The following is a 96,643-nucleotide window of genomic DNA, read 5'->3' as shown; positions in this document are numbered from 1 at the left end:
CATCCATTGGATGACATGTTACAACAGTGTCCGTGAGGCGCATTGGCAGTAACTGCCTGAACCCACTGGAGGTGTATTCCGATGTTGATGCGCACCGACCCCTTCCGTGAACTGGACCGGCTGGCACAGCAGCTGACGAGTCCCGGGACGTGGACCCGCCCCTCGGCGATGCCGATGGACGCCTACCGCGAGGGTGACGAGTACGTGGTCGCCTTCGACCTCCCCGGCGTTCCCACCGACGCGATCGACGTCGACGTCGAGCGGAACATGCTCACGGTCAGGGCCGAGCGACGGCCCGCGGTCAAGGCCGACGACGTGCAGATGGAGCTGTCCGAGCGGCCGCTGGGTGTCTTCTCCCGGCAGCTCGTGCTCGCCGACACCCTCGACACCGAGCACATCAGGGCCGACTACGACGCGGGCGTGCTGACGCTGCGGATCCCGATCGCCGAGCGCGCCAAGCCCCGCAAGATCTCCATCGGCGCCGGCTCCGGCCGCAAGGAGATCATCGGCTGACCCCGGCCGCAGCAAGAAAGGCGTTGGCCGCCTGCCTCCCGGCCGGCGGCTCAGCGCTGGTAGAGGGCCTCGATCTCGTCCGCGAAGTCCTTCAGCACCACATTGCGCTTGAGCTTCAGCGACGGGGTGACGTGGCCGGACTCCTCGGTGAACTGGGTCGGCAGGATACGGAACTTGCGCACCGACTCGGCCTTGGAGACCGCCGCGTTGCCCTCGTCCACCGCGTGCTGCACCGCCGCGAGCAGCTCCGGGTCGGCCGCCAGCTCGGCGGCGGTGGCACCGGCCTTGCCGTGCTGCTCCGCCCAGTGCGGCAGGAATTCCTCGTCCAGCGTGATCAGCGCGGCCACGAACGGCTTCCCGTCGCCGACCACCATGCACTCGGCGACCAGCGCGTCCGCCCGGATCCGGTCCTCGATCACCGCGGGCGCGACATTCTTGCCGCCCGCCGTCACGATGATCTCCTTCTTGCGGCCGGTGATCGACAGATAGCCGTCCTCGTCCAGCGAGCCGAGGTCACCGGTGTGGAACCAGCCGTCGGAGACCGCCTCGGCGGTCGCCGCCTCGTTGTTCCAGTAGCCGGTGAACAGGTGCTCGCCGTGCAGCAGCACCTCGCCGTCGTCGGCGATCCGTACCGTCGAACCGGGCAGTGGCTGGCCGACCGTGCCGATCTTCGTACGGTCCCAGGGGTTGAAGGCGGTGGCCGCGCAGGACTCGGTCAGGCCGTAGCCCTCCAGCACCGTGAAGCCGATGCCGCGGTAGAAGTGGCCGAGCCGCTCGCCCAGCGGCGCGCCGCCGGAGATCGCGTGGGTGGCCCGGCCGCCGAGGACCGCGCGCAGCTTGCCGTAGACCAGCCGGTCGAAGACCTTGTGCGTCATGCGCAGCTTCAGCGACGGGCCGGCCGCGGAGTCCAGCGCCCGGCTGTACTCGATCGCGGTGGCCGCGGCCCGGTCGAAGATCCTGCCCTTGCCGCCGGCCTGCGCGGTCGCCCGCGCGGTGTTGTAGACCTTCTCGAAGACCCGCGGCACCCCGAGGATCATCGTCGGCCGGAACGAACCGAGGTCGTCCGTCAGATTCTTGATGTCCGGCACATGGCCGAGCCGGATCGGCGCCATCACCGCCGCGACCTCCACCAGCCGGCCGAAGACATGGGCCAGCGGCAGGAAGAGCAGCACCGAGGAGTCACCGGTGCGGAACAGCGGGCGCAGCCGCTCCACCACATTGCCGCACTCGGCGAAGAAGCTGCGGTGGCTGAGCACACAGCCCTTGGGACGGCCGGTGGTGCCCGAGGTGTAGACGATGGTCGCGGGGGAGTCGGCGCTCGCGCTCGCGCTGCGCTCGTCCACCACCGCGTCGGAGATGTCGGTGCCGGCCGAGACCAGCGCGTCCACCGCGCCGGTGTCGATCCGCCACAGGTGCTTGAGCTGCGGCAGCCGCTCCCGTACGGACTCCACCGCGCTCTCGTGCGGCTCGGACTCCACCACCACCGCGACGGCGCCGGAATCACCGAGGATCCACTCGATCTGCGACGCCGACGACGTCTCGTAGACCGGTACGGTCACCGCGCCCGCGCTCCACACCGCGAAGTCCAGCAGCGTCCACTCGTAACGGGTCCTGGACATCAGGGCCACCCGGTCGCCGGGCTGCACGCCCGAGGCGATCAGGCCCCTGGCCGCCGCCCGTACCTCGGCGAGGAAGGCCACGGCGCTGATGTCCTGCCACCGGCCGGCGGCGTCCTTGCGGGCGATGACGGCGGTGTCCGGGTGCCGGTCGGCGTTGCGGCGGATCAGATCCGTCAGATTGCCGTCCGCGGGGACCTCGTACAGGGCCGGAAGGCTGAACTCACGCAAGGCGGCTGCTCCTCATCGGTGCCACGGCGCACCCGGAGGGAAAGATGTGGACGGCCTGGACGTTACCCATCGGTAAAGCTCCGGCGGTAGGGGGGCAGTACAGATGTTTTCAGCATCACACACGCCGTGCACACGGATCACACACCGGGGGGAGCGGCTGGTGCTCCAACCCCAGGAACAGTAGTCCAGCCCGCGCGCGAGCCGCGGGTAACCCGCTCTGGCGTGCTCGGTTATAAAGTGTCGGCATGCGGGTCCATGTGGTCAGTGACGTCCACGGCGCCGCCGAGGCCCTGCGCCGTGCCGGGGAGGGCGCGGACGCCCTGATCTGCCTCGGCGACCTGGTGCTCTTCCTCGACTACGCCGACCACTCCCGCGGCATCTTCCCCGACCTGTTCGGCGTCGAGAACGCCGACCGCATGGTCGAGCTGCGCACCGCCCGCCGCTTCGACGAGGCCCGGGTGCTCGACCAGTCGCTGTGGGCCGGGCTCGACCGCCGCGGCACCATCGAATCGGCGGTCCGCAAGCAGTACGCCGAGCTGTTCGCCGCCTTCCCGACACCGACGTACGCCACCTACGGCAATGTCGACATCCCCGCCCTGTGGCCGGAGTACGCGGGCCCCGGCACCACCGTGCTGGACGGCGCGACCGCCGAGATCGGCGGCCGGGTCTTCGGCTTCGTCGGCGGCGGCCTGCGCACCGCGATGCGCACCCCGTACGAGATCGCCGAGGAGGAGTACGCGGCCAAGGTCGCCGCCCTCGGCCCGGTCGACGTGCTCTGCTCGCACATCCCGCCCGCCGTCCCCGAGCTGTGCTACGACACCACCGCCCGGCGCTTCGAGCGCGGCAGCGAGGCGCTGCTGGACGCCATCCGTACCGTACGGCCGACATTCGCGCTGTTCGGCCACGTCCACCAGCCGCTGGTGCCGCGGATGCGGATCGGCCGCACCGAATGCGTCAACGTCGGCCACTTCAACCACACCCGTACGCCCTGGGCGATGGAGTGGTGACACCGCGGGCGCGCAGCGGTGACGGCCGCCCGACCTGCACGCGGTAGCCTTCAGCAGCAATGGCACGCGACGTCCCGGAGGGGCCACGGCGATGGCGGAACACACGAAGTCGAGCATCACGATCGAGGCGGCCCCGGCCGCCGTCATGGGCGTCATCGCCGACTTCGGCCGTTACCCGGAATGGACCGGAGAGGTGAAGGAGGCGGAAGTCCTCGCCACCGACGCCGAGGGCCGCGCGGAACAGGTACGGCTGCTGCTCGACGCCGGCGCCATCAAGGACGACCACACCCTGGCCTACACCTGGATCAGCGCCAACGAGGTGCGCTGGTCGCTGGTCAAGTCGCAGATGCTGCGCACCCTCGACGGCTCCTACGCGCTCGCGCCGCGCGACGGCGGGACGCGCACCGAGGTGACGTACCAGCTCACCGTGGACGTCAAGATCCCGATGCTCGGCATGATCAAGCGCAAGGCGGAGAAGGTCATCATCGACCGGGCGCTCGCGGGCCTGAAGAAGCGCGTGGAATCCGGCGACGCGGGGAGCGCGGACGACGCGGCGCCGGAAGGCGCCGCCACCGCCACACCGGACGACCCGGCCTGAACCGGATGTCCCCGCACGGCCCCGAAGGCGCCGCCGCGCCCCGCACCCTGCTGGTCACCGGCCACGGCGGCGCGGGCCGCAGCACCGTGGCGACGGCGACCGCCGTGGCCGCCGCCCGCTCCGGCGTCCGCACCGTCCTGCTGACCGGCGACCGCGCGGACATCGCCGCCCTGCTGCCGCTGGCCCCCGCGCCGGAGGCGGCGGGACCGCTGTCCGGCTCCGCCGCGCTCGGCCGCCCCGAGGCCGTGGACGGCGTACCGCACCTGCGGGTCGCCGCCGTCGACACGGCCGCCTCCTTCCGGGCCGCCACCCTCGACCTCCAGCAGCGGATCGGCACCCTGCTCGACCTGCTCGGCGCGGCCCCGCTGGACCCGGAGGAGCTGACCGACGTCCCCGGCGCCGACGCGCTCGCGCTGCTGCGCGCGCTGCGCGACGTGCACACCGTCGGCCACGACGACCGGCCGCCGTGGGACCTGGTCGTCGTCGACCTGCCGCCGGTCCGCGAGGCCGTCGCGCTGCTCGCCCTGCCCGAGCAACTGCGCCGCTACCTGCGCCGGCTGCTGCCCGCCGACCGGCAGGCGGCCCGCGCGCTGCGGCCGGTGCTCGCCCAGCTCGCCGGCGTACCGATGCCCGCCGAGTGGGCGTACGAGGCCGCCGCCCGCGCCGACCGCGAACTGTCCGCCGTCCAGGCGGTGATCGAACACACCGGGACGAGCGTCGCACTGGTCGTGGAGCCTGGCCCGCGGGCCGAGCGGGTGCTGACCGACGCCAGGGCCGGGCTCGCCCTGTTCGGACACCGGCTGACGGCCGTCGCCGCCAACCGGCTGCTGCCCACCGGCTCCGCCGACCCCTTCCTCGCCGGGCTCGCCGCCCGCCAGCAGGACCACCTCAAGGCGGTCGCCGAGCCGTGCGCGGCCGACGGGGTGGCGCTGCGGGAACTGCCGCACCTGGGCGCGGAGCCGTACGGGGCGGCGGAGTTGGCGCCGCTCGCCCTGGACCCGGGCGTGCCAGAAGAGGGTGCCGACGGTGTCCGCCCCGACCCCTGGACCGTCGAGGACCTGCTCGCCGACGAGGGCCACTTCGTCTGGTCCCTGCCGCTGCCCGGCGCCTCCCGCGACGGTCTCGACCTGGTCAGGCACGGGGACGAACTCGTCGTGGACGCGGGCGGCTTCCGGCGGATCGTGCCGCTGCCGTCGGCCCTGCGCCGCTGCACCGTCTCCGGCGCGGCGCTGCGCGACGGCGCCCTGCGCGTACGGTTCACGCCCGATCCCGCGCTCTGGCCGCGCTGAGGCGTTCCTCGGGTACCGTCGAGGGAACCGCGCAAAAAGCCCGGACCGCCCCTTGGGAGCCCAACATGAGCGAATCCACGGAACGCCCCGACGCCGACGCGTGGGCGAAGGCCAGCGCCGAGGACATCGCGGCCGAGCACGCCAGACGGCGCGAGCAGGCCGGGCAGGGCGTGGGCAGCGCCGCGGACGAATGGCGCCGTCTCGCCGAGGCCGTCACGGACAAACTGGCGGGTCTGCGGAACCCCGCGGTACAGCTCGCCGCCCAGGGCGTCATCTCCCAGGTGCGTTCAGTTGTCGAACCCATCAAGGACCGCAATCCCGATGTGTTCGATCATCTGTCGGCCGCGGGAGCCGAACTGCTGGCCGCATACCGGTCCGCGGTGGCCCAGCACGAGTCCGGCTGGACGGGCGAGGACCGGTCGCCGAGTTCACCGACTGAACACATCGACCTCGACTGAGCCTCCCTCCGGTACGGTTCTCCTAAGCGGGGATCGACCGAAAACTGAGGGACACATGGGACTCACCATCGGCGTCGACATCGGCGGCACCAAAATCGCGGCCGGCGTGGTCGACGAGGAAGGCTCGATTCTTGAGACCGTGAAGGTGCCCACGCCGCCGACTCCCGAAGGCGTCGTGGACGCGATCGTGGACGCGGTGCGCCAGGTCAGCACCGGTCACCAGATCGAGGCCGTCGGCATCGGCGCCGCCGGCTACGTCGACGACAAGCGGGCCACGGTTCTCTTCGCTCCCAACATCAACTGGCGGCACGAGGCACTGAAGGACAAGGTCGAGCAGCGCGTCGAACTCCCCGTGGTCGTGGAGAACGACGCCAACGCGGCGGCCTGGGGCGAATACCGGTTCGGTGCCGGGCAGGGCCATTCCGATGTGATCTGCATCACGCTCGGCACCGGTCTCGGCGGCGGCATCATCATCGGCAACAAGCTGCGGCGCGGCCGGTTCGGCGTCGCGGCCGAGTTCGGGCACATCCGGGTCGTGCCGGACGGCCTGCTGTGCGGCTGCGGCTCCCAGGGCTGCTGGGAGCAGTACGCCTCGGGCCGCGCGCTCGTCCGCTACGCCAAGCAGCGGGCCAACGCGACCCCGGAGAACGCGGAAGTGCTGCTCGCCCTCGGCGACGGCACGGTCGACGGCATCGAGGGCCGGCACATCAGCGCCGCCGCCCGCCAGGGCGACCCCGTCGCCACCGACTCCTTCCGCGAACTGGCCCGCTGGGCCGGGGCCGGTCTCGCCGACCTGGCCTCGCTCTTCGACCCGTCGGCGTTCATCGTCGGGGGCGGCGTCTCGGACGAGGGCGAACTCGTCCTCGACCCGATCCGCAAGTCCTTCCGGCGCTGGCTGATCGGCGGCGAGTGGCGTCCGCACGCCCAGGTGCTGGCCGCGCAGCTCGGCGGCAAGGCAGGACTGGTCGGCGCGGCCGACCTGGCACGACAGGGCTGAACACCATGACAGTGGAGGATCTGCCGAGTTCCGCCACCGAGCCGGGGGGCTCGGCGGTCGTCCGCGTGCTCAGCTACAACATCCGTTCCATGCGGGACGACACGGCGGCGCTGGCCCGGGTGATCCGTGCCTGCGCCCCCGACCTCGTCCTGATCCAGGAGGCACCGCGGTTCTTCCGCTGGCGCAAGGCCGCGGCCCGCCTCGCACAGGAGTCCGGCCTGGTGTACGTGACCGGCGGCGCGACCTGTGCCGGACCGATGATCCTGTCCTCGCTGCGCGCCCATGTGGAGCGCACCGAGGACCTGCTGATGCCGCACCACCCGGGGCTGCACCAGCGCGGTTTCGCCACCGCCGTGCTCCGGTACGGCGGTGCCCGCCTCGCCGCGGTCTCCACCCACCTCAGCCTGTCGCCCGGCGAGCGCCGGCAGCAGGCGGGCCTGACGCTGGACCGGGTCGCCGCGATGGGCGAGCCGTACGTCGTGCTCGGCGGCGACTTCAACGAGCCGCCGGAGCGGCCGGGCTTCGGCCGGATCGCCGCCGTCCTCCAGGACGGCTTCGCCACCAAGCCGTGGGGCGGCGAGGTCACCAACCAGCGGCCGCCCTACCAGCGGATCGACGCGGTCTTCGCGACGCCCGGCATCGAGGTGCTGGGCTGCGGGGTGCCGCTGGGACTGCCCGGGATCAGCGAGGCCGATCTGCACACCGCGACCGACCACATGCCGGTCCTGGCCGCCCTCCGCGTCCCGGCCGCCGCGCCGGCGGCCGAGGACGCGTAGGCACGCGCGAGGATTTGTAGAAGAGGCCAGGCGGCTCAGACGACCGCGCCGCCGCCCGGCAGGTCGTCGTCCTCGTCCTCACCCGTGCGCATCCGCGCCACCAGCGTGCCGAACCCGCCCAGGAAACCGCCGACGCCCACGGTGATCGCCCACCAGGTCAGCTCGATCTGGAGCAGGACGAACACGATCAGCAGCAGCGGCCCGCCCAGCACCGCGATCCAGGCGAATTTCGTCGTCACATCGGCGTCCGGCAGCGGCGGCGGCTCGGGCGGCACGAAATGCGCGTCCTCGTCGTCGTCGGCCAGTTCGAAGTCGCGCGGACCCTGGATGACCGGGTGGATGACGATGCTGCGGTGGGAACCGGGCAGCGGCGGCCGGGGGACCGCCTTGCCGTCCGGCTCCGCGCCCGGGTCGGCGTCGGGGTCGCCCGAACCGTCGCCGGAAGCATCTGCCGAACCGTCTCCCGACCCGTTGCCCGTACCCTTCGCGGCGCCCGCGCCGCGGCGCGGCTCCGGCACGTTCTCCGAGTCCGGCCAGACCTGCGCCGCGCCCGGCTCCGGCTCGTCGTCGTAGCCGGCGACGAGCGCCGCCCAGGCCGCCTCCTCGTCGAGCGGCGGACGGGCGGGCTCCTCCTCCTGCGGAGCGGTGCCCTCGTCCTCGCGGTCAGCCACCGGCCGTACCCCCCGCCACCTCGTCGCCCGCGCCCGCGGCCGTACCGGCGCCGGCACCGGCGGCCGGCCGGGACAGCCGCTCGATGAAGCCGTACGACTCCGCGAAGATCCGCTCGGCGTCGTGGTCGAGCGTCGCGACGTGGTAACTGCGCTCCAGCACGTGCTCGGTGACGTCGGTGGAGGAGATCCTGGACAGCACCGCCGCCGAATTGGACGGGTGCACCACATGGTCGACCTTGCTGTGCAGCAGCAGCACCGGCTGCGTGACCTGCGGCAGCCCCGCGTGCACGGTCCGCCACAGCTTGCTCAGCGAGTGCACGGCGCGCAGCGGCGTCCGGTCGTAGCCGGTCTCCGAACTGCCCTCCAGCGCGATGTCGCTGGCGATGCCCGCCACCGACGGCACCACGTGCTTGAGCAGCGGTATGGCCTTGAGCTGGACGCTGTCCGCCTTGACCGACGGATTGACCAGCACGATGCCGCTGATCGCGGCGCCGTGCTTCTGCGCCAGCCGCAGCGTCAGGGTGCCGCCCATCGACAGACCGCAGACGAACACCTGCGAGCAGCGGTCGGACAGCGACCGCAGCTCGCGGTCGACCTCGGCGTACCAGTCCTGCCAGCCGGTGAGCTGCATGTCCTGCCAGCGGGTGCCGTGACCGGGCAGCAGCGGGACGGAGACGGTGAGGCCGCGGGCGGCCAGATACTCGGCCCACGGGCGCATGGACTGCGGTGTGCCGGTGAATCCGTGACAGATCAGGACGCCGATCTCGCCGCCGTCATGGCGGTACGGTTCGGCTCCGGGCATGAGCGGCACCGTGGGTCTCCTGTTCGAGGGCGCGATCTCGGGGAAAACGCGACTGGCACGAAGGGTGGAGACTTCAGCGTACGCGGCCCCGATACCAAGCGGTAAGCCCCGTCGGCGGCAACCGGTGACCGGCGCGGCGGAGCCGGTCGGGGGCGCGTGCGGGAGAGACCGCGCCCGACTGGCGTTAAGGTCTTCCCGTCGGATACAGGAGGTCCTCGGTTGTTCTACGGTGCGATGAAGATCGCCATCGGCTCGCCGCTCAAGGCTGCCTTCCGCCCGTGGGTGGAGGGCCTGGAGAACATCCCCCGGGAGGGGCCGGCGATCCTGGCGAGCAACCACCTGTCCTTCTCGGACTCCTTCTTCCTGCCCGCGATGCTGGACCGCAAGGTCACCTTCATCGCGAAGGCCGAGTACTTCACCTCGCCCGGGATCAAGGGCAAGCTGACGGCCGCCTTCTTCAAGGGCGTCGGCCAGCTCCCGGTGGACCGCTCGGGCGCGCGCGGGGCGGGCGAGGCGGCGATCAAGAGCGGCCTGGCGGTGCTGGAGCGCGGCGAACTCTTCGGCATCTACCCCGAGGGCACCCGCTCGCCCGACGGCCGGCTCTACCGCGGCAAGCCGGGCGGCCTGGCCCGGGTCGCGCTGGCCAGCGGCGCCCCGGTGATCCCGGTCGCCATGATCGACACCGAGAAGGTGCAGCCGGTCGGCCAGGTGATGCCCAAGCTGTCGATCCGGCCCGGCATCCGGATCGGCACCCCCCTGGACTTCAGCCGCTACCACGGCATGGAGGGCGACCGCTTCATCCTGCGCTCGGTCACCGACGAGGTGATGTACGAGATCATGAAGCTGTCCGGCCAGGAGTACGTGGACATCTACGCCACCGCCGCCAAGCGGCAGATCGCCGAGGCCGCCAAGCGCGCCGCCGAGCAGGAGAAGGCCGCGGGCCGCGGCTCGGACTCCGGCCCGGCCCAGGCGCCGCAGAGCGGCTCCGACGGTTCGGACGGCTCCGGCGGGGGAACCGGCGAGGGCGGTCCCGGCGACATAAAGCAGGAGCAGCCGGCCGGCCAGTGACCGGCCGGCCCGAGGGGCGGAGGGCGACGGGATGCCGGGCAAGCCTGGAAGACCGGGGAAACCGGGACGGCCGGGCATGCGCATGTCCGTCGAACAACCGCTCTGGCGCGCGCTGACCGCCTACCGCGTCCTGACCCTCGGCTACGCCCTCTCGCTGTACGCCTACGCCTACGACGACCTGCTGCACCCGCTGGGCGCCGGCGCGTACATGGCCGTCCTCACCGTATGGACGCTGTCCACCCTCGGCCGGGTGATGTCCGCCGAGCGCTGCACCAAGCGCTTCCTGGCGATCGACCTCACGGTCGCGATCACCGGTGTGCTGCTCACCGCCGTCGTGGACACCCAGCAGCGGATCGACGCGGGCTCCTTCACGCTGCCGTCGATATGGACCGCGGGCTCGGTGCTGGCCTTCGCCGTCAAGGGCGGCTGGCGGTGGGCCGCCGTCGCCTCAACGCTGGTGGCCGCCGCCGACCTGATCGAGCGCGGCACGCCCAGCCGCGACACCCTGCACAATGTGGTGCTGATCTGGGTGGCCAGCATCGCCATCGGCTACGTGGTGGAGGTCGCCCGCGCCAGTGAGCGCACCCTGGCCCGCGCCCTGCAGATCGAGGCCGCCACCCGGGAGCGCGAGCGGCTGGCCCGCGACATCCACGACGGTGTGCTCCAGGTGCTCGCCATGGTGCAGCGGCGCGGCAACCAGGCCGGGGGAGAGGCCGCGGAGCTGGGCCGGATGGCCGGCGAGCAGGAGGCCGCGCTGCGCACCCTGATCACCGGCGGCCCGCTGCCCGAGGCCCGCGGCGCCGACGACACCCTCGCGGCCGGACCGCACGACCTCACCACCCTGCTCGCGCCGTACGCCTCCGCGAGCGTCACGCTGTCCGCGCCCGGCACGCCCGTCCTGCTCGCACCGGACGCGGCGGCCGAGCTGACCGCGGCCGTGGGCGCCGCGCTGGACAATGTGCGGCGGCACGCGGGCGCGGGCGCGCACGCCTGGATCCTGGTCGAGGACGAACCGGACGCGGTGCTGGTCAGCGTCCGCGACGACGGACCGGGCATCGCCGAGGGGCGGCTGGCCGCCGCCGAGGACGAAGGGCGGCTCGGGGTCGCCCAGTCCATCCGCGGCCGGCTGCGGGACCTCGGCGGCACCGCCGTGGTGGACTCGGTGCCGGGGCAGGGAACCGAGGTGGAACTGCGGCTGCCGAGGCGGGCGGCGGACGCCCCGGCCGCACCGGAACCCGTACCCGCCGTCCCCGCCGTACCCGCCGACGCCGGGACAGCCGTACCCGCCGCCGGTGAAGCCGCCCGAGCCGTACCCGTACTCAGTGAAGCCGACGGAAGCAGGACCGCATGACCGACCAGCCCGCCCCGTCCGTGACCGTCATGGTGGTCGACGACCACCCCATGTGGCGCGACGCCGTGGCCCGCGACCTGTCCGACTCGGGCTTCACCGTGGTCGCCACCGCGGGCGACGGGCCCGAGGCGGTCCGCCGGGCCCGTGCCGCCCGCCCGCAGGTGATCGTCCTCGACCTCAATCTGCCCGGCGCTTCCGGCGTCGAGGTCTGCAAGCAGGTCATGTCCGACGACCCGGCCGTCCGCGTCCTGGTGCTGTCCGCGAGCGGCGAGCACGAGGACGTCCTGGAGGCGGTCAAGTCCGGCGCCACCGGCTATCTGCTGAAGTCCGCCGGCCGCGAGGAACTCGTCGACGCCGTCCGCAGGACCGCCGTCGGCGACCCCGTCTTCACCCCGGGCCTGGCCGGCCTCGTCCTCGGCGAATACCGCAGGCTGGCGACCGTGCCGCCGCCCGCGGCGGCCGAGGGCCCCGAGGCGCCCCGGCTCACCGACCGGGAGACCGAGGTGCTGCGTCTGGTCGCCAAGGGCCTGAGCTACAAGCAGATCGCCCAGCGGCTGGTCATCTCGCACCGCACCGTGCAGAACCACGTGCAGAACACCCTCGGCAAACTCCAGCTGCACAATCGCGTCGAGCTGGTCCGGTACGCGATCGAGGCCGGTCTTGACGGCGATCTGGACGGCGGCATGTGACCCAAGTCACGCTAGCGGTACCGGTGTTCGACACACCGGCGCTGTCTGGCTTTGTGACGAAGGGAAGAGTCCATGCGGGTCGGAGTTCTGACCGGCGGCGGTGACTGCCCAGGTCTCAACGCGGTCATTCGCGGCATCGTACGTAAAGGCGTCCAGGAGTACGGGTTCGAGTTCACCGGTTACCGGGACGGCTGGCGGGGGCCCCTCGAAGGGGATGTCGTGCCGCTCGACATTCCCGCCGTGCGCGGCATACTCCCGCGCGGCGGCACCATACTCGGGTCCTCGCGCACCAATCCGCTCAAGGTCGAGGGCGGCGTGGAACGCGTCCGGCGCACGCTCGCCGAGCAGGACGTGGACGCGCTCATCGTGATCGGCGGCGAGGACACCCTCGGGGTCGCCGCCACCCTGCACGACGAACACGGCGTCAAGGTCGTCGGCGTCCCCAAGACCATCGACAACGACCTCGACGCCACCGACTACACCTTCGGCTTCGACACGGCGGTCAACATCGCCACCGAGGCCATCGACCGGCTGCACACCACCGCCGAGTCGCACATGCGGGTCCTGGTCGTCGAGGTGATGGGCCGGCACGCGGGCTGGATCGCCCTGCACTCGGGCCTGGCCGGCGGCGCCAATGTCATCCTCATCCCGGAACAGCGCTTCGACCTCGACCAGGTGTGCGCCTGGGTGGAGAGCCGCTTCAAGATCCGTTACGCGCCGATCGTGGTGGTCGCCGAGGGGGCGATGCCCAAGGACGGCGACATGGTGCTCAAGGACGGCACGCTCGACTCCTTCGGCCACGTCAGGCTCTCCGGGATCGGCGAGTGGCTGGCCAACCAGATCGAGAAGCGCACCGGCAAGGAGGCCAGGACCACCGTCCTCGGCCACGTCCAGCGCGGCGGCACCCCCAGCGCCTTCGACCGCTGGCTGGCCACCCGCTTCGGTCTGCACGCCATCGAGGCGGTGCGCGACGGGGACTTCGGGAAGATGGTCTCGCTGCGCGGCACCGACGTCGTCAGGGTGCCGATCGCCGACGCCACGGCCCGGATCAAGACCGTCGATCCCCGGCTCTACGAGGAGGTCGGCGTCTTCTTCGGATAGCGGCCGGGACAACGCTCGGAACACCCGCTCGCACCACCGGGAATTCCTTTGCCCGTCGCTTGCCCGACACCGCTTGTCACCAGCGATCTCCGCGTCCTATCCTCCCGTCACCCGGCGTAGACAGTGTCTGGTCCGGCCGCTTCGTTTCCCCCCATTGAGCACATGAGGAGCGCCCGGTATGACGGGTGTGGCGAGCGGGCAGCAGGTGCCCGTACTGGCGGTCGCAGGTGGCACCGCATCCGGCAAGTCGACCCTTGCCGAAGAGCTGGTGCGGCACGACCCCGAGACCGTCGGTCTCATCCATCTCGACGACTTCTACGTCCCCGCGCACGACCCCGTGCGCGGGGTACGTACCCGCAGCGCGTCCGGCGCCGACACCCTCGACTGGAACCATCCGGGCTCCATCGACGAGGGGGCCGCCGTCGCGGCCGTCGACGCCCTCACCACCGGCGGGCTCTGCCGTCTCGTGGTCGTCGAGGGCCTGTTCGCCCTCACGCTCCCGGCCGTCGTCGCCCGCGCGACCTGGCGGGTGTACGTCGACACCCCCGACGACATCCGGCTCGCCCGCAAGATCCTCCGCAAGATCGACGTCCTCGGCCAGGACCCCGGCCTGTCGCTGCGCAACTACCTGCTCAGCGGGCGGGAGCGCCACGCGGAATACGTGGCGCCCTCCCGCGCCCGCGCCGACCTGGTCCTGGACGGTACGGCCTCGGCTGAGGTGATGCTCTCGGCGGTGCACATGCTGATGGCCGGCGCCCGGGCCCAGCCGCTCGCGGTCTGACCGTCAGCCTACCGTCACGACCGTCAGCCCACCGTCACGGTGGACAGCAGCTCCGCCACGAGCGCCGGCCCGTTCAGGGTCAGCACCGACTCGGGGTGGAACTGGACGCCCGCGAAGCCGGGGCCGCGCATCGCGTGGACGTCGCCCGTGTACGGGTCCCGGCTCAGGGTCACCTGGTGCATGGCCAGCTCCTCCACGGCGTGGGCGTCCGCCCGCGCCGTGAACGTGTTGTAGAAACCGACCGTCTCCGGCCGCCCGAAGAAGTCGACGCGCTCCTGGGCGCCCTGCGCGGGACGCGCCTTGCGGACGATGTCGAGACCCAGCTCGGCGGCGAGCAGTTCATGGCCGAGGCAGACGCCGAGGATGCCGTGCCGGTGCCCGGCGACGAGCTCGGCGGCCAGCCCCCGCAGCAGCCGCATCTTGGGATCGGCGGTGTCCGACGGGTCGCCGGGCCCGGGCCCGAGCACGACAGGACCCTCGTGCCCGAGGGCCGCCTCCCGCAGTCCGGGCTCGTCGAAGCGCCGTACGGTCACCGCGAGCCCGGCCGAGCGCAGCACATGCGCGAGCATCGCCGTGAAGGTGTCCTCGCCGTCGACCACCAGGGCGTGCGCGGTGGGCGCCGCGTCCGGCCGCGGGGACTGCATCCGCAGCCAGAACGGCGCCAGGTGCGCCCGCCGGGCGTCCAGCGCGGCCCGCACCCTGATGTCGTCGGCCAGCCTCGGCCGCGCCCCGCCGCCGGCACGGGCCGGGGCCGGCCGCACACCGAGCGCGGTGAGCACCCCGGCCGCCTTGGCGTGCGTCTCGGCGACCTCGGCGTCCGGCCGGGAGTGCCGTACGAGCGTCGCGCCGACCGGCACCTTCAGCTCACCGGCCGGGGAGATCTCCGCGGTACGGATCAGGATCGGCGAGTCCAGCGTCTGCGCGCCGCCCGCGTCCCGGCCGATCAGCGCCAGCGCGCCCGCGTAGTAGCCCCGCCCGCCGGGCTCGTAGCGCTCGATGACCCGGCAGGCGTTCTGCACCGGCGAACCGGTGACGGTCGCGGCGAACATCGTCTCGCGCAGCACGTCCCGCACGTCCATCGAGGAGCGCCCGCGCAACTCGTACTCGGTGTGCGCGAGATGCGCCATCTCCTTCAGCCGCGGGCCGACCACCACACCGCCGAGGTCACCGACGGTGCACATCATCTTCAGCTCCTCGTCCACCACCATCGTCAGCTCCTCGACCTCCTTCGGGTCGTGCAGGAACGCCAACAGGCCCTCGGCGGACGGCCCTTCGGCCGGATAGCGATAGGTGCCGCTGATCGGGTTCATCACCACCGTGCCCCCTGACATCCGCACATGCACCTCCGGGCTCGCGCCGACCAGGGTGCGCTCCGGGGTGTGCACCACATACGTCCAGTAGGCGCCGCGCTCGCCGCGCAGCAGCCGGGCGAACAGCGCCAGCGCCGTCTGCGGCCCGTGGCCGGGTACGGTGCCGCGGAAGGTCCGGCGGATCACGAAGTTGGCGCCCTCGCCGCGCCCGATCTCGTCCTCGATGACCCGCTCGACGATCCCCGCGTAGGTGTCGTCGTCGATGTCGAAGGCGCCGCCCTCGACCCGTACCTCCCGCTCCGGGAGCGCGGCCAGCAGCTCGGCGAGCGGCAGTTCGTACGACTCCTCGGGCCGCAGCACGGTCAGCGGGGTGCCGTCGTCGCGGACGTCGAAGCCGCGCTCGCGGATCTGCCGGTACGGGACGAGGGCGAGCGCGTCGGTGACCGCGGCGCTGCCGGCGGGCGGGCCCGCCGGCAGCGGGATGTCGGCGAGGAGTTCGACGCCGCCGACCGGACCGAGCAGCACCTCCACCACGTCCTCGGGACGGCCGGGCGTACGGCGGTGCAGCAGGGCGAACGGCGGGCAGCCGGGGGAGGCCAGTCGCTCGATCAGCGACTGGGGGCTGGGCGGGGTGACGTGCACGGCGGTTCCTTCCGGGCGGTGGAGCGGGGAAGGGGCGGCCGGCCCGGCGGGAGAACGCCGAAGGCCGCCCCTGGGGGCGGCCTTCGCGAAGTGTCGTGCGCGCGATCAGTGGGCCGCCGGAGGAGCGGTCCACCACCAGTTCTGGTTCAGCGACTGGTACATCGTCGGCGCGGTCATGCCGCCGACCCTATCGCACGACGGGTGGTCAGAACAGCAGGTTGTACGCGTTCCAGCCGGGGCCGATCTTCACCTTGGCGGCGAACGGACCGCCGGTCGCGGTGCCCCGGCCCTGGTAGTAGTACAGGTTGCCGGACGCGTCGCGGGCCACCACATCGCCCTTGCCGTCGTTGTTGAGGTCGCTGACCCCGACGATGGTGTTGTACGCGTTCCAGCCCGGGCCGATCTGCACCCGCTTGGCGTACGGGCTGGTGGCGCTGCCGGTGCCCGTGTACAGCCACAGCATGCCGGACGGTTCGCGGGCGATCAGGTCGGGCTTGCCGTCGCCGGTGATGTCGCCCGTGCTGATCAGCAGGTTGAACATGTTCCAGCCGGGGCCGATCTTCACCTTGGTGGCGAACGGCGCCGCCGGGTTCCCGGTGCCCTTGTAGAACCACAGGTTGCCGGAGCTGTCGCGGCCGATCAGATCGGCCTTGCCGTCCCCGTCGATGTCCCGGGCGCCGAGGATGATGTTGTAGACGTTCCAGCCGGGGCCGGTCTTCAGCCGCGTCTTGAACGGCCCGGACGGCTTGCCGCTGCCCTGGTAGTACCAGAGGTTGCCGGAGGTGTCGCGGGCCACCACGTCACCGGTGCCGTCCGCGCGCAGCGCGGTCATCGCGGTGATGGTGTTGTAGACGTTCCAGCCGGGGCCGACCTTGAACTTGCTGTAGAACGGGCCGGCCGCGCCGCCCGTGCCCTGGTACTGCCACAGGTTGCCGGAGCTGTCGCGGGCCAGCAGGTTGTAGCGGTTGGTGCCAGGGTCGGGCGCGGTGGTGGTGTGCAGCTGGACGTCGCTCGCCTTCACCCAGGCGATCCGGTGGTTGTAGCGGATCGGGTAGAAGACGTTCGAGGTGCCCGTGACCAGGGTGCGGTCACCGGGCGCGGTGCCGGCGAAGGTGCCCGCGTACCAGTAGTCGCCGGCCTTCTCCGGACCCGCCTGCGCGTACGCCTGGCCGGACGCCACGCTGTACTTGGTCAGCGACGCGTTGTTCTGCGACTGCACCGGCACGTTCGCCGGGTACGCGGCGTCCTCCGGATACGCCCGGCCGTAGACCGGGATCGAGGCGGCACCGGACTTCGGCGTGATCACACTGGTCGCCGGCAGCACCGAGGTGTACTGCCCGCCCGGGTTGTGGAACCACAGCTTCTTGCCGCCGTACCAGATCGCCGTCCAGTCCGTCTGCACCTGCGCGACGACGTACGCGCCGCCCGCCGGGACCTTGTTCGACCAGTTGGAGCCCTCGGTCGCCAGCACGCCGGTGCCGATGTACGGGTCGGTCGGCTGGCTCGCCGTGGTGGACGGGGAGTTGTACAGGTAGACGAAGTTCGCGGGCTGCGCCGCGACGGCCTTGCCGCCGCTGGTCAGCTTCGGCTCGTTCGCGGTGCTGTACGGCGGGACGATCCGCACCAGCTGGCCGGTCTTCACCGGGCCGCCCGCGCCGCCGGCGCCGTCCGGCTTGCCGAGCAGCGACATGTAGTGGTTCCAGTCCCAGAAGGGTCCCGGGTCCCAGTGCTGCGAGCTGACGTTGCTGTCCAGCACGCCCGGCACCTCGTCGTGGCCGATGATGTGCTCACGGTCCAGCGGGATGTCGAACTTCGCGGCCAGGTACTTCACCAGCGTCGCCGAGGACTGGTACTCCTGCTCGGAGACCCACTGGCCGTTCTTGATCGCGTAGCCCTCGTGCTCGATGCCGACCGAGTGCATGTTCACGGTCTTGTTGGCCGCGTGCCACGCCTCGTCCTTGGTCTGCACGGCCTGCGCGACCTGGCCCTGGCCGCCGACCACGTAGTGGGCGCTGGCGTACCGGGACACGTCCTTGAAGCTCGACAGGGTGCCCGCGAAGGTGCCCTCGGCGTCGTGGATGACGATGTAGCGGATTTCCTCGCCGTTGGCCGGGCGGTTCGACACGTTGTAGTTGCCGAAGTCGTCCGCGGCGGAACCGGCTTTGGCGTACCCGGCCGGGTCGAAGGTGCAGTGCAGCGCGGCGGGGCACTCCGGCGTCGGGGTGGCCGCGGTGCTCGCGTAAGCGGCCGTCACCGGCACCTTGGCGGGCTTGACGATCCGCACCGCCGGGTCGGCGGGCAGCGACAGCGTCTGGCCGTCGGCGGTGACCCGGGAGACGCCGGACCTCACCGAGCCGAGCACCCGCTCCGCGAAGAGCTGCGCGCCCTGGGTGTCGGTGGCCTGGCTGTAGCGGGCGATGCCCGCGTACCACTGGCCCGGGTCGGCCGGCAGCGAGCCGGTCGCCTCCTTCTCGTAATGCGCCAGCAGCGCGGCGCCCGCCCGGACGCTCTGCCGCCGGTCGGTCCTGACGTCCTCGGTGGAGGTGCCGGTGAGCTTGGCCGCCGCGTCCAGGGTGTGCAGCCGCGGGTCGTCGGTGTCGACCGCGGCCGGGTCCTTGGCCTTCAGCGCGCGGTTGGCGTTGAAGTGCTTGGTCACCGCCGGGTCGCCGCTGAGGTTCACCTCGGCGAGCCGGTCCGCCGTCGTCGGCGTCTCCAGGTCCGCCGGCTCGACCTGGGTCAGCCCCATGACGTTGTAGCCGCCGGTGGTGCTGGGCGCGCCGTCGTGCGCCTCCCACAGCGTCTGCTGGTACGAGACGGCCATCAGCACGCTCTGCGGGACCTTGAACTCCTCGGCCGCGGCGGCGAAGTCGCTCTGCAGCGCGGTGCTGGAGGTGGTCGCCTTCGCGTCCGTCGCGTCCCCGGACGACGGTGACGCGAGGGCGATGGTGCCGTAGGTGGCGACGGAGGCCAGCACGACGCCGGCCGCTCCGTAGGCGATGAGTGATTTCTTCCGGCGGTGTCTACGTGTCAACGCGCAGCCCTCGGTGATTTCGGCACGCGAGCGCGCGCCCTCCCCTTGGCGTGGGCCGATCGGCCCGCGCCCCATGTGAAAACGGACCGACGGTAGCAGCACATGGTTGTACGTGAGGCGCACGGGGTGGGCGTGGCGTGGCGGACGTTTTCCTTCCGGTTCCGTCTCACTTCATGAGCGCGGCGAAAAGCACGGTGCGCGACCCCGTAATGTGGGGCGCGTGACCGTGAACGCAGATATCCACGCCGGTGACAACACCTGGCATTCTCTTCCCGCGGCGCAGCAGCCCGAGTGGCCGGACTCCGAGGCTCTGCGCGATGTGATCGCCGACCTCGCCTCCTATCCGCCGCTCGTCTTCGCGGGGGAGTGCGACCAACTGCGCTCCCGGCTGGCCGCTGTGGCCAAGGGTGAGGCGTTCCTGCTCCAGGGCGGCGACTGCGCCGAGGCGTTCGACGCCGTCGGCGCCGACCAGATCCGCAACAAGCTGAAGACGCTGCTCCAGATGGGAGCGGTGCTCACGTACGCGGCCTCGGTGCCGGTGGTCAAGGTCGGCCGGATCGCCGGTCAGTACAGCAAGCCGCGCTCCAAGCCGACCGAGACCCGCGACGGGGTGACGCTGCCGACCTACCGCGGCGACTCGGTCAACGGCTTCGACTTCACCCCCGAGGCCCGGATCCCCGACCCGGAGCGGCTCAAGCGGATGTACCACGCGTCCGCCTCCACCCTGAACCTGGTGCGCGCCTTCACCACCGGCGGTTACGCCGACCTGCGCCAGGTGCACGCCTGGAACCAGGACTTCGTGAAGTCCTCGCCGTCCGGGCAGCGGTACGAGGCGCTGGCCCGCGAGATCGACAACGCGCTGAACTTCATGGCGGCCTGCGGCACCGACCCGGCCGAATTCCGCACCGTCGAGTTCTACGCCTCGCACGAGGCGCTGCTGCTCGACTACGAGACGGCGCTGACCCGTACCGACTCGCGGACCGGGCAGCTGTACGACGTGTCGGGACACATGGTGTGGATCGGCGAGCGGACCCGGCAGCTGGACGGGGCGCACATCGAGTTCGCCTCCCGGATCCGCAACCCGATCGGTGTGAAGCTCGGCCCCGGCACCTCGCCGGAGGAGGCGCTCTCCTACATCGAGCGGCTCGATCCGGACCGCGAGCCCGGCCGGCTCACCTTCATCGTGCGGATGGGCGCGGACAAGGTCCGGGACAAGCTGCCGACGCTGGTGGAGAAGGTCACCGCCTCGGGCGCGCAGGTCGCCTGGGTCTCCGACCCGATGCACGGCAACACCTTCGAGGCGGCCTCCGGGCACAAGACCCGGCGCTTCGACGACGTGCTCGACGAGGTCAAGGGCTTCTTCGAGGTGCACCACGCGCTGGGTACGCACCCGGGCGGCATCCATGTCGAGCTGACCGGTGACGACGTCACCGAGTGCGTCGGCGGCGGCGACGAGATCTTCGTGGACGACCTGCACCAGCGCTACGAGACGGCCTGCGACCCGCGGCTCAACCGCAGCCAGTCGCTCGACCTGGCCTTCCTGGTGGCCGAGATGTACCGCGGGCAGTAGCCGCGGACCCCTGCGGGGGGACGGAACGCGAGAGGGGCGCGGATCACATCGATCCGCGCCCCTCGGCGCTTTTCCCGGCCGCGGTCGCCGGGTAAGGTAAGGATAACCTCAGCTCCTGAGCCCCCCGGATCGGCGGTGACCCGCGTGTACGTCTGCTCCTGCTTCGGCATCACCGAACAGCAGGTCAAGCAGCACGCCGTCGACGGCCGCTGCACCCCGCGCCAGATCGCCTCCGCCTGCAAGGCGGGCACCGACTGCGGTTCCTGCGTCAAGCGCATCCAGGGCCTGCTCGGCCGCGGCGCCGCCCCCGCCCGCACCGCCCCGGCCGCCGCGCAGCGCCTTGCGGCGATGCCGGCGGCCGTCGCGGAGCCGGAGCGGGTGGTGGCCGAGACCGGGATCGCCGCCGAGGCCGAAGCGGCCTGAGTCTTGGGGGAAGCCGGGGTCAGGACTCCGGCTGCTCGATGAGCTGGGCGATGTACAGCGGCTCACCGAGCTTCTCGATCAGCTCCAGCTGCGTGTCCAGGTAGTCGATGTGGTGCTCCTCGTCCGCGAGGATCGACTCGAAGATGTTCTTCGACGTGGCGTCGCCCTTGGCGCGCATGACCTCGATGCCGCGCCGCAGGCGGTCGATCGCCTCGACCTCGACCTGCCGGTCCGCCTGGAACATCTCGGTGACCGTCTGGCCCACCCGGACGTGGAAGAGCCGCTGGTAGTTCGGCAGCCCGTCCAGGAAGAGGATCCGGTCGGTCAGGATCTCCGCGTGCTTCATCTCGTCGAACGACTCCGACCGGGTGTACTTCGCGAGCTTCACCCAGCCGAAGTTCTCCTGCATCTTCGCGTGCAGGAAGTACTGGTTGATCGCGGTCAGCTCGGCGGTCAGCTGTTCGTTGAGGAACTCGATGACCTCGGGGTCGCCCTGCATGGCAACGCCGCCCTTCCATTCGTTCGACAGGTTCGGCGCATCTTTGCACTGGTCGTACGGTTCGTTCCAGTAAGCGAAGGCTTACGTAAGGTCCGGCATGTCCGGAATGGACCCACCCGGTCAGAAGCATCACGTCCGGTCTGTCACCATGGAGACATGGGCCGGTCCGAACGTCATGCGGGGGAGCTTCCTCCCGGGCAGCGGATCCAGCGCGGCTGGCCGGTCACCCATTACGGTCCTGTGCCGCGGTTCAAGGCCGACCGCTGGGAGTTCCGGGTCTTCGGCGCGACCGCGGACGGCGACAAGACCTGCTGGAACCACGCGGAGTTCGCGGCGCTGCCGTATGCCACGGTCATCGCCGACTTCCACTGCGTCACGAAGTTCTCGATGCTCGGCATCGAATGGGGCGGGGTTTCCACCGACACCGTGGTGAAGCTGGCGCCGCCAGCCGACGATGTCACCCACGTGATGGTGTGGGCCGAATACGGCTACAGCTCGAATATCCGGATCGAGGACTTCCTCGACGACAAGTCGATATTCGCCACGCATAAGGGCGGCGAACCCCTGACCGCGGAACACGGCTTTCCGGTCCGCCTCGTCGTCCCGGGCCTCTACGCGTGGAAGGGCCCGAAATGGGTCCGCGGTGTGGAGTACATGACGGCGGACCGCCGCGGCTTCTGGGAGGAACGCGGTTACCACAATCTCGGCGACCCCTGGACCGAGCAGCGCTATTCGTACCAGGAGGGGCCGGGCGACGGCCCGGAACTGTAGCGCCGGGCCGCCCTGCCGTCCGGGGGCCTCAGTGGTGGTACTGGTGTACCACCGCGTGCCCCTTGCCCCGTCCGATCAGCCACTTGTTCACCGGGGTGGTGACCGCGAAGGCCACCACGAAGGACAGTGCCAGGCTCACCCAGAACAGCGCGTCGCCGAGGGTGGCGTCCATGGCGCCGGGGAAGACCAGGATCGTGCCGTTGTCGGCCAGCTCCATGAAGACGATGGAGACGGTGTCGGCGGCGAGCGCCACCTTCAGCGCCGCCCGCAGGTCAAGGCCGGCCCGCAGCACACCGCGCATGGTGAGCGAGTAGCCGAAGACGAAGGCCAGCGCGATCGCCAGCAGCATCGTCGGCACATTGCCCCAGCCCAGTGCCGTACCGATCAGCATGCCGAGGATCTCGCCGATGGCGCAGCCGGTGAGGCAGTGCAGCGTGGCCTGGGCGGCCATCGCCCAACTCGACCCGGCGCCGTGACCGTGTTCGTGCCTGTGGCCGTGTTCGTGTGCGGTGTCCGCCGTGTGCGCGGTGTGTGCCGCGTGCTCGTACGACATCGGATGTCCCCGTCCTCCGGTAGTGCGTGCGGTGCCTTGCACCCGCCACAACCACATACCCCCAGGGGGTATTCCTATCGGCGGAGTTCCTTCAGCAGTTTCACGTCCGCGGCGTGGCCCTCGGGCCCGCCCGGTGTCTCGATGACCAGCGGGACACCCTCGGTCGCCGGGTGCCGCAGCAGCTCACGGAAGGGCTCGGCGCCCAGGTGGCCCGCGTCGATGTTGGCGTGCCGGTCCTTGCGCGCCCCGCACACGTCCTTGCTGCCGTTGGCGTGCACCAGCCGCAGCCGGCCGGGCCCGGCCGTCGCCGTCAGCTCGTCCAGCATCGCCGCCATCCCGCCGGGCGCGGCCATGTCGTGCCCGGCCGCGAAGGCGTGGCAGGTGTCGAGGCAGACCCCGAGACGCGGGTGCCGGTCGAGCGCGTCCATGTACGGGCCGAGGTCCGCGACCAGCGAACAGAGCGAGGAGCCCTGGCCCGCCGTCGGCTCCAGCAGCAGCCACGGGTCGTCGTCGTGCGTCAGCTCGTCCAGCAGCGGCCGCAGCCGCTCCCGTACCTGCGCCAGCGCCGTCTCCCGGCTCCGGCCACCGGTCGCGGAACCGGTGTGCACCACCACGCCCAGCGCGCCGATCGCCCGCGCCCGGCGCAGCGAGTGCCGCAGCGACTCCACCGAGCGGTCCACCGTCGCCTCGGTGTGCGAGCCGAAGTTGATCAGATACGGCGCGTGGACGTACGCGGGCAGGTCCAGCTCCGCGCACCGGGCGCGGAATTCCTCGTCCTGCGCCGGACTGCCGGGCGGGGTCGCCCAGCCGCGCGGATTGGCCGCGAAGACCTGCACGGTCTCCGCGCCGATCCGCTCCGCGTACCCCAGACCCACGGTCGCGAGGCCGCCCGCCACCGGGACGTGGCTGCCCACCGGATTGCGCCGCCGCACCGCGGTCAGCGCACCCAGATGGTGATCGTGGCGCCCTTGGGGGCCTGGCCGCCGCCGTCCGGGGACTGGCTGAAGACGGTGTCGCCGAAGAACACGCTGATCACCCGGACGTCGAAGCCCGCGTCCTGGAGGATCTGCTTGGCCTCGTCCTTCTTCTTGCCCGTCACCTTCGGCACGTCGAACTGCTGCTGCCCCTTGGACACGGTGATCGTCACCGTGTCACCGGTGCCGACCTGCGTGCCGACCTCCGGCGAGACCGTGGCGACGGAGTCCTTGTCCGCGACGTCGGAGAAGACCTTCTCCGGTGCGAGCACGACCTTCAGGCCCGCGTCCTGCAACTCCTGCTGCGCGTCGGTCACCGAGTCGCCGACCACATCGGGCACGTCCACCGGGGCGCCGCGCGAGACGGTGATCGCCACCGGGGTGTCCGGCGACCGCCGGATGCCGCCCGCCGGGTCGGTGGAGACCACCTGACCGCGCGGCACGTCCTCGCTGAAGTCCTGCTTCACCGTGCCGGGCGTCAGCCCCGCGTCCTTCAGCTCCTTGCGCGCCACCGCCAGCGCCCGGCCGCGCACATCGGGCACCCGCACCTGCTGCGGGCCCTTGGACACCGTCAGCGTCACCGTGCCGTTGCTGCGGATCCGCTTGCCGGGACCGGGATCGGTGGAGATCACCTCGCCGCGCGGCACCGTGATCGAGAAGTCCTGCGTCACCTTCGCGCGCAGCCCGGCCGCGTCGAGCTTCTTCTCCGCCTGCGCCTGCGGCAGCGCCAGCACCGCGGGCACCTTCGTGAACTGCCCGTCGACGATGTACCAGGCGCCCGCGCCGACCCCCAGCACCACGAGCAGCACCAGCAGGACGGCCAGCGGGCCGCGCCTGCCGCGGGCCTTCCCGCGGGGCGCGCCGGGCGGCACACCAGGGGGTTCGTCCGGCGGCGGGGGCGGCAGCAGCAGCCGGCTCGTACGGTTCAGGCCGCCGTCCGGCGGCTGCGGGGGCGGTGAGGTCCGTGCGGGCGCCGCGGGCGGCGGCTCGGACGCGAAGGCCGTCGCCGGGCGGCTCACCACGCTCGTCGGGTCCTCGGAACCCGCGCCGCTCATCTCGCCGATGGTGTCCGCGGGCCCCGGCTCGTTGTCCAACTGCGCCCGGCTCAGCGACGCGCGCACCTCGCGGACCTCCGCGAGCAGGTCCACGGCGTCCGCGGGCCGGCCCTGCGGGTCGCGGCACGTCGCCCGCGCGACCAGCGCGTCCAGGCCCGCCGCGATCCCCGGCACCGCGGCGGACGGCGCGGGCACGTCCTCGTTCAGGTGCTGGAACATCACCTGCGCAGGCGTCGTCCCGTCGTACGGCTTCCGCCCGGTGAGCATCTCGTACAGCACGACACCGCAGGCGTACACGTCCGTGCGCTGGTCGACCGCGCCGTGCCCGATCTGTTCCGGCGCCAGATAGGACACGGTGCCCAGCAGTGATCCGGTGGACGCGCTGGTCTGCGTGTCCACCGCCCTGACCAGGCCGAAGTCGGCGACCTTCACCCGGCCGTCGTCGCCGATCAGCACATTCTCGGGCTTCATGTCGCGGTGGATCAGCCCGGCGCGGTGGGCCGCGCCCAGCGCCGCGAGCACCGGCTCCACGATGTCCAGTGCCGCCCGCGGCTGGAGCGCGCCGCGCTCGCGCAGCACGTCGCGCAGCGTGCAGCCCGCCACGTACTCCATCGCCAGATACACGTACGTGCCGTCGGCGCCCTGGTCGAACATCCCGACGACATTCGGGTGCGCCAGCTTGGCCACGGCTTTGGCCTCACGGATGAAGCGCTCGACGAAGCCGGTGTCGGTCGCCAGCGCCGGGTGCATCACCTTCAGGGCGAGCACCCGGTCCAGGCGGGTGTCCATGGCCCGGTACACCGTGGCCATGCCCCCCACCGCGATGCGCGCCTCGACCCGATAACGGCGGTCGAGCGTCTGCCCGACGAGCGGGTCCTGCACGGTCGTGTCCACGATCGCCGATTCTACGAGGCCGTAATGCCCCGATCGGCGGTACGCGCCCGCTCTGTACCGTACCCGTGGCCTTCGCAACATTTCCGTTACCCGCACGCAGCGGAGGAGGGTGCCCCGTTAGGGGCGCGGGGAACTGCGCGGCCAGCCGTAGCGCGCCTTCAGGCGAAAGACCGCCCCCAGCGGGGCAGACGCTGTTGTTTTGCGACCACCGGGCCGGTGGGGGCTGAGCGCGCAGTTCCCCGCGCCCCTAAAAACATGACTCCCGCACTCCGCAGGAGACCTCACGCACCCCCCGACAGGGGGTCAGGCCCCCGCGGCGTGCGGGTCAGAAGGCCGGGTGTTCCGGGTCCAGGTTCGGCAAGCCCTCCGCAGGAGAGGAGGCGAGGGCGAAGTGGCGGCGGGGGATGCGGCCCGCGAGGGCCGCGAGACGGCCCGCGGCCACGGCGTGCCGCATCGCCGAGGCCATGACCGCGGGCCGCTGCGCCCGCGTCACGGCCGAGGCGAGCATGACCGCGTCGCACCCCAACTCCATGGCGAGAGCGGCGTCGGACGCCGTACCGGCCCCCGCGTCGAGGACGACCGGGACGCCGGCCCGCTCCACGATGAGCTGAAAATTGTGCGGGTTGCGAATCCCGAGCCCCGACCCGATCGGCGCCCCGAGCGGCATGATCGCCGCGCACCCCACATCCTCCAGCTTGCGCGCGAGCACCGGATCGTCGTTGGTGTACGGCAGCACGGTGAAGCCGTCGTCCACCAGCGTCTCGGCCGCTTCGAGCAGTTCGACCGGATCGGGCAGCAACGTCCGCTCGTCCGCGATGACTTCCAGCTTCACCCAGTCGGTGCCCAGCGCCTCCCGCGCCAGCCGCGCGGTGAGCACGGCCTCGCCGGCCGTGAAGCACCCCGCGGTGTTGGGCAGCACCCGGATCCCGTGCCGGCGCAGCACCGACAGCACGGACCCCTTGGTGGTGGGGTCGAGCCGCCGCATCGCGACCGTCGTCAGCTCCGTACCGGAGGCGAGCAGCGCCTGCTCCAGCACCTCCAGGCTCGGCGCCCCGCCGGTCCCCATGATCAGCCGCGACGAGAAGACCGTGTCCCCGATCCGCAGCGGATCGTCCACCCCGACCGTGTCCGCGGTGGGCGTCATCGCTCAGCCCCCCTGCACGGCGGTCAGGATCTCCACCCGGTCGCCGTCGGACAGCGGCGTCGCCGCCCAGCGCGTTCGGGGGACGACCGTCTCGTTGAGCGCGGCGGCGACGCCGGAGGTGGCGCGGGTGTGGCCCGCGACCAGGGCGTCGAGGGCGAGCGGCGCCGACACCGCGCGCTCCTCGCCGTTGACCTTGACGGTGATGGTCGTGCCGGTCATACGGTCTGCTCCTCGCGCACCGGGGACGAAGCGGTGAACCGGGAGGCGGCGAACGGCCGCGCATACCCCGGCAGTTCACCGGTGACCAGCAGCTCCGCCATGATCTCGCCGGTCACCGGGGTGAGCAGCACGCCGTTGCGGTGGTGCCCGGTGGCCAGCAGCAGGCCGTCCAGCGCGGTGCGTCCGAGCAGCGGCGCGTTGTCGGGGGAGCCGGGCCGCAGCCCGGCCAGCGTCTCGGTGAGCGGCAGTTCCGTGATGCCGGGCACCAACTCGTGCGCGTCGCGCAGCAGTTCGTAGACGCCGCCGGCGGTCACCGTGGTGTCCCAGCCGCACTCCTCGCTGGTCGCGCCGAGCACCAGCTCCCCGTTCTCGCGCGGCACGAGATAGACATGGCTGCCGCGGACGACGGCCCGGACCGTACGGGACAGGAAGGGCGCGTGCCCGGGCGGGACGCGCAGCCGCAGGATCTGCCCCTTCACCGGGCGGACCGGCGGCAGCGCGGACTCAGGGACGCCTTCGATCCGGCCGCTGCTGCTGCCCGCCGCCAGGACGGTGCGGCCCGCGGCCAGGGCGGTGCCGTCGGCCAGCACGGCGCCCGTGGCCCGGCCGTGCGCGACCGTCACCCGCGCCACCGCCGAGCGGTGCACGCGCACCCCGGCCAGCTCCGCCGCCCGCAGCAGCGCCGTCGCCAGCCGCCGCGGGTCGACCTGGTGGTCGCCGTCCACCCGCAGCCCGCCGCGTACGCCCGGCGCGAGCATCGGCTCCAGACGGCGGCAGTCCCGGCCGCTCAGCCACTCCGACGGCAGGCCCAGCGAGGTCTGGAAGGCGTGCAGGTCGCGCAGGTGCGCCCGGTCGTCCGCGTCCAGGGCGACGGCGAGCGTGCCGCACGCGCGGAAACCGACGTCGAGGCCGGTGGCCGCGGTCACCTCGGCCGCGAAGTCCGGATAGCGCCGCGCCGACGCCAGATTCAGATCGAGCAACGTCTGCTCGCCGTACTGCAGTTCGGTCACCGCGGCCAGCATCCCGGCCGCCACCCGCGCGGCCCCGCCGCCCGGTTCCGGATCGGCCACGGCCACCCGCAGCCCGCGCTGCGCGGCCCGCCACGCCGTCACAAGACCGATGACACCGCCGCCCACGACGAGCACGTCGTACGTCCCGCCCCGCGCGGACGCAGACGCGGACGCGGACACAGCCCCGGACATGGACATGGACACAGATACGGAATCCCCGGGACACCCCATCGAATACCGCCCTCCCTTCGCCGGCATGACCCGGATCAGGTTCGTACGGTCGGCGGCCGGTCAGCCGCCCTCTCAGCCCGGTGCGTCCGGGCTCCCGCGTGTTCTCTGGCGGGACCACCCTAACCCCGCCGCCCGGCGGCGGGTACCGCGACCGGCGGGCCGGTGGGGCCCGGCGGCGGCTACCGGATAACGTGCGTCGGATGAGCGACGTCGTGATTGTCGGGGCCGGGATGGCCGGGGTGCAGACGGCGGTCTGCCTGCGCGAGCAGGGCTGGCGGGACGGCATCGTGCTGGTCGGGGACGAACCGCATCCGCCGTACGACCGGCCGCCGTTGTCGAAGGCGGTGCTGCTGGGCCCGGCTGACGCGGAGCCCGATGTGCGCTTCGACGTGGACTTCGCCGCGCTGGACGTCCAACTCCTGCTCGGCGTACGGGCGCACGCGCTGCGCGGCGCGGACCACGAGGTCGTCACCGACCGGGGCGTGCTGCGCTACGACCGCCTCGTGCTGGCGACCGGCGCCTTCCCCGTACCGCTGCCCGGCACGGCCGGCCTGCCCGGAGTGCACCTGCTGCGCACCCTCGACGACGCGGCGGCGCTGCGCCCGGTGCTGGACGCCCGCGCGGACGTCGTGGTGGTCGGCGCGGGCTGGATCGGCGCCGAATTCGCCACCGCGGCCCGGCAGGCCGGCTGCGAGGTGACCGTGGTGGAGGCCGCGGACCGCCCGCTGGCCGGGGCGCTGCCCGCGACCATTACCGGCCATATGCGCGGCTGGTACGGCGAGGCCGGGGTGCGGCTGCTGACCGGTACCGCCGTCGCCGCGCTGGAACCGGGCGCCGCGGTGCTGGCCGACGGCACCAGGCTGCCGGCCGCGGCCGTCGTGGTCGGCATCGGCGCGCGGCCGGCGACCGGCTGGCTGGCCGGTTCCGGCGTGGACCTGGGCGCGGACGGCGCGGTGCTGGCCGACGACCGGCTGCGCACCACGGCCCCTGATGTGTACGCGGTCGGCGACTGCGCGTCCTTCCCCTCGGCGCGCTACGGCGAGCGGCTGCTGATCCACCACTGGGACAACGCGGTGCAGGGCCCGCGCACCGCCGCCGCGAACGTGATCGGCGGCGACGAGGCGTACGACCCGGTGCCGTACTTCTGGTCCGAGCAGTTCGGCCGTTTCGTGCAGTACGCGGGCCACCACACCGGCACCGACACGATGCTGCTGCGCGGCGACCCGGGCAGTGCCGCCTGGTCGGCGGTGTGGCTGCGCGACGGCGCCCTGACGGCGCTGCTGGCCGTGGACCGGCCGCGCGACCTGGCGCAGGCCCGCAAGCTGATCGCCCGCGCGGCGCCGCTCGACCCGGCGCTGACCGCCGACCCGGCGGTGCAGCTCAAGTCGGCGGTGCGCTGAGCCGGGGCGGTCGCCGGGTCGGGAGCCGGGAGCCGGTCGCCCGGAGTACCGGCGGTGGGCCGGATGCCGTGCGGCGAGCGGCGAGCGGTGACGCGGCGGTCGCGCGAACGGGCGCAGTGCCGCAGCGGTTGTCGGTGCCGGGTGGCACCCTTGTCCTGTGACTGTTTTCTCGTCGGTTGACGCACACATTGACGCTCTGGTCCCCGAGTGGCTCACGCTGCCCGAGGTCGCCGAGCGGCTCGGACTCGACATCACCCGGATCCGCCCGCTCATCAAGGAGGGCCAGCTCCTCGCGGTCCGCCGCGGTGAGAACAAGGCCCTGATGGTGCCCGCGGACTTCATCGGCGACGGCGCCATCACCAAGGGCCTGTCCGGCACCCTCACCGTGCTCAAGGACGACGGATTCTCCGACGAAGAGGCCCTGGAGTGGCTTTTCACGGAGGACCCGACCCTGCCGGGCACCCCCGCGCGGGCCCTGCGCGAGAATCGCGGGACCGAGGTGAAGCGCCGCGCCCAGGCGCTCGCCGTGTAGCCCGCTCACGCACCGCAGGGGGAGCCCGTATGACGACCACACCCGCCGCCGTCCCGGGCTCCGCCCGCGCCCGGCTCGCCGCCGCCCGCCTCTACCTGTGCACCGACGCCAGGGCCGGGCGCGGCGACCTGGCCGACTTCGCGGACGCGGCACTGGCCGGCGGGGTGGACGTCATCCAGCTCCGGGACAAGGGCATCGAGGCGGCGGAGGAGCTGGCGGCGCTCGCCGTGCTCGCGGCCGCCTGCCGCAGGCACGGCAAGCTGCTCGCGGTCAACGACCGGGCCGACGTGGCGCACGCCGCAGGCGCGGACGTCCTCCACCTCGGCCAGGACGACCTGCCGGTGACGGCCGCCCGCGCGATCCTCGGCGACGACGTGCTGATCGGCCGCTCCTGCCACGCCGAGTCGGAAGTGGCGGCGGCGGCCGGGCAGCCCGGCGTGGACTACTTCTGCACGGGACCGGTGTGGCCCACACCCACCAAACCGGGCCGCCCCGCGCCCGGCCTCGGCCTCGTGCGGTACGCGGCCGGGCTCGGCACCGACCGCCCCTGGTTCGCCATCGGCGGCATCGACCTGGACACCGTCCACGAGGTGGTGGCCGCGGGCGCCCGCCGAATCGTCGTCGTCCGCGCCATCACCGAGGCCGACGACCCGGCGGCGGCCGCCACGGCGCTGCGCGCCGCCCTCGGCTGACCGCGGAGCCGGGAACACGGTCCGCGACGGCGCCCGGTGTCCAAGGTGTGGACGGTCGATGGCCGGGATATGGACGTAGCCGGTCATATCGGCCCGTCCGGTTACGGACCGTCGCCGCACCGGGCTAGCCTGCACATATGGCCTTGGGGACACCTTCCACACGCACCGACCGGGCGATCACGATCCGTGAACTGCTCGCGCGCGGCGAACGCTCGTACTCGTTCGAATTCGCCGCGCCCCGGACGGACAAGGGCGAGCGGACCCTGTGGAACGCGATCCGCCGGATCGAGGCGGTCGGCCCGACCTTCGTCTCGGTGACCTACGGCGCCGGCGGCTCGTCCCGCGAGGGCACCGTCCGCGCCACCGACCGGATCGTCTCCGACACCACGCTCACCCCGTGCGCGCACCTGACCGCCGTCAACCACTCGGTCGCCGAACTGCGCAACATCATCGGGCAGTACGCCGACGCCGGTATCCGCAACATCCTCGCGGTGCGCGGCGACCCGCCCGGCGACCCGCTCGCCGAGTGGGTCCCGCACCCGCAGGGCCTGACCTACGCGGCCGAGCTGGTCGAACTGATCAAGGACTCCGGGGACTTCTGCGTCGGTGTGGCGGCCTTCACCGAGATGCACCCGCGCTCCACCGACCCCGCCGCCGACACGCGCCACTTCCTCGACAAGTGCCGTGCGGGCGCCGACTTCGCCATCACGCAGATGTTCTTCGACGCCGACGACTACCTGCGGCTGCGCGACCGGGTCGACGCGGCCGGGTGCAGCACCCCGATCATCCCCGAGATCATGCCGGTCACCAATGTCCGGCAGATCGAGCGCTTCTCGCAGCTCGGCAACGCGCCCTTCCCGCCCGACCTGGCCGAACGCATCCTGGCGGTGCAGGACGACCCGGCCGGGGTACGGGCGATCGGCATCGAGTTCGCCACCGAGATGTGCCGCCGGCTGATGGCCGAGGACATTCCGGGGCTGCACTTCATTACTCTTAACCACTCCACCGCATCGCTGGAGATCTACCAGAACCTCGGTCTGCACCAGCGGACGTGACGGCCTCGGTAGAGTCGGCTCCAGCCGGTTAAGGAAGTGGGCGCATGGGCTACTCGGTGCTGTACCTCGCGTTCGGCATCGTCGCGCTGTGGCTGCTCGGCGAGGTGCTGCTCCAGTACAAGGCGCGGCTGCGCTGGCGGCTGCTGGCCTTCGCCGGATTCCTCGGTGTGGTCGTCGGCGTCTACCAGCGCGATGTGATCATCATCGTCCTCGGCGCGCTCGCCTTCGGCACCGGCCAGTCCTTCGTGACGCTCTCCTACAAGCGCGGCTTCTCCACCGGCTGGGCGCTGGGCGGCCGGCCGGGCTCCAGCCGCCGCCGCAAGCGCGGCGGCGGGGTGTCCGAACCGGTGCTGGAGGTCAGCCCGGTCGAGGCGGAGTACGGCGCCGGGCAGGGCGCGGAATTCGCCGCCGGGCAGCCGGGCGGCCCGGTGGACGAACTCGACGCGGACGAGCCCGACGTGTTCGGCGCGCGGCCGCCGCTCGACCCCTCGACGCAGGTCTACCAAGCCGTCCCGATGCACGACGACAGCGGCGAATACCCGCTCTACGACGGCCAGTCCTCGTACACCCCCGACCCGTACACCAGCGGCGGCTACGAGGGCTACGGCGCCCAGGGCTACGCCGGCTGGGGCGGCGAACCCCAGCCCGCGGCCGCCTCCTACGGCAGTGACGGCTCCGGCGGCTTCGGCGGCGACGGCTACGACCGCACGGACCCGTCGGACCCCGGCGGCCAGTCCGGCTGGGGCGGCCACGAGTACGGCTACGACCCGGGCGCCTACCAGGAGCCCGCCGCCGCCTCCTACGGCTACGACACCCCGGCGGGCGGCACCGACGGCTACGGCTACGGATACCAGCAGCAGCCGGCCGGCAGCGACCCGTACGGCTACCCGTACCCGCAGCAGAACGAGCCGCAGGCGCAGCCGTACATCCCGCAGCAGCAGTACCAGTCGCCGTACGAGCAGCAGCAGGACCAGCAGCAGGAGCAGTACGCCGATCCGTACGACCCCTACCGCTACTGATCCCGCCGCCGTCCGTCTCCGCCGCCGGTCCTGCTACCGGGCGGCCGACCGCAGCAGGGACGGCAGCCGGGCCGCGACGGTACCCAGGCCCGCGGGGGTGCCCCAGGGCAGTGCGGGCGTCGCCTGCCGCGGCAGGGCGGCGGCCGCGTGCGGGAAGTCCCGCAGCAGCGTGGCCTCTTCGTAGCGGTGGCAGCCCTCGTGCCAGGTGAGGATGCCCGCCAGCCAGTCGCGCAGCTCCTGCGCATAGCCGAGCAGCGTCTCGCGGGCCGCCTCGTCGAGTGCGAACTCCTCGAAGAGCGTGGGCAGCTGGGTCTCGGTGATGTGCTGGAACTCCTGCATCCGCGCGGCCATCAGATCGCCGACGACATCCATCGCCTCCTGCGGCGTGCAGTCCAGGAAATTCCGCACGACCAGCACCGCGTTGTGGATCTCGCCCTCGAACTCGATCTCCTTGCGGTAGGAGAACACGTCGTTGAGCAGGCAGGCGTAGTCGGCGGCGGCCACCTCCATGGACTGCACCGGCCGGGAGCGGTAGACCGCGTCCGGCAGCGCGTTGCCGTGGCCGATCCGGGACAGGCTCATCGTCAGGTCCGAGCCGAAGGTCTGCCGGCGCATCTCGATGTAGTCGACCGGATCCGGCACCCGGTTCTGCTTCTGATTGGCCACCTCCCACAGCCAGCTCTCGCACATGTCCTCGACGGCGGTACGGAACCGGCGGCGCGCGTCGGGCGTCATCGGTCGCGCGGTGCGCCGCCACAGATCGGCCAGGCCCCGTTCCAGCGCGGTCACCGGCGCCGGCGCGGGCTCGCCGTCCAGCGGCATGAACAGCGTGAACCGGTCGGTGGCCGCCCGCGCCGCGGCGCCGCCGTCGGCGGACCTGCCGAAGACCAGCGGGTAGTAGTCGTCCCCGTAGGTGCCCCAGGTCAGCCAGTCGGTGGTGAGGTCCAACTGCTCGGGCGTGGCCGCCGGATGGATGCCGGCCGCGCACAGCGCGAAGTCGTAGTCGGCGAGCTTGCGCGCGTTCCACAGGCCGCCGGGGACCGGGAAGCCCGGTTCGGCGTCGAGCATGCCCATCGCGCGGCCCCACTCCATGTTGTGCCGCCGGGCGCCGTCCAGATGCGGGCTGAGCGTGGTCGCGAACGGCATCGTGATCTCCGCCCGCCGCACGTCCGCGCTCGGCCGGTACGGGACGTGGCCGAAGGAACGGGCGCGCTGCGGGAGTGTGGCGGCCAGCGACCCCAGGATGTGCGCGGCCGAGGTGCCCAGCCCCGTCGGGCCGCCGAAGGCGCCGTCGCCGAGGCCCGGGCGCACCCCGCGCGACCCGGCGTCCGCGCCGTTCATGTACCGGCTTGAGCGCAGGTGCCACTCATGGCCGCCGGACTGCCAGTCCTGCAAGCCCTTGACGTACGCGAAGACGCCGAGCCGTTCCTGCGGGGTCACCGCGAACCGCGCGAACAGCGGCTCGACTTCGGTCAGCGCGGTGTGCTCGAACTGGTGCAGCCGTGAGGTGAGCAGGTCGTTGACCCGGTCCGCGGCCTGCTGCGGGCCCAGGTGCAGGAAGCGCTCCAGCACCAGCACCGCGTTGGACAGTTCGCCCTCCTCCTCGATCTCGCGCTGGTACGAGAACAGGTCGTTGCGCAGGTGCACACTGTCGGCGAAGCAGTCGCGCAGCACCCGCATCGGGCGGCTCGCGGCGATCCTGGCCGGGACCTCGGCGCCCGCCGCGTGCTCGATCAGATTGGCCGACCAGGGCGCGCCGCCCACCTTGCGGCGCATCTCGATGTACTCGATCGGGTTGGACACCCGGCCCGCGTTGATGTTGGACAGCTCCCAGAGGGACTCCTCCAGCAGGTAGTACGTGCTCTCGTGGAAGCGCTCGCGGAAGTCCTGCGACATCGTCGGGACCGTGCGCGCCCACAGGTCGGCGAGCCCCGCCTCCACCTGATTGGTCGGCTCGGGCACCGGCTGCCCGGGGTCCACCGGCATGAAGGCGGGCAGCCGGTCCAGATACGCCTTCGCGCCCGGCATGTCCTGGCTGCGCTTGAAGATGTCGAGGAAGTGGTCGTCGAAGAAGAACACCCACACGTACCAGTCGGTGACCAGGTCGAGTTCGGGACCCGGGGCGTCGGGGTGGGTGTACGCGCACAGCAGCGCGTAGTCGTGGGCGTCGTAGTCCGACTCGTCCCAGATCCCGGAGCCCTCGATCATCCCCATCTCGCGGGCCCACGCCTTGGAATGCGCCCTCGCCCGTTCCAGGTGAGGGTTGAGCCGTGCCGGGTACGGCACGTAGAACTGCGGGAGTTCGAAGGGCTGCGGCATGCGTCGTACGGCCTTCCGCTCGGTGATCACCGGCCCTCGCTCATGGGCCGTCGTCCACGCTAGGCGGGGGCCGCGCGCCCGCGGCAGGCCGCACCGGGCTTTTCCGTCCGATCGGTTGAATCCGGGCACCGGCCCGCTTAACGATCTTCGCGGCGGTAACGGGGCGCCGGGGAACGGGGGTTCAGCGGCTGCCGCCCGGCCCGGACATCAACGGCTGCCGCCGGGCCCGCCCGCGATCAGATCGGCCACGATCGCCCCGGACATGCCCGCGTGCGCCAGCCCGCCGCCCGGGTGGGCCCAGCCGCCGACCCGGTACAGGCCCGGCAGCGCGGTGGTGTTGGGGGAGCGCAGCAGGGCGCCGTCCGCGCCCGCCAACGACGGCGCGGGGACCGAGCCGCCCGGCGCGCCGGTCTCCCGCTCGGTGTCCGCGGGGGTGCGCACGATCCGCCACAACTCCCGCTCCCACAGGGAAGGTACGGCCGCCTGGGCTGCGGTCACCGCCCGCTCGGCCACCGCGTCGGCGGCGCCCGGCGCCGTCCAGTCGAGGCCGCCGGCGCCCTGCGGCGGCACCGCCATCCGCACGGTGACCGCTTCGTGCTCCGCGTCCGGGCGCAGCGCCGGGTCGTCGGGCCGCAGCACCGTCACCTCGGGTACGGCGTCGGCCGGCCCTCCGGTGCCGAACGTCCAGGCCAGCGCGCGGTCCCGGTCCGCGGGGTGCACGACGGTGCGGTGCACGGCGTCGACAGGTCTGCCGCCGCGCAGCGCCAGATGGACGGTGAGGACACCCGGCGGGCGCGTCGGCCCCCAGGCCGGCCACTCGTCCCCCGGCAGCACCCCGTCCCGGTGCAGCGCGGGCAGCGGCGCGCCCGCCACCACGGCATCGGCCTCCGCCGTACTGCCGTCGGCCAGTTCGACCCCGGCGGCCCTGCCGTCCTTCTCCAGCACCCCGGTGACCTCGGCGCCGAACCGGAATTCGACCTTCCGTGCCAGGCAGCGCGCGTACACCGCGTCGGCCAGCGCCCGCAGCCCCCCGGCGACGTACCAGACCCCAAAGGTCTGCTCCACGTACGCCAGGACGGCCGCCGACGCGGGCGCGGTGCGCGGGTCCAGGCCGTACGCCAGCGGATAACTCTCCAGTAGAGCGGCGAGCCGCGGGTCGCGCAGCTCGCGCGCCCCGGCCTCGGCCAGCGACCGGGCCCTGGCCGTACGGCGCAGCAGCCCGCGCCGCCCGACGGCCGGATACGGGTCCTCGCGCAGCCGGGCCGTGGCCGCCGACACCGCGTCCTCCAGCAGCGGCCTGCGGGTGGCCTCCCAGACCTCCCGGGTACGCAGCATGACCGCGCTCCACCGCTCGCCGCTGCCGGCCCCCAGGGCGCCGTCCAGCGCCTCCATGACGCCGGAGCGCGAGGCGTTCGGCAGCGTCAGGACGGTGCCGTCGGCGAACACATGGCGGGCCGCGGGATCGGCCTGGGTCAGGCCCACCGACTGCTCCAGCGTCTCCCGGCCGGTCTTGACGAACAGATCGCGCTGCACGGCGGGCAGCGGCAGCAGACCGGGTCCGGTGTCGAAGGCGAAGCCGTCCCGCTCGACCCGGCCCACCCCGCCGCCGTGGGTCGCGGTCCGCTCGTGGACCACCACCCGGTGGCCGCCCGTGGCGAGCCTGGCCGCCGCCGCCAGCGACGCCATACCCGCGCCGATCACCGCAATCCGTGCCATGGCAGGGACCCTATCGGCCCCGGTGGGCGCCCCCGTAACCGCCCGCCCCGGGCGGCGCCGGGTCGCCGCCGGTCCGCCTGCGCTCCCTGCGCTCCTTGCGGCGGCGCAGCGCCCGGCGGATCCGGGACAGCAGGAGCAGCACCACGGTGATGCCGAGCACCAGCAGCACGCCCGCGATGATCGCGGCGGCCACCGGATGGAACAGCGCGAAGGTGATGATCGCGGCGACACCCAGGTCCTCCGCGAGGCTGACCACGATGTTGCTCGCCGGCTCCGGCGAGGTGTTCACCGCCAGCCGGGTGCCCGCCTTCACCAAATGGCTGGCCAGCGCCGTCGAACCACCGATCACGCCCGCCGCCAGATCCGACAGCGAGCCGTTCTGCCCGGCGAGCAGCGCGGCGACGACACCGCCGGCCACCGGCCGGATCAGCGTGTGCACGGCGTCCCACGCCGAGTCCACGTAAGGGATCTTGTCGGCGACCGCCTCGCAGAGGAACAGCGCCGCCGCGATCACCAGCACATCGGTGCGCTGGAGCGAGAGCGGCACCTCGTCGGTGATCCCCGCCCGGCCCATCAGACCGAGCAGCAGCACGACGGCATAGGCGTTGATCCCGCTCGCCCAGCCGCTGGTGAACACCAGCGGAAGTACGGACATGCGCCGGACTCTAGCGCCTGTCGTCCGGATCGGGCCGGGCTCGTGCCTGTGTCCCGCGGCCACTGGGTGAAATCGCGCGGTCATGAGTATCTCTACCTAGGTACCCGGTTGAGTACCTTCGCGGATGGGGCGCGGCCCGGGGAACCGGGAGAGTGGGGGTGCGGACGGGCGCGGTGCCCAGGACCGCCGGCACGGGGCGGCGGACGGACACCGGTTCGTACGTGAACGGGGGCGCACGGGGAGGCGCTGTTCCGGCACGGCACGGCGGGGGATCGGACCGTACCGGAACAGCGCACCTCAGCGGCGCGCGGCGGTGCCCCCGACCCGCCCCTGGAGCAGCCGCGACAGGGCCGCGTGCACCTCGTCGAGGCTGCGTTCCGGCTGGAACGCCTGCCAGTCCAGCGCCGCGACCAGCACCATCCCGAAGAGCGCGGACGCCGTCAGCGGCACATCGATCTCCCCGCTCACCTCGCCGGCCGCCACCGCCTCGCCGAGTACCTTCTCCACCACGGCCACCGCCTCCTGGCGGACCATCATCAGCGTGTCCTGCCAGGTGCGGTTCGTCCGCCACAGCTCGGCGACGTAGAGCTGGGTGAAGGACGGGTAGCGGACGATGAAACCGAGCCCCGCGCGGATCATCGCGTCCAGCGCGTCCACCTTGCTGCCGCCGCGCGCCGCGACGTCGTCCGCGGCCTTGCGCAGCGAGGCGGTCAGCAGCCCCACACCGTGCCGCAGCAACTCCTCGAACAGCTCGTTCTTGCTGGCGAAGTTGTAGTAGACGGTGCCCTTGGCGACCCCCGCCCGTTCGGCGATCTCGTCGACCGTGGTGGCGGAGAAGCCCTGCTCGGCGATGAGGGTGACGGCGGCTTCGTACAGCTTCTGCCGCGTGGCCTGGCGTCGTGCGGTGGTCATGGTGCCGATTCTGCACGTCCGACGTCCGGCATGTTCACGGGGCACGTTCGCACGGCTGGTTCACGCCACTGGTGCAATCTTGCGGCCATCGGGGGTAAGCGCAGGTCAGCGCCGACTGTCAGTGGTGGCCCTCAGTATGGGGGACACGGAGAAAGGAGGCTCGCCATGGCAGCTCCCGTAAGCGACATCCACCCTGTGCTGCGCCGCGCCACCGCGTCACCCGCCGCCCTTGACCTGCTCACCCAGGCGCACCTCGGCCTCGAAGAGGCCACCGCCCTGGAGACTCCGAACGAGCGCTACGCCACCGCCCATCTCGCCGCCCTGCGCACCGCGGCCGCCGTGCTCGCGGTCCGCGGCAGGCCCGAGCCGACCGCGCGCCGCCGCGGCCGGATCCGCACCGCCTGGGAGGTGCTGCCCGAGATCGCGCCGGAACTGGCGGAGTGGAGCGCGCTGTTCGAGGCCGGTGCCGCCCGCCGGGCCCGCGCGGAGGCCGGCATAGCCGGCGCCGCGAGCGCCCGGGACGCCGACGACCTGATCCGGGCCGCCGCCATGTTCCTGCGCCTGGTGGAGCGGATGCTGCTGCTCCAGCCCGCCCTGGCGGGCAAGCCGCCGCTGATCCCGGACCAGGCGGCCGGGAAGTAGCCGGGCGCCCGCTGTCCGGACCGTCCGTAACCCGCCGGTCAGGCCCTAGAGTGGTGCCGCCCGATGTGACCGCGCCTGCGAGGAGCCGCCCGCCATGTCCCGTCAAGGAGGGGTGGAACCGATGCGCCCCCGTGCCAGTCTGCGTACCGCCGTGGTGTGGGAGGTCCTCAAGGACGCCCTCGAACGACGGGCCAAGACCGCGGACAGGCCCGCACTTGACGTGCTGGACACCGGCGGCGGCACCGGCAATTTCGCGGTGCCCGTCGCCCGCCTCGGCCACCGCGTCACCGTCGTCGACCCCAGCCCCGACGCGCTCTTCGCCCTGGAGCGGCGGGCCGCCGAGGCCGGTGTCACCGACCGGGTCAGCGGCGTCCAGGGCGACACCCACGGGCTGCTCGACCTCGTGCCGCCCGGCGAGTGGGACATGGTGCTGTGCCACGGCGTCCTGGAGTACGTGGACGACCCGGCGGAAGCCGTCCGCAATGTGGTGGGCGCGCTGCGGCCCTCCGGCGCGCTCAGCCTGCTGGCGGCCGGCCGCGGCGGCGCCGTGCTGGCCCGGGCGCTCGCCGGGCACTTCGCGGAGGCCCAGCACGCCCTCGGTGACCCGGACGGCCGATGGGGCGCGGGTGATTCGCTGCCCCGCCGCTACACCGCCGACCAGCTCACCCGGCTGGTCACCGACGCGGGCCTGCGGGCCGCCGCCGTGCACGGCATCCGGGTCTTCGCCGACCTGGTCCCCGGGGTGCTGGTGGACACCGAGCCGGGCGCCATGGAAGCGCTGCTGCGGCTGGAGCTGGCGGCGGCGGAGGAGCCCGGTTTCCACGCGGTGGCCACCCAGCTCCATGTGCTCGGCGAGCGCGGCTGACCGCACGCGCCCGGTCCGCCGTTCGGTCCATCGCCCGGCCCTCGGCCGGTGCACCGCTCGGCCCTCGGCCGGTCCGCCGCCCGGGCCGCCGGGCGGTCCCGTCCGGCACCCGGAAGGCGTCCCTCCGGATCACCGTCCGCGACCCCCGGACGGAGTAGTCCGTCACACGCCCCCCGTACCGTCATTGCTGACCGTATGCTGGCATGACGTAACGGCGGACGGGGAATGAAGCCCCCGTCGGATTGGCGTAGTGGGGCGGGTTTCACGGGGGCGAATCCCTGCCTATCCTGAAAGGGTCGGACCGGTCGCCCCCCTGCGACCGACGAGTAGGAGGACTCCGTGCCGCTCTCGGAGCACGAGCAGCGCATGCTCGAGCAGATGGAGCGAGCGCTGTACGCCGAAGATCCCAAGTTCGCGTCAGCGCTTGAGGGAAGCGGGCTGCGCACGTACACCCGGCGGCGTGTCTACCAGTCGGTGGCGGGCTTCCTGGTCGGTATCGCGCTGCTCATGGGCGGCATGATCGCCAAGCAGCCCTGGATCAGTGTGGTGGGCTTCCTGGTCATGCTGGCCTGCGCCGTGCTCGCCGTCACCGGCTGGCGCAAGGCGGCCAGGCCGGGCGAGCAGCAGCAGGCCGCCGCGGCTCCCGGCGGACGGCGCCTCGGCCGCCGTCAGCAGCCGAAGCGCGGCAAGGTCATGGACCGCATCGAGGAGCGGTGGCAGCGCCGCCGCGACGAGCAGCAGGGCGGTCGCTGAGCGGGGGCCGCCACCGGGGACACCACGGCGCGGCCGGGACGGCCGCACATCCCGTACACACATCGCCGAGGGGCGCGGACCACACCGGTCCGCGCCCCTCGGCGATGTGTGTGTGCCGCGCCGCGGACGGTTCCGGGGGCGCCCGGCGTGTCCCGCTCAGCGACCGCCCTGCCGCCCGCGTGCCCCGGGCCTCGCCCCCGGTGCCCGGCGCACGCCCACGCTCCCGTGCCCGGTACGCCGACGGCCCGGGTCCCTGGCGTCCAGGGGCCCGGGCCGTCGGCCCTGGCGTATGACGGCTACGCCTGCCGTGTCATCCGCTTCCGCAGCGGCCCCGTGAAGCGCTGGGCCGCCTGCGAGAGCCGGTAACCGGCCGCCGACCAGCGGTCGGTGAACTGCCACAGCAGCCGGGCCGCCGAGCGCGGCAGCAGCAGCGCCCGCAGCCGCGCGCGGCGGCCCGCGGACTGCCGCAGCCCGGCCCGTACGTGCTGGACGTCGGCGGCGAGCGTCGGCTGCGGCTCGGCGTGCGGCGCGTACAGCACCCGCTCCACCGCAGTGGCCAGCGAACCGGCCGACGCGGCGGCCTGACCGCTCAGTTCACCGTCCCTGACCAGCCGGGCCATCGCCCGCCGCGGCGTCTCCGACTCGTCCGGCGCGATGCCGTAGTCCCAGCCGGTGTCGACCACCTCGCGCCACGCGGACAGCGCGAGCCCCTCGGCCGTACCGCCGCGCCCGCCGCCCAGGCGCCGGGAGCGCTGCCGGGTCCGCCACAGCAGCGGTGTCAGCGGCACCGCGAGCACCAGCAGCGCGAGCAGGGTGAAGCCGGCCAGTTTGCCGCCGCCGAATCCGCCGCCGCCGGAACCGCCGGTCGCGGTCACCGCGGTCGAACCGCAGGCCGCCGCCGCGCGGTTGTCGGTGCCGCAGCCCTCGCTCGGGGTCGGCGTCGGGGTCGGCGTCGCTGCCGTCCCGTGCCGGCCCTGGTCGGCAGGCTCGTCGGTGCCGGCCGGCGCCGTCGCCTGCGTGTAGGAGGGCGCGGAACCCCGGTACGGGGTCGGCTCGAAACGGGTCCAGCCCAGGCCCTCGAAGTACAGCTCGGGCCAGGCGTGCGCGTCTTTGAGACCCACCGACATCACACCGTCGGTGCCCGGCGAGCCGGGCGTGAAGCCGACCGCGACCCGCGCCGGGATGTCCAGGGTGCGGGCCATCGCCGCCATGGTGAAGGCGAAGTGGATGCAGAAGCCTTCCTTGGTCTTCAGGAAGCGCGCGATCGCGTCCACCCCGGTGCCGGACTGCGCCTTGGTGTTGTAGACGAAGGCGCCGCCGGTGAAGTACCGCTGGAGCGCCAGCGCCTTCTCGTAGTCGTTGTTCGCGTGCGCCGAGGTGACCACCTGCCGGGCGGTCTGCTCGACCACCTTCGGCAGCGAATGGGGCACCTTGGTGTATTCGTCGGCGATCCGCCCGGTCGCGTGCGGCGCCGCCGCGAGCTGCGCGGCCGTCGGCTGCACCTGCATGCTCGTCACCGTGTACGAGATGCCCGAGGTGTTCTGCCCGCGGTCGCCGATGACGGTGCGGCCCTCGGGCTCGAACCGCCAGTGCCCGGGCGCGTTGACGGACTGCGCCGGGAACGGCATCGGCAGCCAGCCCTGGGCGTAGCCGTCGTCGACCTTCACCGACGTCTCGACCTTGGTGTACTTCACGTCCGGCGCCATGCCCGCGGGCTGCGGCAGGACCGGCGGGATGTCCTCGATCTTCCGCTTCGACGGCTGCCACTGCGTGCCGTCGAACTCGTCGAGCGCCACGATCCGCAGATACATGCCGGTCAGATCGGTGGAGTTCGTTCTGTACGACAGGACTTCGCGGTTGTCCTGCTGGTTCAGATTGTCCTGGAGCGCCACCACCGGATTGACCGCGGAGATGGTGCCGCCGTGACCGGGCCCGGTACCGGTGCCCGAGGTGTCCAGCAGGCCGCTGCCCAGCGACGGCAGGACCGCCGGCGCCACCAGGGCGAGGCCGAGCGCCATCACACCGATCCGGCGGCCGGTGCGGACCGGGGCCAGGACCCGGCTGCCGGAGGCCGGGTTGGCGGAGCCGCCGGCCCAGCCGTGCGCGGGCGGGCCGCCGCCGAACACCCGGCCCCAGCGCGAGAGCCGGTCGCGGCCCTCGGCCAGGAGCAGCAGCAGATAGCCGGAGGCGGCGATCAGGAAGAACAGCCACTGCGCGCCGCCGTTGGACAGGCCCGCGGCCACCGAGTAGAGCGCGAGCAGCGGCAGTCCGGCCGGCGCCGCGCTGTTGTACGTGACGGCCAGCGCGTCCACCGCGAGCGCCACCAGCAGCACACCGCCGACCAGCAGCATCCTGATGCCGGGGGTGACCGGCGCCGGGATGGCGAACTGGCTGACGTCGGTGAGGCCGTCCCTGACCAGATCGCTGAGCTGCACGAAGGCGCTCGGCCCGGGGATCACACCGCCCATCGCCTGGTGCGGCGCGAACATCACGGTCAGCACCAGCAGCGAGACCAGCGCTTGTGCGAGCACCGTCAACGGCCGGGCCAGCGGCACCCGTCGGGCCAGCGCGCCGACCCCGGACTGGAGCGCCACGAAGAGCAGCGCCTGCGCCATCCAGCCGTTCGGCGTGGCCAGCGGCAGCAGCGAGCAGGCCGCCATCAGGGAAGCGGCCGCGGCACAGACCGTCAGCCGTGCACGTCCGCTCATGTCGTCGCCCCTGCCTCTTGCTGTTCCTCGCGTGAGCGGTAACGGTCGGCCTGCTGCCACAGTTCCGGCAGCGAGTCGCCGGCGCGCACCGACAGCACCGTCCAGCCCGCCTCGCGCAGCATCCGGACCGGCAGCGGGATGTCCTCGCCGGCCGCCGCGTCCGGCGCGGTGCGCTCCTCCGGCCGGTCGTAGCGCCCGCCGGGCTCGCGGGCCGTCCAGTCGTCGCTGTCCAGGAGGAAGGCGACGGCCCCGCCCGCGCGGTGCCGCATCCGGCCGACGTCGGCCGCCTGCTCCTCGTCCAGGTCGCCGAGGAAGGCGACCAGCAGCCCTTCGTGGCTGGAGCGCAGCACCTCGTAGGCGCGGGCCAGACCGTTGCCGTGACCGTCGGTGCCGTTGTCGCGGCCGGCCGCCTCGGCCAGGTCGTCGGAGTGGTCGACGACCGCGAGGGTGTCGAGCAGTACGCCCGCCATGTCGGAAGAGTCGCCGGCGTATCCGGCGCCGCCCTCGGGGCCCGGCACGCTGCTGCCGGTGTCGGTCAGCAGCCGTACGGCGAAGCCACGTTCCAGCATGTGGGTGGAGACCGAGGCGGCGCCGGACACCGCCCATTCGAAGGCCGAGTCGGGGCCCGCGCCGTAATAGGCGGACCGCCGGGTGTCCAGCAGGACGGTGCAGCGGGCGCGGTGCGGCTGCTCCTCGCGGCGGACCATCAGCTCGCCGTACTTGGCGGTGGAGCGCCAGTGCACCCGGCGCAGGTCGTCGCCGTGCCGGTAGCCGCGCGGGATGACGTCGTCCTCACCGGCGAAGGCCAGCGCGCGGGTGCGGCTCTCGCCGTAGCCGTTGGCCTCGCCGGCCAGCCGGACCGGCGGCAGCGGCTCGACCCGCGGCACCACGGTGAGGGTGTCGAAGGCGCTGAAGGAACGGGTCAGTTCGCACATGCCGAAGGGGTCGGTCAGCCGCAGCTGCAACGGGCCCAGCGGATACCGGCCGCGCAGGTCGGAGCGGACCCGGTAGGACACCTCGCGGTGACCGCCGGGCTCCACCCGGTCCAGTACGAACCGCGGGCGCGGGCCGAGCACGTACGGCACCCGGTCCTGGAGCATCAGCAGGCCGGTGGGGATCCGCGAGACGTTGTCGACCCGCAGGTGGACCCGGGACTCCGACATGGCCGGCACCCGGGACGGCGCGAGCCGCCTGCTGCCCGCGACCCGGTAGCGGGTGCGGTAGAGGACGGCGACGCAGACCAGCGGCAGGATCGCCAGCAGCAGGCCGACCCGCAGCAGATCGGACTGGCCGAGTACGTAGGCGCATATCGCGGCGGCGACCCCGGCGGCCACGAAGGACCGGCCGCGGGTGGTGAGTCCGCCGAGCGCGGTACGGAAGCCGCCGCCGGTCCGCTGCGGTCCGCCGGCGCCGGGCGGGGGACCGCCCGCGCGGCCCCGCGCCGGGGGCGCCGGGGCCTGGGCCGGCGGCGGGGTGCCGGCGCCGGGCGGCGTGCTCATCACAGACCCCGCACGCCCTGCGAGTGGCCGGGCTGCTTCTGCGGCCAGCCGCCGGCCGTCGGGTCGGGCACGGCCACCCGCTGCACGATCTCGGCGACCACCTGTTCCGGGGTGCGCCGGTTGAGCTGGGCCTGCGCGGTGGGCAACAGCCGGTGCGCCAGGACGGCGACGGCCAGGCCCTGGACGTCGTCGGGCAGTACGTAGTCGCGGCCGTCCAGCGCGGCCGAGGCCCTGGCCGCCCGCACCAGGTGCAGAGTGGCCCGGGGGGAGGCGCCGAGCCGCAGGTCCGGGTGGTTGCGGGTGGCGCCGACCAGCGTCACCGCGTACCGCCGTACCGGCTCCGAGACGTGCACCATGCGGACCGCCTCGACGAGTTTGACGATCTCGTGGGCGTGCGCGACCGGCTGGAGGTCGTCCAGCGGGGACACCCCGCCGTGCACGTCGAGCATCTTCAGCTCGGCGTCCGGATTCGGGTAACCGATGGAGACCCGCGCGGTGAACCGGTCCCGCTGCGCCTCCGGCAGCGGATAGGTGCCCTCCATCTCCACCGGGTTCTGGGTGGCGATCACCATGAAGGGGCTGGGCAGTTCGTACGTGGTGCCGTCGACGGTGACCTGCCGCTCCTCCATCGACTCCAGCAGCGCGGACTGGGTCTTGGGCGAGGCGCGGTTGATCTCGTCGCCGACCACGATCTGCGCGAAGATCGCGCCCGGCTTGAACTCGAAGTCGCGCTGCTGCTGGTCGAAGACGCTCACCCCGGTGATGTCCGAGGGGAGCAGGTCCGGCGTGAACTGGATGCGCCGCACCGAGCAGTCGATCGACCGCGCCAGCGCCTTGGACAGCATCGTCTTGCCGACACCCGGTACGTCCTCGATCAGCAGGTGCCCCTCCGCGAGGAGCACCGTCAGCGCGATGCGTACGACCTCGGGCTTGCCCTCGATCACGTTCTCCACACTGCGGCGCACCCGGTCAGCGGTCGTGGTCAGATCGCTCAGGCTTGCTCGTGCGTCAAAGGTCGTCACCCGGTACTCCTAGGCCATGTTCCTCGGGACACGGTCATCCCTGGACCGGCCCACCCCACTTGCGTGCCGCTCGTGCTCGCTGCGGGCGAGGCCGTGCGGTGCCGCACGCAGCATTCTTCCCTTACGGGGCACCCCACGTCACTCGCCTGCCGTTACTTGTTCGTGATTTCCCGGAGTAGACCAGTGTGCACGTCGAAGACGAACCCGCGCACGTCATCGGTGTGCGCCAGGAACGGCGAGGTGCGCACCCGCGCCATCGACTGGCGGACATCCTGGTCGATATCGGTGAAAGCCTCCACCGCCCAGGTGGGGCGCTGGCCGACCTCGCGCTCCAGCTCCGTACGGAAGTCCTCGGTGATGCTCTGGAGTCCGCAGTTCGTGTGATGAATCAGGACAACGGATCGTGTACCCAGTGCGCGCTGGCTGATGGCGAGCGACCTGATGGTGTCGTCGGTGACGACGCCGCCGGCGTTGCGGATGGTGTGGCAGTCGCCGAGGTCGAGGCCGAGTGCCCGGTGGAGGTCGATGCGGGCGTCCATGCAGGCCACGACGGCCACCTGCTGGACGGGCCGGGCGTCCATGCCCGGGTCCTGGAACGCCTCGGCGTAGTGCTTGTTCGCCGAGACCAGTCGGTCGGTGACGGACGCGGTGGCGGTGGCTCCGGAGGGCCCGGACGGATGCCCGGAAGGGCCGCCCGGCGCCGGGGAACCACTGGCAGATATCGACATGTCTCCGACGGTACGGCGCCGGGTGCCGATCCACCCGCCGTGCGGTCCGACGAAATTTCGGCGCGGAAGGGAAAAACAGTGCGAATCACCCGATGTGTGAGGCAGGCCACATGAGGTGACGCGCCGCGATCGCTTCGCGTTGACCGTGGAGGCCGGTGGAGTAAAGTGGCGCGAAGTGGTGCCGTCTGCTGGAGGTGTGCATGTTCCTCGGGACGTACACCCCGCGGCTCGACGACAAGAACCGTCTGGTGCTGCCCGCGCGGTTCCGTGAGCCCTTCGCCGACGGACTGGTGATGACCAAGGGGCAGGAGCGCTGCCTGTGCGTGTGGCCCGCCGAGGGCTTCAAGGCCGCCACCCGGACCCTGTCCGACGCCCCGCTGACCTCGAAGTCCGCCCGTGACTACCTGCGGGTGCTGTTCGCCGGCGCGCACGACGAGGTGCCCGACAAGCAGGGCCGGATCACGGTGCCGCAGCCGCTGCGCACCTACGCCGGACTGGTCAAGGACTGCGCGGTGATCGGCGCCGGCACCCGGGTGGAGATCTGGTCCGCGACCGCCTGGGAGGGCTATCTCGCGGCGCAGGAAGACACCTTTTCGGCCCTGTCCGAGGAGGTTCCGCCCGGATTACTGTGAGCGCGGCCCGTCACTCCGCGCCCGCGCCCCGTGCGCACCCCCGCTCCACTTCGTACCACCCCCGCGGACGTACGGCCCGGCCTCCTCCCGCTCATCCGCTCCGCTGGCACCACTTCCCCGGTGCCAGGGGAACGTTTCTCCAAGAGCGGGCGGGGACCTGGTTCTACGTCCCTCGTACCGCCGAGAAGGGCCACATGAGCGACACCCCACCCGGGCAGCCAGAACCGCGCCACGTGCCGGTCATGCTCCGCCGCTGCCTGGACCTGCTGGCCCCCGCGCTCGCCGAACCGGGCGCCGTCGTGGTGGACGCCACCCTCGGGCTCGGCGGTCACAGCGAGGCGCTGCTGAGCACCTTTCCGGCCGCCCGGCTGGTCGCGCTCGACCGGGACACCGAGGCGCTGAAGCTCTCCACGGAGCGGCTCGCGCCGTTCGGCGACCGCGCCACGCTGGTGCACGCGGTCTACGACGAACTGCCGGCCGTCCTGGACCGGCTCGGCATCGCCCGCGTCCAGGGCGTGCTCTTCGACCTCGGGGTCTCCTCCATGCAGCTCGACGAGGCCGGCCGCGGCTTCGCCTACGCGCAGGACGCGCCGCTGGACATGCGGATGGACCAGACCACCGGGATCAGCGCCGCCGAGGTGCTGAACACGTATCCGCCCGGCGACCTGGTCCGCATCCTGCGCGCCTACGGCGAGGAGAAGTTCGCCCGCAAGATCGTGGACGCGGTGGTGCGCGAGCGGGAACGCGAGCCGTTCTCCAGCAGCGCGCGGCTGGTGGAGCTGATCAGGTCGGCGCTGCCGCAGGCCGCGATGCGCACCGGCGGCAATCCGGCCAAGCGGACCTTCCAGGCGCTGCGGATCGAGGTCAACGGCGAACTGGCCGTCCTGGAGCGGGCGGTCCCGGCGGCCGTCGGCGCGCTCGCGGTCGGCGGCCGGATCGCCGTGCTGTCCTACCAGTCGCTGGAGGACCGCCTGGTCAAGCAGGTCTTCGCGGCGGGCGCGGCCAACACCGCGCCGCCCGGCCTGCCGGTGGTGCCCGAGCAGTACCAGCCGCGGCTGAAGCTGCTCACCCGCGGCGCCGAACTGCCCACCGAGGACGAGATCGCCGAGAACCGCCGGGCGGCCCCCGCCCGGCTGCGCGGCGCGGAACGCATCCGCGAGGACCTGCGATGACCGGTCAGGACCGCCCGGACGACCGCCGGTCCGGCGCCCCGGGCGCCGGCCGCTCGGGCGCGGGCCGGTTCTTCGGCGGCCGGTCCGGCGCCGGGCAGCCGGGCGACGGGCGGTCCGGCTCCGGCTCCGGCGCGGGCCGTGACGGACGCGGGCGGGACGGTCTGGAGCGGGGCGACACCGGACGCGGTGACCGTTCCCGGGGCGACGGCCGGCCCGGTACGGGTCGGGCCGCCGACGGGCGCGGGCGTGGCGCACCGGGACGGGACGGCGCCGGCCGGGGAGGCGCGTCGGGTGCCGACCGCTCGCGCGCGGAACGTTCGGGTGCGGCCGGCTCTCGTCCGGACCGTTCGGGCGCGGACCATCCGCACGGCGGGCGATCCGGGGGCGGGCGGGGAGGCGGGGAATCCTCCCGCGCGGAGCGCGCCGTGCGGCGGGACCGGCCGCCCCGGCAGCAGGGGGCCGTACGCGGGTCCGCCGCGGGGCGGGTGCCGCGGCCGGCGGTCAGGTCCGCCCGATCGGCGGCAGCGGTGGCCGGACGGGGTCCGGTCCGGTCCGCAACCGCGGCCCGTATGCCGTTCGTCCTCCTTGTCGTGACGCTCCTCGCCGGTGGCCTGCTCTCCCTGCTGCTGCTCAACGGCGCGGTGAACCAGGACTCCTTCGAGCTGAACAAGCTGCAGAAGGAGACGACGGGGTACACGGACGAGCAGCAGCAGCTCCAGCAGGAGGTCGATCAGTACGCGGCCCCCGGCGGCCTGGAGAAGCGGGCCCGCGAGCTGGGCATGGTGCCCGGCGGCAATCCGGCCTTCCTGAATCCGGACGGCAGCGTCCACGGCTCGCCCGAACAGGCCACCGCGCCGCCCGCGCCGCCGCCCACCAGCAAGCCGCCCACGACCCCGCCGGCCACCCCCACCGGCACCGCGACCCCGACCGGCACGGCCACCCCGACCGGCACGGCCACGCCCACCGGGACCGCCACGCCCACCGGCGCCGCGGCCGGTGCCCACAACGCGGCGCCCCCGTCCGCCGGCGCGACCACCGCGACCACTCCGACCCCTCCCTCCGGCAGGTGACTTCGTGAGCGAGCCGAGACGACCGCAGCCGGGCCGCGCCCCGCGTCCCGGCGCGCCGCGCCCCCGCGGCGCCGGAGGAGTCGGGGGCGCCGGGGGAACCGGGAGAGCGAGCAGCCCCCGGAGCGCCGGAAGCGCGGGCTCCGCCGGAGCCGCCGGCCGCGTCCGCCGCCCCCGCCCCGAAGCCCGCGCCGACGGCGCTCGCGCCGCCGCGCAGCGCCAGGCGCCGCGCCCCGCCGCCCCGCGGCAGCGTCGGCCCGCGCCGCCGCCCAGGGGCCCGCGGCTGGTCCGGCTCGGCCGGCCCCGGCCCCGACTGCGCCTGGTCGGCGTCGCCCTCACCCTCGTGATGGCCGCCTTCGTGATCCGGCTGCTCCAGGTGCAGGCCGTGGACGCCTCCAGCTACGCGGCGAAGGCCGCCGTCAACCGCTGGGTCACCCACGACGTCACCGCCGACCGCGGCACGATCACCGACCGCTCCGGCGTCGACCTGGCCACCACCGTGGACGCGTACGACATCACCGCCGACCCGTATCTGTTCACGCCCGCCCAGACGAAGACCAAGGACGCGCCGCAGCAGGCCGCGGAACTGCTCGCGCCGATCGTCGGCGGCGACCCGACGGCCATCGCCAAGGCGCTGGCCACCCCCAAGTCGCGCTACCAGATCGTCGCCCGGCAGCAGTCGCCGCAGGTCTGGAACCAGATCAAGGACCTCAAGAACGCCTTCGCGGCCAAGGCCGCCAAGGGCCAGGGCGCCAATGTGCTGGCCGGCGTCTTCAGCGAGACCCACACCAAGCGGGTCTACCCCGGCGGCGACCTGGCCGCGGGCGTCATCGGCTTCGTCAACAGCCAGGGCACGGGCGGCGGCGGCCTCGAATCGATGCTCAACAAGGAACTCGCGGGCAAGAACGGCAAGATCCGCTACGCCCAGTCGGACGGCCGCCAGGTGCCCACCGCGGGCGTCCAGGAACACCCCGCGGTGCCCGGCTCCGACGTCGAACTCACCCTGGACCGCGACATCCAGTGGGCCGCGCAGAGCGCGATCAGCGCCCAGGTGAAGAAGTCCAAGGCCGACCGCGGCTACGTCGTCGTCCAGGACTCCAGGACCGGCGAGGTGCTGGCCATGGCCGACGCCCCCGGCTTCGACCCCGGCGACCTCGCCCACGCCGACCCCCGCGCGCTCGGCAACGCGGCGATGCAGGACGCGTACGAGCCCGGCAGCGTCAGCAAGCTGATGTCGATGGCCGCGATCCTCGACACCGGCACCGCCACCCCCGAGACCCGGGTCACCGTGCCCGGCACCCTGCCGCGCGCCGACCGGGTCTTCCACGACGACGTCGACCACGGCACCTGGTACCTCACGCTCAACGGGGTGCTCGCCAAGTCCAGCAACATCGGCACCATCCTGGCCAGCCAGCACCTGGGCAAGACCCAGCCGCAGGCCAACCAGGTGCTCTACTCGTACCTGAAGAAATTCGGCATCGGCGACCCCACCGGCATCGGCTTCCCCGGCGAGACGCCCGGCATCCTGGCCCAGCCCAAGGACTGGAACGCCTCGCAGCAGTTCACCATCCCGTTCGGCCAGGGCCTGTCGGTCAACGCCCTCCAGGCCACCTCGGTCTACTCGACGATCGCCAACGGGGGCGTCCGCGTCCAGCCCACGCTGATCCGCGGCACCACCGGGCCCGACGGCCGCTACGTACCGGCCGACCCGCCGAAGAAGACCCGGGTGGTCAGCACCCAGACCGCCAAGACGCTCTCCACGATGCTGGAGTCGGTCGTCGGCGACGAACAGGGCACAGGACTCAACGCCCGGATCGACGGCTACCGCGTGGCGGGCAAGACCGGTACGGCCAACCGGGTGGACCCGGAGACCGGCCGCTACAAGGGCTACACCTCGTCCTTCTTCGGCTTCGCGCCCGCCGACAACCCGCGCGTCACGGTCTCCTGCGTCATCCAGAACCCGACGAAGGGCAGCTACTTCGGCGGTTCCATCTGCGGGCCTGTCTTCAAGCAGGTCATGGAATTCGCCCTGAAGACCCTGAAGGTCCCGCCGTCCGGCAGCAAGGCCCCCCACCTGCCGATCGACTTCGACCCGGCGACGCCCGCGCCCCCCGCGGCGACGGCGAAGCCCGGCACCGACAAGGCACGGTGATCATGAATTTTGGCTCCCACCCCGGCGCGCCCGGTAACCTCACCGCCGTGCCCACAGCCGATCAATCCACCCTCACCCCGCCGGGCGCCCCGCGCCCGACGCGTATCCGCCCCAAAACGCTGCGCGAACTCACCGACCTGCCGGAATTCGCCGGCCGCCTCGGTACGCGGCTGCCGGACGGCCCGACCGCGCCGGTCACCGGCATCACCCACGACTCGCGTGCGGTGCGCCCCGGTGACATCTACGCGGCGCTGCCCGGCGCCCGCTTCCACGGCGCGGACTTCGCCGCCCAGGCCGCCGACGCCGGAGCCGTCGCCGTACTGACCGACCCGGCCGGCACCGACCGCGCGGCCGCCACCGGCCTGCCCGTGCTGACCGTGGACGACCCGCGGGCCCGGATGGGCGCGCTGGCCGCCGCCGTCTACGACGAGCCCGGCGAGGGCATGCTGCGGATCGGGATCACCGGTACCTCGGGCAAGACCACCACCTCTTACCTCGTGGAGGGGGGCCTGCGCGCCACCCGGGACGGCGGCACCGGCCTCATCGGCACCGTCGAGACCCGGATCGGCGACGAGCGGATCAAGAGCGAGCGCACCACCCCCGAGGCCACCGACCTCCAGGCGCTGTTCGCGGTGATGCGCGAACGCGGCGTCGAGTCCGTCGTCATGGAGGTCTCCAGCCACGCGCTGGTGCTCGGCCGGGTCGACGGAGCTGTTTTTGATGTGGCCGTCTTCAACAACCTCAGCCCCGAGCACATGGAATTCCACGCCGGCATGGAGGACTACTTCCAGGCCAAGGCGCAGCTGTTCACCCCGCGCCGCAGCAGGCTCGGCGTGGTCAATCTGGACGACGCGTACGGCCGCCGGCTGGTCGGCGAGGCGAGCGTGCCGCTGGTCACCTTCTCCGCCGAGGGCCGGCTCGACGCCGACTGGCGGGCCGAGGACATCCGTGCCGGGCTCCAGGGCAGCACCTTCACCGTGCTCGGCCCCAAGGGCGAACGGGTGGACGCCACCGCGCCCCTTCCCGGCCCCTTCAACGTCGCCAACACGCTCGCCGCGATCACCGCGCTGGCCGCCGCGGGCCTGGACCCGCAGACCGCCGCCGACGGCATCGCCGCCGTGCCCGGCGTCCCCGGCCGCCTGGAGCGCGTCGACGCCGGCCAGCCGTATCTGGCGGTCGTCGACTACGCGCACAAGACCGACGCCGTGGAGCTGATGCTGCGCGCGCTGCGCAAGACCACCGAGGGCCGGATCCACGCGGTCCTCGGCTGCGGCGGCGACCGCGACACCACCAAGCGCGGCCCGATGGGCGCCGCGCTCGCACGTCTCGCCGACACCGCCGTACTGACCTCGGACAACCCGCGGTCGGAGGACCCGCTGGCCATCCTCGCCGCGATGCTCGCCGGAGCGTGCGACGTACCCGCGGGCCAGCGCGGACACGTCATCGTCGAACCCGACAGGGCCGACGCCATCGCCGCCGCCGTCGCCCGGGCCGAGCCCGGCGACATCGTGGTGGTGGCGGGCAAGGGCCACGAGCAGGGCCAGGACATCGCCGGAGTGGTACGCCCCTTCGACGACCGAGAGGTGCTGCGCGCCGTGATCGAGAAGGACCGACAAGCACAGTGATCCCCCTCACCCTCGCCGAGGTCGCACGCGCGGTCGGCGGGAGCACGCACGACATACCGGACACCGACGTGACGGTCACGGGTCCGGTGGTCAAGGACTCCCGCGAAGTGGTGCCGGGCGCCCTCTTCGTGGCCTTCGCCGGCGCCCGGGCCGACGGCCACGACTTCGCCGCCGACGTGGTCGCGGCGGGCGCCGTGGCGGTGCTCGGCACCCGGCCGGTCGGCGTCCCCGCGATCGTCGTGGACGACGTGCAGACCGCGCTCGGCGCCCTCGCCAAGTACGTCATCGAGCGGCTGGGCGCCACCGTGGTGGCGCTCACCGGGTCCGCGGGCAAGACCAGCACCAAGGACCTCATCGCGCAGCTCCTGCAACGGCACGCGCCGACCGTGTGGACCCCCGGCTCGCTCAACAACGAGATCGGGCTGCCGCTGACCGCGCTCAGCGCCGACGAGCACACCCGGCACCTGGTGCTGGAGATGGGCGCCCGCGGCATCGGCCACATCCGCTACCTCACCGGGCTCACCCCGCCGCGGATCGGCCTGGTGCTCAACGTCGGCTCCGCGCACATCGGCGAGTTCGGCGGCAAGGAGCAGATCGCGCAGGCCAAGGGCGAACTCGTCGAGGCGCTGCCCGCCGCGGCCGACGGCGGTATCGCCGTGCTCAACGCCGACGACCCGCTGGTACGCGCCATGGCCTCCCGTACGACGGCGCGCGTCGTGTACTTCGGCGAGCACGCCACCGACGTCGACGGCGTACCGGTCGAGGTGACCGCGGAGAACGTCCGGCTCAACGAACGGGGTCAGGCCGTCTTCGGCCTCCGAACACCCACCGGGTGCGCCGAGGTGACCTTGCGCCTGTACGGTGAGCACCACGTGTCGAACGCGCTCGCCGCGGCCACCGTCGCCCGTGAACTGGGCATGCCCGTCAACGAGATCGCCACCGCGCTCTCCGCGGCCGGCACGCTCTCCCGCTGGCGCATGGAGGTCACCGAGCGGCCCGACGGCGTGACGGTCGTCAACGACGCCTACAACGCGAACCCCGAATCCATGAGGGCCGCCCTGCGCGCACTGGTCGCGATGGGCCGGTCCTCGAAGGCGGCAGGGGGACGCACGTGGGCGGTGCTCGGACAGATGGCCGAACTCGGCGGGGAAGCACTCGCCGAGCACGACGCGGTGGGGCGGCTGGCCGTCCGGCTCAACGTCAGCAAGCTCGTGGCCGTGGGCGGTACCGAAGCCGCCTGGCTGCAAATGGGCGCCTATAACGAGGGTTCGTGGGGTGAGGAGTCGGTGCACGTGTCCGACGCGGAGGCGGCGATCGACCTGTTGCGCAGCGAAGTGCGCCCGGGCGACGTCGTACTGGTGAAGGCATCGAGGTCGGTCGGCCTGGAAGCCGTCGCGCTGGCGCTGACCGAGGCCGACGGCCTCGGCAACACGGCCCGTGAGGGTGCCGCCCTGTGAAGCAGATTCTTGTCTCCGGCGTCCTGGGACTCTTCCTCTCGCTGGTCGGCACCCCGCTGCTGATCCGCCTGCTGGCCCGCAAGGGCTACGGACAGATGATCCGGGACGACGGTCCCAAGGCCCACCACAGCAAGCGCGGTACGCCCACCATGGGCGGCATCGCGTTCATCCTGGCCACGCTGATCGCCTACGCGGTGACCAAGCTGATCACCGGCGACAAGCCGACCATGTCCGGCGTGCTGGTGCTCTTCCTCTTCGCCGGGATGGGCCTGGTCGGCTTCCTCGACGACTACATCAAGATCGTCAAGCAGCGCAGCCTCGGCCTGCGGGCCAAGGCGAAGATGTCGGGACAGCTCATCGTGGGCATCGCCTTCGCGGCGCTCGCGCTGAACTTCAAGGACTCCCGCGGCCAGACCCCGGCCTCCACCAAGCTGTCGTTCACCACCGACTTCGGCTGGTCGATCGGCCCGGTGATCTTCGTGGTCTGGGCGCTGTTCATGATCCTCGCCATGTCCAACGGCGTGAATCTCACCGACGGCCTCGACGGCCTGGCCACCGGCGCCTCCACCATGGTCTTCGCCGCCTACACCGTCATCGGCGTCTGGCAGTACGGCCAGTGGTGCGGCGCCCCGGTCAGCGCCAACGGCGCGTGTTACGAGGTACGCGACCCACTCGACCTCGCGGTGGTCGCGGCCGCCCTGATGGGAGCCTGCTTCGGCTTCCTGTGGTGGAACACCTCGCCCGCCAAGATCTTCATGGGCGACACCGGTTCGCTGGCGCTCGGCGGCGCGCTCGCCGGTCTGGCGATCTGCTCGCGCACCGAGATGCTGCTCGCCATCCTCGGCGGCCTCTTCGTCCTGATCACCATGTCCGTGATCATCCAGGTCGGCTCCTTCCGGCTCACCGGCAAGCGGGTCTTCCGGATGGCGCCGCTCCAGCACCACTTCGAGCTCAAGGGGTGGAGCGAAGTCCTGGTCGTGGTCAGATTCTGGATCATCCAGGGCATGTGCATGGCCGTCGGACTCGGCATCTTCTACGCCGGCTGGGTGGCCGCCTCATGACGGCCGGCGCCGCACCCGCCCTTGATCTCGCGGGCAAGCACGTCACCGTCGCCGGGCTCGGCGTCTCCGGCGTGCCCGCCGCCAAGGCCCTGCACGCGCTGGGCGCCCGCGTCACCGTCGTCAACGGTGTCGCGGGGGAGCGGCAGCGGGCCGAGGCCGCCGAGCTGGAGGCGCTCGGCGTCGCCGTACGCCTCGGCGACGGCGACACCCTGCCCGACGGCACCGACCTCGTCGTCACCACGCCCGGCTGGAAGCCGAGCAGCCCGCTGTTCACGGCCGCCGCACAGGCGGGCGTGGAGGTGTGGGGCGACGTCGAACTGGCCTGGCGGCTGCGCGAGTCCAGGCCGGACAGAAAGGCGGCGCCCTGGCTGGCCGTCACCGGCACCAACGGCAAGACCACCACCACCCGCATGCTCGCCGCGATCCTCACCGCGGCGGGCCTGCGCACCGCGGCCGTCGGCAACATCGGCGTCTCGCTCTTCGACGTGGTGCTCGGCGAGCCCGAGTACGACGTCCTCGCCGTCGAACTGTCCAGCTACCAGCTGCACTGGGCGCCCAGCATCCGCCCGCACTCCGCGGCCGTCCTCAACCTCGCGCCCGACCACCTGGACTGGCACGGCTCGATGGCGGCGTACGCGGCCGACAAGGGCCGGATCTTCCAGGGCAATCAGGTCGCCTGCGTCTACAACACCGCGGACCCGGAGACCGAACGGCTGGTCCGCGAGGCCGACGTCGAAGAGGGCTGCCGGGCCATCGGCTTCACGCTGGAGGCGCCCCGGCCGTCCGAATTCGGCGTCGTGGACGGCATCCTGGTCGACCGCGCCTTCGTCGAGGACCGCAGGAACAGCGCCCAGGAACTGGCCGAGACCGCCGACGTCAACCCGCCGGCCCCGCACAACATCGCCAACGCCCTGGCCGCCGCCGCCCTGGCCCGCGCCTACGGCGTGGAACCGGCCGCCGTCCGCGAGGGCCTGCGCGCCTTCCGCCCGGACGCGCACCGGATCGCCGAGGTCGCCGCCTTCGACGGCGTCACCTGGGTCGACGACTCCAAGGCCACCAACACCCATGCGGCGGAAGCCTCGCTGGCCGCGTACCCGTCGATCGTGTGGATCGCCGGCGGCCTCGCCAAGGGCGCCGAGTTCGACGACCTGGTCGTCAAGTCCGCCGACCGGCTGCGCGCCGCCGTGCTGATCGGCGCCGACCGGGCCCTGATCCGCGAAGCGCTCGCGCGACACGCCCCCCAGGTCCCGGTGGTCGAGCTGGGCCGGACCGACACTGGGGCGATGGCCGCGGCGGTCGCCGTGGCCCGCGACCGGGCAGAACCCGGTGACACCGTGCTGCTGGCACCGGCCTGCGCGTCGATGGACATGTTCGCCAACTACAACCAGCGCGGCGACATGTTCGCGGACGCCGTACGGAGCCTGGGCGCCGGTGACAGCGAAGAGCCCGGCAGGCCCTAGCCGCGTGCGGTGCGGCGGCCCCGCCCCGATGGAGGTCCCATGACGGCCCAGACGTCCCCCCGCGCCCCCAGCGCGCTGCGCGGCGCCGCCAAGCTCCCCGAGCGGGTCAGGGCGGCCTGGGACCGCCCGCTGACCGCCTATTACGTCATCGTCGGCGCGAGCCTGCTGATCACCGTGCTCGGCCTGGTGATGGTGTACTCGGCGTCGATGATCCAGGCGCTGCGCTACGGCCTGCCGTCCACGTACTACTTCCGCAAGCAGCTGCTCGCGGTCGCCATCGGCTCGGTGCTGCTGTACGCCGCCGCCCGGATGCCGATCAAGCTGCACCGGGCGCTGGCCTACCCGCTGCTGCTCGGCGCGGTGTTCCTGATGTGCCTGGTGCAGGTGCCGGGGATAGGGCAGACGGTCAACGGAAACACCAACTGGATCTCCGTCGGCGGCCCCTTCCAGCTCCAGCCCAGCGAATTCGGCAAGCTCGCCCTCGTGCTGTGGGGCGCGGACCTGCTCGCCCGCAAGAACGACCGGAATCTGCTGATCCAGTGGAAGCACCTGCTGGTGCCGCTGGTGCCCGCGACCTTCCTGCTGCTCGGACTGATCATGCTCGGCGGCGACATGGGCACCGCGATGATCCTCACCGCGATCCTGTTCGGCATGCTCTGGCTGGCCGGCGCCCCCACCCGGCTGTTCGCCGGCGTGCTGTCGACCGCCGCCGTACTGGCCGCCCTCGCCATCGCCACCAGCTCCAACCGGATGGGCCGGCTGCACTGCATCGCGGCCACCGACCCCGGCGCCAACGACCAGTGCTGGCAGGCCGTGCACGGGATCTACGCGCTCGCCTCCGGCGGCTGGTTCGGCTCGGGACTCGGCGCGAGTGTGGAAAAATGGGGTGAACTCCCCGAGCCGCACACCGACTTCATCTTCGCCGTAACCGGGGAGGAATTGGGACTGGCGGGGACACTGTCGGTGCTCGCCCTCTTCGCGGCACTAGGCTACGCGGGTATCCGCGTGGCCGGTCGTACGGAGGACCCCTTCGTCAGGTTCGCAGCGGGTGGCGTGACCACCTGGATCACGGCCCAGGCCGTGATCAACATCGGTGCGGTGCTCGGTCTGCTGCCGATCGCCGGAGTCCCGCTCCCGCTGTTCTCCTACGGAGGTTCTGCCATCCTGCCGACCATGTTCGCGATCGGGCTGCTCATCTCCTTCGCGAGGAACGAGCCCGGGGCGCGAGCGGCTCTGGCCATGCGGGGGCGCAGTGCTTTCAGCGGGGCAATGACACGGACGATGCGGCGGTACGTCACCAGGCGGCCGTCCGGAGAGCGGTGAATTTCGGTGCATGTCGTACTCGCCGGTGGGGGGACCGCCGGCCACATCGAGCCTGCGCTCGCGCTCGCCGATGCCCTGCGCAGGCAGGATCCGACCGTGGGCATCACGGCCCTCGGCACCGAGCGGGGCCTGGAGACCCGGCTGGTGCCAGAACGCGGTTATGAACTGGCGCTGATCCCGGCCGTCCCGCTGCCGCGCCGCCCCACCCCCGAACTGATCACCGTCCCCGGACGGCTGCGCGGCACCATCAAGGCCGCCGAGCAGATCCTGGAACGCACCAAGGCCGACTGCGTGGTCGGCTTCGGCGGTTACGTGGCGCTGCCCGGCTATCTGGCCGCCAAGCGGCTCGGCGTGCCGATCGTGGTGCACGAGGCCAACGCCCGGCCGGGCCTGGCCAACAAGATCGGGTCGCGGTACGCGCACGCCGTCGCTGTCTCCACGCCCGACAGCAAGCTGCGCGACGCCCGGTACATCGGCATCCCGCTGCGCCGCACGATCGCCACCCTGGACCGGGCCGCCGCCCGCCCCGAGGCCCGGCACGCCTTCGGCCTCGACCAGAACCTGCCCACCCTGCTGGTCTCCGGCGGCTCCCAGGGCGCCCGGCGGCTCAACGAGGTGGTCGCCACCGTCGCGCCGCGCCTCCAGCAGTCGGGCGTGCAGATCCTGCACGCGGTCGGCCCCAAGAACGAACTGCCCCGGTCCGACAACATGCCCGGCATGCCGCCGTACCGGCCCGTGCCGTACGTCGACCGGATGGATCTCGCGTACGCCGCCGCCGACATGATGCTGTGCCGGGCCGGCGCCATGACCGTCGCGGAACTGTCCGCCGTCGGACTGCCCGCCGCCTACGTCCCGCTGCCCATCGGCAACGGTGAACAGCGGCTCAACGCGCAGCCGGTCGTCAAGGCCGGCGGCGGTCTCCTGGTCGACGACGCCGAATTGACCCCCGACTGGGTGCTCGGCAACGTCCTGCCCGTCCTCACCGACCCGCACCGCCTCTACGACATGTCCCGCGCCGCCGCCGAATTCGGCCGCCGCGACGCGGACGACCTCCTGGTCGGCATGGTCTACGAGGCGGTCAACGCGGGCCGCCGCTGACGGTGGGCGCCGCGCCGAGGGCGTGTCCCGCGGCGCGGCGCACCGTGCCTGGCACGATAGGGCGCGCGGGGCGCGAGGCCCCGGATCTGTCGACGCGGGGGAGGCCAGGTGACCGGGACCGAGGCGAAGCCGGTCGGCGCGGACCGGGGCGGGGCACTGCCCGGCACCGGCGGACCGCGCCCGCAACTCACGCTTCCCACCCGCCGGACGGCGATCCTCGTACTCGTCGTACTGGCCGTCCTCGTGGGGTTCGGGACCTGGGCCGTGTACGGCTCGTCGTGGTTCCGGGCCGACAAGGTGAGCGTCAGCGGGAACAAGGTGCTGACCCGGCAGCAGATCGAAAGCGCCGCGGCCGTCCCGCTGGACGGCCCGCTGATCTCCGTCGACACCGGCGCGGTCCGCAAGCGGCTGCTCAAGGCGCTGCCCCGGATCGACCAGGTGGACGTGGAGCGTTCATGGCCGCACACGATCCGGGTGAAAGTCACCGAGCGAACGGCCTCCGCCGTACTGAAAAGCGGAGCGAAGTTCACCGAAGTCGACGCGGGCGGCGTGCGATTCGCCACCGTCGACAGCGCGCCCCACGGCGTCCCCCTCGTGCAATTGACGCCCGACCAGTCGCCGAGCCTTCGCCATTTCGGAACAAAGACGCTGCTGCGCGCGGCCATTGCCGTCGCCGCCGATCTGCCGGATTCGCTGGACGGCCAGGCGACCGCGATCCGGGTCCGTTCCTACGACGGGATCACCGTCGAACTCTCGCGCGGACGCAGCGTCATGTGGGGGAGCGCCGAGCAGGGCGCACGGAAGGCCGAAGTCCTCAGCGCGCTCCTCAAAGCCGAACCGCACGCCTCCCACTACGACGTGAGCGCCCCCACCGCCCCTGCGGCGTCCGGGAGTTGAGGTCCCTTATGGCATTGTTCGACCCCTGGTTCGGCGGTCGGCGACGTGATCACATAGGGTCAAAAGAAAAACGGTAGGTTCGGCGTGTTCGTTGAACCACTGCCGCTTGTCGACTTAGTGTCTCGTCCCAAGGAACACATGGGACAGGCATACTGGTAACCCTAAACCTCACGGTTAGGGTTCGGAACGGCACCGGCGAGCGTACCGACCGTCCCACACGATACGTAACTCGAGGCGAGAGGCCTTCGACGTGGCAGCACCGCAGAACTACCTCGCAGTCATCAAGGTCGTCGGGATCGGCGGCGGTGGCGTCAACGCCATCAATCGGATGATCGAGGTCGGTCTCAAGGGCGTCGAGTTCATCGCGATCAACACCGATGCGCAGGCCCTCCTGATGAGCGACGCCGACGTCAAGCTCGACGTCGGCCGTGAGCTGACCCGGGGCCTCGGCGCCGGCGCCAACCCCGACGTCGGCCGCAAGGCCGCCGAGGACCACCGCGAGGAGATCGAAGAGGTGCTCAAGGGCGCCGACATGGTCTTCGTCACCGCGGGCGAGGGCGGCGGCACCGGCACCGGCGGCGCCCCCGTGGTCGCCAACATCGCGCGCTCGCTCGGCGCCCTGACCATCGGGGTCGTCACCCGCCCCTTCACCTTCGAGGGCCGTCGCCGCGCCAACCAGGCGGAGGACGGCATCGCGGGGCTGCGGGAGAACGTCGACACCCTGATCGTCATCCCCAACGACCGGCTGCTGTCGATCTCCGACCGTCAGGTCAGCGTGCTCGACGCCTTCCGCTCGGCCGACCAGGTCCTGCTCTCCGGCGTCCAGGGCATCACCGACCTCATCACCACCCCCGGCCTGATCAACCTCGACTTCGCCGACGTGAAGTCCGTGATGTCCGAGGCGGGTTCGGCCCTCATGGGCATCGGCTCCGCCCGCGGCGACGACCGCGCGGTCGCCGCCGCCGAAATGGCGATCTCCTCGCCGCTGCTGGAGGCGTCCATCGACGGCGCCCGCGGTGTGCTGCTCTCCATCTCCGGCGGCTCCGACCTCGGCCTGTTCGAGATCAACGAGGCGGCGCAGCTCGTCAGCGAGGCGGCGCACCCCGAGGCCAACATCATCTTCGGCGCGGTCATCGACGACGCGCTCGGCGACGAGGTGCGGGTCACGGTGATCGCGGCCGGCTTCGACGGCGGTCAGCCGCCCACCAAGGGCAGCCGGGACAAGGGCATCAGCGGCTACCGCGACGAGACCCCCGCGGCCCCGCCGCGGATCGGCAGCCAGCCGGAACCCGCCCGCCCCGCGACCTCGTTCAGCGGTCTCGGCAGCGTCCCGGCCGCCCCGGCGGCCGACCGCGACCGTGACGCGGACGGCGAGCCCGCCGCGGCCGAGGCACCGGCGCCGGTCGCCCCGCCGCACGTGCCGCCGGCCCGTCCCTACCAGGACACCGCGGCCGAAGAGCTCGACGTGCCCGACTTCTTGAAGTGATTCCTTGAAGTGATAGGGCACCGCAAGGCAGCGAGCGGCGCGCACTTCGCCTTCACCGACCGGTGGGGCGGGGTGAGCGCCGCTCCGTACGACCGGCTCAATCTCGGCGGCGCGGTCGGTGACGACCCGGCCGCCGTCCGCGCCAACCGGGAACGCGCCGCGGCCGGCCTCGGCCGCGACCCCGAGCGGGTGGTCTGGATGAACCAGGTGCACGGCCGCGATGTCGCCGTGGTCGAAGGGCCGTGGGGCGACCGGCCCGTTCCCGAGGTCGACGCGATCGTCAGCACCCGCACCGACGTCACGCTCGCGGTGCTCACCGCCGACTGCGTACCGGTGCTGCTCGCCGACCCGGTGGCCGGAGTCGTGGCCGCCGCGCACGCCGGCCGCCCCGGACTCGTCGCGGGCGTCGTGCCCGCCGCCGTCGAGGCGATGACCGCGCACGGCGCCGACCCGGCCCGGATCACCGCGCAGCTCGGACCCGCCGTCTGCGGAAAGTGCTATGAAGTGCCCGCCGCGATGCGTGACGACGTGGCCCGGGCGGTGCCGGAGGCGTACGCCGAGACCAGCTGGGGCACTCCGGCGGTCGACGTGGCGGCGGGGGTGCGCGCGCAGCTCGTGCGCGCCGGAGTGAGCGCCGACCGCTCGGCGGGCGGACCCGACGTGTGCACCCTGGAATCCGCCGACCACTTCTCGTACCGCCGCGACGGCGTCACCGGACGTCTCGCGGGCTATGTCTGGCTGGACGGCGGCGCCGCGTGACCGAGTCCACCGACCCCACGGAGCCCGCGGAGCCCACGGATTCCGCCGAGCCGGCCGAACTGTCCGGGTCCGATGATCTGACGATCAGACGCGACCTGCTCGCCGCCAATCTGGCCCGGGTCGAGGCGCGGATCGCCGCCGCCTGCGACGCGGCCGGGCGGGACCGCAAGGAAGTGACCCTGATCGTGGTCACCAAGACCTATCCGGCGAGCGATGTCCGGCTGCTGTCCGGCCTGGGCGTCCGCCATGTCGCGGAGAACCGCGACCAGGACGCCGCGCCCAAGGCCGCCGCCTCCACCGATCTCCCGCTGAGCTGGCACTTCGTGGGCCAGTTGCAGACCAACAAGGCCCGTTCCGTGGTCCGTTACTCTGATCATGTGCACTCGGTCGACCGGCTCCGGCTGGTCGGCGCGCTCTCGACCGCGGCCACCGCCGCGGACAAGGAGCTCGGGTGCCTGGTCCAGGTCGCCCTGGACGCGGAGTCGGGCACGCAGGGGGAGCGCGGCGGGGTGGCACCCGACGCGGTCGCCGCGCTCGCCGACGCGGTCGCGGCGGCACCGGGACTGCGTCTCGACGGCCTGATGACCGTCGCGCCGCTGGCCGGGGCGTACGCGGGTCAACCCCGAGCCGCCTTCGATCGGTTGGTGGAAATCTCATCCCGCCTGCGCGAGACTCATCCGGCTGCGAACATGGTCTCGGCAGGGATGAGCCAGGACCTCGACGAAGCAGTGGCGGCCGGAGCGACACATGTACGCGTCGGTACGGCGGTACTCGGAGTCCGTCCCGGGCTCGGGTAACGTCACCAAACAAGTCGGACCACAGCATAAATATGGTGTGGCGGCCGTCCGAGCGGCGGCCGAGGACCGTAACCCCGCTGAGAGGACGCAGAGCATGGCCGGCGCGATGCGCAAGATGGCGGTCTACCTCGGCCTCGTGGAGGACGACGGGTACGACGGGCCGGGATTTGACCCCGACGACGAGTTCGAGCCCGAGATGGCCGCTCCGCCCGCAGCGCGGACGAGTGCCGACCCCGAGCGCGCCCCTCGCCGTCAGCAGCAGATCGCTCAGCACGTACCGCAGCACGTACCACAGAGCCAGCTTCAGTCGCCGCAGGACGAACCGCCGCGTCTCGTGCACGCCCCGGCGCCCCGTGAACCGCGGATCGCCCCCGTGGCGTCCATCACACCCGAACGCCATTCCCTGGAGAAGAACGCACCGGTGATCATGCCCAAGGTCGTGTCAGAGCGAGAGCCGTACCGGATCACGACACTGCACCCCCGGACCTACAACGAAGCCCGTACCATCGGGGAACACTTCCGCGAGGGGACGCCGGTGATCATGAACTTGACGGAGATGGACGACACGGACGCAAAGCGACTTGTCGACTTCGCCGCCGGTCTGGTCTTCGGTCTCCACGGAAGCATCGAGCGAGTGACGCAGAAGGTGTTCCTCCTGTCGCCTGCTAACGTCGATGTCACGGCGGAGGACAAAGCCCGGATCGCCGAGGGCGGGTTCTTCAACCAGAGCTGATCCAGAGCTGAGCGAAACGCAACCGTAGGAACCCGGCCGCGGCCGAAGACGAGCAGGGGAGAGAGAAGCGCGATGGACATCGCACTCCAGGTGGTGTGGGTCGCGCTTGCATGCTTCCTTGTCGTCCTTATTTTCCGATTGGTGATGGACTACGTCTTCCAGTTCGCCCGTTCATGGCACCCTGGGAAGGCGATGGTGGTGGTACTGGAGGGCACCTACACTGTCACTGATCCGCCACTCAAGCTTCTGCGGCGGTTCATTCCGCCGCTACGTCTCGGGGGCGTGGCGCTCGACCTGTCCTTCTTCGTATTGATGATCATCGTGTACATCCTGCTTACCGTCGTAGGGGGCTTGCGATGACCGGTGTGTGCTCCCGATATGTCGACGATCACGTTGAGGTGAAGAGATGCCGTTGACCCCCGAGGACGTTCGGAACAAGCAGTTCACGACCGTCCGCCTCCGAGAGGGCTATGACGAGGATGAGGTCGACGCCTTCCTCGACGAGGTGGAGGCGGAGCTGACCCGACTGCTCCGCGAGAACGAGGACCTGCGCGCCAAGCTGGCCGCCGCCACTCGTGCCGCCGCCCAGAACCAGCAGCAGGGCATGCGCAAGCCCGAGCAGCAGGACCGGCCGGTGCCCGCCGCCATATCCGGTCCGCAGCCGGTGCCGCAGCAGCAGATGGGCCCGCCGCAGCAGCAGGGCGGCATGCCGCAGCTGCCTCCCGGCCCCAGCGCCCAGCAGCAGCACGGGCCCGGCCCGATGCAGCAGCAGATGGGGCACCCCATGCAGCAGCAGGGTCCCGGCCCGATGGGCCAGCACCCGATGCAGCAGCAGGGCCCTGGGCCGATGGGCCAGCACCCGATGCAGCAGCAGCAACAGCACCACCCGATGCAGCAGCAGGGCCCCGGTGGCGACAGCGCCGCCCGCGTGCTCTCGCTCGCGCAGCAGACCGCGGACCAGGCCATCGCCGAGGCGCGGTCCGAGGCCAACAAGATCGTCGGTGAGGCCCGCAGCCGCGCCGAGGGCCTGGAGCGGGACGCCCGCGCCAAGGCCGACGCGCTGGAGCGGGACGCGCAGGAGAAGCACCGCGTCGCGATGGGCTCCCTGGAGTCCGCCCGCGCCACGCTGGAGCGCAAGGTCGAGGACCTGCGCGGCTTCGAGCGCGAGTACCGCACCCGCCTGAAGTCCTACCTGGAGTCGCAGCTGCGTCAGCTGGAGAACCAGGCCGACGACTCGCTGGCTCCGCCGCGGACCACCCCGTCCGCGCCGTCCCTGCCCGCCGCGTCCACCATGGGCGGATCCATGGGTGGCGGCATGGGCAGCAACGGGATGGCGCCCGCGGGTGCCGGCGCCGGTGCCATGGGACACGCGGGCTCCGCGCCGTCCTACGGCGGTCAGGGCATGGGCGGTCACACCCCCGGCCCGACGTACGGCGGCCAGCAGCAGATGTCGCCCGCGATGACCCAGCCGATGGCACCGGTACGGCCGCAGGCGCCGCAGCCGATGCAGCAGGCGCCGACGCCGATGCGCGGCTTCCTGATCGACGAGGACGACAACTGACCCAGCGGTCGGTGCAGCACCACTCAGGGCCGGGCCCCCGGGGAATCCTTTCTCCCCGCGGGGCCCGGCCCTTTTGTGCCCCGGAGGGGCTCAGACGCGGCGGACGTGGAAGGTCAGTGCCAGCGCCTCATCGGTGAAGGCGGGGCCGAAGCCGGGCTCCGAGGCCGGGCCCTGGCTGAAGGTGGTCGCGAGGACCTCCTCCGAGATGAGGGCGGCGTGCGTGGTGAGGGCCGTGCCGACGTCCGGGTCGGTGGCGCTCCAGCGGACGTCGATACGGTCGGCGACGTCGAAACCGGAGGACTTGCGGGCCTCCTGGATCAGCCGGATCGCGTCCCGGGCGAGCCCGGCCAGCCGCAGCTCCGGGGTGATCTCCAGATCCAGGGCGACGGTCGCGCCGGAGTCGGAGGCCACCGACCAGCCCTCGCGGGGCGTCTCGGTGACGATCACCTCGTCGGGAGCCAGGGCGACGCTCTCCCCGTCCACGACGACGGACGCGGCACCCTTGTCCCGCAGCTCCGTGGACAGCGCGGCGGCGTCGGCCGCGGCGACCGCGGCGGCCACCGCCTGGACCCCCTTGCCGAACCGCTTGCCCAGCGCCCGGAAGTTGGCCTTCGCCGTGGTGTCCACCAGCGATCCGCCGACCTCGGAGAGCGACGCCAGTGAACTGACGTTCAGCTCCTCGGTGATCTGCGCCCGCAGTTCGGCGGTGAGCCCCTCGAAACCGGCGGCGGCGACCAGCGCCCGGGACAGCGGCTGCCGGGTCTTGACGCCGGACTCCGCGCGCGTGGCGCGGCCCAGCTCCACCAGCCGCCGTACCAGCAGCATCTGTTCGGCCAGCGCCGGGTCGATCCACTGCTCGTCCACGGCCGGCCAGGTCGACAGGTGCACCGAGTCGGGCGCGCCCGGCACCACCGGCACCACCAGGTCCTGCCAGACCCGTTCGGTGATGAACGGCACCAGGGGCGCCAGCAGCCGCGTCACCGTCTCCACCACGTCGTGCAGGGTGCGCAGCGCCGCCGTGTCGCCCTGCCAGAAGCGCCGCCGCGAGCGCCGCACGTACCAGTTGGACAGGTCGTCCACGAAGGCGGACAGCAGCTTGCCGGCCCGCTGGGTGTCGTACGACTCCAGCGCGTCGGTGACGTCCCGCACCAGCACGTTCAGCTCTCCGACCAGCCAGCGGTCAAGCAGCGGGCGGTCCGCGACGGCCGGGTCGGCCGCGCTCGGCGCCCAGCCGGAGGTGCGGGCGTACAGCGCCTGGAAGGCGACCGTGTTCCAGTACGTGAGCAGCGTCTTGCGGACGACTTCCTGGATCGTGCCGTGGCCGACCCGGCGCGCGGCCCACGGGGAGCCGCCGGCCGCCATGAACCAGCGCACCGCGTCGGCGCCGTGCTGGTCCATGAGCGGGATCGGCTGAAGGATGTTGCCCAGGTGCTTGGACATTTTGCGGCCGTCCTCGGCGAGGATGTGCCCGAGACAGACCACGTTCTCGTAGCTGGACCTGTCGAAGACGAGCGTGCCGATCGCCATCAGCGTGTAGAACCAGCCGCGGGTCTGGTCGATCGCCTCGGAGATGAACTGCGCCGGGTAGGTGCGCTCGAAGACCTCCTTGTTGCGGTACGGGTAGCCCCACTGCGCGAACGGCATCGAACCCGAGTCGTACCAGGCGTCGATGACCTCGGGCACGCGCGTGGCGGTCTGCCCGCACTCCGGGCAGCCGAAGGTGACCTCGTCGATGTACGGGCGGTGCGGGTCGAGCCCGGACTGGTCGCGGCCGGTCAGCTCACCGAGTTGCGCGAGCGAGCCGACGCAGGTGAGGTGGCCGTCCTCGCAGCGCCAGATGGGCAGCGGGGTGCCCCAGTAGCGGTTGCGGGACAGCGCCCAGTCCACGTTGTTGTTCAGCCAGTCGCCGAAGCGGCCGTGCTTGACCGACTCCGGGTACCAGTTGGTCTTCTCGTTCTCCCGCAGCATCGCGTCCTTGACCGCGGTGGTCCTGATGTACCAGGACGGCTGCGCGTAGTAGAGCAGCGCGGTGTGGCAGCGCCAGCAGTGCGGGTAGCTGTGCTCGTACGGCACGTGCTTGAACAGCTTCCCCGTCGCCTGGAGTTCGGCGACCAGCGCTTCGTCGGCCTTCTTGAAGAAGACGCCGCCGACCAGCGGCACGTCCGGCTCGAAGGTGCCGTCGGGGCGCACCGGATTGACCACGGGCAGGCCGTACGCGCGGCAGGTCTTGAGGTCGTCCTCGCCGAAGGCGGGGGACTGGTGGACCAGACCGGTGCCGTCCTCGGTGGTGACGTACTCCGCGTTCAGCACGTAGTGCGCGTCCGGGATGTCCACGAAGGAGAACGGGCGCTGATACGTCCAGCGCTCCATGTCGCGGCCGGTGAAGCTCTCCCCGGTCGCGGTCCAGCCCTCTCCGAGCGCCTTGCCGAGCAGCGGCTCCGCGACGACCAGCCGCTCATCGCCGTCGGTGGCCACCACGTACGTGACGTCGGGGTGGACGGCGACGGCGGTGTTGGAGACCAGCGTCCAGGGGGTGGTCGTCCACACCAGCAGCGCCGCCCCGCCCGCCAGCGGGCCGCTGGTCAGCGGGAAGCGGACGAAGACCGACGGGTCGACGACCGTCTCGTAGCCCTGCGCCAGCTCGTGGTCGGACAGACCCGTCTGGTCCTTGGGGCACCAGGGCGCGACGCGGTAGTCCTGCACCAGCAGGCCCTTGTCGAAGATCTGCTGGAGCGACCACCACACGGACTCGACGTACTCGGGGTCCATCGTGCGGTAGGCGTTGTCGAGGTCGACCCAGTAGCCCATCCGCCGGGTCAGCTCGGTGAAGGCGTCGGTGTGCCGGGTCACCGATTCGCGGCACTTCGCGTTGAACTCCGCGATGCCGTACTCCTCGATGTCCTGCTTGGTGGTGAAGCCCAGCTCCTTCTCCACCGCCAGTTCCACCGGCAGGCCGTGGCAGTCCCAGCCGGCCTTGCGGGTCACATGGTGGCCGCGCATGGTCTTGAAGCGCGGGAAGACGTCCTTGAAGACGCGGGCCTCGATGTGGTGGGCGCCGGGCATGCCGTTGGCGGTCGGCGGGCCCTCGTAGAAGACCCAGTCGGGCAGGCCCTGGGTCTGCTCCACCGAGCGGGCGAAGGTCTTGCGCTCGTCCCACAGCTGGAGCACCTCGTGCTCCAGGGCGGGCAGGTCGACCTGGGCGGGCACCTGGTTGTACTGCGGCTGCGGCGCCGCTTGCGAAGGCTGGTCGCTCATCGGTGGTTTCTTCCTCCGGCGGACACTGGTGCGTACTCCGTCGAAGGGACGAGAGCGAGGCGCTCCCGCGGTACCACCCTTCTTGGCGGTGGAGGACCCCTCACGGGATCCCACCGCCCCCTCATTGGGGCAGCGAGGCCGGTTCTACTCGCCCGGGGCGCCGTCTGCGGATCTCCAGGGCTTTCTTCCGGCGGCTCCGGGGTGATCTTCGCACCGCGCACGCCCCCGGGCTTCCACCGTCCCCGGGTCGCTCATGGCTGCGTGCGGCGTTACTCGTCCCGTCCACGCCTTTCGCTGCCGCCAGTGTACGGGGCGGCGGCGGCCCGGCCGAACGCTTTGTCCGGCCCCGCGGAGGGCGCGGTACGCCCGAATGGCCTGCTCCGCGCGCCCCGGCGGTGACTGTCACGGATCGTTACCGCCAGGTACCGGAATACCTGGCGGTGAGCTGGGCACAACGGATGCAGACCTGCCCGCCCCGCCGGGGCCGGACGGGTCGGCCAGGCAGCGCGCCCCGTTGCCGCGGGTCCGGAGCCGTTTTACCGTTTCCGGCACGATTCGCGAACAAGATCACTGATGTGAAGGGGTCGCGGCCATGGTCGTGAAGAAGTCCGTGCGCACGGTCACGGTCGCCGCCGAGCCGACGGCGGCTGCCGCCGGGGAGGAGACGGCCGGGAAGGCCCCGGCGAAGAAGGCCGCAGCGAAGAAGGCGGCGGCAAAGAAGAAGGCGGTACCGAAGAAGGCGGCGGCCGAGAAGACGGCCGCCAAGAAAACCGCGGCCGGGAAGACGGCCGGGAAGAAGGCGGCGGCCGAGAAGGCCGTGACCGGGACGGCCGCCAAGAAGGCCGTGAAGAAGGCAGCGGCGAAGAAGACGGCGGAGAAACCTCCGGCGAAGAAGGCCGCGGCCAAGAAGGCGCCCGCGAAAAAGACAGGAGCCGGCAAGGTGGCAGCGAAGAAGACCGCGGCGGGAACCGCCGCGACCAAGGGTGCCGCGTCCGCGGTCCCCGCCGCCCGCACCGCCGCGGGACCGGCCGAACTGGCCGTGCTCCCGGGCGAGGACCCGTGGACGCCGGAGGAGGTCGAGGAGGCGCGCGGCGAGCTGCTCGGCGAGGTGCAGCGGCTGACCGACGGCATCAGCGACTCCGAGGCGGCCGTCGCGGGCCTGCTGCGCGACTCGGGCGACGGGGCCGGTGACGACGAGGCCGACACCGGCACCAAGAACATCACCCGCGAGTACGAGATGGCGCTCGCCGCCAACACCCGCGAGATGCTGGCGCAGACCCGGCACGCGCTGGAACGGCTCGACGAGGGCACGTACGGCCTCTGCGAGTCCTGCGGCAATCCGATCGGCAAGGCCCGTATGCAGGCGTTCCCCCGGGCGACGCTGTGCCTGGACTGCAAGCAGAAGCAGGAACGCCGCTAGGACAGCCCTGAGCCCCTACGGCCCGGCCGGATTCCCGCTGACGGTTCCGGTCGTACGGGTGTGCCGTACCCTCGTCATCAGTCAGGATTCGGCCTGGCGGGCACGGAGCACAAGGGCTGAGGGACTCACGTGACGGAAGCGGAGCGCACCATCACCACGCCGGAGGAGACGCCGGACGCCACACCGGGCGGCGCGCGGGACGACGCCGGGCCGGCGGAGCCGCGCGCCGAGGGCGAGCGGCCGGGCACGGACGGCGGGACGGACGCCGAGGAGTCCGCCGCGCCCCCGGCCGACCCCGCCCGCCGCAGGCGCCGTATCGCGCTGCTGGTCGGCGTCGCGGCGCTGGCGTACCTGCTGGACCTGCTCTCCAAGATCTGGGTCGTCACCAGCCTGGAGAACCACGACCCGATCGACATCTTCGGCCACTACCTGCGGCTGGACGCGATCCGGAACGCGGGCGCGGCCTTCGGCATGGGCCAGGGCATGACCATCGTCTTCACGGTGATCGCGGTCGGCGTCATCGTGGTGATCGCCCGGCTCGCCCGCCGCCTGTACAGCCTGCCGTGGGCCATCGCGCTCGGCCTGCTCCTCGGCGGCGCCTTCGGCAATCTCACCGACCGGGTCTTCCGTGCCCCCGGCGGCTTCCAGGGCCGGGTCGTGGACTTCATCTCGCCCGCCCACTTCGCCGTCTTCAACCTCGCCGACTCCGCCATCTGCTGCGGCGGCGCCCTGATCGTGCTGCTCTCCTTCCGCGGCGTGGACCCGGACGGCACCGTGCACCGCTGAGCACAGACGGCGGACCGCCTCGGGTTGTCCACAGGCCGCCGCCCACCGGTCACCGCGGGTGTACGGGGTCCGGCATACTCGTGTGGTGAGCACCGTTCCGGAAATCCGTTCCCTGCCCGTTCCCGACGGCCTGGAGGGCGAGCGCGTCGACGCCGCCATCGCCCGCATGTTCGGCTTCTCGCGGACCAAGGCCGCCGAGCTGGCCGCGGCGGGCAAGGTCTCGATCGACGGGTCGGCCGCGGGCAAGTCCGAGCGGGTGCACGGCGGGGCGTGGCTGGAGGTCGAGATGCCCGCGGCGGCGGCCCCGGTGCGGATCGTCGCCGAGCCCGTCGAGGGCATGGAGATCGTCCACGACGACGAGGACATCGTCGTCGTCCTCAAGCCCGTCGGGGTCGCCGCCCACCCCAGCCCGGGCTGGACCGGCACCACCGTGATCGGCGGCCTGGCCGCCGCCGGGTACCGGATCTCCACCTCCGGCGCCGCCGAGCGCCAGGGCATCGTGCACCGGCTGGACGTCGGCACCTCCGGCCTCATGGTGGTCGCCAAGTCCGAACGGGCCTACACCCTGCTCAAGGCGCAGTTCCGGGACCGGGTGGTCGACAAGCGCTACCACGCGCTCGTGCAGGGCCACCCCGACCCGCTGAGCGGCACCATCGACGCGCCGATCGGCCGCCACCCGAACCACGACTACAAATGGGCGGTCGTCGCCGACGGCAAGCCGTCCGTGACCCACTACGACCTGATCGAGGCGTTCCGCTCGGCCAGCCTGCTCGCCATCAAGCTGGAGACCGGCCGCACCCACCAGATCCGGGTGCACATGTCCGCGCACCGGCACCCCTGCGTCGGCGACCTCACCTACGGCGCCGACCCCACGCTCGCCAAGCGCCTCGGGCTGACCCGGCAGTGGCTGCACGCCAAGCAGCTGGGCTTCGAGCACCCGTCGGACGGCCGCTGGGTGGAGTTCAGCAGCGAGTATCCGGCCGACCTCCAGCACGCGCTGGACGTGATCCGCGCGGACAGCGAATGACCGCCCGGACGACCGCGGAGCCGGTCCCCGTACGGATCGTGTCCGCCGCCGACGAGGCCGCGCTCGCCGCGGTGCACGCGATCCGCCACGAGGTGTTCGTCGTCGAGCAGGACGTGCCCGCCGACCTGGAGTGGGACGGCAAGGACGGCCGGGCCGTGCACGCGCTCGCGGACGGCGCGGGCACCGGACGGCTGCTGCTCGGCGAGGACGCCGCGAAGAAGAACGGCGGCGACCCGGACACCGCCGTCCTCGGCCGGCTCGCCGTGCTCAGGCCCGCCCGGGGCAACGGCACGGGCGCCCGCCTGGTCCGCGCGCTGGAGGACGAGGCCCGCCGGCTCGGCCTGGCCGGCGTCTACCTGGAGGCGCAGGTGCACGCGATACCGTTCTACGAGCGCCTCGGCTACACCGCGTACGGACCGGAGTTCATGGACGCGGGCATCGAACACCGCGCCATGCGCCGGGCCTTCACAAATTCCGCACCGCCCGGCGATTGAGAATCCGCCCGCACTGACCGGCATGGCACCCTGACGCCGTGGATCAGCTCGCACTGTTTTTCGTACTCATGCTCGCCGCCATCGTCATGGTGCCGCTCGGCGACCGGATCGGGCTGCCCTCACCGGTGCTGATGACGCTGCTCGGCGGGGTGCTGGCACTGATCCCGCAGGTGCCCAACGTGCAGATCGACCCCGATCTGATCCTGCCGCTCGTCCTGCCGCCGCTGCTCTACGCGTCCGTGCAGCGCACCTCCTGGCGGCAGTTCGCCGCGAACCGGCGGGCGATCTTCCTGCTCGCCGTCGCCCTGGTCTTCGTCACCACGGCCGCGGTCGCCACCGTGGCGAACGCGGTCGTCCCCGGCATCTCCCTGGCCGCGGCCTTCGCGCTCGGCGCGCTGGTCGCCCCGCCCGACCCGGTGGCCGCGACCGCGGTCGCCGGCAGCCTCGGCCTGCCCCGCCGGATGATCTCCATCCTGGAGGGCGAGGGGCTGTTCAACGACGTCACCGCCATCGTGCTCTACCACGTGGCGGTCGCCGCGGCCCTGTCCGGCGACTTCTCCGCGCCGCACGCCGTCCTGGAATTCGTGCTGTCCGCCGTCGTCGCCGTCGCGGTCGGTCTCGCGCTCGGCTGGGGCGCCAACAAACTGATGGGCGTGGTCGGCGACCCCACCCTCCAGATCGGCCTGTCGCTGCTGGTGCCCTTCGCCTCCTACGCGCTCGCCGAGGAGTTCGGCGGCTCCGGCGTCCTGGCGGTGCTCACCACCGCGCTGTTCCTGGCCGAGTACGCCTTCGAGGCCGACGACGTGACGGCCCGGCTGGCGGGCAACACCTTCTGGGAGATCGTCGACACCCTCGTCACCGGTATCGCCTTCGGCCTGATCGGCCTGGAACTGCACAATGTGTTCCGGGTGGGCGCCGGCAACTGGGGCTCGATGACCCGGCACGCTGCCCTGGTGGTCGCGGTCGTCATCGGCGTACGGCTGCTGTACCTGCTGCCCGCGACCTGGGCGGCGCGCAAGATGCACAAGCTGCGCGACCTGGACGAGGACATCCCGATGACCTGGCGCGAGTCGGTCATCATGTGGTGGTCGGGGATGCGCGGTGTGGCGTCCGTCGCGCTGGCGCTGGCCATCCCGCTCACCACCGACGACGGCAGCGCCTTCCCGGCCCGACCCGAACTGCTCTTCATCGCCTTCGCGGTGGTGCTCAGCACCCTGGTCCTGCAAGGTCTGACGCTGCCCTGGCTGGTGAAACGGCTTGGGGTGCGCAGCGACATCGACGCCGAGCACGACCTGGAGAAGATGCTCGCGCTGCGCGCCATGACCGCCGCCAAGGTCAGGCTGCGCGACATCGAGGCCGTGGAACCGCTCAGCGACGACCTCTCCGAACTGCTGCACCGCCGCGCCTTCGACCTCGGCGCCCGGATCTGCCCGGACATCGTGGACGACGAGCGGCGCGAGAGCCACGCCAAGCGGGTCAAGCGGCTCAAGTCGGTGCGCAGGATCCAGGACGAGATGATGTCCGCCGCCCGGCACGAGGTGCTCTCCGCGCGCAGCGAGCCCGGCTACGACCCGGAGGTCGTCGACCGGGTGCTGCGCCAGCTCGACCTGCGCTCGATGCGCGGCTGACACCCGGGCGATCCCGGCGGCGGCCGGTCAGCGGGTGCCGGGGCCGGGCCCCAGATCCTTGGTGTCCGGGGCGGGCGCGGTGTCCCGGGTGTGGTCGACGTCCTGGCCGGGCGCGGACGCGGTGTTCAGCCTCGGCAGCGCGTACGGGTGCTCGCAGTGCAGCCAGTCGATCAGCTGCTCGCGGATGATGCAGCGCAGATTGAAGATGTCGCCCGGGTCCTTCGCCGTCGCCAGCGCCCTGACCTGGAGGGTGGTCGGGGTGGAGTCGATCACCACCAGGCCCCACGCCCTGCGGTCCCACTCGGCGCAGCTCTCCAGGATCTCCAGCAGCCGTTTGCGCATCAGCGCCACCGGCGCCGAGTGGTCCAGGTGCAGGAAGACCGTGCCGGTCATCCGCTGGTCGCCGCGCGACCAGTTCTCGAACGGCTTGCTGGTGAAGTACGACACCGGCATCATGATCCGCCGCTCGTCCCAGGTGCGGACGCTGAGGAAGGTCAGCGTGATCTCCTCGACCGTGCCCCACTCGCCGTCCACCACTACGGTGTCGCCGATCCGCACCATGTCGCCGAAGGCGATCTGCAGCCCGGCGAAGAGATTGCTCAGCGTGGACTGCGCCGCCACACCGGCGACGATGCCGATGATGCCCGCCGACGCCAGCATCGACGCCCCGACGGTGCGCATCGCGGGGAAGGTGAAGAGCATCGACGCGACGACGATCACCGTCACGATCGCGGTGAACACCCGCTGGATCAGCGTGAGCTGGGTGCGCAGCCGACGGATCTTCGGCACGTCGTGGCCGACCGCCGCGTACCGGGCGTAGGAGGAGTCGATCACCGCGGTGGCGACCCGGACCACCAGCCAGCCCGACGCGCCGATCAGCACCAGCACCAGGCCCTGGCCGATGGCCGACGCGTGGTCGTCGGCGAAGTGCGCGGAGCGGTAGCCGCCGCGCAGTATCGCGGTGCAGATCACCACCTGGAGCGGTATGCCGCAGCGCCGCAGCAGGTGCCACAGCGGGGTCTCCGGGTGCCGCCCGTCGATCCTGCGCAGCGAACGGTCGACGATCCAGCCGATGAGCAGCGAGACCCCGACCGCCACACAGACCACGACAACCGGGCGCAGCGCGCTGTCGATCTCCACTACGGCTCGCACCTCGGCTCTCTCCCGGAACGGGTTCGCGTGACAACTGGCACCATGGTCGCGTACCAACCCGGAAAGAAGGCAATCCTGTGACGATCGTCCTGTTCCACTCCGTCTACGGTCCGCGTCCGGCCGTGCACGCCGCCGCCGACCGGCTGCGGGCCGCGGGCCACGAGGTCGTGGTGCCGGACCTGTACGACGGCCGCGTCGTGGACACCGTCGAGGCGGGCCGGGAGATCAGGGACGCGATCGGCAACGAGGAACTGCTGCGCCGCGCCGTCGTCGCGGCGGCGCCGTACTCCGACCAGGGGCTGGTCTACGCGGGCTTCTCGCTGGGCGGCGCCCTCGCACAGAACGTGGCGCTCGGCGACGAGAAGGCCCGCGGTCTGCTGCTCCTGCACGGCACCTCGGACATCGCCGACGACGCGGCCACCGACATCCCCGTGCAGCTCCATGTCGCCGACCCCGATCCCTTCGAGACCGACGACTGGCTGAACGCCTGGTATCTGCGGATGCGCCGGGCGGGTGCCGACGTCGAGGTGCACCGCTACCGCGGCGCCGGCCACCTCTACACCGACCCGGACCTGCCCGACCACGACGCCGAGGCCGCCGAGAAGACCTGGGCGATCGCCCTGGACTTCCTCGCCGGGCTGTAGCCGCACCCGAACGCACCGGAGCCGGTCCCGTATCCGTACGGGACCGGCTCCGGTGCGTGGCGACCGCAGTGCGGGGCTACTTCTTCAGGTTGGCGGTGATCTGGTCCATCACACCGTCGGCGGTCAGCGCCTTGCCGTTGAGCTTGATGGTCGGGGTGGACTGGATGCCCGCCGCGTTGAACGCGTCGGAGGAGTCCAGCGCCCACTTGTCGAAGGTGCCGTTCTTCACGTCCGCCTGGAACTTGGCGTTGTCCTTCAGCGCCGGCACGTCCTGCGCCAGCTTGATCATGTTCTCGTCCTTGGCGAACAGGTCCGGGCCGCTCTCCTCCGGGTGGTGCGCCTTGGAGTAGAGGAGCGTGTGGTACGCCTCGAAGGCGTCCAGGCTCACATTGGCCGCCGCGCCGACCGCGCTCAGCGCGTTCTTGGAACCGGTGCCGCCGAGGTTGCCGTCGAGGAACGTGCCGAAGTGGTACGTGATCTTGTACTTGCCGTCCTTGGCGCCCTTGAGGACGTCCGCGCCCGAGGTCTGCTCGAACTGCGCGCAGGCCGGGCAGCGCAGGTCCTCGTACAGGTCGAGGTTGTTCTTGTTGTTCGCGTCGCCGACGACGATGGTCGTGCCGTTGGTGCCGGAGGTGTTGGCCGGCTTGACGAGCTTGTCCTTCTTGGCGGACTCCCAGTAGCTGGGCTTGTTCGCCGCGTTCACCGCGACGGCGACACCGCCGGCCACCGCCAGGACGGCGACGACACCGACGCCGACGAATATCTGCCGGCGGAGCTTGGCGCGCTTCGCCTCGCGCTCGCGCTCCGCGCGCAGCCGCTCGCGGGCGGCGGCCTTGCTGGCCTTGCTGTTCCTGCTGCTCATGGGGGATCTCCGTGATGACGCGTGGGGTGTATGAGGGGTGGTGCCGGTACGACGGTCAGACTGCGACCGCGACGGGCGGACCCCGGCGTACGACGGAGTGCAGCAGCGGGCGGGCGGTGTGCGGCCCGGCCGGGGCGGCGGTGGCCGGGCGGACCCGGCGGGGCGCCGCGGTGAGCCGGGTACGGGCCGACGCGGCCAGCAGCAGCGGGCGGAAGGCGGCGGCGGCCACCGACCGCAGCACCCGGTGCAGCGCGGCCTCGCCGCGCCGCAGCCACCAGGAGGCGAGCAGGCCGACGCTCACATGGACCGCGAGCAGCAGCCACGGCAGCGCGGTGGACGGCATCTGCGCCGCCGTGGCACCGCCGGGCACCGCGGACAGCGGCGGCCCGACCGGCCGGCCACTGCACAGGAACGTCTCGTGGAACGACCACCACGACCCGGTCACCGGACCGCCGGCCGGCCCGTAGCACGCCTGCTGCCCGGCGGTGAAGAGGGTGTCCACGGCCAGCTCCAGCGGGACCATCAGCCCCGCGATCGGCCAGAACCCGCGCTCGCACCGGCCGCCGAGCAGATACGCCAGCACGAAGACGCCGCCGAACGCCCCGCAGACCACCGCCAGCGGCAGCGGGGTCCGCGACATCAGCGTGTGGGAGGTGGAGGAGAGGGTCACGCACAGCGCGGCGAAAAGGGCAGCGCGCAGCGCCCTCAGCCTCGGCCGTATGTCCTCCATGGCGACTGAGTGTGCCACGGGAAAGCGTATGTGTGACCTAAAGACGGGTAACGGATGGGACTACGGCCGGAGGCGACCGGACGACGGAGGCGGACCGCGGGGAGCCGCCACGGATTGTCGGACCCGAGTCGTAGACTCGCAGCGCCGCCAGACGCAGCGCCTGAGTCACCCGTTCCTGCCGGAGGTATCGCCGCCCGTGTCAGACCAGCCCTTCACTCATCTCCATGTCCACACCCAGTACTCGCTGCTGGACGGAGCGGCGAGATTGAAGGACATGTTCAAGGCGTGCAACGAGATGGGGATGTCCCATGTCGCCATCACCGACCACGGCAATCTGCACGGGGCGTACGACTTCTTCCACCAGGCGAAGGCGGCCGGCGTCACCCCGGTGATGGGCATCGAGGCGTATCTCGCGCCGGAGTCGCGGCGGTACAACAAGCCCGTCAAGTGGGGCGCCCCGCACCAGAAGCGGGACGACATCTCCGGCGCGGGCGCGTACACCCACATGACCATCTGGGCGCGCAACGCGGTCGGGCTGCACAATCTGTTCCGGGCGCAGTCCCGGGCCTCCTTCGAGGGCTACTTCCGCAAGCCCCGGATGGACCGCGAACTGCTCAGCGAGTACGCCGAGGGCCTGATGGGCACCACCGGCTGCCCGTCGGGCGAGATCTCCACCCGGATCCGGCTCGGGCAGATGGACGAGGCGATCAAGGCGGCCGGCGAGTACCAGGACATCTTCGGCAAGGAGAATTTCTTCGTCGAGATCATGGACCACGGCATCGACATCGACCGCCGGGCCCGGCAGGGCCTGGAGGAGATCGCCAAGAAGCTCCAGGCGCCGTTCGTGGTCACCAACGACTCGCACTACACCTACGCCCAGGAGTCGTCGGCGCACGACACCCTGCTGTGCATCCAGACCGGCTCCAACATGTCGGACCCGGACCGCTTCAAGTTCGACGGCAGCGGCTACTACCTGAAGTCCGCCGCCGAGATGTACGCGATCGACTCCTCGGACGTGTGGCAGGAGGGCTGCCGCAACAGCCAGCTGCTGATCGCCGACCGGGTCGAGACCGACGGCATGTTCGAGCCGAAGAACCTGATGCCGCGCTTCGACGTGCCCGAGGGCTACACCGAGGTGACGTGGTTCCGCGAGGAGGTCTCGCGCGGCATGGCCCGGCGCTTCCCCGGCGGCATCCCCGAGGACCGGCAGAAGCTCGCCGAGTACGAGATGGACACCATCATCCAGATGGGGTTCCCCGGCTACTTCCTCGTCGTCGCCGACTTCATCATGTGGGCGAAGAACAACGGCATCGCGGTCGGCCCCGGCCGCGGCTCCGCGGCCGGTTCGATCGTCGCGTACGCGATGGGCATCACCGACCTCGACCCCGTCCCGCACGGCCTGATCTTCGAGCGGTTCCTCAACCCCGAGCGCATCTCCATGCCCGATGTCGACATCGACTTCGACGAGCGCAGGCGCGGCGAGGTCATCCGCTACGTGACCGAGAAGTACGGCTCCGACAAGGTCGCGCAGATCGCCACCTACGGCACCATCAAGGCCAAGGCCGCGATCAAGGACTCGGCCCGCGTGCTGGGTTACCCGTTCTCCATGGGTGACCGGATCACCAAGGCGATGCCCGCCGACGTCCTCGGCAAGGGCATCCCGCTGTCCGGCATCACCGACAAGGACCACCCGCGCTACAGCGAGGCGGCCGAGGTCCGGGCGATGTACGAGAACGAGGCGGACGTCACCAAGGTGATCGACTCCGCCAAGGGCATCGAGGGCCTGGTCCGGCAGATGGGCGTGCACGCGGCCGGCGTGATCATGTCGTCCGAGTCGCTGATCGACCACGTGCCGATCTTCTCGCCGAAGAACGACGGCGCCGTCGTCACCCAGTGGGACTACCCGAGCTGCGAGTCGCTCGGCCTGCTGAAGATGGACTTCCTCGGCCTGCGCAACCTGACGATCATGGACGACGCGGTCAAGTCCATCAAGGCCAACAAGGGCATCGACATCGACCTGCTGTCGCTGCCGCTGGACGACCCCAACACGTACGCGCTGCTCAGCCGCGGCGACACCCTGGGCGTCTTCCAGTTCGACGGCGGCCCGATGCGCGCCCTGCTGCGCATGATGAAGCCCGACAACTTCGAGGACATCTCCGCCGTCTCGGCCCTGTACCGGCCGGGCCCGATGGGCATGAATTCGCACATCAACTACGCGCTGCGCAAGAACAAGCAGCAGGAGATCACCCCGATCCACCCGGAGCTGGAGGAACCGCTCCGCGAGGTGCTGGACATCACCTACGGCCTGATCGTCTACCAGGAGCAGGTGCAGAAGGCCGCCCAGGTGCTCGCCGGTTACTCGCTCGGCCAGGCCGACCTGCTGCGCCGCGCGATGGGCAAGAAGAAGAAGGAAGTCCTCGACAAGGAGTTCATCCCCTTCCAGGCCGGCATGCGCGAGCGCGGCTACTCCGACCAGGCCATCCAGGCGGTCTGGGACGTGCTGGTGCCGTTCGCCGGCTACGCCTTCAACAAGGCGCACTCCGCCGCGTACGGCCTGGTGTCCTACTGGACCGCGTATCTCAAGGCCAACTACCCGGCCGAGTACATGGCGGGCCTGCTGACCTCGGTCAAGGACGACAAGGACAAGATGGCGCTCTATCTCAACGAGTGCCGCCGGATGGGCATCAAGGTGCTGCCGCCGGACGTCAACGAGTCCAACGCCAACTTCACGCCGCGCGGCGACGACACGATCGTCTTCGGCCTCACCGCGGTGCGCAACGTCGGGACGAACGTGGTGGAGTCGGTGGTGCGCTGCCGCAAGGCCAAGGGGCGGTACACCACCTTCCCCGACTTCCTCGACAAGGTCGACGTGGTGGCCTGCAACAAGCGGACCGTCGAATCGCTGATCAAGGCCGGCGCCTTCGACACCATGAAGCACACCAGGCGCGGTCTGACCGAGCACTTCGAGTCGATGATCGACAATGTGGTGCAGGTCAAGCGCAAGGAGGCCGAGGGCCAGTTCGATCTGTTCGGCGGCGCGGGGGAGGACGACGACACCCCGGCGTTCGGGCTCGACGTGGTCTTCTCCGACATCGAGTGGGACAAGACGTATCTGCTCGCGCAGGAACGGGAGATGCTCGGACTCTATGTGTCCGACCACCCGCTCTTCGGCATCGAGCACATCCTCAACGACAAGACGGACGCGGCGATCGCGGCCCTGGCCGGTGACTACTCCGACGGCGCGATCGTCACCATCGGCGGCATCATCTCCGGGCTCCAGCGCAAGATGACCAAGCAGGGCAACGCGTGGGCGATCGCCACCGTGGAGGACCTGGCGGGCTCGGTGGACTGCATGTTCTTCCCCGCCACCTACCAGCTGGTCTCCACCCAACTCGTCGAGGACGCCGTGGTCTTCGTCAAGGGGCGGCTGGACAAGCGGGAGGACATCCCGCGGCTGGTGGCGATGGAGCTGATGGTCCCCGACCTGTCGGACGTGGGCACCAACGCGCCGGTGATGATCTCCATCCCGACGGTGAAGGTGACCCCGCCGCTGGTGGCGCGGCTCGGCGAGGTGCTCTCCAGCCACAAGGGCAACACCGAGGTACGGGTGAAGCTCCAGGGCGTGCGCAGCACCACGGTGCTGCGGCTCGACCGGCACCGGGTGACGGCCGACCCCTCGCTCTTCGGTGACCTCAAGGCGCTGCTCGGGCCTGCCTGTCTGGGAGCGGCACAGCAGCAGGCGGGCTAGGACGTACGATCCGCGGGCGGCCCGAACGGCCCGGCAGCTGACGTGAGTGCGGGGGCACCCCTGGTGGTGGGGTGCCCCCGCGGCACACGCGGTGAAACTAGTTGTGGCCGAACTTCTGCTTGTTCTTGCGCGAGAAGTTCTGCGGGGCGGCCATCTCCGGCTGCTCCTCGGTCAGCGTGCCCTGCGCGCGGTCCTGCTGCTCGGGGGCGGCGCCGCGCTGCTGGTCCTGGTTCCCGCGCTGACGGTTCTGGTTCTTGTTCTTAGCCACGATCGTCTCTCCTAGTGGGGGATCTCGGCCGGTGGCCTTGTGGCCGATCGGCCGCCATCAGATTTGCACGGGAGTACGAAGCGCGCATTTCGGGCAGTTGGTGGAGTAGGCGGGCGGAAAACCGACCACCGCCACGCCGATGATCGGGTTCGAGGTCATAACCCCTTGGCATTCGGGCAGACTCGGGGGAAATCCGTGCCGGGGGGCGACCGGAAGAGGTGCAACATGGACCGCTGCGTCGTCCTGGTGGACGCCGGGTATCTGCTGGGCGCCGCGGCGAGTCTGCTGGCGGGTGAACCGTCGCGGTCCCGGATCACCGTCGATCACGCCGCCGTCGTGGCTGGCCTGCGCGAACGTGCCGAACTGGAGACCGGCCAGCCGCTGCTGCGGATCTACTGGTTCGACGGCGCACCCGACCGGGTTCCGCAACCGGAGCACCGCAGACTGCGGGTGATGCCCCGGGTGACCGTACGGCTCGGCGCGCTCACCCGGACGGACGGCCGCTGGGCGCAGAAGGGCGTGGACGCGGCCATGCACGCCGAGCTGTCGGAGCTGGCCCGCAATCGGGCCTGTTCCGACGTCGTCCTGGTCACCGGCGACGGCGACCTGCTGCCCGGCATGATGTCCGCCAAGGAACACGGCGTCGCCGTCCACCTGTGGGCCGTGCAGGCCGCCGACGGGGACTACAACCAGTCGGAGGACCTGGTCGCGGAGGCCGACGAGCGGCGCGTGCTGGACCGTGAGTGGATCACCGCGGCGATCAGGGCCCGCGAGATCCCGGGCGCCTGCCCGCCGCCCGGGCCGCGCCCGGAGATCGCCGCCATCCTCTCCGCGCCGCTGCCCGAGACCGGCGGCGCCGCGCACGAGGACCGGCCGGGCAAGAACGGCGCCGCGCCGGAACCGGCCGCCGCCGAGAGCACCCACCGGGACAAGAGTGCCCCGCCGGGACCCGCGGTTCCCACCCCCAAGGACCTCGCCGACCTCGGCCGCAGCCACGCCGCCCCGCCGCCCGCCGCCCAGCCGGTGCCCAGCGCCACCCTGCGCTGGTCGTCGGAGAAGGGCTGGACCGACCGCGGCCCCGGCGCCGACCTGCCCGACACCAGCGGGCTGCCCACCCTCGCCCAGCTCACCTCGGCCGAGCAGCGCTGGGCGGACCGCGAGGACGACATCACGGCGGTCAGCGGCGACCCGTACGAGGTGGGCCAGGTCTTCGCCCGCCGCTGGATCGCCCGGCTCACCGACACCGGCCAGCTCCAGCAGCTGTCCACCCACTACCCGCGCGTCCCGCACCGCATCGACGGCGAGCTGCTGCGCTACGCCGCCCGTTTCGGCCTGCTCGCCCACAAGGACGACCAGATCGACGAGCACGACCGGTACGCCATCAGGGCCGGATTCTGGCGCGAGGTGGACGCCCGCGCGGTCGCCGAGCACGCGCCCGCGGGGGAGTGAGGCGCCGCGTCCCGGCGGCGGCGCACCGGGTCCCGTCCGGGGGAAACCGTGTGATTCGGGCCCCCCTTGCGCCGCCCGTGCCGCGCGGCGCGTACTCTCGATCCTCGTGAGTACGGGCACGGAGGAGACGGCGCCCCCGGCGGTCGCCACAGCCCGCGACGCGGTGTGCACCGTGCGCGGTCTGGTCAGAACGTACCCGGCCGGTTCCGCGGCCAGGGGCCGCGGCCTGCGCCGCCGCCGTACCGCCGCGGCCGAAGACGCCGGAACACCGTCCGGCCACCCCGTACCCGGCCCGGTCCGCGCCAATGACGGCATCGACCTCGACGTCGGCCGCGGTGAACTGTTCGGCATCCTCGGCCCCAACGGCGCGGGCAAGACCACCCTGGTCCGCCAGCTCACCGGACTGCTGCGGCCGGACTCCGGCTCCATCGACCTGCTCGGCCACGACCTGGTCCGCCACCCCGACCGGGCCGCCCGCCTGGTCGGCTACCTCGGCCAGGAGTCCTCGGCCCTGGACGAGCTGACCGTCGCGCTCGCCGCCGAGACCACCGGACGGCTGCGCGGCCTGGACGCCAGGGCCGCCCGCGCCGAGCGCGACGCCGTCCTGGACGAGCTGGAACTCGGCCCGATCGCCGGCCGCCCGATCAAGCGGCTGTCCGGCGGCCAGCGGCGGCTGGCCTGCTTCGCCGCGGTGCTGGTCGGCCGGCGGCCCGTCCTGGTGCTCGACGAGCCCACCACCGGCATGGACCCGGTCGCCCGGCGCGCGGTGTGGGCCGCGGTCGGCCGCCGCAGGGCCGAACAGGGCACCACGGTGCTGCTGGTCACCCACAACGTCATCGAGGCCGAGACCGTCCTGGACCGGGTCGCCGTGCTCGACCACGGCCGGGTCATCGCCTGCGACACCCCCGTGGGCCTGCGCGCGCTGGTCGCCGACGAGGTCAGGCTCGACCTGGTCTGGCGCGACGAGCCGCCCATGGCGCTGCCCGCCATCGCCGCCCTGCGCCCGCTCGCCGACATCTCCGGCCGCCGCTGGACGCTGCGGCTGCCACAGGACCGGGCCCGCGCCGCGGTCGCCGAGGTCACCGGAGGCCCGGCCTTCGCCGCGCTGGACGACTTCACGCTGGCCACCCCCAGCCTGGAGGACGTCTACCTCGCGCTCGGCGGCCGGGGAGAGGGCCTGGTGAAGTCATGACGACCCCCACGATGTGCGGAGCCTGCGTATGAGCGTGCTCACCCAGATCGTCCCGGTGCCCAGGGGCGAGGCGGCACGGCCGTACGGGGCGGCGCCGCTCGCGCCCCGGGCCCGGCTGTGGCCCGCCTTCGGCGCGGTCTACCGCGCCCAGCTCTCCCGCGCCCGGGTGGCGCGGATCCCGCTGCTGTTCGTCGCCACCTTCCAGTCCATCGGGATCATGGTGATGATGCGCGGTGTGGTCGACGCCGGGGACGGCGAGGCGGCCCGCTCCGTCGTCGCGGGCTCCAGCGTCCTGGTGGTCGCCTTCGTCGCGCTCAATCTGCTCGCCCAATATTTCGGGCAGCTGCGTGCCTCCGGCGGCCTCGACCACTACGCGACGCTGCCGGTGCCGCCGGCCGCTGTCGTGCTCGGCGCCGCCGGCGCCTACGCCTCCTTCACCGTGCCCGGCACCCTCGTCACCGCCGTCACCGGCTGTGTCCTGTTCCATCTGACGCTCACCAATCTGTGGATCCTCGCCGTGGTCATCCCGCTGGCCGGGGCGGCGCTGTCCGGCCTCGGCGCGGCCCTCGGACTGCTCGCGCCCCGGCAGGAGATCGCGACCCTCTTCGGACAGCTCGGCATGTCCGCCGCGCTGCTGCTCGGTGTGCTGCCCGCCTCCCACATGCCCGCGCCGATCTCCTGGGCCCGCGACCTGCTGCCGTCCACGTACGGCGTCGAGGCGTACACCAGGACCTTCGGCGACCGGCCGGACTGGGCGGCGGTGCTCGGCGACCTGTCGGTGTGCGCGGCCGTCGGCGTCGTCTCGCTGGCCGTGGCCACCCGGGCGTACCGCAGGGCGGCCTGCCGGTGACGCGGCGCACAGCCAGACCTGGCACGATGGGCAGGTGACCGCACCCCTGACGCCGCATGACCAGCCCCCGCCGTTCCCGCCCTACCCGGGCGGAGGACCCGTCGGCGGCAAGGGGGACGGACCCTCCGTGGCCGTGGAGCTGCGGCGGGCCGCGCTGGTCGCGGTGGCCGTCACGGTGTGCGGGGTGATCCTCGCGCTGCTGTGGGTGTGGCTGTCGCCGCGCATCCCGCTGGTGTCGGACGGCAAGGCCGTCTACCTCAAGGACACCGAGGGCGAGGAGGCGATCGGCAGCGACGGCATGTTCGTGCTGATCTCGCTGGTCCTGGGCGCGCTGACCGCCGTCGGCGTCTTCCTCCGCTACCGCAGGGGCGGTGTCGCGCTGGTGCTGGCGCTCGCGGTCGGCGGTGTGCTCGCCGCCGTCGTCGGCTGGCGGCTCGGCATCGTGCTCGGCCCGACCCGCGACCTCCGCAAGCACGCCATGGACGTCGGCGCCAATGTCGTCTTCGACGGCCCGCTGAAGCTGCGCGCCAAGAGCGCGCTGATCGCCTGGCCCGCGGCGGCGATGCTCGTGCACTCCTGCCTCACCTGGGCGTTCGGCCCGCGCGACCCGGAGCTTCCGCCGTACATCCCGCCGGCCCAGTGGGGCGCACCGCCGCCGCCCGCGCCGCAGCCGCCGAACCCGAATCCGAATTCGAATCCGAACCCGGCGCCGGAGGGCTGAGCACCGGCGCCCCGGCCTCGTACGCGCTCAGGCGCGGGCGATGCCGGCCGTCACCGCCGAGGTGAGCGCCGCCAGATCGGCCGGCGACAGCTCGACCTCAAGGCCCCGCTTGCCCGCCGAGACGAAGACCGTGGGGAAGTCCAGGGCCGAGGCGTCCAGGACCGTCGGCAGCCGTTTGCGCTGCCCCAGCGGCGAGATGCCGCCGACCACATAACCGGTGGCGCGTTCGGCGTCGGCGGGCGGCGCCATCGCGGCGCGCTTGCCGCCCGCCGCTGCCGCCAGCGCCTTGAGGTCGAGCGAGCCCGCGACCGGCACCACCGCGACGGTCAGGGCGCCGTCCACCTCGGCCAGCAGCGTCTTGAAGACCCGGTCGGGCGAGGTGCCGAGCGCGGCGGCGGCCTCGGCCCCGTAGGACAGCTCGGACGCCGGGTCGTGCGCGTAGGCGTGCACGGTGAAGGGCAGGCCCGCCTTCTCCAGCGCGACCGTGGCCGGAGTGCCGCCGGCCGTACGTGCCTTCTTCGCCACGACGGGCTCCCTTTCCTGAAGTGCGGCTTCCCTGGCGCGCGACGCCCCTGATCCGCCGGACCGGCCCTAATTCGCGCTGATCGCCTGATGGGTCAGTTCCACCGCCGGCAGCGACGGCAGCTTGTCGATGACCGCGGTCTCGCGGCGCAGCAGCCGCAGCTCCGCGGTCAGCCGGGCCGCGGTGTCGGCGGCCTCCAGCAGCTCCTGCTTGACCGGGGTCTCCACCACCATGGCGGCGGCCACCAGGTAGGACAGCACGGTCGCGTCGTCCGGGAACTCCTGGCCCGCGGCCAGCGTGCGCTCCCGCGCCCCCGCCAGCCGCTTCTGGTAGGTGCCGAAGACCCGGGAGACCTCGGAGGCCAGCGCGCCCGCGCCGCTGCCCGGCTGATCCGGCAGCTCCTCGAAGGCGCCGGTCAGATACGGGCCGCTCGCGTCCACCGACAGCAGCTTGAAGCGGATCAGGCCGGTGGCCACCAACTCGTAGCCCCCGTCGTCCCGTTCGGCGATGCCGGTCGCGTCGGCGATGCAGCCGTACCCGTACAGCGCGGCGGCCGGGTCGTCACCGAGCCCGGCGGCGGCCCCGGTGTCCCGGCCGTCCTGGCCGGTCGGCGCGACCTCCTGGCCGTTCTTGATGGCGACCACGCCGAAGCGCCGCGGCGCGTTCTCGGGCAGCGTCAGCAGGTCGCCGACGAGTGCGCGGTACCGCTCCTCGAAGACGTTCAGCGGCAGCACCAGGCCGGGGAAGAGCGCCGTACTGAGCGGGAAGAGCGGAAGGCGATCGGTCACAGTGAGCAAGGGTACGGGCAGCACGGCCGCCTTCGTCAGCCACTGTGCCCGCTGCCTCGCGAAAGGCGGCTGATCCGGCCCGGGCGCGTCACCCCCGGCTCAGCAGCCGGGACGCCCCGGCGGCCACCGTGGTGGCCAGCGTCCAGCCGAGCAGGGTGAGCAGCGACGCCACCCACTGGCCGGTCCCCGCCTCCCGCCAGGCGTTGTCCTGGCCGAGGTCGATCACCGGCAGCAGCAGGTCCAGCGCGTACAGGGCGGGGGACCAGTGCGGCCGGTAGCCGTCGTCCGCGGGCGGCGGCTACCGGTGCGCGGCGAAGTACACCGCGCCCAGCGCCCACAGCGCGACCATCCACACCGCCGCCCGGCCCGGCCGGTAGCCGTAGCCGACCGTCACGTCCTGGAGCCGGCCCCAGATCCGCCCGGCGAGCGGCAGCGACTCGCGGCGCCGCCGCTGCTTGGCGAGCAGCACCTCGCGGGCGTGCGCGTCCTCGCCGCCCGCGCGCAGGGCGGCGGCCAGCCGCTCGTACGGGCCCGGGCTGTACTCGGGCGTGGCCGCGTCCAGCCACGCGATCCGGTCCCGCAGCGGGAAGGGCGTCCGCGGGGCGAGCGACTCGTACGAGAAGTCGCCGATGTCGACCCGGCCCGGACCCGGCCAGCTCTGCGGCGCGTCGGTGAGCCGTCCCACGACGGCGCCCGCCAGCGACACCGTGCCGCTCGGCGGCCGGGCCGGCGTCAGCCGCAGCTCGGGCGTCTGGAGCCGCCGCAGCGACAACTGCTGCCCCTCGCCCAGCCGGAACACGGCCCGGTTGACGATCACCGCGTTCCCGACCCGCGCGTCGTCCAGCCGTACCCCGCCCTCCGCCCTGAACTCCCTGCGGGCGGCGCGCGCGGTCGGCGGTGCGGCGCCGGGGGCCGTCGCCGCGCCGCCGTCGTCGCCGCCGTCGTCGTCCGTCGCGCCCGCGGCGCGGTCCGCGGGGTCGGCCGCCGGGTCGGCCGCGTCGATGTCGGGTGCCGTGCCCGTCGAGCCGGACGACGGCCAGCTCGTGCTCAGGTAGACGGTGTGCTCGACCGTCACGCGGGCCGCGTTGAGGGCGTCGCGGCCGTACGGATTGCGCAGGGTGCAGCCGCGCAGATTCAGACGGCCGCCGATCCGGGCGCTGCGCAGGCTGAACTCACCGCGCACGTCCATGAGTTCGGCGTCCAGGTCCTGGCCGACGGTGAGGCCGTCGGCGGCGATGGCGCGGCCGTGCCGGTCGCGGCGGACGGTGAGCTGATTGAGCAGCAGGTCGGTGCCGATCTGCGCGTCGGTCAGCCGGATGCCGCCGGTGATCACGCACTGCGGCAGATGCAGGTCCCCGGTGATCTGCAGCCGCGCCGCCTCGAGGCGCGGGATCAGGCAGTGCACCAGCCGCATGCTGCCCGCCCGGCACTCCGGCAGCAGCAGCTGGTCGTCGAAGCGGCAGCCGTCGAACTGCGCGTACGGCGTGACCGTGCCGCCGGCCAGCGAGAGCCGCCCGCTGATCCGTACGCCCGCCAGCTTCAGCCCGGTCACCCGGCCGGGCTCCGGCGGCGGCCCGTCCAGCAGCAGTTGCGCCACCGCGTCGGCGCGTACCGTGCGCTCCGGTCCCCAGGAGCCGCCCGCGGCCACCGGATCGTCGTCCTCGGCGCGGCCGGTGCGCAGGTCGTGGCTGCCGCCGTGCCGGAACGCCCGCCACATGCCCTGCTCGGCCGCCGTCCAGTCGTCCGGCGGCTCGTGCGCGCGCTGCTCGCTCACCCGTCCCCCTCCAAGCGTCGGCGCACACCGTAGCGGAGCCCCGCGCCGGCCCGGGCACCCCCGGTGGACGGGCCGTATCACGGAGTGGAACCGCGGAACGTCCCCCATGCCCGGGTCTCTACACTTGGCAGCGTGATCTCCCGAATCGATCTGCCCCGCCTCGACCTGCGCGGTGCCGCCTTCCCCGAGGGCGGGATCGACCGCGACCTGCTGCCCCGAGCCGAGTTCGACGTGGAGGCCGCGCTGCATGCCGTGCGGCCCATCTGCGACGACGTACGCCATCGGGGCACGGCCGCGGTGATCGAGTACGGCGAGCGGTTCGACGGGGTGAGGCTGGACCGGCTGCGGGTGTCGGAGCAGGCGCTGCGGGACGCGCTGGCCGCGCTCGACCCCGCGGTGCGCGCGGCCCTGGAGGAGTCCATCCGCCGCGCCCGCCTGGTCCACGGCGACCAGCGCCGGCAGGACGTCACCACCCAGGTCGTGCCCGGCGGCACGGTCACCGAGAAGTGGCTGCCGGTGCAGCGGGTCGGCCTGTACGTGCCCGGCGGCATCGCCGTCTACCCGTCGTCCGTGGTGATGAACGTGGTGCCGGCCCAGGAGGCCGGGGTCGAGGGCATCGCGGTGGCCTCGCCCCCGCAGAAGGAATTCGGCGGCTCCCCGCACCCCACCATCCTCGCCGCCTGCGCCCTGCTCGGCGTCACCGAGGTGTACGCGGCCGGCGGCGCCCAGGCCGTCGCGATGTTCGCGTACGGCACCGACGAGTGCCGTCCGGTCAATCTCGTCACCGGCCCCGGCAACATCTATGTGGCCGCCGCCAAGCGCCTGCTCAAGGGCCGGATCGGCATCGACGCCGAGGCCGGACCCACCGAGATCGCGATCCTCGCCGACGACACCGCGGACCCCGGCTACGTCGCCGCCGACCTGATCAGCCAGGCCGAGCACGACCCGCTGGCCGCCGCCGTCCTGGTCACCACCTCGCCGGAGCTGGCCGACGCGGTCGGCAAGGAGGTGGAGGCCCAGGTGGCCGCCACCCGACACACCGACCGGATCACCGCCGCGCTCACCGGCCGCCAGTCCGCGGTCGTCCTCGTCGACACCCTCGACCGGGGCCTGGAAGTCGTGGACGCCTACGCCGCCGAGCACCTGGAGATCCAGACCGCGGACGCCGCCGCCGTCGCCGCCCGGGTGCGCAACGCCGGCGCGATCTTCGTCGGCCCGCACGCGCCCGTCTCGCTCGGCGACTACTGCGCGGGCTCCAACCACGTCCTGCCCACCGGCGGCTGCGCCTGCCACTCCTCGGGCCTGTCCGTGCAGTCCTTCCTGCGCGGCATCCACGTCGTGGACTACTCCCGCCAGGCGCTCGCCGAGGTCGCCCACCACGTGGTGACGCTCGCCGACGCCGAGGACCTGCCCGCGCACGGCGCGGCCGTCACCGCCAGGTTCGCGGGGGAGGTGCCCACGCCGTGACCGGTATCGACGACCTCCCCGTCCGCGACGAACTGCGCGGCCAGTTCCCGTACGGCGCCCCGCAGCTCGACGTGCCGGTGCGGCTGAACACCAACGAGAATCCGTATCCGCTGCCCGAGGAACTGGTCGCGCGGATCGCCGAGCGGGTCACCGAGGCCGCCAGGCAGCTCAACCGCTACCCGGACCGCGACGCCGTCGAGCTGCGCGTCGCGCTGGCCGACTACCTGTCGCGGAGCGCGGGGCACTCCGTCGGCGTCGACCAGGTGTGGGCCGCCAACGGCTCCAACGAGGTCATCCAGCAACTGCTCCAGACCTTCGGCGGCCCCGGCAGGACCGCGATCGGCTTCGAGCCGTCGTATTCGATGCACGCGCTGATCTCGCGCGGCACCGGCACCGGCTGGATCTCCGGGCCGCGCACCGAGGACTTCCGGATCGACGTGGACGCGGCGGTCGGCGAGATCGAACGGCTCCGCCCCGACGTGGTGTTCATCTGCTCGCCGAACAATCCGACCGGCACCGCCGTGGACGCCGCGACCGTCCTCGCGCTGTACGAGGCCGCGCAGGCCGCCAAGCCGTCGATGGTGATCGTGGACGAGGCGTACGGCGAGTTCTCGCACCGCCCGTCGCTGCTGCCGCTGATCGAGGGCCGCCCGCACCTGGTGCTGACCCGCACGATGTCCAAGGCGTTCGGCGCCGCCGGACTGCGGCTGGGCTATCTGGCCGCCGACCCGGCCGTGGTGGACGCGGTGCAGCTGGTCCGGCTGCCGTACCACCTGTCCTCGGTCACCCAGGCCACCGCGCTCGCCGCGCTGGAGCACACCCACACCCTCCTCGGCTACGTCCAGCAGCTCAAGGACGAACGGGACCGGCTGGTCGCCGAGCTGACCGCGATCGGCTGCGAGGTCACCGAGTCCGACGCGAATTTCGTGCAGTTCGGCCGCTTCGCCGACAGCCACGCCGCCTGGCAGGCGATCCTCGACCGCGGGGTCCTCGTCCGGGACAACGGCGTGCCCGGGTGGCTGCGGGTCTCCGCGGGCACCCCGGCCGAGAACGACGCGTTCCTCGACGCCGTCAGGAGCGTCGTCAAGGAGCACCTCGGCATCACCGCGGAACACGGCGGCACCGAGCACCTCGGCGGCACCGAGCACCTCGGCTTCGCCGAACACCTCGGCGTCGTCGTGGAACACCGCGTCACCGGCGAACACAGCGAACCGACAGATCAGAGCGAGGAGTCCGCATGACCCGCGTGGGCCGCGTGGAACGCACCACCAAGGAAACCTCCGTCGTCGTCGAGATCGACCTGGACGGCACCGGGCAGGTGGCCGTCTCGACGGGTGTGGGCTTCTACGACCACATGCTCGACCAGCTCGGCAGGCACGGCCTGTTCGACCTGTCGGTGAAGACCGAGGGCGACCTGCACATCGACACGCACCACACGATCGAGGACACCGCGCTGGCGCTCGGTGCCGCGTTCAAGCAGGCGCTCGGCGACAAGGTCGGCATCTACCGCTTCGGGAACTGCACGGTGCCGCTGGACGAATCGCTCGCCCAGGTCACCGTGGACCTCTCCGGCCGCCCCTACCTGGTGCACACCGAGCCGGAGAACATGGCGCCGATGATCGGCTCCTACGACACCACGATGACCCGGCACATCCTGGAGTCCTTCGTCGCCCAGGCGCAGATCGCCCTGCACGTCCACGTCCCGTACGGGCGCAACGCGCACCACATCGTGGAGTGCCAGTTCAAGGCGCTGGCCCGCGCCCTGCGCTACGCCAGCGAGCGCGACCCGCGCGCCGCCGGCATCCTGCCGTCGACCAAGGGGGCGCTGTGAACGGAAAGAAGCTGTGAACACCTACTCCACGCTCTTCATCCTGCTCGGTCTCTTCCTCGCCGGCGGCGTCTACTCCTTCTGGCAGCAGAAGCAGTCCAAGAGCCTGATCGCGATCCTGGCCATCGGCTCCGTGATGGCGCTGGCGGCCGGGCTCCTCCAGCTCTAGCGGGAAGGACCCCATGGCTGCGAACCCCAAGAGCGTCGTCGTCCTCGACTACGGTTTCGGCAACATCCGCTCCGCCGAGCGGGCCCTGGCCCGGGCCGGCGCCGAGGTGGAGATCACCGCCGACTACGACAGGGCGATGAACGCCGACGGACTGCTGGTCCCCGGCGTCGGCGCCTTCGCCGCCTGCATGGCGGGCCTGAAGGACGTGCGCGGCGACTGGATCGTCGGCCGCCGGCTGTCCGGCGGGCGGCCGGTGCTGGGCATCTGCGTCGGTATGCAGATCCTCTTCGCACGCGGCATCGAGCACGGCGTGGAGACCGACGGGCTCGACGAGTGGCCCGGCACCGTCGAACCGCTGAAGGCGCCCGTCGTGCCGCACATGGGCTGGAACACGGTGCGCCCGCCCGCCGACTCCCGGCAGTTCGCGGGGCTCGACGCCGACGCCCGCTTCTACTTCGTGCACTCCTACGCGGTGCGCGAATGGTCGCTGGACACCCACAATCCGTCGATCCGCGCGCCCAAGGTCACCTGGGCCACGCACGGCGAGCCGTTCGTGGCCGCGGTGGAGAACGGCGCGCTGTGGGCGACCCAGTTCCACCCGGAGAAGTCCGGCGACGCCGGCGCCCAGCTGCTCACCAACTGGCTCGACACCCTCTGAGCGGCGCCGCGGGACCCGCCCTCCGCGCACCGCATCCCCATCTCCCTTTCACCGCAATCCTTCGACATCTCTTCGACATCCCTTCGACGACCAGGACGCAACGCGATGAACAGGCTCGAACTCCTCCCCGCCGTCGACGTCCGGGACGGCCAGGCCGTCCGCCTCGTGCACGGCGAGTCCGGATCCGAGACGTCCTACGGCGACCCGCACGCCGCCGCGCTGGCCTGGCAGGCGGCGGGCGCGCAGTGGCTGCATCTGGTGGACCTCGACGCGGCCTTCGGCACCGGCGACAACCGGGCGCAGATCGCCGAGGTCGCCCGCTCGATGGACATCAAGGTCGAGCTGTCCGGCGGCATCCGCGACGACGACACGCTCGCCGCGGCGCTCGCCACCGGATGCACCCGGGTCAATCTGGGCACGGCCGCGCTGGAGACCCCGGAGTGGGTCGCCAAGGTCATCGCCGAGCACGGCGACCGGATCGCGGTCGGCCTCGACGTCCGCGGCACGACGCTGCGCGGCCGCGGCTGGACCCGGGACGGCGGCGACCTGTACGAGACGCTGGCCCGGCTGGACTCCGAGGGCTGCGCCCGTTACGTCGTCACCGACATCGCCAAGGACGGCACGCTCCAGGGCCCCAACCTCGAACTGCTCGCCGGGGTCTGCGCGGCCACCGACCGGCCGGTGGTCGCCTCCGGTGGCGTTTCGTCCCTTGACGATCTGCGGGCCATCGCTTCTCTTGTTCCGCAGGGCGTGGAGGGTGCGATTGTCGGAAAGGCGCTCTACGCCAAGGCGTTCACCTTGGAAGAGGCCCTGGAGGCGGTATCACGATGACCGAGACCCCTGCCGTACGGCGCGAACAGTCCGACAGCCCGCTGGAGGAGACCATCGGCTTCGCCCGCGCCGTCGCGGCGGGGGACCGGGTCCTGGTGTCCGGCACCATGCCCCTGGTCGACGGCGCGGTACGCGGCGAGGGCAGCCCGTACGAGCAGGCGCTGCTCGCCTTCCGCAACGCGCTGGCGGCGGTCGAGCCGTTCGGCCTCGGCCCGGACAGCGTGATCCGCACGCGTATGTACATCAGCCACGCCAGGGACGCCGACGACGTCGGCCGCGCCCACCGGGAGCTGTTCGGGGCCGTACGGCCGGCCGCCACCATGGTCGTGGTGGCCGGGTTCACCGACTCCCGGATCCTGGTCGAGGTGGAGATCGAAGCCTACAGAGGAGCCGTCGGATGACCCTCGCGGTCCGAGTCATCCCCTGCCTCGACGTGGACAACGGCCGCGTCGTCAAGGGGGTCAACTTCCAGAATCTGCGGGACGCCGGCGACCCGGTGGAAATGGCCAAGCTGTACGACGCCGAGGGCGCCGACGAGCTGACCTTCCTCGACATCACCGCGTCCTCCGGCGACCGGGAGACCACGTACGACGTGGTCCGCCGCACCGCCGAGCAGGTCTTCATCCCGCTGACCGTGGGCGGCGGGGTGCGCACCGCCGACGACGTGGACCGGCTGCTGCGCGCGGGCGCGGACAAGGTCGGCGTCAACACCGCGGCCATCGCCAGGCCCGAGCTGATCCGGGAGATCGCCGAGCGCTTCGGCCGCCAGGTGCTGGTGCTGTCGGTGGACGCCCGGCGCACGCCCGAGGGGACCTTCGAGGTCACCACGCACGGCGGGCGGCGCGGCACCGGCATCGACGCGGTGGAGTGGGCGCAGCGCGCCGCCGACCTGGGCGCGGGCGAGATCCTGCTCAATTCGATGGACGCGGACGGCACCAAGGACGGCTACGACACGGAGATGATCGCGGCCGTACGGGAACGGGTGACCGTCCCGGTGATCGCCTCCGGCGGCGCGGGCCGGCTCGCGGACTTCGCGCCCGCGGTGGCCGCGGGCGCCGACGCGGTACTGGCGGCGTCGGTCTTCCACTTCGGCGATCTGCGGATCGGCGAGGTCAAGTCGGCGCTGCGGGAGGCCGGCCACCCGGTGCGCTGAGCCCCTTTTTCCGGGCTCCTACGGTCGCCCCGCGCGGTCCTCTACGGTCGCCCCGCGCGGTTCCGGCCGGCCCCGGCTCAGTCCGCGCGGCGGGTGCAGACCAGCGCCGCCAGGTCGGGGGCGAGCGGGATCTCCACCGAGCGCAGCGCCGGATGCTCCAGCCAGTGCAGCCGCGCCCGGTCGGGCCGCCCGTCGTGCACGGGCGGCCGGCCGACGGCGGGCGTAAAGTCGTCCACGACGAGCACGCCGCCGGGCCGCAGCAGCTCCACCGGGTCGGCCGCAGGACCGCCGTCCTTTCCCTGGCCGCCGCCGTCGAGGACCAGCAGGTCGAACGGGCCGTGCGCGGCGATGGCCGTCCAGTCGCCGCATTCGACCGTGACCTGCGGGGCCAGCTCCGAGTAGAGCCAGGCCGCCTTCGCGGCCCGCTCCGGGTCGCGCTCGACGCTCACCGCGGTGGCGTCGGCCCGCATCCCGGTGACCAGCCAGCCCAGCCCCACCCCGAGTCCGGTGCCGGTCTCGCCGATACGGTGCGCGCCCGCGGCGAGCGCCCGCAGCAGCCTGCCCTGCTCGGGGCGGCAGGAGTACGGGAAGCCGAGCTGCCGCGCGGTGCGCGCGGCGCGTTCGACCAGCGGCGGCAGGTCGCCGGGGCCGCGGAGATGCGCGCGGGTGCCGTCGAGTGACATGGCCGCCATCCTGCCGGGGGCGACGGGCCCGCGGCCGGGGAACAGATGAGAAAGAGAAGTTGCGCAAATTCCGTTGCGCAATTTTTCTTTCGTATCTACCGTGGTGAGCATGCCGGACAACGACGACACCCCGCGGCCCGAGGCCCAGCGCATCACCGATCTCGACGCGCTGAAGGTCTTCACACACCCGCTGCGCATCCAGCTCTACCGCGCCCTGTTCACCGCGCGGTCCGCCACCGCCTCGCAGCTGGCGGACCAGGTGGACGAGGCGGTGTCGCTGGTCAGCTACCACCTGCGCAAGCTCGCCGCGCACGGCTTCATCGTCGAGGCGCCGGAGAAGGGCAGCGACGGCCGCGAGCGCTGGTGGAAGCTCTCCTCCGAGCGCGGCTTCTCCTTCCGCAGCGCGGACTTCGCCGACCGGCCCGAGGGCGCCGCGGTGCTCAACGAGGTCACCAGGCAGCTGCTGGCGACC

General features: G+C 72.3%; 88 protein-coding genes, 1 pseudogene and 1 riboswitch (1 of these 90 only partly in view). Of the genes and pseudogenes, 60 read left to right on the top strand and 29 right to left on the bottom strand.

The window, feature by feature from the left end; translation table 11 throughout:
* Positions 1 to 81: 81 nt before the first annotated feature.
* Entirely contained in the window at positions 82 to 513 is a 432-nt protein-coding gene (locus BM076_RS17940; protein WP_093714564.1) for an Hsp20/alpha crystallin family protein, read from the top strand.
* 50 nt (positions 514 to 563) lie between these two features.
* Here the strand turns inward: BM076_RS17940 and BM076_RS17935 are convergent, their stop codons facing one another.
* Positions 564 to 2,360 carry an AMP-dependent synthetase/ligase gene (locus BM076_RS17935; protein WP_093714563.1) on the bottom strand — a complete coding sequence of 599 codons (1,797 nt, stop codon included), beginning with the start codon at positions 2,358 to 2,360 and terminating at the stop codon, positions 564 to 566.
* Between the two features lie 245 nt (positions 2,361 to 2,605).
* Here BM076_RS17935 and BM076_RS17930 point away from each other — a divergent pair, with 245 nt between their 5' ends.
* From BM076_RS17930 to BM076_RS17905, 6 genes are all read left to right on the top strand, one after another.
* On the top strand, positions 2,606 to 3,367 hold the full coding sequence (locus tag BM076_RS17930; protein ID WP_093714562.1) for a metallophosphoesterase family protein: 762 nt from the start codon (positions 2,606 to 2,608) through the stop codon (positions 3,365 to 3,367).
* A 91-nt stretch (positions 3,368 to 3,458) separates the two neighbouring features.
* On the top strand, positions 3,459 to 3,965 hold the full coding sequence (locus tag BM076_RS17925) for an SRPBCC family protein (RefSeq protein WP_093714561.1): 507 nt from the start codon (positions 3,459 to 3,461) through the stop codon (positions 3,963 to 3,965).
* A gap of 5 nt (positions 3,966 to 3,970) precedes the next feature.
* Entirely contained in the window at positions 3,971 to 5,254 is a 1,284-nt protein-coding gene (locus BM076_RS17920) for an ArsA family ATPase (RefSeq protein ID WP_093714560.1), read from the top strand.
* A gap of 65 nt (positions 5,255 to 5,319) precedes the next feature.
* Entirely contained in the window at positions 5,320 to 5,712 is a 393-nt protein-coding gene (locus tag BM076_RS17915; RefSeq protein ID WP_093714559.1) for a DUF5304 family protein, read from the top strand.
* Between the two features lie 55 nt (positions 5,713 to 5,767).
* Entirely contained in the window at positions 5,768 to 6,709 is a 942-nt protein-coding gene (locus BM076_RS17910; RefSeq protein ID WP_093714558.1) for an ROK family glucokinase, read from the top strand.
* 5 nt (positions 6,710 to 6,714) lie between these two features.
* On the top strand, positions 6,715 to 7,485 hold the full coding sequence (locus BM076_RS17905; RefSeq protein ID WP_093714557.1) for an endonuclease/exonuclease/phosphatase family protein: 771 nt from the start codon (positions 6,715 to 6,717) through the stop codon (positions 7,483 to 7,485).
* A 35-nt stretch (positions 7,486 to 7,520) separates the two neighbouring features.
* On the opposite strand, the gene BM076_RS17900 is transcribed toward BM076_RS17905, so the two are convergent.
* Both BM076_RS17900 and BM076_RS17895 read right to left on the bottom strand, forming a co-directional pair.
* Positions 7,521 to 8,156, bottom strand: coding sequence for a hypothetical protein (locus BM076_RS17900; protein ID WP_093714556.1), 636 nt, complete (start codon positions 8,154 to 8,156; stop codon positions 7,521 to 7,523).
* On the bottom strand, positions 8,149 to 8,967 hold the full coding sequence (locus tag BM076_RS17895; RefSeq protein ID WP_093714555.1) for an alpha/beta hydrolase: 819 nt from the start codon (positions 8,965 to 8,967) through the stop codon (positions 8,149 to 8,151). The genes BM076_RS17900 and BM076_RS17895 overlap by 8 nt, the downstream gene beginning before the upstream one ends.
* A gap of 210 nt (positions 8,968 to 9,177) precedes the next feature.
* Here BM076_RS17895 and BM076_RS17890 point away from each other — a divergent pair, with 210 nt between their 5' ends.
* The 5 genes from BM076_RS17890 to BM076_RS17870 all read left to right on the top strand — a co-directional run bounded on the left by BM076_RS17890 (position 9,178) and on the right by BM076_RS17870 (position 13,948).
* Positions 9,178 to 10,026, top strand: coding sequence for a lysophospholipid acyltransferase family protein (locus BM076_RS17890; RefSeq protein ID WP_245796119.1), 849 nt, complete (start codon positions 9,178 to 9,180; stop codon positions 10,024 to 10,026).
* A 76-nt stretch (positions 10,027 to 10,102) separates the two neighbouring features.
* The gene (gene macS / locus BM076_RS17885; protein ID WP_407640670.1) at positions 10,103 to 11,377 is read left to right on the top strand and encodes a MacS family sensor histidine kinase; all 1,275 of its coding nucleotides are present in this window, start codon (positions 10,103 to 10,105) and stop codon (positions 11,375 to 11,377) included.
* Positions 11,374 to 12,066 (top strand): response regulator, encoded by a 693-nt coding sequence (locus BM076_RS17880; RefSeq protein ID WP_093714554.1) that lies wholly within the window; start codon positions 11,374 to 11,376, stop codon positions 12,064 to 12,066. The genes macS and BM076_RS17880 overlap by 4 nt, the downstream gene beginning before the upstream one ends.
* A 72-nt stretch (positions 12,067 to 12,138) precedes the next feature.
* Positions 12,139 to 13,167 (top strand): 6-phosphofructokinase, encoded by a 1,029-nt coding sequence (locus BM076_RS17875; protein ID WP_093714553.1) that lies wholly within the window; start codon positions 12,139 to 12,141, stop codon positions 13,165 to 13,167.
* A 178-nt stretch (positions 13,168 to 13,345) separates the two neighbouring features.
* A complete protein-coding gene (locus BM076_RS17870) occupies positions 13,346 to 13,948 on the top strand; it encodes a uridine kinase family protein (RefSeq protein WP_093714552.1) in 603 nt (200 codons plus the stop codon).
* Positions 13,949 to 13,971: 23 nt separating this feature from the next.
* Here BM076_RS17870 and BM076_RS17865 read toward each other — a convergent pair whose 3' ends face one another.
* On the bottom strand, positions 13,972 to 15,900 hold the full coding sequence (locus BM076_RS17865) for an anthranilate synthase family protein (protein WP_093714551.1): 1,929 nt from the start codon (positions 15,898 to 15,900) through the stop codon (positions 13,972 to 13,974).
* A gap of 205 nt (positions 15,901 to 16,105) precedes the next feature.
* Positions 16,106 to 18,871 (bottom strand): N-acetylmuramoyl-L-alanine amidase, encoded by a 2,766-nt coding sequence (locus BM076_RS17860; RefSeq protein ID WP_245796124.1) that lies wholly within the window; start codon positions 18,869 to 18,871, stop codon positions 16,106 to 16,108.
* A 280-nt stretch (positions 18,872 to 19,151) separates the two neighbouring features.
* Here BM076_RS17860 and BM076_RS17855 point away from each other — a divergent pair, with 280 nt between their 5' ends.
* Together BM076_RS17855 and BM076_RS17850 are read left to right on the top strand one after the other, a co-directional pair.
* Positions 19,152 to 20,501 (top strand): class II 3-deoxy-7-phosphoheptulonate synthase, encoded by a 1,350-nt coding sequence (locus BM076_RS17855; protein ID WP_093714550.1) that lies wholly within the window; start codon positions 19,152 to 19,154, stop codon positions 20,499 to 20,501.
* Positions 20,502 to 20,636: 135 nt separating this feature from the next.
* A complete protein-coding gene (locus BM076_RS17850) occupies positions 20,637 to 20,924 on the top strand; it encodes a (2Fe-2S)-binding protein (RefSeq protein ID WP_177246488.1) in 288 nt (95 codons plus the stop codon).
* Positions 20,925 to 20,943: 19 nt separating this feature from the next.
* Here the strand turns inward: BM076_RS17850 and bfr are convergent, their stop codons facing one another.
* On the bottom strand, positions 20,944 to 21,423 hold the full coding sequence (gene bfr, locus BM076_RS17845; protein WP_093714549.1) for a bacterioferritin: 480 nt from the start codon (positions 21,421 to 21,423) through the stop codon (positions 20,944 to 20,946).
* Between the two features lie 156 nt (positions 21,424 to 21,579).
* Here bfr and BM076_RS17840 point away from each other — a divergent pair, with 156 nt between their 5' ends.
* On the top strand, positions 21,580 to 22,194 hold the full coding sequence (locus BM076_RS17840; RefSeq protein WP_093714548.1) for a sulfite oxidase-like oxidoreductase: 615 nt from the start codon (positions 21,580 to 21,582) through the stop codon (positions 22,192 to 22,194).
* A gap of 28 nt (positions 22,195 to 22,222) precedes the next feature.
* Here the strand turns inward: BM076_RS17840 and BM076_RS17835 are convergent, their stop codons facing one another.
* The 6 genes from BM076_RS17835 to thiO all read right to left on the bottom strand — a co-directional run bounded on the left by BM076_RS17835 (position 22,223) and on the right by thiO (position 28,241).
* On the bottom strand, positions 22,223 to 22,747 hold the full coding sequence (locus tag BM076_RS17835; protein WP_093714547.1) for a DUF4396 domain-containing protein: 525 nt from the start codon (positions 22,745 to 22,747) through the stop codon (positions 22,223 to 22,225).
* Positions 22,748 to 22,821: 74 nt separating this feature from the next.
* On the bottom strand, positions 22,822 to 23,679 hold the full coding sequence (locus BM076_RS17830) for a deoxyribonuclease IV (RefSeq protein ID WP_093714546.1): 858 nt from the start codon (positions 23,677 to 23,679) through the stop codon (positions 22,822 to 22,824).
* A gap of 5 nt (positions 23,680 to 23,684) precedes the next feature.
* Positions 23,685 to 25,670 (bottom strand): Stk1 family PASTA domain-containing Ser/Thr kinase, encoded by a 1,986-nt coding sequence (gene pknB, locus BM076_RS17825; protein ID WP_093714545.1) that lies wholly within the window; start codon positions 25,668 to 25,670, stop codon positions 23,685 to 23,687.
* Positions 25,671 to 25,995: 325 nt separating this feature from the next.
* Positions 25,996 to 26,814, bottom strand: a complete 819-nt coding sequence (locus BM076_RS17820) for a thiazole synthase (RefSeq protein ID WP_093714544.1) — start codon at positions 26,812 to 26,814, stop codon at positions 25,996 to 25,998.
* 3 nt (positions 26,815 to 26,817) lie between these two features.
* Positions 26,818 to 27,033 carry a sulfur carrier protein ThiS gene (gene thiS, locus BM076_RS17815; RefSeq protein ID WP_177246487.1) on the bottom strand — a complete coding sequence of 72 codons (216 nt, stop codon included), beginning with the start codon at positions 27,031 to 27,033 and terminating at the stop codon, positions 26,818 to 26,820.
* Positions 27,030 to 28,241, bottom strand: a complete 1,212-nt coding sequence (thiO, locus tag BM076_RS17810) for a glycine oxidase ThiO (protein ID WP_407640672.1) — start codon at positions 28,239 to 28,241, stop codon at positions 27,030 to 27,032. The genes thiS and thiO overlap by 4 nt, the downstream gene beginning before the upstream one ends.
* Positions 28,242 to 28,269: 28 nt before the next feature.
* Positions 28,270 to 28,382: riboswitch (TPP riboswitch) on the bottom strand.
* A gap of 92 nt (positions 28,383 to 28,474) precedes the next feature.
* Between thiO and BM076_RS17805 the strand changes: the two genes are divergently transcribed.
* From BM076_RS17805 to BM076_RS17785, 5 genes are all read left to right on the top strand, one after another.
* Entirely contained in the window at positions 28,475 to 29,674 is a 1,200-nt protein-coding gene (locus BM076_RS17805; protein ID WP_093714543.1) for an NAD(P)/FAD-dependent oxidoreductase, read from the top strand.
* A 157-nt stretch (positions 29,675 to 29,831) separates the two neighbouring features.
* Complete coding sequence (locus BM076_RS17800; RefSeq protein ID WP_093714542.1) at positions 29,832 to 30,206, top strand: Rv2175c family DNA-binding protein; 375 nt, start codon at positions 29,832 to 29,834, stop codon at positions 30,204 to 30,206.
* A 29-nt stretch (positions 30,207 to 30,235) separates the two neighbouring features.
* Positions 30,236 to 30,898 (top strand): thiamine phosphate synthase, encoded by a 663-nt coding sequence (gene thiE, locus BM076_RS17795; protein WP_093714541.1) that lies wholly within the window; start codon positions 30,236 to 30,238, stop codon positions 30,896 to 30,898.
* Between the two features lie 137 nt (positions 30,899 to 31,035).
* Entirely contained in the window at positions 31,036 to 31,953 is a 918-nt protein-coding gene (gene metF, locus BM076_RS17790; protein WP_093714540.1) for a methylenetetrahydrofolate reductase [NAD(P)H], read from the top strand.
* A gap of 44 nt (positions 31,954 to 31,997) precedes the next feature.
* Positions 31,998 to 32,972, top strand: a complete 975-nt coding sequence (locus tag BM076_RS17785; protein ID WP_093714539.1) for a hypothetical protein — start codon at positions 31,998 to 32,000, stop codon at positions 32,970 to 32,972.
* Positions 32,973 to 33,005: 33 nt separating this feature from the next.
* On the opposite strand, the gene BM076_RS17780 is transcribed toward BM076_RS17785, so the two are convergent.
* The 4 genes from BM076_RS17780 to BM076_RS17765 all read right to left on the bottom strand — a co-directional run bounded on the left by BM076_RS17780 (position 33,006) and on the right by BM076_RS17765 (position 38,574).
* Entirely contained in the window at positions 33,006 to 35,291 is a 2,286-nt protein-coding gene (locus tag BM076_RS17780; protein WP_093714600.1) for a terpene synthase family protein, read from the bottom strand.
* 207 nt (positions 35,292 to 35,498) lie between these two features.
* Positions 35,499 to 37,007: a phytoene desaturase family protein gene (locus BM076_RS17775; protein WP_093714538.1), complete on the bottom strand. Its 1,509-nt coding sequence runs from the start codon at positions 37,005 to 37,007 to the stop codon at positions 35,499 to 35,501.
* Positions 37,008 to 37,017: 10 nt separating this feature from the next.
* On the bottom strand, positions 37,018 to 37,662 hold the full coding sequence (locus tag BM076_RS17770; RefSeq protein WP_093714537.1) for a DUF4126 domain-containing protein: 645 nt from the start codon (positions 37,660 to 37,662) through the stop codon (positions 37,018 to 37,020).
* Positions 37,663 to 37,959: 297 nt separating this feature from the next.
* Entirely contained in the window at positions 37,960 to 38,574 is a 615-nt protein-coding gene (locus BM076_RS17765) for a TetR/AcrR family transcriptional regulator (protein ID WP_093714536.1), read from the bottom strand.
* Positions 38,575 to 38,739: 165 nt separating this feature from the next.
* On the opposite strand from BM076_RS17765, the gene BM076_RS17760 reads away from it, so the two are divergent.
* From BM076_RS17760 to BM076_RS17750, 3 genes are all read left to right on the top strand, one after another.
* Positions 38,740 to 39,216 (top strand): SAV_6107 family HEPN domain-containing protein, encoded by a 477-nt coding sequence (locus BM076_RS17760; RefSeq protein ID WP_093714535.1) that lies wholly within the window; start codon positions 38,740 to 38,742, stop codon positions 39,214 to 39,216.
* A gap of 94 nt (positions 39,217 to 39,310) precedes the next feature.
* On the top strand, positions 39,311 to 40,081 hold the full coding sequence (locus BM076_RS17755) for a methyltransferase (RefSeq protein WP_093714534.1): 771 nt from the start codon (positions 39,311 to 39,313) through the stop codon (positions 40,079 to 40,081).
* Between the two features lie 339 nt (positions 40,082 to 40,420).
* On the top strand, positions 40,421 to 40,834 hold the full coding sequence (locus BM076_RS17750) for a DUF3040 domain-containing protein (RefSeq protein ID WP_093714533.1): 414 nt from the start codon (positions 40,421 to 40,423) through the stop codon (positions 40,832 to 40,834).
* Positions 40,835 to 41,130: 296 nt separating this feature from the next.
* Here BM076_RS17750 and BM076_RS17745 read toward each other — a convergent pair whose 3' ends face one another.
* The 4 genes from BM076_RS17745 to BM076_RS17730 form a co-directional block, all read right to left on the bottom strand.
* Complete coding sequence (locus BM076_RS17745; protein WP_093714532.1) at positions 41,131 to 43,542, bottom strand: transglutaminase TgpA family protein; 2,412 nt, start codon at positions 43,540 to 43,542, stop codon at positions 41,131 to 41,133.
* Complete coding sequence (locus BM076_RS17740; protein ID WP_093714531.1) at positions 43,539 to 45,041, bottom strand: DUF58 domain-containing protein; 1,503 nt, start codon at positions 45,039 to 45,041, stop codon at positions 43,539 to 43,541. The genes BM076_RS17745 and BM076_RS17740 overlap by 4 nt, the downstream gene beginning before the upstream one ends.
* The gene (locus BM076_RS17735) at positions 45,041 to 46,063 is read right to left on the bottom strand and encodes an AAA family ATPase (protein WP_093714530.1); all 1,023 of its coding nucleotides are present in this window, start codon (positions 46,061 to 46,063) and stop codon (positions 45,041 to 45,043) included. The genes BM076_RS17740 and BM076_RS17735 overlap by 1 nt, the downstream gene beginning before the upstream one ends.
* A 152-nt stretch (positions 46,064 to 46,215) precedes the next feature.
* On the bottom strand, positions 46,216 to 46,791 hold the full coding sequence (locus tag BM076_RS17730) for a beta-class carbonic anhydrase (protein WP_093714529.1): 576 nt from the start codon (positions 46,789 to 46,791) through the stop codon (positions 46,216 to 46,218).
* A 200-nt stretch (positions 46,792 to 46,991) separates the two neighbouring features.
* On the opposite strand from BM076_RS17730, the gene mraZ reads away from it, so the two are divergent.
* The 17 genes from mraZ (at position 46,992) to BM076_RS17645 (ending at position 66,071) form a co-directional block, all read left to right on the top strand.
* On the top strand, positions 46,992 to 47,423 hold the full coding sequence (mraZ, locus tag BM076_RS17725) for a division/cell wall cluster transcriptional repressor MraZ (protein ID WP_093714528.1): 432 nt from the start codon (positions 46,992 to 46,994) through the stop codon (positions 47,421 to 47,423).
* Positions 47,424 to 47,617: 194 nt separating this feature from the next.
* Positions 47,618 to 48,595, top strand: coding sequence for a 16S rRNA (cytosine(1402)-N(4))-methyltransferase RsmH (gene rsmH / locus BM076_RS17720; protein WP_093714527.1), 978 nt, complete (start codon positions 47,618 to 47,620; stop codon positions 48,593 to 48,595).
* Positions 48,596 to 49,164: 569 nt separating this feature from the next.
* Complete coding sequence (locus BM076_RS36140) at positions 49,165 to 49,665, top strand: cell division protein FtsL (RefSeq protein WP_143120583.1); 501 nt, start codon at positions 49,165 to 49,167, stop codon at positions 49,663 to 49,665.
* 343 nt (positions 49,666 to 50,008) lie between these two features.
* Entirely contained in the window at positions 50,009 to 51,814 is a 1,806-nt protein-coding gene (locus BM076_RS17710) for a peptidoglycan D,D-transpeptidase FtsI family protein (protein WP_322935788.1), read from the top strand.
* A 2-nt stretch (positions 51,815 to 51,816) separates the two neighbouring features.
* Complete coding sequence (locus tag BM076_RS17705) at positions 51,817 to 53,439, top strand: UDP-N-acetylmuramoyl-L-alanyl-D-glutamate--2,6-diaminopimelate ligase (RefSeq protein ID WP_093714524.1); 1,623 nt, start codon at positions 51,817 to 51,819, stop codon at positions 53,437 to 53,439.
* Positions 53,436 to 54,896 (top strand): UDP-N-acetylmuramoyl-tripeptide--D-alanyl-D-alanine ligase, encoded by a 1,461-nt coding sequence (locus tag BM076_RS17700; RefSeq protein WP_093714523.1) that lies wholly within the window; start codon positions 53,436 to 53,438, stop codon positions 54,894 to 54,896. The genes BM076_RS17705 and BM076_RS17700 overlap by 4 nt, the downstream gene beginning before the upstream one ends.
* A complete protein-coding gene (gene mraY / locus BM076_RS17695) occupies positions 54,893 to 55,957 on the top strand; it encodes a phospho-N-acetylmuramoyl-pentapeptide-transferase (protein ID WP_093714522.1) in 1,065 nt (354 codons plus the stop codon). The genes BM076_RS17700 and mraY overlap by 4 nt, the downstream gene beginning before the upstream one ends.
* Complete coding sequence (murD, locus tag BM076_RS17690) at positions 55,954 to 57,417, top strand: UDP-N-acetylmuramoyl-L-alanine--D-glutamate ligase (RefSeq protein WP_093714521.1); 1,464 nt, start codon at positions 55,954 to 55,956, stop codon at positions 57,415 to 57,417. The genes mraY and murD overlap by 4 nt, the downstream gene beginning before the upstream one ends.
* Positions 57,418 to 57,456: 39 nt before the next feature.
* The gene (ftsW, locus tag BM076_RS17685; protein ID WP_093714520.1) at positions 57,457 to 58,740 is read left to right on the top strand and encodes a putative lipid II flippase FtsW; all 1,284 of its coding nucleotides are present in this window, start codon (positions 57,457 to 57,459) and stop codon (positions 58,738 to 58,740) included.
* 6 nt (positions 58,741 to 58,746) lie between these two features.
* The gene (gene murG, locus BM076_RS17680; RefSeq protein ID WP_093714519.1) at positions 58,747 to 59,838 is read left to right on the top strand and encodes an undecaprenyldiphospho-muramoylpentapeptide beta-N-acetylglucosaminyltransferase; all 1,092 of its coding nucleotides are present in this window, start codon (positions 58,747 to 58,749) and stop codon (positions 59,836 to 59,838) included.
* Positions 59,839 to 59,946: 108 nt separating this feature from the next.
* A complete protein-coding gene (locus BM076_RS17675) occupies positions 59,947 to 60,735 on the top strand; it encodes a cell division protein FtsQ/DivIB (RefSeq protein WP_093714518.1) in 789 nt (262 codons plus the stop codon).
* A gap of 250 nt (positions 60,736 to 60,985) precedes the next feature.
* Positions 60,986 to 62,221 carry a cell division protein FtsZ gene (gene ftsZ, locus BM076_RS17670; protein ID WP_093714517.1) on the top strand — a complete coding sequence of 412 codons (1,236 nt, stop codon included), beginning with the start codon at positions 60,986 to 60,988 and terminating at the stop codon, positions 62,219 to 62,221.
* A gap of 9 nt (positions 62,222 to 62,230) precedes the next feature.
* Complete coding sequence (gene pgeF / locus BM076_RS17665; protein WP_093714516.1) at positions 62,231 to 62,980, top strand: peptidoglycan editing factor PgeF; 750 nt, start codon at positions 62,231 to 62,233, stop codon at positions 62,978 to 62,980.
* A gap of 77 nt (positions 62,981 to 63,057) precedes the next feature.
* Positions 63,058 to 63,777 (top strand): YggS family pyridoxal phosphate-dependent enzyme, encoded by a 720-nt coding sequence (locus BM076_RS17660; protein ID WP_093714599.1) that lies wholly within the window; start codon positions 63,058 to 63,060, stop codon positions 63,775 to 63,777.
* A gap of 94 nt (positions 63,778 to 63,871) precedes the next feature.
* Entirely contained in the window at positions 63,872 to 64,510 is a 639-nt protein-coding gene (gene sepF / locus BM076_RS17655) for a cell division protein SepF (RefSeq protein ID WP_093714515.1), read from the top strand.
* Between the two features lie 72 nt (positions 64,511 to 64,582).
* Positions 64,583 to 64,870 (top strand): YggT family protein, encoded by a 288-nt coding sequence (locus tag BM076_RS17650; protein WP_093714514.1) that lies wholly within the window; start codon positions 64,583 to 64,585, stop codon positions 64,868 to 64,870.
* Positions 64,871 to 64,916: 46 nt separating this feature from the next.
* Positions 64,917 to 66,071, top strand: a complete 1,155-nt coding sequence (locus tag BM076_RS17645; RefSeq protein ID WP_093714513.1) for a DivIVA domain-containing protein — start codon at positions 64,917 to 64,919, stop codon at positions 66,069 to 66,071.
* Positions 66,072 to 66,161: 90 nt separating this feature from the next.
* On the opposite strand, the gene ileS is transcribed toward BM076_RS17645, so the two are convergent.
* Positions 66,162 to 69,326: an isoleucine--tRNA ligase gene (gene ileS, locus BM076_RS17640; RefSeq protein WP_093714512.1), complete on the bottom strand. Its 3,165-nt coding sequence runs from the start codon at positions 69,324 to 69,326 to the stop codon at positions 66,162 to 66,164.
* A 592-nt stretch (positions 69,327 to 69,918) separates the two neighbouring features.
* Between ileS and BM076_RS17635 the strand changes: the two genes are divergently transcribed.
* The 5 genes from BM076_RS17635 (at position 69,919) to BM076_RS17615 (ending at position 74,681) form a co-directional block, all read left to right on the top strand.
* Positions 69,919 to 70,746 carry a TraR/DksA family transcriptional regulator gene (locus BM076_RS17635; RefSeq protein ID WP_093714511.1) on the top strand — a complete coding sequence of 276 codons (828 nt, stop codon included), beginning with the start codon at positions 69,919 to 69,921 and terminating at the stop codon, positions 70,744 to 70,746.
* A 129-nt stretch (positions 70,747 to 70,875) separates the two neighbouring features.
* Positions 70,876 to 71,532, top strand: coding sequence for a signal peptidase II (gene lspA / locus BM076_RS17630; RefSeq protein ID WP_093714510.1), 657 nt, complete (start codon positions 70,876 to 70,878; stop codon positions 71,530 to 71,532).
* Positions 71,533 to 71,617: 85 nt separating this feature from the next.
* Entirely contained in the window at positions 71,618 to 72,559 is a 942-nt protein-coding gene (locus tag BM076_RS17625) for an RluA family pseudouridine synthase (RefSeq protein WP_093714598.1), read from the top strand.
* On the top strand, positions 72,556 to 73,053 hold the full coding sequence (locus BM076_RS17620; RefSeq protein ID WP_093714509.1) for a GNAT family N-acetyltransferase: 498 nt from the start codon (positions 72,556 to 72,558) through the stop codon (positions 73,051 to 73,053). The genes BM076_RS17625 and BM076_RS17620 overlap by 4 nt, the downstream gene beginning before the upstream one ends.
* A 38-nt stretch (positions 73,054 to 73,091) precedes the next feature.
* Positions 73,092 to 74,681, top strand: coding sequence for a Na+/H+ antiporter (locus BM076_RS17615; RefSeq protein ID WP_093714508.1), 1,590 nt, complete (start codon positions 73,092 to 73,094; stop codon positions 74,679 to 74,681).
* A gap of 27 nt (positions 74,682 to 74,708) precedes the next feature.
* Here the strand turns inward: BM076_RS17615 and BM076_RS17610 are convergent, their stop codons facing one another.
* Positions 74,709 to 75,815, bottom strand: coding sequence for a mechanosensitive ion channel family protein (locus tag BM076_RS17610; RefSeq protein ID WP_093714597.1), 1,107 nt, complete (start codon positions 75,813 to 75,815; stop codon positions 74,709 to 74,711).
* A 95-nt stretch (positions 75,816 to 75,910) separates the two neighbouring features.
* On the opposite strand from BM076_RS17610, the gene BM076_RS17605 reads away from it, so the two are divergent.
* Positions 75,911 to 76,477, top strand: coding sequence for a dienelactone hydrolase family protein (locus BM076_RS17605; protein ID WP_093714507.1), 567 nt, complete (start codon positions 75,911 to 75,913; stop codon positions 76,475 to 76,477).
* A 76-nt stretch (positions 76,478 to 76,553) separates the two neighbouring features.
* Here the strand turns inward: BM076_RS17605 and BM076_RS17600 are convergent, their stop codons facing one another.
* Both BM076_RS17600 and BM076_RS17595 read right to left on the bottom strand, forming a co-directional pair.
* Positions 76,554 to 77,339 (bottom strand): thioredoxin domain-containing protein, encoded by a 786-nt coding sequence (locus BM076_RS17600; protein ID WP_093714506.1) that lies wholly within the window; start codon positions 77,337 to 77,339, stop codon positions 76,554 to 76,556.
* Between the two features lie 55 nt (positions 77,340 to 77,394).
* Positions 77,395 to 78,069 carry a hypothetical protein gene (locus BM076_RS17595; protein ID WP_093714505.1) on the bottom strand — a complete coding sequence of 225 codons (675 nt, stop codon included), beginning with the start codon at positions 78,067 to 78,069 and terminating at the stop codon, positions 77,395 to 77,397.
* Positions 78,070 to 78,265: 196 nt separating this feature from the next.
* On the opposite strand from BM076_RS17595, the gene dnaE reads away from it, so the two are divergent.
* The gene (dnaE, locus tag BM076_RS17590) at positions 78,266 to 81,817 is read left to right on the top strand and encodes a DNA polymerase III subunit alpha (RefSeq protein WP_093714504.1); all 3,552 of its coding nucleotides are present in this window, start codon (positions 78,266 to 78,268) and stop codon (positions 81,815 to 81,817) included.
* A gap of 97 nt (positions 81,818 to 81,914) precedes the next feature.
* Here dnaE and BM076_RS36665 read toward each other — a convergent pair whose 3' ends face one another.
* Complete coding sequence (locus BM076_RS36665) at positions 81,915 to 82,085, bottom strand: hypothetical protein (protein WP_177246486.1); 171 nt, start codon at positions 82,083 to 82,085, stop codon at positions 81,915 to 81,917.
* Positions 82,086 to 82,310: 225 nt separating this feature from the next.
* Here BM076_RS36665 and BM076_RS17585 point away from each other — a divergent pair, with 225 nt between their 5' ends.
* The 4 genes from BM076_RS17585 (at position 82,311) to BM076_RS17570 (ending at position 86,297) form a co-directional block, all read left to right on the top strand.
* Positions 82,311 to 83,534 carry an NYN domain-containing protein gene (locus BM076_RS17585; protein ID WP_093714503.1) on the top strand — a complete coding sequence of 408 codons (1,224 nt, stop codon included), beginning with the start codon at positions 82,311 to 82,313 and terminating at the stop codon, positions 83,532 to 83,534.
* Positions 83,535 to 83,640: 106 nt separating this feature from the next.
* Complete coding sequence (locus BM076_RS17580; protein WP_093714502.1) at positions 83,641 to 84,726, top strand: ABC transporter ATP-binding protein; 1,086 nt, start codon at positions 83,641 to 83,643, stop codon at positions 84,724 to 84,726.
* A 28-nt stretch (positions 84,727 to 84,754) separates the two neighbouring features.
* Positions 84,755 to 85,576: an ABC transporter permease gene (locus BM076_RS17575; RefSeq protein ID WP_093714501.1), complete on the top strand. Its 822-nt coding sequence runs from the start codon at positions 84,755 to 84,757 to the stop codon at positions 85,574 to 85,576.
* A 34-nt stretch (positions 85,577 to 85,610) separates the two neighbouring features.
* Positions 85,611 to 86,297: a hypothetical protein gene (locus tag BM076_RS17570; protein WP_177246485.1), complete on the top strand. Its 687-nt coding sequence runs from the start codon at positions 85,611 to 85,613 to the stop codon at positions 86,295 to 86,297.
* Between the two features lie 27 nt (positions 86,298 to 86,324).
* Here BM076_RS17570 and ybaK read toward each other — a convergent pair whose 3' ends face one another.
* The 3 genes and pseudogenes from ybaK to BM076_RS17555 form a co-directional block, all read right to left on the bottom strand.
* On the bottom strand, positions 86,325 to 86,822 hold the full coding sequence (ybaK, locus tag BM076_RS17565) for a Cys-tRNA(Pro) deacylase (RefSeq protein WP_093714500.1): 498 nt from the start codon (positions 86,820 to 86,822) through the stop codon (positions 86,325 to 86,327).
* A 66-nt stretch (positions 86,823 to 86,888) separates the two neighbouring features.
* Positions 86,889 to 87,608: an LON peptidase substrate-binding domain-containing protein gene (locus BM076_RS17560; protein ID WP_093714596.1), complete on the bottom strand. Its 720-nt coding sequence runs from the start codon at positions 87,606 to 87,608 to the stop codon at positions 86,889 to 86,891.
* An 88-nt stretch (positions 87,609 to 87,696) separates the two neighbouring features.
* A pseudogene (locus BM076_RS17555) lies at positions 87,697 to 89,325 on the bottom strand (oxidoreductase).
* 192 nt (positions 89,326 to 89,517) lie between these two features.
* Between BM076_RS17555 and hisD the strand changes: the two are divergent.
* From hisD to hisF, 8 genes are all read left to right on the top strand, one after another.
* Positions 89,518 to 90,849, top strand: a complete 1,332-nt coding sequence (gene hisD, locus BM076_RS17550) for a histidinol dehydrogenase (protein ID WP_245796123.1) — start codon at positions 89,518 to 89,520, stop codon at positions 90,847 to 90,849.
* Entirely contained in the window at positions 90,846 to 92,090 is a 1,245-nt protein-coding gene (locus tag BM076_RS17545; protein ID WP_093714499.1) for a histidinol-phosphate transaminase, read from the top strand. Before hisD ends, BM076_RS17545 begins: the two co-directional genes overlap by 4 nt.
* Positions 92,087 to 92,680 carry an imidazoleglycerol-phosphate dehydratase HisB gene (hisB, locus tag BM076_RS17540; RefSeq protein ID WP_093714498.1) on the top strand — a complete coding sequence of 198 codons (594 nt, stop codon included), beginning with the start codon at positions 92,087 to 92,089 and terminating at the stop codon, positions 92,678 to 92,680. Before BM076_RS17545 ends, hisB begins: the two co-directional genes overlap by 4 nt.
* 13 nt (positions 92,681 to 92,693) lie before the next feature.
* Complete coding sequence (locus tag BM076_RS36660) at positions 92,694 to 92,846, top strand: hypothetical protein (RefSeq protein ID WP_177246484.1); 153 nt, start codon at positions 92,694 to 92,696, stop codon at positions 92,844 to 92,846.
* Between the two features lie 13 nt (positions 92,847 to 92,859).
* Entirely contained in the window at positions 92,860 to 93,504 is a 645-nt protein-coding gene (hisH, locus tag BM076_RS17535; RefSeq protein WP_093714497.1) for an imidazole glycerol phosphate synthase subunit HisH, read from the top strand.
* A 105-nt stretch (positions 93,505 to 93,609) separates the two neighbouring features.
* Complete coding sequence (gene priA / locus BM076_RS17530) at positions 93,610 to 94,335, top strand: bifunctional 1-(5-phosphoribosyl)-5-((5-phosphoribosylamino)methylideneamino)imidazole-4-carboxamide isomerase/phosphoribosylanthranilate isomerase PriA (RefSeq protein WP_093714496.1); 726 nt, start codon at positions 93,610 to 93,612, stop codon at positions 94,333 to 94,335.
* A complete protein-coding gene (locus tag BM076_RS17525; RefSeq protein ID WP_093714495.1) occupies positions 94,332 to 94,736 on the top strand; it encodes a Rid family hydrolase in 405 nt (134 codons plus the stop codon). The genes priA and BM076_RS17525 overlap by 4 nt, the downstream gene beginning before the upstream one ends.
* Positions 94,733 to 95,488: an imidazole glycerol phosphate synthase subunit HisF gene (gene hisF / locus BM076_RS17520; RefSeq protein ID WP_093714494.1), complete on the top strand. Its 756-nt coding sequence runs from the start codon at positions 94,733 to 94,735 to the stop codon at positions 95,486 to 95,488. The genes BM076_RS17525 and hisF overlap by 4 nt, the downstream gene beginning before the upstream one ends.
* 77 nt (positions 95,489 to 95,565) lie before the next feature.
* Here the strand turns inward: hisF and BM076_RS17515 are convergent, their stop codons facing one another.
* On the bottom strand, positions 95,566 to 96,171 hold the full coding sequence (locus tag BM076_RS17515) for a class I SAM-dependent methyltransferase (protein WP_093714493.1): 606 nt from the start codon (positions 96,169 to 96,171) through the stop codon (positions 95,566 to 95,568).
* Positions 96,172 to 96,280: 109 nt separating this feature from the next.
* On the opposite strand from BM076_RS17515, the gene BM076_RS17510 reads away from it, so the two are divergent.
* A protein-coding gene (locus BM076_RS17510; RefSeq protein ID WP_093714492.1) for a winged helix-turn-helix domain-containing protein crosses the window boundary here: on the top strand, positions 96,281 to 96,643 show its 5' portion. The gene runs 246 nt beyond the window's last position; the window shows 363 of its 609 coding nt (coding positions 1–363); it begins with the start codon at positions 96,281 to 96,283; its stop codon lies off the right edge, out of view.

This window comes from Actinacidiphila alni, from assembly GCF_900112845.1.
Lineage (GTDB): Bacteria > Actinomycetota > Actinomycetes > Streptomycetales > Streptomycetaceae > Actinacidiphila > Actinacidiphila alni.
This window is presented reverse-complemented; position numbering and strand designations above follow the sequence as displayed.

Excerpts from the sequence above, each read along its gene's own strand:
- BM076_RS17930 (WP_093714562.1), top strand. The coding sequence starts at position 2,606 with ATGCGGGTCCATGTGGTCAGTGACGTCCACGGCGCCGCCGAGGCCCTG.
- BM076_RS17820 (WP_093714544.1), bottom strand. The coding sequence starts at position 26,814 with ATGACGCCCACCGCGGACACGGTCGGGGTGGACGATCCGCTGCGGATC.
- thiE (WP_093714541.1), top strand. The coding sequence starts at position 30,236 with ATGACGACCACACCCGCCGCCGTCCCGGGCTCCGCCCGCGCCCGGCTC.
- BM076_RS17875 (WP_093714553.1), top strand. The coding sequence starts at position 12,139 with ATGCGGGTCGGAGTTCTGACCGGCGGCGGTGACTGCCCAGGTCTCAAC.
- metF (WP_093714540.1), top strand. The coding sequence starts at position 31,036 with ATGGCCTTGGGGACACCTTCCACACGCACCGACCGGGCGATCACGATC.
- BM076_RS17760 (WP_093714535.1), top strand. The coding sequence starts at position 38,740 with ATGGCAGCTCCCGTAAGCGACATCCACCCTGTGCTGCGCCGCGCCACC.
- rsmH (WP_093714527.1), top strand. The coding sequence starts at position 47,618 with ATGAGCGACACCCCACCCGGGCAGCCAGAACCGCGCCACGTGCCGGTC.
- BM076_RS17835 (WP_093714547.1), bottom strand. The coding sequence starts at position 22,747 with ATGTCGTACGAGCACGCGGCACACACCGCGCACACGGCGGACACCGCA.
- BM076_RS17620 (WP_093714509.1), top strand. The coding sequence starts at position 72,556 with ATGACCGCCCGGACGACCGCGGAGCCGGTCCCCGTACGGATCGTGTCC.
- BM076_RS17600 (WP_093714506.1), bottom strand. The coding sequence starts at position 77,339 with ATGAGCAGCAGGAACAGCAAGGCCAGCAAGGCCGCCGCCCGCGAGCGG.
- BM076_RS17525 (WP_093714495.1), top strand. The coding sequence starts at position 94,332 with ATGACCGAGACCCCTGCCGTACGGCGCGAACAGTCCGACAGCCCGCTG.
- macS (WP_407640670.1), top strand. The coding sequence starts at position 10,103 with ATGCGCATGTCCGTCGAACAACCGCTCTGGCGCGCGCTGACCGCCTAC.
- BM076_RS17575 (WP_093714501.1), top strand. The coding sequence starts at position 84,755 with ATGAGCGTGCTCACCCAGATCGTCCCGGTGCCCAGGGGCGAGGCGGCA.
- BM076_RS17905 (WP_093714557.1), top strand. The coding sequence starts at position 6,715 with ATGACAGTGGAGGATCTGCCGAGTTCCGCCACCGAGCCGGGGGGCTCG.
- BM076_RS17635 (WP_093714511.1), top strand. The coding sequence starts at position 69,919 with ATGGTCGTGAAGAAGTCCGTGCGCACGGTCACGGTCGCCGCCGAGCCG.
- BM076_RS17515 (WP_093714493.1), bottom strand. The coding sequence starts at position 96,171 with ATGTCACTCGACGGCACCCGCGCGCATCTCCGCGGCCCCGGCGACCTG.
- BM076_RS17645 (WP_093714513.1), top strand. The coding sequence starts at position 64,917 with ATGCCGTTGACCCCCGAGGACGTTCGGAACAAGCAGTTCACGACCGTC.
- BM076_RS17770 (WP_093714537.1), bottom strand. The coding sequence starts at position 37,662 with ATGTCCGTACTTCCGCTGGTGTTCACCAGCGGCTGGGCGAGCGGGATC.
- BM076_RS17805 (WP_093714543.1), top strand. The coding sequence starts at position 28,475 with ATGAGCGACGTCGTGATTGTCGGGGCCGGGATGGCCGGGGTGCAGACG.
- BM076_RS17920 (WP_093714560.1), top strand. The coding sequence starts at position 3,971 with ATGTCCCCGCACGGCCCCGAAGGCGCCGCCGCGCCCCGCACCCTGCTG.
- BM076_RS17840 (WP_093714548.1), top strand. The coding sequence starts at position 21,580 with ATGGGCCGGTCCGAACGTCATGCGGGGGAGCTTCCTCCCGGGCAGCGG.
- bfr (WP_093714549.1), bottom strand. The coding sequence starts at position 21,423 with ATGCAGGGCGACCCCGAGGTCATCGAGTTCCTCAACGAACAGCTGACC.
- BM076_RS17745 (WP_093714532.1), bottom strand. The coding sequence starts at position 43,542 with ATGAGCGGACGTGCACGGCTGACGGTCTGTGCCGCGGCCGCTTCCCTG.
- mraZ (WP_093714528.1), top strand. The coding sequence starts at position 46,992 with ATGTTCCTCGGGACGTACACCCCGCGGCTCGACGACAAGAACCGTCTG.
- hisH (WP_093714497.1), top strand. The coding sequence starts at position 92,860 with ATGGCTGCGAACCCCAAGAGCGTCGTCGTCCTCGACTACGGTTTCGGC.
- ftsW (WP_093714520.1), top strand. The coding sequence starts at position 57,457 with ATGACGGCCCAGACGTCCCCCCGCGCCCCCAGCGCGCTGCGCGGCGCC.
- priA (WP_093714496.1), top strand. The coding sequence starts at position 93,610 with ATGAACAGGCTCGAACTCCTCCCCGCCGTCGACGTCCGGGACGGCCAG.
- sepF (WP_093714515.1), top strand. The coding sequence starts at position 63,872 with ATGGCCGGCGCGATGCGCAAGATGGCGGTCTACCTCGGCCTCGTGGAG.
- BM076_RS17940 (WP_093714564.1), top strand. The coding sequence starts at position 82 with ATGTTGATGCGCACCGACCCCTTCCGTGAACTGGACCGGCTGGCACAG.
- thiO (WP_407640672.1), bottom strand. The coding sequence starts at position 28,241 with ATGTCCATGTCCGGGGCTGTGTCCGCGTCCGCGTCTGCGTCCGCGCGG.
- ileS (WP_093714512.1), bottom strand. The coding sequence starts at position 69,326 with ATGAGCGACCAGCCTTCGCAAGCGGCGCCGCAGCCGCAGTACAACCAG.
- BM076_RS17755 (WP_093714534.1), top strand. The coding sequence starts at position 39,311 with ATGTCCCGTCAAGGAGGGGTGGAACCGATGCGCCCCCGTGCCAGTCTG.
- BM076_RS17925 (WP_093714561.1), top strand. The coding sequence starts at position 3,459 with ATGGCGGAACACACGAAGTCGAGCATCACGATCGAGGCGGCCCCGGCC.
- BM076_RS17775 (WP_093714538.1), bottom strand. The coding sequence starts at position 37,007 with ATGGCACGGATTGCGGTGATCGGCGCGGGTATGGCGTCGCTGGCGGCG.
- BM076_RS17585 (WP_093714503.1), top strand. The coding sequence starts at position 82,311 with ATGGACCGCTGCGTCGTCCTGGTGGACGCCGGGTATCTGCTGGGCGCC.
- BM076_RS17915 (WP_093714559.1), top strand. The coding sequence starts at position 5,320 with ATGAGCGAATCCACGGAACGCCCCGACGCCGACGCGTGGGCGAAGGCC.
- BM076_RS17785 (WP_093714539.1), top strand. The coding sequence starts at position 31,998 with ATGGGCTACTCGGTGCTGTACCTCGCGTTCGGCATCGTCGCGCTGTGG.
- hisB (WP_093714498.1), top strand. The coding sequence starts at position 92,087 with ATGACCCGCGTGGGCCGCGTGGAACGCACCACCAAGGAAACCTCCGTC.
- BM076_RS17730 (WP_093714529.1), bottom strand. The coding sequence starts at position 46,791 with ATGTCGATATCTGCCAGTGGTTCCCCGGCGCCGGGCGGCCCTTCCGGG.
- BM076_RS17595 (WP_093714505.1), bottom strand. The coding sequence starts at position 78,069 with ATGGAGGACATACGGCCGAGGCTGAGGGCGCTGCGCGCTGCCCTTTTC.
- BM076_RS17710 (WP_322935788.1), top strand. The coding sequence starts at position 50,009 with ATGGCCGCCTTCGTGATCCGGCTGCTCCAGGTGCAGGCCGTGGACGCC.
- thiS (WP_177246487.1), bottom strand. The coding sequence starts at position 27,033 with ATGACCGGCACGACCATCACCGTCAAGGTCAACGGCGAGGAGCGCGCG.
- murD (WP_093714521.1), top strand. The coding sequence starts at position 55,954 with ATGACGGCCGGCGCCGCACCCGCCCTTGATCTCGCGGGCAAGCACGTC.
- BM076_RS17870 (WP_093714552.1), top strand. The coding sequence starts at position 13,346 with ATGACGGGTGTGGCGAGCGGGCAGCAGGTGCCCGTACTGGCGGTCGCA.
- BM076_RS17780 (WP_093714600.1), bottom strand. The coding sequence starts at position 35,291 with ATGCCGCAGCCCTTCGAACTCCCGCAGTTCTACGTGCCGTACCCGGCA.
- BM076_RS17740 (WP_093714531.1), bottom strand. The coding sequence starts at position 45,041 with ATGAGCACGCCGCCCGGCGCCGGCACCCCGCCGCCGGCCCAGGCCCCG.
- BM076_RS36140 (WP_143120583.1), top strand. The coding sequence starts at position 49,165 with ATGCCGTTCGTCCTCCTTGTCGTGACGCTCCTCGCCGGTGGCCTGCTC.
- BM076_RS17765 (WP_093714536.1), bottom strand. The coding sequence starts at position 38,574 with ATGACCACCGCACGACGCCAGGCCACGCGGCAGAAGCTGTACGAAGCC.
- BM076_RS17705 (WP_093714524.1), top strand. The coding sequence starts at position 51,817 with ATGAATTTTGGCTCCCACCCCGGCGCGCCCGGTAACCTCACCGCCGTG.
- BM076_RS17650 (WP_093714514.1), top strand. The coding sequence starts at position 64,583 with ATGGACATCGCACTCCAGGTGGTGTGGGTCGCGCTTGCATGCTTCCTT.
- BM076_RS17880 (WP_093714554.1), top strand. The coding sequence starts at position 11,374 with ATGACCGACCAGCCCGCCCCGTCCGTGACCGTCATGGTGGTCGACGAC.
- hisF (WP_093714494.1), top strand. The coding sequence starts at position 94,733 with ATGACCCTCGCGGTCCGAGTCATCCCCTGCCTCGACGTGGACAACGGC.
- BM076_RS17910 (WP_093714558.1), top strand. The coding sequence starts at position 5,768 with ATGGGACTCACCATCGGCGTCGACATCGGCGGCACCAAAATCGCGGCC.